100 protein-coding genes, 1 pseudogene and 1 riboswitch (2 of these 102 only partly in view) are annotated in these 114,624 nt (G+C 70.1%); of the genes and pseudogenes, 52 read left to right on the forward strand and 49 right to left on the reverse strand.

Annotation, left to right across the window (positions count from 1 at the left end; genetic code table 11):
- The 3 genes in view from OHT76_RS11980 to OHT76_RS11990 are tightly spaced (at most 58 nt apart) and all read right to left on the reverse strand, a layout consistent with a single transcriptional unit that may run on beyond the window.
- A protein-coding gene (locus tag OHT76_RS11980) for an ArsA family ATPase (protein ID WP_328870768.1) crosses the window boundary here: on the reverse strand, window positions 1-114 show its start. Its footprint begins 1,041 nt before the window's first position; only the first 114 of its 1,155 coding nucleotides appear in the window; it begins with the start codon at window positions 112-114; its stop codon lies beyond the left edge, outside the window.
- 39 nt (window positions 115-153) lie between these two features.
- A complete protein-coding gene (locus OHT76_RS11985; protein WP_328870769.1) occupies window positions 154-591 on the reverse strand; it encodes an SRPBCC family protein in 438 nt (145 codons plus the stop codon).
- Between the two features lie 58 nt (window positions 592-649).
- Window positions 650-1,465 (reverse strand): metallophosphoesterase family protein, encoded by an 816-nt coding sequence (locus OHT76_RS11990; protein WP_328870770.1) that lies wholly within the window; start codon window positions 1,463-1,465, stop codon window positions 650-652.
- A gap of 312 nt (window positions 1,466-1,777) precedes the next feature.
- Here OHT76_RS11990 and OHT76_RS11995 point away from each other — a divergent pair, with 312 nt between their 5' ends.
- Complete coding sequence (locus OHT76_RS11995; protein WP_328870771.1) at window positions 1,778-3,574, forward strand: AMP-dependent synthetase/ligase; 1,797 nt, start codon at window positions 1,778-1,780, stop codon at window positions 3,572-3,574.
- Window positions 3,575-3,586: 12 nt separating this feature from the next.
- Here the strand turns inward: OHT76_RS11995 and OHT76_RS12000 are convergent, their stop codons facing one another.
- Together OHT76_RS12000 and OHT76_RS12005 are read right to left on the reverse strand one after the other, a co-directional pair.
- Window positions 3,587-5,167: a GMC oxidoreductase gene (locus OHT76_RS12000; protein WP_328876510.1), complete on the reverse strand. Its 1,581-nt coding sequence runs from the start codon at window positions 5,165-5,167 to the stop codon at window positions 3,587-3,589.
- Between the two features lie 101 nt (window positions 5,168-5,268).
- Window positions 5,269-6,411, reverse strand: a complete 1,143-nt coding sequence (locus OHT76_RS12005; RefSeq protein ID WP_328870772.1) for a glycosyltransferase family 4 protein — start codon at window positions 6,409-6,411, stop codon at window positions 5,269-5,271.
- A gap of 130 nt (window positions 6,412-6,541) precedes the next feature.
- On the opposite strand from OHT76_RS12005, the gene OHT76_RS12010 reads away from it, so the two are divergent.
- Window positions 6,542-7,777 carry a glycosyltransferase family 87 protein gene (locus OHT76_RS12010; RefSeq protein WP_328870773.1) on the forward strand — a complete coding sequence of 412 codons (1,236 nt, stop codon included), beginning with the start codon at window positions 6,542-6,544 and terminating at the stop codon, window positions 7,775-7,777.
- On the opposite strand, the gene OHT76_RS12015 is transcribed toward OHT76_RS12010, so the two are convergent.
- Window positions 7,738-9,027: an MATE family efflux transporter gene (locus OHT76_RS12015; RefSeq protein ID WP_328870774.1), complete on the reverse strand. Its 1,290-nt coding sequence runs from the start codon at window positions 9,025-9,027 to the stop codon at window positions 7,738-7,740. The genes OHT76_RS12010 and OHT76_RS12015 overlap by 40 nt on opposite strands.
- Window positions 9,028-9,108: 81 nt before the next feature.
- Here OHT76_RS12015 and OHT76_RS12020 point away from each other — a divergent pair, with 81 nt between their 5' ends.
- Complete coding sequence (locus OHT76_RS12020) at window positions 9,109-9,639, forward strand: PadR family transcriptional regulator (protein ID WP_328870775.1); 531 nt, start codon at window positions 9,109-9,111, stop codon at window positions 9,637-9,639.
- Here the strand turns inward: OHT76_RS12020 and OHT76_RS12025 are convergent.
- The 5 genes from OHT76_RS12025 to OHT76_RS12045 all read right to left on the reverse strand — a co-directional run bounded on the left by OHT76_RS12025 (window position 9,627) and on the right by OHT76_RS12045 (window position 14,994).
- Window positions 9,627-10,820, reverse strand: a complete 1,194-nt coding sequence (locus OHT76_RS12025) for a hypothetical protein (protein WP_328870776.1) — start codon at window positions 10,818-10,820, stop codon at window positions 9,627-9,629. The genes OHT76_RS12020 and OHT76_RS12025 overlap by 13 nt on opposite strands.
- Before the next feature lie 43 nt (window positions 10,821-10,863).
- Window positions 10,864-11,877, reverse strand: a complete 1,014-nt coding sequence (locus OHT76_RS12030) for a C40 family peptidase (RefSeq protein ID WP_328870777.1) — start codon at window positions 11,875-11,877, stop codon at window positions 10,864-10,866.
- 218 nt (window positions 11,878-12,095) lie between these two features.
- The gene (locus OHT76_RS12035) at window positions 12,096-13,130 is read right to left on the reverse strand and encodes a C40 family peptidase (protein ID WP_328870778.1); all 1,035 of its coding nucleotides are present in this window, start codon (window positions 13,128-13,130) and stop codon (window positions 12,096-12,098) included.
- A gap of 210 nt (window positions 13,131-13,340) precedes the next feature.
- Entirely contained in the window at window positions 13,341-14,684 is a 1,344-nt protein-coding gene (locus tag OHT76_RS12040) for an NYN domain-containing protein (protein WP_328870779.1), read from the reverse strand.
- Between the two features lie 70 nt (window positions 14,685-14,754).
- Window positions 14,755-14,994, reverse strand: a complete 240-nt coding sequence (locus OHT76_RS12045) for a hypothetical protein (RefSeq protein WP_055541554.1) — start codon at window positions 14,992-14,994, stop codon at window positions 14,755-14,757.
- 155 nt (window positions 14,995-15,149) lie between these two features.
- On the opposite strand from OHT76_RS12045, the gene OHT76_RS12050 reads away from it, so the two are divergent.
- Entirely contained in the window at window positions 15,150-15,887 is a 738-nt protein-coding gene (locus OHT76_RS12050) for a rhomboid family intramembrane serine protease (RefSeq protein WP_328870780.1), read from the forward strand.
- Entirely contained in the window at window positions 15,884-16,165 is a 282-nt protein-coding gene (locus OHT76_RS12055; RefSeq protein WP_328870781.1) for an Lrp/AsnC family transcriptional regulator, read from the forward strand. The genes OHT76_RS12050 and OHT76_RS12055 overlap by 4 nt, the downstream gene beginning before the upstream one ends.
- Here the strand turns inward: OHT76_RS12055 and OHT76_RS12060 are convergent.
- The 7 genes from OHT76_RS12060 to ctaE form a co-directional block, all read right to left on the reverse strand.
- The gene (locus tag OHT76_RS12060; protein ID WP_328870782.1) at window positions 16,162-18,252 is read right to left on the reverse strand and encodes a protein kinase domain-containing protein; all 2,091 of its coding nucleotides are present in this window, start codon (window positions 18,250-18,252) and stop codon (window positions 16,162-16,164) included. The two genes, OHT76_RS12055 and OHT76_RS12060, sit on opposite strands and share 4 nt — an antisense overlap.
- Window positions 18,253-18,313: 61 nt before the next feature.
- A complete protein-coding gene (locus OHT76_RS12065; protein ID WP_328870783.1) occupies window positions 18,314-19,675 on the reverse strand; it encodes an aminotransferase class V-fold PLP-dependent enzyme in 1,362 nt (453 codons plus the stop codon).
- Between the two features lie 141 nt (window positions 19,676-19,816).
- Window positions 19,817-19,933, reverse strand: a riboswitch (SAM riboswitch).
- Between the two features lie 75 nt (window positions 19,934-20,008).
- Window positions 20,009-21,073, reverse strand: a complete 1,065-nt coding sequence (gene trpD, locus OHT76_RS12070; protein WP_328870784.1) for an anthranilate phosphoribosyltransferase — start codon at window positions 21,071-21,073, stop codon at window positions 20,009-20,011.
- 156 nt (window positions 21,074-21,229) lie between these two features.
- On the reverse strand, window positions 21,230-22,861 hold the full coding sequence (gene qcrB, locus OHT76_RS12075) for a cytochrome bc1 complex cytochrome b subunit (protein WP_328870785.1): 1,632 nt from the start codon (window positions 22,859-22,861) through the stop codon (window positions 21,230-21,232).
- A complete protein-coding gene (qcrA, locus tag OHT76_RS12080) occupies window positions 22,858-23,913 on the reverse strand; it encodes a cytochrome bc1 complex Rieske iron-sulfur subunit (protein WP_328870786.1) in 1,056 nt (351 codons plus the stop codon). The genes qcrB and qcrA overlap by 4 nt, the downstream gene beginning before the upstream one ends.
- Window positions 23,910-24,722 (reverse strand): cytochrome bc1 complex diheme cytochrome c subunit, encoded by an 813-nt coding sequence (gene qcrC, locus OHT76_RS12085; RefSeq protein ID WP_328870787.1) that lies wholly within the window; start codon window positions 24,720-24,722, stop codon window positions 23,910-23,912. Before qcrC ends, qcrA begins: the two co-directional genes overlap by 4 nt.
- A 92-nt stretch (window positions 24,723-24,814) precedes the next feature.
- On the reverse strand, window positions 24,815-25,435 hold the full coding sequence (gene ctaE / locus OHT76_RS12090) for an aa3-type cytochrome oxidase subunit III (RefSeq protein WP_328870788.1): 621 nt from the start codon (window positions 25,433-25,435) through the stop codon (window positions 24,815-24,817).
- 155 nt (window positions 25,436-25,590) lie between these two features.
- Between ctaE and OHT76_RS12095 the strand changes: the two genes are divergently transcribed.
- The gene (locus tag OHT76_RS12095; RefSeq protein WP_328870789.1) at window positions 25,591-25,992 is read left to right on the forward strand and encodes a hypothetical protein; all 402 of its coding nucleotides are present in this window, start codon (window positions 25,591-25,593) and stop codon (window positions 25,990-25,992) included.
- Between the two features lie 77 nt (window positions 25,993-26,069).
- Here OHT76_RS12095 and OHT76_RS12100 read toward each other — a convergent pair whose 3' ends face one another.
- The 4 genes from OHT76_RS12100 to ctaC all read right to left on the reverse strand — a co-directional run bounded on the left by OHT76_RS12100 (window position 26,070) and on the right by ctaC (window position 30,551).
- Window positions 26,070-27,332, reverse strand: coding sequence for a L,D-transpeptidase (locus tag OHT76_RS12100; RefSeq protein WP_328870790.1), 1,263 nt, complete (start codon window positions 27,330-27,332; stop codon window positions 26,070-26,072).
- A 131-nt stretch (window positions 27,333-27,463) separates the two neighbouring features.
- Window positions 27,464-27,862, reverse strand: coding sequence for a cytochrome c oxidase subunit 4 (locus OHT76_RS12105; RefSeq protein WP_328870791.1), 399 nt, complete (start codon window positions 27,860-27,862; stop codon window positions 27,464-27,466).
- The gene (gene ctaD / locus OHT76_RS12110; RefSeq protein WP_328870792.1) at window positions 27,859-29,595 is read right to left on the reverse strand and encodes an aa3-type cytochrome oxidase subunit I; all 1,737 of its coding nucleotides are present in this window, start codon (window positions 29,593-29,595) and stop codon (window positions 27,859-27,861) included. The genes OHT76_RS12105 and ctaD overlap by 4 nt, the downstream gene beginning before the upstream one ends.
- Window positions 29,592-30,551 carry an aa3-type cytochrome oxidase subunit II gene (gene ctaC / locus OHT76_RS12115; protein ID WP_328870793.1) on the reverse strand — a complete coding sequence of 320 codons (960 nt, stop codon included), beginning with the start codon at window positions 30,549-30,551 and terminating at the stop codon, window positions 29,592-29,594. The genes ctaD and ctaC overlap by 4 nt, the downstream gene beginning before the upstream one ends.
- Before the next feature lie 262 nt (window positions 30,552-30,813).
- On the opposite strand from ctaC, the gene OHT76_RS12120 reads away from it, so the two are divergent.
- Window positions 30,814-32,190, forward strand: a complete 1,377-nt coding sequence (locus OHT76_RS12120) for a cysteine desulfurase/sulfurtransferase TusA family protein (RefSeq protein ID WP_328870794.1) — start codon at window positions 30,814-30,816, stop codon at window positions 32,188-32,190.
- Between the two features lies 1 nt (window position 32,191).
- Here OHT76_RS12120 and OHT76_RS12125 read toward each other — a convergent pair whose 3' ends face one another.
- Complete coding sequence (locus tag OHT76_RS12125; protein WP_328870795.1) at window positions 32,192-33,166, reverse strand: carbohydrate kinase family protein; 975 nt, start codon at window positions 33,164-33,166, stop codon at window positions 32,192-32,194.
- Between the two features lie 134 nt (window positions 33,167-33,300).
- Between OHT76_RS12125 and OHT76_RS12130 the strand changes: the two genes are divergently transcribed.
- Window positions 33,301-33,510, forward strand: coding sequence for a hypothetical protein (locus OHT76_RS12130; RefSeq protein WP_328870796.1), 210 nt, complete (start codon window positions 33,301-33,303; stop codon window positions 33,508-33,510).
- 94 nt (window positions 33,511-33,604) lie between these two features.
- On the forward strand, window positions 33,605-35,149 hold the full coding sequence (locus tag OHT76_RS12135; RefSeq protein WP_328870797.1) for a hypothetical protein: 1,545 nt from the start codon (window positions 33,605-33,607) through the stop codon (window positions 35,147-35,149).
- Between the two features lie 71 nt (window positions 35,150-35,220).
- Here the strand turns inward: OHT76_RS12135 and erpA are convergent, their stop codons facing one another.
- Window positions 35,221-35,577, reverse strand: a complete 357-nt coding sequence (erpA, locus tag OHT76_RS12140; protein ID WP_328870798.1) for an iron-sulfur cluster insertion protein ErpA — start codon at window positions 35,575-35,577, stop codon at window positions 35,221-35,223.
- A gap of 324 nt (window positions 35,578-35,901) precedes the next feature.
- On the opposite strand from erpA, the gene nadA reads away from it, so the two are divergent.
- Entirely contained in the window at window positions 35,902-37,086 is a 1,185-nt protein-coding gene (gene nadA, locus OHT76_RS12145) for a quinolinate synthase NadA (RefSeq protein ID WP_328870799.1), read from the forward strand.
- Window positions 37,087-37,102: 16 nt separating this feature from the next.
- Here the strand turns inward: nadA and OHT76_RS12150 are convergent, their stop codons facing one another.
- The 6 genes from OHT76_RS12150 to OHT76_RS12175 all read right to left on the reverse strand — a co-directional run bounded on the left by OHT76_RS12150 (window position 37,103) and on the right by OHT76_RS12175 (window position 45,750).
- Window positions 37,103-39,340 carry a serine/threonine-protein kinase gene (locus tag OHT76_RS12150; protein WP_328870800.1) on the reverse strand — a complete coding sequence of 746 codons (2,238 nt, stop codon included), beginning with the start codon at window positions 39,338-39,340 and terminating at the stop codon, window positions 37,103-37,105.
- Between the two features lie 94 nt (window positions 39,341-39,434).
- The gene (locus tag OHT76_RS12155) at window positions 39,435-42,551 is read right to left on the reverse strand and encodes an efflux RND transporter permease subunit (protein WP_328870801.1); all 3,117 of its coding nucleotides are present in this window, start codon (window positions 42,549-42,551) and stop codon (window positions 39,435-39,437) included.
- 131 nt (window positions 42,552-42,682) lie between these two features.
- Window positions 42,683-43,366 (reverse strand): response regulator transcription factor, encoded by a 684-nt coding sequence (locus OHT76_RS12160; protein ID WP_328870802.1) that lies wholly within the window; start codon window positions 43,364-43,366, stop codon window positions 42,683-42,685.
- Window positions 43,363-44,592 carry a sensor histidine kinase gene (locus tag OHT76_RS12165; protein ID WP_328870803.1) on the reverse strand — a complete coding sequence of 410 codons (1,230 nt, stop codon included), beginning with the start codon at window positions 44,590-44,592 and terminating at the stop codon, window positions 43,363-43,365. Before OHT76_RS12165 ends, OHT76_RS12160 begins: the two co-directional genes overlap by 4 nt.
- Before the next feature lie 74 nt (window positions 44,593-44,666).
- Window positions 44,667-44,945, reverse strand: a complete 279-nt coding sequence (pspAA, locus tag OHT76_RS12170) for a PspA-associated protein PspAA (protein ID WP_328870804.1) — start codon at window positions 44,943-44,945, stop codon at window positions 44,667-44,669.
- 22 nt (window positions 44,946-44,967) lie between these two features.
- Window positions 44,968-45,750, reverse strand: a complete 783-nt coding sequence (locus OHT76_RS12175) for a PspA/IM30 family protein (protein WP_328870805.1) — start codon at window positions 45,748-45,750, stop codon at window positions 44,968-44,970.
- A gap of 217 nt (window positions 45,751-45,967) precedes the next feature.
- Between OHT76_RS12175 and OHT76_RS12180 the strand changes: the two genes are divergently transcribed.
- The 3 genes from OHT76_RS12180 (at window position 45,968) to OHT76_RS12190 (ending at window position 48,547) form a co-directional block, all read left to right on the forward strand.
- Window positions 45,968-46,642, forward strand: a complete 675-nt coding sequence (locus OHT76_RS12180; protein ID WP_328870806.1) for a DUF3043 domain-containing protein — start codon at window positions 45,968-45,970, stop codon at window positions 46,640-46,642.
- 83 nt (window positions 46,643-46,725) lie between these two features.
- On the forward strand, window positions 46,726-47,427 hold the full coding sequence (locus OHT76_RS12185) for a class I SAM-dependent methyltransferase (RefSeq protein WP_328870807.1): 702 nt from the start codon (window positions 46,726-46,728) through the stop codon (window positions 47,425-47,427).
- 58 nt (window positions 47,428-47,485) lie between these two features.
- Complete coding sequence (locus OHT76_RS12190) at window positions 47,486-48,547, forward strand: S1C family serine protease (RefSeq protein ID WP_328870808.1); 1,062 nt, start codon at window positions 47,486-47,488, stop codon at window positions 48,545-48,547.
- 42 nt (window positions 48,548-48,589) lie between these two features.
- Here the strand turns inward: OHT76_RS12190 and OHT76_RS12195 are convergent, their stop codons facing one another.
- Window positions 48,590-48,802: a hypothetical protein gene (locus tag OHT76_RS12195; protein WP_328870809.1), complete on the reverse strand. Its 213-nt coding sequence runs from the start codon at window positions 48,800-48,802 to the stop codon at window positions 48,590-48,592.
- 113 nt (window positions 48,803-48,915) lie between these two features.
- On the opposite strand from OHT76_RS12195, the gene OHT76_RS12200 reads away from it, so the two are divergent.
- Entirely contained in the window at window positions 48,916-50,118 is a 1,203-nt protein-coding gene (locus tag OHT76_RS12200) for a bifunctional adenosylcobinamide kinase/adenosylcobinamide-phosphate guanylyltransferase (protein ID WP_328870810.1), read from the forward strand.
- A gap of 2 nt (window positions 50,119-50,120) precedes the next feature.
- Here OHT76_RS12200 and OHT76_RS12205 read toward each other — a convergent pair whose 3' ends face one another.
- Complete coding sequence (locus tag OHT76_RS12205) at window positions 50,121-50,873, reverse strand: class I SAM-dependent methyltransferase (protein WP_328870811.1); 753 nt, start codon at window positions 50,871-50,873, stop codon at window positions 50,121-50,123.
- A gap of 134 nt (window positions 50,874-51,007) precedes the next feature.
- Here OHT76_RS12205 and cobT point away from each other — a divergent pair, with 134 nt between their 5' ends.
- The gene (cobT, locus tag OHT76_RS12210) at window positions 51,008-52,099 is read left to right on the forward strand and encodes a nicotinate-nucleotide--dimethylbenzimidazole phosphoribosyltransferase (protein ID WP_328870812.1); all 1,092 of its coding nucleotides are present in this window, start codon (window positions 51,008-51,010) and stop codon (window positions 52,097-52,099) included.
- 60 nt (window positions 52,100-52,159) lie between these two features.
- On the opposite strand, the pseudogene OHT76_RS12215 reads toward cobT, so the two are convergent.
- Window positions 52,160-52,923, reverse strand: a pseudogene (locus OHT76_RS12215) (hypothetical protein).
- Between the two features lie 76 nt (window positions 52,924-52,999).
- On the opposite strand from OHT76_RS12215, the gene OHT76_RS12220 reads away from it, so the two are divergent.
- Window positions 53,000-53,785 (forward strand): adenosylcobinamide-GDP ribazoletransferase, encoded by a 786-nt coding sequence (locus OHT76_RS12220; protein ID WP_328870813.1) that lies wholly within the window; start codon window positions 53,000-53,002, stop codon window positions 53,783-53,785.
- Here the strand turns inward: OHT76_RS12220 and OHT76_RS12225 are convergent.
- The 5 genes from OHT76_RS12225 to OHT76_RS12245 all read right to left on the reverse strand — a co-directional run bounded on the left by OHT76_RS12225 (window position 53,782) and on the right by OHT76_RS12245 (window position 60,421).
- Window positions 53,782-54,564 carry an endo alpha-1,4 polygalactosaminidase gene (locus tag OHT76_RS12225; protein WP_328870814.1) on the reverse strand — a complete coding sequence of 261 codons (783 nt, stop codon included), beginning with the start codon at window positions 54,562-54,564 and terminating at the stop codon, window positions 53,782-53,784. The two genes, OHT76_RS12220 and OHT76_RS12225, sit on opposite strands and share 4 nt — an antisense overlap.
- Complete coding sequence (locus OHT76_RS12230; RefSeq protein ID WP_328870815.1) at window positions 54,561-55,199, reverse strand: spherulation-specific family 4 protein; 639 nt, start codon at window positions 55,197-55,199, stop codon at window positions 54,561-54,563. Before OHT76_RS12230 ends, OHT76_RS12225 begins: the two co-directional genes overlap by 4 nt.
- Complete coding sequence (locus tag OHT76_RS12235) at window positions 55,196-56,755, reverse strand: hypothetical protein (RefSeq protein ID WP_328870816.1); 1,560 nt, start codon at window positions 56,753-56,755, stop codon at window positions 55,196-55,198. The genes OHT76_RS12230 and OHT76_RS12235 overlap by 4 nt, the downstream gene beginning before the upstream one ends.
- Entirely contained in the window at window positions 56,752-58,272 is a 1,521-nt protein-coding gene (pelF, locus tag OHT76_RS12240) for a GT4 family glycosyltransferase PelF (protein WP_328870817.1), read from the reverse strand. The genes OHT76_RS12235 and pelF overlap by 4 nt, the downstream gene beginning before the upstream one ends.
- A gap of 118 nt (window positions 58,273-58,390) precedes the next feature.
- Window positions 58,391-60,421, reverse strand: coding sequence for a hypothetical protein (locus OHT76_RS12245; protein ID WP_328870818.1), 2,031 nt, complete (start codon window positions 60,419-60,421; stop codon window positions 58,391-58,393).
- 342 nt (window positions 60,422-60,763) lie between these two features.
- On the opposite strand from OHT76_RS12245, the gene OHT76_RS12250 reads away from it, so the two are divergent.
- The 6 genes from OHT76_RS12250 (at window position 60,764) to OHT76_RS12275 (ending at window position 73,039) form a co-directional block, all read left to right on the forward strand.
- On the forward strand, window positions 60,764-62,287 hold the full coding sequence (locus tag OHT76_RS12250) for a leucyl aminopeptidase (RefSeq protein WP_328870819.1): 1,524 nt from the start codon (window positions 60,764-60,766) through the stop codon (window positions 62,285-62,287).
- A 275-nt stretch (window positions 62,288-62,562) separates the two neighbouring features.
- Window positions 62,563-63,951, forward strand: coding sequence for a dihydrolipoyl dehydrogenase (gene lpdA / locus OHT76_RS12255; RefSeq protein WP_328870820.1), 1,389 nt, complete (start codon window positions 62,563-62,565; stop codon window positions 63,949-63,951).
- A 60-nt stretch (window positions 63,952-64,011) separates the two neighbouring features.
- Window positions 64,012-65,799 (forward strand): 2-oxoglutarate dehydrogenase, E2 component, dihydrolipoamide succinyltransferase, encoded by a 1,788-nt coding sequence (sucB, locus tag OHT76_RS12260; protein ID WP_328870821.1) that lies wholly within the window; start codon window positions 64,012-64,014, stop codon window positions 65,797-65,799.
- A 125-nt stretch (window positions 65,800-65,924) separates the two neighbouring features.
- Window positions 65,925-67,346, forward strand: coding sequence for a lipase/acyltransferase domain-containing protein (locus tag OHT76_RS12265; protein WP_328870822.1), 1,422 nt, complete (start codon window positions 65,925-65,927; stop codon window positions 67,344-67,346).
- Window positions 67,339-72,324: an ATP-binding protein gene (locus OHT76_RS12270; RefSeq protein ID WP_328870823.1), complete on the forward strand. Its 4,986-nt coding sequence runs from the start codon at window positions 67,339-67,341 to the stop codon at window positions 72,322-72,324. Before OHT76_RS12265 ends, OHT76_RS12270 begins: the two co-directional genes overlap by 8 nt.
- 25 nt (window positions 72,325-72,349) lie before the next feature.
- Window positions 72,350-73,039, forward strand: a complete 690-nt coding sequence (locus tag OHT76_RS12275; RefSeq protein ID WP_328870824.1) for a CHAT domain-containing protein — start codon at window positions 72,350-72,352, stop codon at window positions 73,037-73,039.
- 186 nt (window positions 73,040-73,225) lie between these two features.
- On the opposite strand, the gene OHT76_RS12280 is transcribed toward OHT76_RS12275, so the two are convergent.
- Complete coding sequence (locus OHT76_RS12280) at window positions 73,226-74,377, reverse strand: RNA-guided endonuclease InsQ/TnpB family protein (RefSeq protein ID WP_328870825.1); 1,152 nt, start codon at window positions 74,375-74,377, stop codon at window positions 73,226-73,228.
- Between the two features lie 154 nt (window positions 74,378-74,531).
- On the opposite strand from OHT76_RS12280, the gene OHT76_RS12285 reads away from it, so the two are divergent.
- The 4 genes from OHT76_RS12285 to OHT76_RS12300 all read left to right on the forward strand — a co-directional run bounded on the left by OHT76_RS12285 (window position 74,532) and on the right by OHT76_RS12300 (window position 79,799).
- Complete coding sequence (locus OHT76_RS12285) at window positions 74,532-75,161, forward strand: GntR family transcriptional regulator (protein ID WP_328870826.1); 630 nt, start codon at window positions 74,532-74,534, stop codon at window positions 75,159-75,161.
- 298 nt (window positions 75,162-75,459) lie between these two features.
- Complete coding sequence (gene aceE, locus OHT76_RS12290; RefSeq protein WP_328870827.1) at window positions 75,460-78,162, forward strand: pyruvate dehydrogenase (acetyl-transferring), homodimeric type; 2,703 nt, start codon at window positions 75,460-75,462, stop codon at window positions 78,160-78,162.
- Window positions 78,163-78,217: 55 nt separating this feature from the next.
- Window positions 78,218-79,204, forward strand: coding sequence for a helix-turn-helix transcriptional regulator (locus tag OHT76_RS12295; protein WP_328870828.1), 987 nt, complete (start codon window positions 78,218-78,220; stop codon window positions 79,202-79,204).
- A 76-nt stretch (window positions 79,205-79,280) separates the two neighbouring features.
- Entirely contained in the window at window positions 79,281-79,799 is a 519-nt protein-coding gene (locus OHT76_RS12300; protein WP_328876511.1) for a DUF4240 domain-containing protein, read from the forward strand.
- Here the strand turns inward: OHT76_RS12300 and OHT76_RS12305 are convergent.
- A complete protein-coding gene (locus tag OHT76_RS12305) occupies window positions 79,766-79,966 on the reverse strand; it encodes a hypothetical protein (protein ID WP_328870829.1) in 201 nt (66 codons plus the stop codon). The genes OHT76_RS12300 and OHT76_RS12305 overlap by 34 nt on opposite strands.
- A gap of 105 nt (window positions 79,967-80,071) precedes the next feature.
- Window positions 80,072-80,887, reverse strand: a complete 816-nt coding sequence (locus OHT76_RS12310; RefSeq protein ID WP_328870830.1) for a peptidoglycan recognition protein family protein — start codon at window positions 80,885-80,887, stop codon at window positions 80,072-80,074.
- 186 nt (window positions 80,888-81,073) lie between these two features.
- Here OHT76_RS12310 and OHT76_RS12315 point away from each other — a divergent pair, with 186 nt between their 5' ends.
- Window positions 81,074-82,267: a MarP family serine protease gene (locus OHT76_RS12315; RefSeq protein ID WP_328876512.1), complete on the forward strand. Its 1,194-nt coding sequence runs from the start codon at window positions 81,074-81,076 to the stop codon at window positions 82,265-82,267.
- Window positions 82,268-82,286: 19 nt separating this feature from the next.
- Window positions 82,287-82,433 carry a hypothetical protein gene (locus tag OHT76_RS12320; protein WP_328870831.1) on the forward strand — a complete coding sequence of 49 codons (147 nt, stop codon included), beginning with the start codon at window positions 82,287-82,289 and terminating at the stop codon, window positions 82,431-82,433.
- Here the strand turns inward: OHT76_RS12320 and OHT76_RS12325 are convergent.
- A complete protein-coding gene (locus OHT76_RS12325; RefSeq protein WP_328870832.1) occupies window positions 82,414-82,914 on the reverse strand; it encodes a GNAT family N-acetyltransferase in 501 nt (166 codons plus the stop codon). The genes OHT76_RS12320 and OHT76_RS12325 overlap by 20 nt on opposite strands.
- A gap of 70 nt (window positions 82,915-82,984) precedes the next feature.
- Between OHT76_RS12325 and OHT76_RS12330 the strand changes: the two genes are divergently transcribed.
- Window positions 82,985-83,884 (forward strand): TIGR01777 family oxidoreductase, encoded by a 900-nt coding sequence (locus OHT76_RS12330; RefSeq protein WP_328870833.1) that lies wholly within the window; start codon window positions 82,985-82,987, stop codon window positions 83,882-83,884.
- Window positions 83,885-84,052: 168 nt separating this feature from the next.
- Window positions 84,053-85,396 carry an NAD(P)/FAD-dependent oxidoreductase gene (locus tag OHT76_RS12335; RefSeq protein ID WP_328870834.1) on the forward strand — a complete coding sequence of 448 codons (1,344 nt, stop codon included), beginning with the start codon at window positions 84,053-84,055 and terminating at the stop codon, window positions 85,394-85,396.
- 45 nt (window positions 85,397-85,441) lie between these two features.
- Here the strand turns inward: OHT76_RS12335 and OHT76_RS12340 are convergent, their stop codons facing one another.
- Window positions 85,442-86,881: a regulator gene (locus tag OHT76_RS12340; protein WP_328870835.1), complete on the reverse strand. Its 1,440-nt coding sequence runs from the start codon at window positions 86,879-86,881 to the stop codon at window positions 85,442-85,444.
- Window positions 86,882-87,115: 234 nt separating this feature from the next.
- Here OHT76_RS12340 and lipB point away from each other — a divergent pair, with 234 nt between their 5' ends.
- The 4 genes from lipB (at window position 87,116) to OHT76_RS12360 (ending at window position 90,215) form a co-directional block, all read left to right on the forward strand.
- A complete protein-coding gene (gene lipB, locus OHT76_RS12345) occupies window positions 87,116-87,913 on the forward strand; it encodes a lipoyl(octanoyl) transferase LipB (protein WP_328870836.1) in 798 nt (265 codons plus the stop codon).
- A gap of 106 nt (window positions 87,914-88,019) precedes the next feature.
- The gene (gene lipA, locus OHT76_RS12350; RefSeq protein WP_328870837.1) at window positions 88,020-88,985 is read left to right on the forward strand and encodes a lipoyl synthase; all 966 of its coding nucleotides are present in this window, start codon (window positions 88,020-88,022) and stop codon (window positions 88,983-88,985) included.
- 247 nt (window positions 88,986-89,232) lie between these two features.
- Window positions 89,233-89,433, forward strand: a complete 201-nt coding sequence (locus tag OHT76_RS12355) for an SCO2195 family GlnR-regulated protein (RefSeq protein WP_328870838.1) — start codon at window positions 89,233-89,235, stop codon at window positions 89,431-89,433.
- Between the two features lie 80 nt (window positions 89,434-89,513).
- Window positions 89,514-90,215, forward strand: coding sequence for a DUF4191 domain-containing protein (locus tag OHT76_RS12360; RefSeq protein WP_328870839.1), 702 nt, complete (start codon window positions 89,514-89,516; stop codon window positions 90,213-90,215).
- Between the two features lie 18 nt (window positions 90,216-90,233).
- Here OHT76_RS12360 and OHT76_RS12365 read toward each other — a convergent pair whose 3' ends face one another.
- From OHT76_RS12365 to OHT76_RS12375, 3 genes are all read right to left on the reverse strand, one after another.
- Window positions 90,234-90,737, reverse strand: coding sequence for a flavin reductase family protein (locus OHT76_RS12365; protein ID WP_443049781.1), 504 nt, complete (start codon window positions 90,735-90,737; stop codon window positions 90,234-90,236).
- Between the two features lie 7 nt (window positions 90,738-90,744).
- Window positions 90,745-91,467 (reverse strand): hypothetical protein, encoded by a 723-nt coding sequence (locus OHT76_RS12370; RefSeq protein WP_328870840.1) that lies wholly within the window; start codon window positions 91,465-91,467, stop codon window positions 90,745-90,747.
- 96 nt (window positions 91,468-91,563) lie between these two features.
- Entirely contained in the window at window positions 91,564-92,031 is a 468-nt protein-coding gene (locus OHT76_RS12375) for an RDD family protein (protein ID WP_328870841.1), read from the reverse strand.
- Between the two features lie 210 nt (window positions 92,032-92,241).
- On the opposite strand from OHT76_RS12375, the gene glnA reads away from it, so the two are divergent.
- The 5 genes from glnA to pspAB all read left to right on the forward strand — a co-directional run bounded on the left by glnA (window position 92,242) and on the right by pspAB (window position 98,519).
- A complete protein-coding gene (gene glnA / locus OHT76_RS12380; protein ID WP_328870842.1) occupies window positions 92,242-93,651 on the forward strand; it encodes a type I glutamate--ammonia ligase in 1,410 nt (469 codons plus the stop codon).
- Window positions 93,652-93,751: 100 nt separating this feature from the next.
- On the forward strand, window positions 93,752-94,012 hold the full coding sequence (locus OHT76_RS12385) for an SCO2583/SCO2584 N-terminal domain-containing protein (protein WP_328870843.1): 261 nt from the start codon (window positions 93,752-93,754) through the stop codon (window positions 94,010-94,012).
- Window positions 94,013-94,163: 151 nt separating this feature from the next.
- A complete protein-coding gene (locus OHT76_RS12390; RefSeq protein WP_328870844.1) occupies window positions 94,164-96,896 on the forward strand; it encodes a substrate-binding domain-containing protein in 2,733 nt (910 codons plus the stop codon).
- 115 nt (window positions 96,897-97,011) lie between these two features.
- Window positions 97,012-97,920: a zinc metalloprotease HtpX gene (htpX, locus tag OHT76_RS12395; RefSeq protein WP_328870845.1), complete on the forward strand. Its 909-nt coding sequence runs from the start codon at window positions 97,012-97,014 to the stop codon at window positions 97,918-97,920.
- 11 nt (window positions 97,921-97,931) lie between these two features.
- Window positions 97,932-98,519, forward strand: a complete 588-nt coding sequence (gene pspAB, locus OHT76_RS12400) for a PspA-associated protein PspAB (RefSeq protein ID WP_328870846.1) — start codon at window positions 97,932-97,934, stop codon at window positions 98,517-98,519.
- A gap of 7 nt (window positions 98,520-98,526) precedes the next feature.
- Here pspAB and OHT76_RS12405 read toward each other — a convergent pair whose 3' ends face one another.
- A complete protein-coding gene (locus tag OHT76_RS12405) occupies window positions 98,527-98,802 on the reverse strand; it encodes a hypothetical protein (protein WP_328870847.1) in 276 nt (91 codons plus the stop codon).
- Window positions 98,803-98,997: 195 nt separating this feature from the next.
- Here OHT76_RS12405 and OHT76_RS12410 point away from each other — a divergent pair, with 195 nt between their 5' ends.
- Both OHT76_RS12410 and OHT76_RS12415 read left to right on the forward strand, forming a co-directional pair.
- A complete protein-coding gene (locus tag OHT76_RS12410) occupies window positions 98,998-99,504 on the forward strand; it encodes a DUF1269 domain-containing protein (protein ID WP_328870848.1) in 507 nt (168 codons plus the stop codon).
- 94 nt (window positions 99,505-99,598) lie between these two features.
- Window positions 99,599-100,786 carry a winged helix DNA-binding domain-containing protein gene (locus OHT76_RS12415; protein WP_328870849.1) on the forward strand — a complete coding sequence of 396 codons (1,188 nt, stop codon included), beginning with the start codon at window positions 99,599-99,601 and terminating at the stop codon, window positions 100,784-100,786.
- Window positions 100,787-101,147: 361 nt separating this feature from the next.
- Here the strand turns inward: OHT76_RS12415 and OHT76_RS12420 are convergent, their stop codons facing one another.
- Window positions 101,148-101,456 carry a hypothetical protein gene (locus OHT76_RS12420; protein WP_328870850.1) on the reverse strand — a complete coding sequence of 103 codons (309 nt, stop codon included), beginning with the start codon at window positions 101,454-101,456 and terminating at the stop codon, window positions 101,148-101,150.
- A 234-nt stretch (window positions 101,457-101,690) separates the two neighbouring features.
- Here OHT76_RS12420 and OHT76_RS12425 point away from each other — a divergent pair, with 234 nt between their 5' ends.
- From OHT76_RS12425 to OHT76_RS12465, 9 genes are all read left to right on the forward strand, one after another.
- Complete coding sequence (locus OHT76_RS12425) at window positions 101,691-102,053, forward strand: arsenate reductase family protein (RefSeq protein ID WP_328870851.1); 363 nt, start codon at window positions 101,691-101,693, stop codon at window positions 102,051-102,053.
- 74 nt (window positions 102,054-102,127) lie between these two features.
- Complete coding sequence (locus tag OHT76_RS12430; protein WP_328870852.1) at window positions 102,128-103,204, forward strand: hypothetical protein; 1,077 nt, start codon at window positions 102,128-102,130, stop codon at window positions 103,202-103,204.
- 117 nt (window positions 103,205-103,321) lie between these two features.
- Window positions 103,322-103,993 (forward strand): hypothetical protein, encoded by a 672-nt coding sequence (locus OHT76_RS12435; protein WP_328870853.1) that lies wholly within the window; start codon window positions 103,322-103,324, stop codon window positions 103,991-103,993.
- Between the two features lie 307 nt (window positions 103,994-104,300).
- Window positions 104,301-105,329, forward strand: a complete 1,029-nt coding sequence (gene glnII / locus OHT76_RS12440) for a glutamine synthetase (protein ID WP_328870854.1) — start codon at window positions 104,301-104,303, stop codon at window positions 105,327-105,329.
- Window positions 105,330-105,395: 66 nt separating this feature from the next.
- Window positions 105,396-107,186: a HEAT repeat domain-containing protein gene (locus OHT76_RS12445; protein WP_328870855.1), complete on the forward strand. Its 1,791-nt coding sequence runs from the start codon at window positions 105,396-105,398 to the stop codon at window positions 107,184-107,186.
- Window positions 107,187-107,235: 49 nt separating this feature from the next.
- Entirely contained in the window at window positions 107,236-108,258 is a 1,023-nt protein-coding gene (locus OHT76_RS12450) for an SDR family oxidoreductase (RefSeq protein ID WP_328870856.1), read from the forward strand.
- Window positions 108,259-108,310: 52 nt separating this feature from the next.
- Window positions 108,311-109,564: a sensor histidine kinase gene (locus OHT76_RS12455; RefSeq protein ID WP_328870857.1), complete on the forward strand. Its 1,254-nt coding sequence runs from the start codon at window positions 108,311-108,313 to the stop codon at window positions 109,562-109,564.
- The gene (locus OHT76_RS12460; RefSeq protein ID WP_328870858.1) at window positions 109,549-110,205 is read left to right on the forward strand and encodes a response regulator transcription factor; all 657 of its coding nucleotides are present in this window, start codon (window positions 109,549-109,551) and stop codon (window positions 110,203-110,205) included. The genes OHT76_RS12455 and OHT76_RS12460 overlap by 16 nt, the downstream gene beginning before the upstream one ends.
- A gap of 137 nt (window positions 110,206-110,342) precedes the next feature.
- Window positions 110,343-111,905, forward strand: a complete 1,563-nt coding sequence (locus tag OHT76_RS12465; protein WP_328870859.1) for a DUF1996 domain-containing protein — start codon at window positions 110,343-110,345, stop codon at window positions 111,903-111,905.
- Between the two features lie 54 nt (window positions 111,906-111,959).
- Here OHT76_RS12465 and OHT76_RS12470 read toward each other — a convergent pair whose 3' ends face one another.
- Entirely contained in the window at window positions 111,960-112,364 is a 405-nt protein-coding gene (locus OHT76_RS12470) for a hypothetical protein (protein WP_328870860.1), read from the reverse strand.
- Window positions 112,365-112,465: 101 nt separating this feature from the next.
- Between OHT76_RS12470 and OHT76_RS12475 the strand changes: the two genes are divergently transcribed.
- Both OHT76_RS12475 and OHT76_RS12480 read left to right on the forward strand, forming a co-directional pair.
- Entirely contained in the window at window positions 112,466-112,966 is a 501-nt protein-coding gene (locus tag OHT76_RS12475; RefSeq protein ID WP_328870861.1) for a tetratricopeptide repeat protein, read from the forward strand.
- A 49-nt stretch (window positions 112,967-113,015) separates the two neighbouring features.
- Window positions 113,016-114,624 carry the 5' portion of a hypothetical protein gene (locus OHT76_RS12480; protein WP_328870862.1) on the forward strand. 314 nt of this gene lie beyond the right edge of the window, so 1,609 of the gene's 1,923 nt are visible here — the first part of the coding sequence; the start codon lies at window positions 113,016-113,018; its stop codon lies beyond the right edge, outside the window.

Here is a 114,624-nt window from a genome sequence, read left to right on the forward strand (position 1 = left end):
GTCGGCACTGAGGACGAGGACCCGGTCGCCGTCACGGGCAGCGGCAAGTGCGGTGGCGGCCGCGACAGTCGTACGACCGCTGCCGCCGGGGCCCGTGATCAAGAGGGTGCGCATGAGGGTGAACGGTAACGGAGACTCACTCACCCTCCGCTGCTACGCCGATTCCACCCTCTTCTTCAGCCCGGCCAGCGCCCGGTCGATGATGACCTTCTCGGCCTTGCGCTTGATCATCCCGAGCATCGGGATCTTGACATCGACCGTCAGCACATAAGTGACCTCGGTCGACCCGGAACCGGCCGGCTTCAGGATGTACGAGCCGTCCAGCGACCGCAGCATCTGGGACTTCACCAGCGTCCAGGACACCTCGTGGTCACCGGTCCAGGTGTACGCCAGCACCTGGTCGTCCTTGATCGCGCCCGCGTCCATCACGAGGCGTACCTGCTCGGCGCGGCCCTGGCCGTCCGTCGCCAGGACCTCCGCCTCCTTCACCTCGCCGGTCCAGTCCGGGTAGCGGGCGAAGTCGGCGATCACCCCCATGACGTCGGCCGGTGCCGCCTCGATCGTGATGCTCGAGCTGGTGTGTTCCGCCATCGCCGTGGCTCCTCCAGATGCGGGCCGGTAAGTCGTCCTCGTGTGTGCAGCGTGAAGGCTACCGCGCGCCCGACCCGTCGAACTCCAGCGCCCATGGCTTCCCGGTCCCGGCGAAGTGCCCGACGTTCACGCACTGCGTCGACCCGATCCGCATCCGGTGGACCAGCGGCTGATGGACATGGCCGAAGAGGGAGTACCGGGGCCGGGTACGCCGGATCGCGTCGAGCAGCGCCCTGCTGCCCCGCTCGAAGCGGCGCGCCACCGTGTCGTAGACCAGTTCCGGCACCTCCGGCGGGATGTGGGTGCACAGCACGTCCACCTCCCCCACGGCCTCGATCTTCGCCGCGTACTCCTCGTCGCTGATCTCGTACGGCGTGCGCATGGGGGTCCGCAGGCCCCCGCCCACGAAGCCGAACGTCCAGCCGCCGATCTCCACCCGCTCCCCGTCCAGCACGGTCGTGCCGGGCCCGGCGTACTCGGGCCACAGGGGCGGCATGTCGACATTGCCGTACGTTGCGTACGTCGGTGTCGGGAACACCGCGAACAGCTCGGCGTACTGTTTGCGTACCGCCTTCTCGATCACCGCGCCGCGGTCCGAGCCGATCCCGGCCCACAGCCGGGCCCCGAAGTCGCGGGCCTCGTCGTAGCGGCGGGCGGTGCGCAGTTCGACGATGCGGTCGGCGTTCTCGGCGCCGAAGAGGTCGGGGAAGATGCCTCGGGAGTGGTCGGCGTAGTCGAGGAAGAGGACCAGGTCACCCAGGCAGATCAGAGCGTCCGCGCCGTCACCGGCTGCGGCCAGGTCACGGACGTTGCCGTGTACGTCGCTGACCACGTGAACGCGCGTCCTGCTGTTACCGGCTGGTGTGGATGCCATGGCGATCAAGCGTAAGCGTGTGCGGCATGCGTGAACAGTGGTGGCCGGACCTGCGGTTACTGGCTAGTCGTCAAACAGGTCGACTACTGTGCGCGCAGAAGCACCCATTCTTGCGGTACCGATCCGTGTGACGCAGCGAACATCTCGCCGGGACCCCCTGTCGTAGAAGCCATACCGGCGGGTAACGTCCGGGCAGTCCAGTCGTGCTCAGGATTTCAACCACCGAAATTCCTGGGTACCTGCCCGAGCCTTGGACCGCACCGTCGCATCACACAACGTCGTGGCGCCGGCGCCCTATGAGGAGCAGCAGTCTTGCGCGAGTTCAGCCTTCCGGCTTTGTACGAGGTCCCCGCGGACGGCAATCTGACCGACATCGTCCGCAGAAACGCCGCGCAGCATCCCGACGTCGCCGTCATCGCCCGCAAGGTGGGCGGCACCTGGCAGGACGTGACGGCCACCGCCTTCCTCGCCGAGGTGCGCGCCGCGGCCAAGGGCATCATCGCGGCCGGAGTGCAGCCGGGCGACCGGGTCGGGCTGATGTCCCGCACCCGCTACGAGTGGACCCTGCTGGACTTCGCGATCTGGTCGGCGGGCGCGGTCACCGTGCCGGTGTACGAGACCAGCTCCCCGGAGCAGGTGCAGTGGATCCTCGGCGACTCGGGCGCGACCGCGGTGCTCACGGAGCTGGACAGCCACACGGCCGCCGTGGAGTCGGTACGCGACCGGCTGCCCGCCCTCAAGCACGTCTGGCAGATCGAGGCCGGCGGCATCGAGGAGCTGGGCCGGCTCGGGCAGGACATCAGCGACCGGACGGTCGAGGAGCGCAGCTCGCTGGCGAAGGCCGACGACCCGGCGACGATCGTCTACACCTCCGGTACGACCGGCCGCCCCAAGGGCTGTGTGCTCACCCACCGCAACTTCTTCGCGGAGTGCGGCAACATCGTCGAGCGGCTGCGCCCGCTGTTCCGTACCGGCGAGTGCTCGGTGTTGCTGTTCCTGCCGCTCGCGCATGTCTTCGGCCGGCTGGTGCAGATCGCCCCGATGATCGCGCCGATCAAGCTGGGCTGTCTGCCCGACATCAAGAACCTCACCGACGAACTGGCCGAGTTCCGGCCGACGCTGATCCTCGGTGTGCCGCGCGTCTTCGAGAAGGTCTACAACTCGGCGCGCGCCAAGGCGCAGGCGGACGGCAAGGGCAAGATCTTCGACAAGGCGGCGGACACGGCCATCGCCTACAGCCGCGCGCTGGACACCCCCTCGGGCCCGTCGATGGGCCTGAAGATCAAGCACAAGGTCTTCGACAAACTCGTCTTCAGCAAGCTGCGCGCGGTCCTCGGCGGCCGGGGCGAGTACGCCATCTCCGGTGGCGCCCCGCTAGGCGAGCGCCTCGGTCACTTCTTCCGCGGCATCGGCTTCACGGTGCTGGAGGGCTACGGCCTGACCGAGTCCTGCGCGGCCACCGCCTTCAACCCCTGGGACCGCCAGAAGATCGGCACGGTCGGTCAGCCGCTGCCCGGCTCGGTGGTGCGCATCGCCGACGACGGCGAGGTGCTGCTGCACGGCGAGCACATCTTCAAGGAGTACTGGAACAACCCGGGCGCGACCGAAGAAGCGCTGCGGGACGGCTGGTTCCACTCCGGAGACATCGGCACCCTCGACGAGGACGGCTACCTCAGGATCACCGGCCGCAAGAAGGAGATCATCGTCACCGCGGGCGGCAAGAACGTCGCCCCGGCCGTGATCGAGGACCGGATCCGTGCGCACGCGCTGGTCGCGGAGTGCATGGTGGTGGGCGACGGGCGGCCGTTCGTGGGCGCGCTGGTCACCATCGACGAGGAGTTCCTGGGCCGCTGGGCCGCCGAGCACGGCAAGCCCGCGGATGCCACCGCGGCGTCGCTGCGCGAGGACGCGGACCTGCTGGCCGCCATCCAGTCGGCGATCGACGACGGCAACGCCGCGGTGTCCAAGGCGGAATCGGTGCGGAAGTTCCGCATTCTGTCCTCCCAGTTCACGGAGGAGTCGGGCCACCTGACGCCGTCGCTGAAGCTCAAGCGGAACGTGGTGGCGAAGGACTTCGCGCAGGAGGTCGAGGCGATCTACGCGAAGTGACCGAAGCGGTCGCTATGGCGCGGTGTCCTCGGCGAGGACCCGCGCCATCGTGCGTTCGGCGAGCGCCGTGATCGTGACGAAGGGGTTCACCCCGATCGACCCGGGCACGAGCGAGCCGTCGGTGACGTACAGCTTCGAATACCCCTTCACCCGGCCGTAGTTGTCGGTCGACCGCCCCAACACACAGCCGCCCAGCGGGTGGTACGTGAAGGTGTCGGCGAACGCCTTGTTGGCCGAGCCGAACAGGTCGTACCGGTAGATGGTGGCGTTGGCCCGGTTGATCCGGTCGAACAGCTTCTTGGCCATGGCCACCGAGACCGCGCTCTGCGCCGCGGTCCAGCCCAGCGCCAGCGAGCCGCCCGAGTACGAGAAGGCCGCCCGCTCCGGGTTCTTGGTGATCGCCAGATAGAGGCTGACCCAGTGCTCCAGGCCCGTCGGCAGCGGCGCGATCTCCGCGAAGACGGGGTTGGCGGTGTTGGCCCAGTCGTCGATGCCCATCACCGGCATCGTCGCCTGGTTCGCCCCCACCGTGTCCCACAGGTGGTTGGCCCGCCCGAGCATCACATTGCCGTTGGTGCCCCAGCCGGTGCCGACGCTCGCGTCGAGAGCGGGCAGCGCGCCCGTCTCCCGTGCGCGCAGCAGGAGTTCGGTGGTGCCGAGGCTGCCGCCGCCGAGGAAGAGGTACGTACAGCCGTACTCCTTGGTCTCGACGACCGTCCCCGCGTTGTCGATCCGCTGGGCGGTCAGCAGGTACGACCCGTCGGCGGCCCTGGTGATCGCGGTGACCCGCTCCTGGGTGTGGATGGTGACGTTCCCGGTGCCGAGGGCCGCGGCGAGGTAGGTCTTGTCGAGGGTGCGTTTGCCGTGGTTGTTGCCGTAGACCACCTCTCCGGCGAGGGCCGACTTGGTCGCCGTACCGGCCGCCTCGCGCTGCATGTGGCCGAAGTCGTAGACGTTCGGCACGAAGGTGGTCTTCAGGCCGGCGTTGGCCGCGTGTTTGCGGGAGATCCTGGTGAAGCGGTACCACTCCGTGGACTCGAACCAGGCCGGGTCGATGGTGTTGACGCCGAGCATGGAGCGGGCGCGGGGGAAGTACGTGCCGTACATCTCGTCCGCGTCCACGGTGGGGAACTGCTCGGAGAAGTACGACTTGAGCGGGGTGACCGCCATTCCCCCGTTGACCAGGGAACCGCCGCCGACGCCTCGGCCGACGTACACCGACATGTTGGCGAAGTGCACGCGGTCCAGGACACCGGGATAGGGGCTGATGTCCTTGTTGACCACGTCCAGCCACAGGAAGGTGGCGAGGGGGGCCTCGGTTCGGGTGCGGAACCACATGGAGCGGTGGTCCGGCGTTGCGGTGGAGCAGAAGACCTTGCCGTCGGGGCCGTTGGTGTTCCAGAGGCGGCCCATCTCGATGACGAGGGTGCGGATGCCGGCCTGGCCGAGGCGGAGGGCGGCGACGGAGCTGCCGTAGCCCGAACCGACCACGATCGCGGGGGCGTTGTCCACGGCGGCGGGTTCCACGGCCGCCGCCGACTGGAGACCGATGCGGGTGAGACCGGAGGCGGCGGCGGTTTGCAGGGCCACCATGCCCAGGATTTGACGTCTCGTCAGCTGACGCTGCATCAGTTTTGCTGTCATGTGCGGAGCATGGGCGGATTTTCCCCTTCCGCCTAGAGTCACCGCACGCTTTACAACAGGGTCTTCAGTCGTTCCGCCAACAGGTCCCAGCGCCACTTCTCCTCGACCCACTGCCTGCCCCGCTCACCCATCCTGCGGCGCAGTTCCGGGTCGCCCAGGAGCGTGACGATCCGGTCGGCCGCCTGCTCGGGGGAACCGCCCCGCACGACCCAGCCGGTCTCGCCGTCGAGCACCGCGTCGGGAGCGCCGCCGGAGTCCCCGGCGACGACGGGAAGTCCGGTCGCCGAGGCCTCCAGGTAGACGATGCCGAGGCCCTCCACGTCCAGGCCCTGCCGACGGGTGCGGCACGGCATCGCGAAGACGTCACCGGCGCCGTAGTGCGCGGGCAGCTCGGACCACGGGACCGCGCCCGTGAAGTGGACGGAGTCCGCCACCCGCGTCTCGTGGGCCAGCTTGCGCAGGTCCTTCTCGTACGGGCCGCCGCCCACGATCAGCAGGACCGCGTCCGGTTCCTTCGCCAGGATCCGGGGCATCGCGAGGATCAGCGTGTCCTGGCCCTTGCGCGGGACCAGCCGGGAGACACAGACGATCACCGGGCGGTCGGTCAGCCCGAGCCGGGCCCGCACGAGGTCGCCACCGGACCCGGGGTGGAAGGTCTTCTCGTCGACGCCCGGCGGGAGCTGCACCATCCGGGAAGCGGCCGCGGACGACAGCGCGGTGGCGATCCGCGAGCGCGTGTACTCGCCGAGGTAGGTGATCGTGTCCGTCGAGTCCCCGATCCGCCGCAGCAGCTGCCGCGAGGCGGGCAGCTGGGCCCAGCCGGCCTCGTGCCCGTGGGTCGTGGCCACCAGCCGCTGGGCGCCGGCCTTGCGCAGCGCCGGGGCCATCAGACCGAGCGGGGCCGCCGCCCCGAACCACACCGACGTACAGCCGTGCTCGCGCAGCAGCCCGACCGCCCGCCGGGTCGCCGCCGGCGTCGGGAGCAGCATCGTCGTGGAGTCGCGTACGACGGTGAAGGGCTGTTCGGCGTCGAAGGCGGCCGTGGCCTCGATACCCTCCCGGCTGCGCTTCCAGGTGGAGGCGTAGACGACCAGCCGCTCCGGGTCCAGGCGCAGCGCCATGTTGTGCAGGAAGGCCTGGATACCGCCGGGGCGGGGCGGGAAGTCGTTCGTCACGATGAGCGTCTTGTGCATCGCGGCCGACCCTATCCGAGGCGCCGTACCCAGCGCCTCACGGCCGCGCTGGTGGCAGACGCACAGCTTCCCGGGACATCATGTTCCCCTCAAGGCGGACTCAGGACGGATGCGGGCGGTAGGGGACCAGGTGGAGACGACGGGCACACGGCGGTCCTTGGCGGGTCTGCTCGTCATCTGGGCCCTGACCAGGACGGTCCTGCTGCTCTTCGTGTTCAAGGTGTACGTCTTCCCCGGCCCGGACGTCACCAGCGATGTGTCCGTGATCTACCAGGGCTGGTACGAGGTGCTGCGCACCGGAACGTTCCCGCAGGACGACGTCACCTGGCAGTACCCGCCCGCCGCCGCCCTCGCGATCCTCTCCCCCGCGCTGCTGTTCTACCTGGACTACGCCTCCGCCTTCTTCGTCCTGGCCTTCACCGCCGACCTCGCGGTCCTCGCCCTGCTCCTGTACGCGGGCCTGCGCCCCGGCCGCAGTCTGCGCGGCCCCTGGGTGTGGACGGCAGGCGTCCCGCTCCTCGGCCCGACCGTGTACGCCCGCTACGACGTGATGGTGACCGCGGTGGCCGTCGGCGCGCTGCTGGCCGGCGCCCGGCACCCCCGGGTGATGGGCGCGCTGACGGCGTTCGCGGCGCTGCTGAAGGTGTGGCCGGTGCTGCTGCTGGTCGCCGCCCGTCGCCGCTCGGCCTGGGTGTCGGCCACGGTGACCGCCGCTCTGGTGGCGGCCCTGTTCGCCGTGGCGATGCCGGGCGCGTTCGCGTTCCTGACCTTCCAGCGGGACCGCGGCACCGAGGTGGAGTCGCTGGGCGCCCTCGTCTTCCATGTGGCCCGGCACTACGGCTGGGACGGACAGGTGCTGCTGAACTACGGCTCGGTGGAGTTCCTCGGTCCGTATGTGGACGTCGTCAGCACGGCCGCCCTGGCGCTGACCGGGCTCGCCTTCGGCTGGCTGCTGCTGTGGCGGTTCAAGGCGACCCGGTTCCTGCCGCACACGCTCGCGGACGCGGCGTTCGTGGCGGTGCTGATGTTCGTGACGACGAGCCGGGTGATCAGTCCGCAGTACATGGTGTGGCTGGTCGGCCTGGCCGCGGTCTGCCTGTGTTTCCGGGGCGGCCGGATGGGCCGGCCGGTCGCGCTGGTGCTGGCGGCGTGCCTGGTCACCGTCCTGGAGTTCCCGCTCTGGTTCTCGCACGTGGTGTCCAGCGACACCCTCGGCATCACCCTCCTCTTCCTCCGCAACGGCCTGCTGGTCCTGGCCACGGTCCTGGCGGCCCGCGCGCTCTGGCGCTCCACGGTGTCCGCCTCCGAGCCCGCTCCGGTGCCGACTCAGGCCGCCCGCACCAAGGAGACCTCGCTCCCCTCCTGACGCGGAGCAAGCCACCGCAGCAAGGCCCACTGCACCGCCATGGCAAGCGCCAACGCCAGACACACGCCCGGCAGCCCGAGCCCGGACAGTCCGTACGCCAGCGGCAGCTGTACGGCCGTGCCGAGCAGCGTCACTCGCAGCAGCACCGGCGCACCGCCGCCGCCCTCGAAGACCCCGCCGAGCGCGATGACGCAGGCCATGAGCAGCAGGTAGGGCCCGATGCAGCGCAGGAACAGCACGCCCTCGTGGGCGACCTCGGGCCCGGCGCCGAAGGCGGCCATGATCCAGGGCGCGGTCACGGCGAGCAGCACGGCCGCCGCCAGCCCCACCGCCCCGGACACCAGCACCGCCTGCCGCCCGATCGCCCGCCGCTCGTCCCGTCCGGCGCCACGGGTGTGCGCGGTGTGGATGGCGGCGGCCTGGCGTACGGCGTAGAAGGCCATGGTGGCGACGTAGAGGACCTTGTACGCGATCGCGTACGCGGCCACCGCGGTCACCCCGAGCCGGGCCACGATCGCCACCAGCGCCAGCGCTCCGGTCTGCCGGACGGTGAAGTCGGCGGCCATGGGCAGGCCGGTGGCGAGGGTCCGGCGCGGGGAGAAGGAGCCCCGTGGCCCCCGGAGCAACGCCTTTCGACGCAGGGCGAGCAGGCCGACGCCCAGGGCCACGCAGCGGCACAGGACGGTGGTGGCGGCGGCGCCCTGCACGCCGTAGAGGTGGATCGCGAAGGGGTCGATGACGAGGATCAGGCCGTTGGCCAGGAGGGCGAGGCGCATGGGGGTGCGGGTGTCGCCGGTGCCCTTGAGGATGCCGTCGACCAGGGTCTGGGCGAAGAAGACGGCGATGCCGGGCAGGGAGATCGCGAAGTAGGCGGTGGCGAGCGGGACGGCCGGTCCTTCACCGCCGAGGACCAGCCGGGCCAGCGGCTCCCGCAGCAGCAGCCCGCCGAGCACGACCACGGGCGTGATCAGCGCGTACACCGCCCAGCCCCCGCGTACGGCCGCCCGCACCGCGGCCGGGTCCCGGGCGCCCCTGGCGTGCGCGACCAGCACGGTCGTACCGGAGCCGAAGACCAGCGCGACGCCCAGCAGCACGTTCTCGGTGTTGGTCGCGACGGCCACGGCGGCGACGGCCGGTCCGCCGAGCCGGGAGACCCAGACGGTGTTGATGATCCCGGCGGCGACGGAGGCCAGGAGCGAGAAGTAGACGGGGTGGGCGAGCGAGATGAGCTGTTTGCGGTGAGCGTTCATGGATCCCCCTGGAGGTACCTCGATTCGATATAGCTCGGTTAGAGGTAGCATGGGCGGCACGACATCCGCAAGGAGGAACCGGTGCTGGAGCTGTCGATCCTGGGCTTCCTGGCCGAAGAGCCGCTGCACGGCTATGAGTTGAAGGAGCGCATCAAGGCGCTCAGCGGCCATGTCCGGCCGGTCAGCGACGGTGCCCTGTACCCGGCGATCACCCGTCTCACCAAGGCGGGCCTGCTCGACCAGCACACCGAGCCGGGCGCGAGCGCCGCCCCGCGCCGGATCCTGTCGCTGACCGAGGAGGGCCGCGCCGACCTGCTGGAACGGCTGCGCCACCCCAAGCAGACGGAGATCACCGACCAGGTCCGCTTCAACACCGTCCTGGCGTTCCTACGGCATCTGCCGGACCCGCGTGAGCAGGCCGCCGTACTGCGTCGGCGGCTGGAGTTCCTGGAGGCGCCGTCGAGCTTCTTCTACCGGGAGGGAGAGCCGGTGCGGGCGGAGGAGGCCGGCGATCTGTTCCGGCAGGGCATGCTGCGGGTGGCGCGGGCCACTGGCGCGGCGGAGCGGGCGTGGCTCGCGGAAGCGATCGAGCTGCTCGATCAGCCGAACTGAGTCCGCAGGTACTCCCGCCACTGCCAGGTGAACTCCTCCACCGTCGTCCCGAGCACCTTCTCCATGGCGTCCTCGACCGCGCCCGGCCGCTTCTCGTGCGCGCCCACCGCCCGGTAGAACTCCCCGAGCCGCACCTCGCCCCAGCGGTCCGCGATCATCCGGCAGGCCATCCAGCCGCTCTCGTACGCCTGCGCGAGCCCCGCCGAGTCCCCGGTGAACCCGAAGTCCTGGTCGGTCGGCAGCCCCGCCGGGATCCGGCCCTCGGTCACCGCCCGCCACAGCTCCGGCGCGGCCTCGGAGGGTGTGCGGCCCGAGCCGAGGTAGCCGACCCAGTCGGCGTAGCCCTCGGAGAGCCACAGCGGGGTGGCGGCGCTGGTGTGGGCGCGGGTGGCCACATGGGTGGTCTCGTGGGTGAGCACGACCTGTTTGCCGCTCTCGCCGAGGACGCCGTACGCGACCGGGTTGAGGATGATCCGGTCCGCGGGCGCGTCGGCGGGGGCGCCGGTCTCGCCGGTGGTCACGGCCGCGATGCCCCGGTAGGAGGACGCGGGCGAGCCGAGCAGCCCGGCCATCCCCTCCAGCGACTCCGGTACGAGTACGACGACCCGCCGCGGCCACTGGGTCCCCCACGTCTGCGTCACCGCGGGTACGGCCCGGTCGGCCAGATCGGCGAAGGTGCGCAGCCGCTCCGCGCTCTGTCCGACCCCCAGCACGATGCTGCGCTCACCCCGGACGACATCCACCCGGCCCTGGTCCCACAGCTGTTCGGCGGCCTTCTTCGCGGGCCGCTCGGACTCGACATACCAGTCGCCGCCGGCGTCCAGGCTGAGCTCCAGGCTGCGGGCGGCGGTGACCGGAGCGCGGTCGTTGCCTTCGACGCGGTAGCGCAGTTCGGCCTCGGCGGTGGCGGTGTCCCCGGCGCGCCGGAGCCCGGTGACCCGGTACGACCACTCGGCGAACGGCACGGCCCGCAGATCGTCGAACCCGCTCTGCGCACCCGTCCGTACAAAGGCCGACGCATCATGCTCGACGATCGCCTCGGCCCGCCGATCGAGCACCCGTTGCACCGCGTCCGTGGCGGCGTCGGTCTGCGGTCGGCCGCCGCATGCCACGAGCGAGACGAGGAGCAGACACAGCGCCACCACCGCACCGGACCCGGACGCCCGCCGTCGACCAGCCATGCCGCGATCGTACGGGGATCAGAGCGCGGAGGTCAGACCCCCGTCACACCCTGGTGACCGTGGCCCCCGGCATCATCCCCACCGGGTCGTACCGGACCGGCGCTCCCGGATAGGGCGCGTGGATCACCTGGCCGTTGCCCATGTACATCCCGACGTGGCTGGCGTCGGAGCGGTAGGTGACCAGGTCGCCGGGCTGGGCCTGGGAGAGAGGCACCTGGCGGCCGGCGAAGCGCTGGCCCTGGGAGGTGCGGGGCAGGGAGACGCCGGCCTGGGCGTAGGACCACTGCATCAGGCCCGAACAGTCGAAGCCGCTGGGGCCGCTGGCGCCCCAGACGTAGGGCTTGCCGAGGGCGGAGCGGGCGGCGGCGATCGCGGCGGCCGCGCGGCCCGAGGCCGGGACGGCGCCCCCGAGGTCGGGCATGTCGGAGCGGCCGGAACGGGAGGCCCGGTCGTAGGCGGCGCGCTCGGCGGACGGCAGGGAGTTCAGCAGTTGCCGGGCCTTCGCGAGCTTGCCCTCCACCGTCCGCTTGTGCGCCGCGACGGCCTTGCGGCTCTTCTCCAGCTCCCCGAGCTTGCGGGAGGCCTCGGCGCGCTCCTGGGAGAGTTCGCGCATCGCGTCCTGAAGGTCCTTCAGCTCGCCCGCCTGATGGGCGCTGATCCGGTCAAGGACGGCCGCCTTGTCGAGGTAGTCGTCCGGATCGTCGGAGAACAGCAGGGCCAGGGAGGGGTCGAGCCCGCCGGAGCGGTACTGGGCTCCGGCCAGCGAACCGAGCGCCTCCCGCATGGAGTTGATGCGCTCCTGCTGCCGCGCGATCCGGTCCTGCGCCCCGCTGACCTCCTTGCGCAGCGAGTCGGCGCGCTCATCGGCCTTGTTGTAGGCCTCGGTGGCCTTCTCGGCCTCCTCGTAGAGGCGGTCCACCTCGGCCCGGGTGTCGTCGTGCGGCGCGGCGAGCGCGGGTACGGCGCCCAGCGCGGCTGCCGCGGCTGAGATGACGCAGAGCGCGGCGCTCGCGCCCCGGTCGAACCCGGACGGTACAAGGCGACGATGGGACCCCACAGGAAGCCGCACCCCTTCCGCTGGCGGACAAGGACCTTCCCCGGCGAGGGGGAAACGCGGCAGACAGTAGCCCCGCGACGGGTCACCGACCAACGACCGCCGTGGGCACGCACAGTGACGCCCCGCCTATGACGCAGGTCATGGGCGGGGCGTGGGGTCAGTTCACGTCGCTGCGATTCGCCCGTTCGGGCGGCACGGTGTCGTGATCTTGAGGGTGATCAGATCCGGACGCCGAACTGGAACGGCATGTTGTTGATCGACTCGTAGCGGACGACCGTGCCGGTGCGCGGGGCGTGCAGCACCTGGCCGTTGCCCGCGTAGAAGCCGACGTGGTGCAGGTCGCCGTAGAAGATGACCAGGTCGCCGACCTTGAGGTCGGACTGGCTGTAGATGCGGGTGCCCGCGTTGGCCTGGGCCTGCGAGGTGCGCGGGATGCCGACGCCGGCCTGGGCGAAGGCCCAGGAGGTCAGGCCCGAGCAGTCGAAGGAGGACGGGCCGGAGGCGCCGTAGACGTAGGGCGAGCCGATCTTGCTCTGGGCGGCCTGGAAGGCGGCCATGGCCCGGCCGGAGCCGGCGGTGGCGCCGCTGAGGTCGACGCGGTCGGCGGACGAGCGGCTGGCGCGCTCCTCCTCCGCGGCGAGGGCGGCCTTCTCGGCGGCGGTCAGGGAGTTCAGAAGCTTCTGCGCCTCGGCGAGCTTGTCCTGGACTTCCGTCTTCTTCTTGCCCAGTTCGGTCCGGGTGGAGGCGAGGTCCTTGAGCTTCTCACTGGCCTCGGCGCGGTCCTGGGCGAGTTCGCGCTGCTTGTCCTGGATCTTCTTCAGCGACTCGACCTGCTGGCTGCTCAACTGGTCGAGCGTGGACGCCTTGTCGAGGTAGTCGTCCGGGTCCGCGGAGAGGAACAGCTGGACCGAGGAGTCTATGGAGCCGGTGCGGTACTGGGCGGCGGCCGCCAGGCCTATGGAGTCGCGCATCTCGTTCAGGTCTTCCTGACCGCGCGCGACGTTGTCCTGGATCGTGGAGATCTCCTTCTGGAGCTTCTCCTGCTTCTCCTTGGCGCCGTTGTACTTCTCGGTGGCCTGCTCGGCCTCCTCGTAGAGCTTGTCGACCTTGGCCTTGACCTCGTCCTTGCTCGGCTTCTCGCTGGGCGCGGCGTTGGCCGCCTGCGAGCTGATGGCCACGGCGGCAGCAGCGGCGGTGGTCAGCACGGTCACACGTGCGCGGCTCGGCTGCTTGGGTCGACGGTGGGACGCCACGGAGGCGAACTCCTTCTCCTCAGTGATCTTCCGATCGAAGGTTCGAAGGCAGACCCTAGTGATACAGCTGTGATCAGTTCAAACCCCTGGGCGATTTATCCCGGTTACGGTCCGCATTCTTTACCATCAACCCACGTGCAGTGATGTCCACTTGACGCTACGTTGCGTGACGGTTCCGTCAATTCGGGCATTGCGTCTGTACGTTGACCTTCAGGACAGTCGCTTCAGAAGCACCGCAGATGCCACCGGCCGGGCGCCCGCCCTGGCGACCCCGTCGGCCACCTCGCGGTCGGTCGAGACGACGATGACCGGACGCCCCGGCGGCTCGGCCCGCACCAGCTGACGGATCAACTCATCGGCGGTGACCCCGGGTTTGGAGAACAGCACCCGCACCCCGCGCGGCGGCGCGAGCAGCACCGGCGCGGCCAGCTCGGCCCCGTCGAAGACACAGGTCACCTCGGCGCCGGTCTGCGCGGCGAGCTGGGAGAGCTGCCCGAGGAGCCTGAGGCGCTGCTTCTCCAGCGGCATCTGGGGGTAGCCGGTCTTGGTGACGTTGTAGCCGTCGACGACCAGATGGGCCTGGGGCAGCGCGAGCAGCTGGTCGATGATGGCGGGGTCGTTTTCGGACAATGCCCGTGCGGCGATGTCCTTCGGGGTCATACGTCCCGGTTCGACCGCGTCCACGGTCTCGGCCGGACGCACCGACACCGGCGGCAACGCCAGTTCCCGGCGCAGCCCTTGGGTGGCATCCAGCAGGGTGTCCAGCAGCAGCCGTACCCGCATGTCCTCAACGCTGCGGCCCTCGCGCGCCGCCCTGCGGGTGGCCTCCAGGGCGGCCTCCGCCTCCCCGAGCCGCGACTTCAGCCGCCGGGCCTCGCTCTCGGCGGCGGACACCTGCGCGTGCGTCTCGGCGCGTACGGTCTCGATCTCGCCCTGCACCTTGCGCAGCGCGGCCTCACCGCGCTTGACGTCACTTAGAGCGGCCCGCAACTTGCGGTGAAGCGATTCGGCTTCCTTCTTGGCGGCGTCCAGCTCGGTGCGCAGCCGCTCGGTCTCGGTCCGGATCTGCTCCCGGGCCTGGGCGAGTTCGGCGCGCAGCCGCTCCAGTTCGGCCCGGCTCTCCTCGTCGGCGCGCTCGGCATCGGCGCGCTGGGCCTCCTCGCCGGCCGCGGTCACGAGCTTGACCCAGCCGGTGGGCCGCAGCACATAGGCCGCGGCCGCCACATCGAGCGGATCCGCGGCCGGGGGCGGCGAGCCGGAGTCGAGGGCGCCGGCGATTTCCGGCTGGGCCTCTCTCAGCTTCTCCCCGATGCGCTGGCGGAAGAGCGGATCGGCCTCCAGGGCGGCGGCCATGGCGTTACCGGCGAACTTGGCGCGGCGGTTCGGGGCGAAGCGGGCGTACTGCCTCAGCTGGGCGGGCAGTTCGGTGACGGTCAGCCCACCGAAACCATCCGAGACGATCTGTACGACTCTTCTGCGCACTCCGTCGGGCAGCGGACGGTCGAGCACCTCAGCGGCGCCGTCGCCCGGCCCCCCGCCTTCGGTCTCCACCATCCGTCTCACCCCAATGCCTGTGCGGGATCCCCCTGACTGCGGGGATCGCCTTGAGCGGGGCCCGCTCCGCTCAGGAGCCGGCGCCCGGCCTGTCCACGAGTTCCACCTGGTCCACGGCGTTGCACCAGCGGCAGCGCACCGACTCGATGGTCTCACTGACCACCTCGCGCTCCTCGACCTTGGGCTCACCGGCCAGATCGAGGTGGACGTACTCGACGACCTTCGACGAGCGGGTCACATCGAAACGGGTGAGGTTGCCGCAGAGCGTGCAGCGCCACCGCGTGGTGGCGGTCGGCAGGGGAACCGTCATCGCGACCGTTCTTTCCTTCCAGTGTCGGTGACTCACCGGCATCCCCGGTGCGTGTGGCTCGTAACCCTACGGCCTGGCGGGTACTCGCCGCTCGGCCGTCCACAGCGGCGAGGCGCTCTGTTCGCGTACGCCCCATTACGTCATGCTCTGTGTTCATGATCAGCAACTGGAGCGTCAAGGCCGTCAGAACGATCCGGACGCCGTCCGCGCCGGTGACATACGGACTGATCGCCCTGTGCACGCTGATCTTCGTGATCGGACCGGCGTCGGGGCTGAATCCGGTCCACGGCACCGGCGACGAGCTGCTCGCGGCGCAGCGGGCCTACTTCCGGCGCTGGGGTGTGGTTCCGGCCGAGTTGTTCGAGGGGCACGCCCGCTCCACCCTCACGCCGGCCACCGCGCTCTTCGTGCACGGCAGCTGGGTGCATCTGCTGGGCAACATGCTCTTCCTCTATGTCTTCGGTGTGCTGACCGAGGAGCGCATGGGCCGTGTCCAGTTCACCCTCTTCTATCTGGGCTGCGGCTATCTCGCCCTGCTGGGCTACGCGTCCGCCAACGCCGACTCCGAGCAGTCCCTGGTGGGCGCGTCCGGCGCGATCTCGGCGGTGCTCGGCGCCTGCCTCGCACTGTTCCCACGGGCCAGGGTGACGAGCCTGCTGCCGTTCCTGTTCTTTCTGCCGCTGCGCTTCCCGGCCTGGGTGGTGCTCCCCTTCTGGGCGGCCCTGCAGTGGCTGGCGGCGGGGCGGGCCGCGAATGGGCCCGGGGTGGCGTATCTGGCCCATCTCGTGGGCTTCGGCCTGGGGTGCGGCTTCGCCTGGGTGCGGTTCGGCCGTACGACTAGAGTGAGGGCCACCCCAGCGACGCAGGCCCCCGAGGGAGAGAAACAGCCGTGATCACCGCGATCGTCCTCATCAAGACCAGCGTGGACCGGATCCCCGAGATCGCGGAGGAGATCGCTTCGCTGGACAGCGTGAGCGAGGTCTTCTCCGTCACCGGCACCTATGACCTGATCGCGATGGTCCGGGTCAAGGAGCACGAGGACCTCGCCGAGGTCATCCCCGGCCGCATCAGCAAGATCCCGGGCGTGGAGGGCACGGACACGCATGTGGCGTTCCGGACGTACTCGCAGCACGACCTGGAGGCGGCCTTCGCGATCGGCCTCGACGGCTAGGACGTGAGGTCGACGGCTGCCACGCCCTCCTCCGAGGTGACATAGAGGCGGTTGCCGCGTATCAGAGGGGCCGACACCGGATAGCCGGCCTTGAGCGGGAAGCGCCAGATCCGCTTGCCCTTGAGGTTCAGGGCGTGAATCTCGTCGGGAGTCTGAAGGAAGATCCGGCCGCCCGACACCGCGGGTTCGGTGAGGTCGTAGTCCCCGCCCCGATACGTCCAGGCGGGCTCGCCGTCCGCCGTGAACGCCTTCATCACCTGGTTCTCCGTGAGGAGCGCCAGCGAACCGGCCACGGTGACCGGCCCCTCCACCTCACCATCGGCCTCCTCACTGCGCCAAAGCCGCTGCCCGCCCAGGGTGAAGCCGTGCCAGGTCCGCTCGCCGGCGGAGGCGGCGGCCAGGGCCCGGCCGTCCACCACCACGGGCCGTCGGAGGTCGGCGCCCGCCTCGGCCTTCCACAGCGGTGTGCCGTCCTTGGCGTCGAAGGCGACCAGCAGGCCCGCGCGAGTACCGGCGTAGACCACACCGCCGTGCACCAGCGGCGCTTCGGTGAGCGCGCCCACGAGCCCCCGCTGCCAGCGCATGCTGCCGTCAGGCGCGTAGGCGCGCAGCTCCCCGATCTCCTCGTTCCCGGCGCCCACCACGATCGCGTCGCCGGCGAGGACGGGAGCGGTGCCCGTCGGCCCGAGGCCCCGGCTCCAGCCGCGCTTGCCCGCCGTGTCGTACCGGCGCAGCCGCAGCCGCGGGGAGCCGTCCGCGCTGTCGCCCTCGACCACGGTGCAGTAGACGCCGTCCGCCGTCGCCAGGGGATCGAGACCGGCGCCGCCGAGGTTGGCCTTCCAGAGGTCCTCGCCATCGGCGGAGAGCGCGTACAGGTCGACGGAGGACGTGGCGGCGTACAGGACGTCGCCCTTGGGTGAGAGCACGCCGAGCCGCGGGGTCATGACCTGGTCCATCGAGAACTGCCAGCGCACGACCGGCTTCCCGGTGGCCGTCGCGGAGGGCGGGTCCTCCTTCTTGCCCCGCTCCGGCTCCCGCAGCCACCACCAGCCGCCGACGCCCCCGGCGACGGCCACCACGGCCCCACCGGCCACGGCCCGCAGCACACCGCGGCGCGACGGCGGCAGCGGCGCGACGGCAGGCGATATGACCGCGTCCGGCAGTGTCACCGGGGCCGCGTACTCGACGCCGCTCATCCGCTCCGCGTCGTCCCCCGGCACCCACCGCGTACCGCCGCCGGTGAACCAGCCCGGCCGCACGGCGGCAGTCAGTGACGCCTCCGTGTGTCCCACGGCCGCCATGACGACCTCCGGAACCGGTCGCCCGGCCGGGTCCGGGCGCAGACAGGACTCCACCAGCGGCCGGAACTCCTCGGGCACCTGGGACAGATCGTGGTCGCCGTTCAGGATGCGCAGCAGGACCACCGACTCATGGCCCTCACCGAAGGGCTGACGGCCCCCGGAGGCGTAGGCGAGGACCGCTCCCAGCGCGAACACATCGCTCTGCGGGCCCACTTCGCCGCTGTTGCGAATCTGCTCCGGGGAGACATAGCCGACCGTGCCGACGATCGACCCGGGACTCGTCAGCGCGGTCGCCTCCAGCGCCCGGACGATCCCGAAGTCGATGACCCGCGGGCCGTCCGCCGCCAGCAGGATGTTGGAGGGCTTGAGGTCCCGGTGCACCAGGTCCCTGGCGTGGATCGCGGTCAGGGCCCGGCCGAGCGCCGCCGCGAGGACCCGTACCGCGGGAGCGGGCAGCGGCCCGCCGTCCAGCACGGCGTCCCGCAGGGTGGGCCCCTCGACGAACTCGGTCGCCATCCACGGCGGTTCGCCCTCGGGATCGGCGTCGACGACCCGCGCGGTGTACGTGCCGTCCCCGCCGACGTCCCGCGCGGCGCGCAGCTCCTGGCGGAACCGGGCGCGGAAGGTCCGGTCCCCGGCGTGCTCGGGCCGCACCACCTTGACTGCCAGCCGCATCCCGCCACGTGCCTCGGCGAGATACACCTCGCCCATCCCGCCGGCTCCGAGCCGCCCGAGCACCTCGTACGGCCCGATCCGCCGAGGATCCGTGTCCCGCAGCGCCTGCACCGCGCCCCCCGTTAGTTCCGTCCGCCCCCGTTGATCCGCACGGGGAGCGTACGTCAGCGGATCACACCGCGGGGACGCAACGCCCGTCCTCGGTGCGGTAGTTCCACTTCGCGCCGTCGGTGACGAGCTCGCACACCGCGGTCACGAACCGCTCCACGTGCTCGTCCGGCGTGCCCGCGCCGAAGCTGACCCGGATGGCGTTCAGGGACTTCTCGCCGGGTGCCGCCTCGGGGGCGCCGCACTCGCCCTGGGTCTGCGGGTCGCTGCCGAGCAGAGTGCGGACCAGGGGGTGGGCGCAGAACAGACCGTCGCGGACGCCGATGCCGTACTCGGCGGAGAGGGCGGCGGCGAAGTGGGAGCTGTTCCAGCCGTCGACGACGAAGGAGATGACACCGACGCGCGGGGCGTCGTCGCCGAAGAGGGAGAGGACCCTGACCTCGGGGACCTCGGCGAGGCCCTCGCGGACCTTCTCGATCAGGTGCTGCTCGCGGGCGACCAGGGTGTCGAACCCGGCCTCCGTCAGGGCCTTGCAGGCCGAGGCGATGGAGTAGGCGCCGATGACGTTCGGCGAGCCGGCCTCGTGGCGGGCGGCGCTCTCGTGCCACTCCACGTCCACTCCCCCGTCCGCGCGCCGGGTGACCTTACGGCTGGCGCCGCCGCCCGCGAGGTAGGGCTCGGCCGCGCGCAGCCAGTCGGCGCGGCCGGCGAGGACGCCGGAGCCGAAGGGGGCGTAGAGCTTGTGGCCGGAGAAGGCGACCCAGTCGACGTCCAGGTCCTGGACCGACACCGGGTGGTGCGGGGCGAGTTGGGCGGCGTCCAGGACGATCCGGGCGCCGTGCGCATGGGCGGCGGCGGCCAGCTCTCGTACGGGCCACAGCTCGCCGGTGACGTTGGAGGCGCCGGTGACACAGACCAGGGCGGGGCCGTGGGGGTCACGGTCGGCGAGGGCGCGCTCCAGGGTTGCCACGGCCTGCTGCGGGGTGCGCGGGGCGTTGAGGTAGGTGACCTTCGCGTCCTGCCAGGGCAGCAGCGAGGCGTGGTGCTCGGTCTCGAAGACGAAGACCTGGCAGTCGGCGGGGAGGGCGGCGGCGAGCAGGTTGAGCGAGTCGGTGGTGGACCGGGTGAAGATCAGCTGGTCGTCGGCGCGGCAGTCGAGGAACTCGGCGACGGTCCTGCGGGCGTTCTCGAAGAGGTCGGTGGAGAGCTGCGAGAGGTACCCGGCGCCCCGGTGGACGCTGCCGTAGTACGGCGCGTAGGCGGCGACGTCGTCCCAGACCCGCTGGAGGGCGGGGGCGCTGGCGGCGTAGTCGAGGGCGGCGTACGTGACCTCGCCGCCGGTGACGAGCGGGACGGTGACATCCCGTCCCAGAACGGGCAGCGGGGAACAAACAGTACGGTCGAGGGCAGCGGTGGAGACAGACATGGCGGAACTCCCGTGAGGGTGGGCGAGAAGAAGGGTGTGCGGAGGCGGGGCTCGGCGGCCCTATCGCATTCGCTTGCTCACGGAAGACTCCCTCGAACGACCCAGGACCCCTGGTTCCACACTTTCCAAAAGCGTGCGAGGGATCCGCGCTTGCCGTAAGCCTTGCTGCTCACGGCCTGGTCTTCACCCGGGGCACCCCGCCACGGACGGAGGGTTGCCGGACAGTCGGCCGGGGCCTCATGACTGTCACTCATGACCTGGTACAGGAACCTATGGGAAGTGATCGTCGCCCCGCAACCCGTGTCCGGATGACGGGACGACGATCACTGAACGCTACGCGTTGCTGGCGGCCACCCACCGCTCCAGCGTCCGCTTGGCCGCACCGGAGTCGATCGACTCCGCCGCCTTCGCCATGCCGGTACGGATCTGTTCCGTCAGAGGCGCCCCGGTCGGGTGCAGGGCCACCAGTGCCGCCGCCGAGTTGAGGAGTACGGCGTCCCGGACGGGGCCGGTCTCGCCGTTCAGCAGGCGCCGGGCCACATCCGCGTTGTACGACGCGTCCGCGCCGCGCAGCGCCTCCACCGGGACGAGGTCGAGACCGACGTCCCGCGGGTCGAAGGACTCCTCGGTGACCTTGCCGTCGCGGACGATCCAGACCTGGGAGGTCGAGGTCGTGGTCAGCTCGTCCAGGCCGTCGTCACCGCGGAACACCAGCGAGGAGTTGCCCCGCTCGGCGAACACGCCCGCCACGATCGGCGCCATCCGCGGGTCGGCGACGCCGACCGCCTGTGCCCTGACCCGGGCCGGGTTGGTGAGCGGACCGAGGACGTTGAAGACCGTCCTGATCCCCAACTGCCCGCGCGCCGCGCCCGCGTGCCGCATCGCCGGGTGGAACTTGGCCGCGAAGCAGAAGGTGATCCCCGCCTCCTCGACCACCTGCGGCACCCTGGCCACCGGCAGTTCCAGATTTACCCCGAGCTTCTCCAGGACGTCCGAGGAGCCGGAGGCGGAGGACGCCGCCCGGTTGCCGTGCTTGACGACCTTGGCGCCCGCGCCGGCCACGACGATCGCGGACATCGTGGAGATGTTGACGGTCTTGGCGCCGTCCCCGCCCGTGCCGACGATGTCCACGGTGTCGCCGGACACCTCGATCACATTCGCGTGCTCGTACATCGTCCGGACGAAGCCGGTGATCTCCTCGACCGTCTCGCCCTTGGCCCGCAGGGCCACCACGAACCCGGCGATCTGCGCGTCGGTCGCCTCGCCGCGCATGATCAGGTCCATCGCCCAGGCCGTGTCATCGGCGCTCAGATCGCGCCCCTCCAGCAGGCCGTTCAGCAGCCGGGGCCAGGAACGGCCCGCCGCGGTGTCGCCTCCAGCGGGGGTCACAGCGCTCATAAGGCCGCTCCTGGGTGTCGTAGAAGAGGTGTCGTAGAAGACCATGTGCACCTGCCGAAGAGGTGTGCTCCCACCCTATCCAGCCCGGGGCACGGCGAAGGGCCCCGTCCGTACACCGGACGGGGCCCTTCGGCCGTGGCGTGGCGTGCGCAGCGATCAGTGGTGGCCGTGGCCGCTCGTGATCTCCTTGTACTCCTCGACGGTCGGCTTCGGAATCTGGGCTTCCTCGCCGTAGTACGCCTTGCTGAGCTTGACGCGCAGCTTCTCGGAGCCCGTCACCTTGCGCTCGACACCGTTCTCGTCGACCAACGGGCCGATCTCGGCCGGCTGGTACTGCTCGTGCGCGGTGAGGGTGTGCAGCGCGTCCTGGCTGAGCGGCTCGTGCACCTCGATGAACTCACCGTGCGGCAGGCGCTTGATGATGCCCGACTCGCGGCCGTGCAGCACCTTCTCCTTGTCCCGGCGCTGCAGGCCGAGGCAGATCCGCTTGGTGATGACGAAGGCGAGCACTGGTCCGACGAAGAACGCGATCCGCACGAACCAGGTGATGGCGTTGATCGACAGGTGGAAGTGGGTGGCCCACAGGTCGTTTCCACCACCGATCAGCAGGACCATGTACCAGGTGATCCACGCGACACCGAAGGCGGTACGCGTCGGCGCGTTGCGCGGACGGTCCAGGATGTGGTGCTCGCGCTTGTCGCCGGTGACCCAGGACTCGATGAACGGGTAGACCGCGATCGCGACCAGGACCAGCGGGAAGATCATCAGCGGGATGAACACACCCAGGACGAGCGTGTGACCCCAGAAGTTGATCTCCCAGCCCGGCATGACACGGATCAGGCCCTCGGAGAAGCCCATGTACCAGTCGGGCTGGGCGCCGGTGGACACCTGGTCCGGACGGTAGGGGCCCATGGACCAGATCGGGTTGATCGTGGCGATCGCCGAGATGGCCGCGATGACACCGAAGACCAGGAAGAAGAAGCCTCCGGCCTTGGCCATGTAGACCGGCAGCAGCGGCATGCCGACGACGTTCTTGTTGGTCTTGCCGGGACCCGCGTACTGCGTGTGCTTGTGGTAGACGACCAGGATCAGGTGGGCGACCACCAGACCGAGCATGATGCCCGGCAGCAGCAGGATGTGGACCGAGTAGAAGCGGGCCACGAAGTCGCCGCCCGGGAACTCCCCGCCGAACAGGAAGAACGACAGGTACGTGCCGACGATCGGCACGGACAGGACCGCGCCCTCCATGAAGCGGACACCGGTGCCGGACAGCAGGTCGTCCGGGAGCGAGTAACCGGTGAAGCCGGTGAACATGCCGAGGACGAACAGCAGGAAGCCGAACAGCCAGTTGACCTCACGCGGCTTGCGGAACGCACCCGTGAAGAACACGCGCATCATGTGCACGAACATGCCGGCGAGGAAGATCAGCGCCGCCCAGTGGTGGATCTGCCGGATCAGCAGACCACCGCGCACATCGAAGGAGATGTGCATGGTCGAGTTGAACGCCTCGGACATCAGCTGGCCCTGCAGCGGGACGTAGCTGCCGTGGTACTCCACCTCGTTCATCGACGGGTGGAAGAACAGCGTCAGATACACACCCGTGAGGATGATGATGATGAAGCTGTAGAGGCAGACCTCACCCAGCATGAACGACCAGTGGTCGGGGAAGATCTTGCGCATATTGGCCTTGGCCAGGCCGTAGATGCCGAGCCGGCCGTCGGCCCAGTCGGCGACGCGCTCGCCGGCGGGCGCTTTACCGCGCCGCTCGTTGTTCTCGTTGGTACTCATCCGCGCTCCCAGAATGCAGGACCGACGGGCTCTTCGAAGTCGCCGAGCGCCTCGAGGTAGCCCTCGTCGTTCACGCCGATGCGCAGCTGCGGCAGGGCGTGACCGGCGGGACCGAAGATCACTCGGGCACCGTCGGAGAGGTCGAAGGTGGACTGGTGGCAGGGGCACAGCGCGTGGTGCGTCTGCTGCTCGTACAGGGAGATCGGGCAACCCACGTGGGTGCAGATCTTCGAGTACGCCACGATGCCCTCGTGCGACCACTCGAGCTCGCGCTTGTCCTTGATGTTGTCCGGCTGGATCCGGACGATCATCAGGGCGGCCTTGGCGATCTCGGTCTGGAAGTCGTGGTCGTGCTCCTCCAGGCCCTCCGGCTTGCAGAAGGTCAGGGAGCCGACCACGACGTCCGAGGGACGCAGCGGCTCGTTGGTGTTCATGTTGACGAGCAGCTTGCCCTTGGACCACAGGGTGTGGCGGAGCTTGGTCTCGGGCAGCGGGCCGAGGTCACGCAGCAGGACGACACCGGAGAGCGGGAACAGGGCCAGCGCACCGAACATCGTGTTCCGGATCAGCTTGCGACGGCCGATCGCGGACTCCTTGGCGCCGTCCGCGAAGTCGGCCATAACCTGGGCCTTGACCTCCGGCGACGCCTCGATCGGGTGACGCTCGTCGGCGACCTCGACGTCCGACATCAGGGTGCGGGCCCAGTGGACCGCGCCCGCGCCGATGCAGAACAGCGAGACGCCCAGCGTCATGCCCAGCGCGAAGTTCAGCGCGCTGATGTGGCCCAGCGGGAAGATGTAGACCGACTTGTCGGCCGGGATCGCCACGAAGGAGGCGATGAAGCCGACGGTGGCCAGCATCGACACCGTGAACAGCAGGGCCACCGCGCGCTCGGACCGCTTGGCGGCCCGCTCGTCGATGTCCTGGATCCGGTGCTCGTGGGGCGGCAGGCCGGGGTCCGCGAACGGGTCCTTGTCGTCCGCGACGCTCACCGCGCCGTGTTCGTCCTGCTCAGCGGGCAGGTTCTCTTCTGGAATGTCTTGGCTACTCATGACTTCTTGGCCTTTGCGGTCCGAGCGGCGACCCAGACGGCGACCGCGATCAGCGCGCCGAGTCCGAAGACCCACGCGAACAGGCCCTCGCTGACCGGACCGAGTCCGCCCAGCTCAAGGCCACCGGGGCTCTCGGTGTCGTCGCTGTTGACCGCGTCGAGGTACGCGATGATGTCCTTCTTGTTCTGCTCCGACAGGATGGTGTCGGGGAAGGAGGGCATGTTCTGCGGGCCGGTCTGCATGGCCTCGTAGATGTGCTTCGGGTCGACGTCCTCGAGGGTGGGCGCGAACTTGCCGTGGGTCAGCGCACCGCCCTTGCCGGTGAAGTTGTGGCACTGAGCGCAGTTGGTGCGGAACAGGTCGCCGCCCTTGGCGATGTCGGCGCCCTCGGGGCCGTACTCCGCCTCGGTCGGGATGTTCGGACCAGCGCCCAGCGAGGCGATGTACGCCGCGAGCTGGTCGATCTCGGCCTGCGTGTAGACGACCTTCTTCCGCGGCGCCTGGACGCTCTGGGAGGTCGCGGCCGGCATCCGGCCGGTGCCCACCTGGAAGTCCACGGCCGCGGCGCCGACGCCCACCAGGCTCGGACCGTCGGAGGAGCCCTGACCGCCGGTTCCGTGGCAGCTGGCGCAGCCGACGGCGTAGAGCTTCTTACCCTCGTCGATGGCGAGAGACTGGGCGGTTTCGTCTGCCTGCGCCTTGCCCGTGGGCGCGACAAAGGCGTACAGCCCCCCAGTGGCCGCCAGCGCGAGGAGTAGGACGACGACCGCCGCCAGCGGATGGCGTCGTCGTGCGGAGAGCTTTTTCACGGATTACCCCGGTGTCAGGATCTTCTGCGTCGATGCTTCTGGGATGTGCGCTTGCTTGCTTGCCTGCTTGCAGCGCGCGGGAACGGGCCCGGCTACTTGATCATGTAGATCGTGGCGAAGAGGCCGATCCAGACGACATCGACGAAGTGCCAGTAGTAGGACACGACGATGGCGGCGGTTGCCTGCTCATGAGTGAATCTCCTGGCCGCGTAGGTGCGGCCGAGGACGAACAGGAAGGCGATGAGGCCTCCCGTCACGTGCAGGCCGTGGAAGCCGGTGGTCAGGTAGAAGACCGAGCCGTACGGGTCGGAGGAGAGCGAGAGCCCGTCCTTCTTCACCAGCTCGGTGTACTCGAAGACCTGGCCGCCGATGAAGATCGCACCCATCACGAAGGTGACGATGAACCACATCCGGAGCTTCTTCACATCACCGCGCTCGGCGGCGAAGACGCCGAGCTGGCAGGTGAGGGAGGAGAGCACCAGGATCGTGGTGTTCGTCGCGGAGAACGGGAAGTTCAGGGCATGCGCCATTTCCTTCCAGTGATCCGGCCCGGTCACCGATCGCAGGGTGAAGTACATCGCGAAGAGGGCCGCGAAGAACATCAGCTCGGAACTCAGCCAGATGATGGTTCCGACGCTGGTGAGGTTCGGCCGATTGACCGACGGGTGCGCGTGCCCGGTTTCTACTGTCGTTGCTGTCGCCACGACCGACATTATGTCGGTCGCTTATCCCGCCCTCACTCCGGGGGGTGCCGTTCGGAGTGTCTTGGGTGTCTGAACCAGTGTTGACGTGGTGTTCGTGGGAGTAACATCCGCACCAAACGGCCCTGTCCGGCCGGTCCGTACGACGCTGACGTCTCGGAGGAACAATGCAGCCGACCGCCACGGTGCTGGTCTACAGCGATGACTCCAACACCCGCGAGCAGGTGCGACTTGCCTCCGGCAGGCGGCCGGCTCCTGATGTCCCGTTGATCGAGTTCGTGGAGTGCGCAACGCCTGCTGCCGTGCTTCGCGAGTTGGACCAGGGTGGGATCGATGTCTGTGTGCTGGACGGTGAGGCCGTGCCCATGGGGGGCATGGGGGTGTGCCGGCAGATCAAGGACGAAGTGTTCAACTGTCCGCCGGTGCTGTTGCTCATCGGGCGGCCTCAGGATGCGTGGCTGGCGACCTGGAGTCGGGCCGAGGCTGCGGTGACCCTGCCGGTGGATCCTGTGGAGTTCGCGGCCGCCTTGGCTTCTCTGTTGCGGACCCAGAGACTTCAGAGCGCCTAGGAGCACGGGGGCTTCTGTTCGCGGGCGACTGCGGGCCGTCTGGGGCTGGTCGCGCAGTTCCCCGCGCCCCTACGGAGTTACACAGCCGTAGGTCGCAGCCTTGCCGCTTCTTCCGGCTTCGGGCCCTCCGGCTTGCCTGCTACCAGTGCGCTGCCCTTGCGCCACTTCTTCCAGGCGACGTTCCAGTCTCCGAAGCCGTTGCCGAAGGGTTCCATCGTGTTGCCGTAGGAGTTGATGACCTTGACCAGGTCGCCTTCTCGGACGTTCTCGAAGAACCAGGCCGCGTTGCCGGTGCTCATGCCGGTGCAGCCGTGGCTGACGTTGGCGGAGCCCTGGGAGCCCACCGACCAGGGGGCGGCGTGGACGTACTCGCCGCTCCAGGTGACCCGGGTGGCGTAGTAGACGGGCAGGTCGTACGACTCCGCCGAGCCCTCCGCGATGCCGATGCTGGTACCGCGCATCCGTACGAAGTACTCCTTGCCCAGTACCACCTTGACGCCGTTGCGGGTCTCGAAGCCGGGCTTGCCGGTGGTGACCGGCATGGAGTTGATCTCCTCGCCGTTCTTGTAGACCGTCATCCAGTGGGACGACGCGTCCGTCACCGCGATGACCCGGTCGCCGGTGGTGATCCTCAGCGGCTTGGCCCTGCCGCCCCAGAGGCGGTCGCTGACCTTGATGCCCTCCAGGTTGCTGCGCACCCGGATGGTGGCCTGGGTGGGCCAGTACTCCTTGGGGCGGTAGTGGAGTTCCTTGTCGTCCACCCAGTGCCAGGCGCCCTCGGTGGCGGGCGTGGACTCGACCTTGAGGGCGCGTTCGACGATGGCGCGCTGGGCCTCGTCCTTGACCGGCTTGCTCAGCTCGGCCGTGATGGGCTGGCCGACGCCGTACTTGCCCGCCTTGGGGCCGAAGGTGACGTCCAGCCGCTTCTTGGTGAGCGGCTTGCCGGTGTCGAAGGTGAGCACGCGGCGGCCGGGGGCGCCGTCGTCGTCCTCGGTGGACACGCGGACCGTGTAGCGGGCGTTGGCGGCCAGCGGGGAGGTGCTGTGCCAGCGGCTGCCGTCGGCGGCGAGTTCGCCGCTGACGTAGCGTCCTGTGCCGTCCATGGCGGTGACGTCCGTGATACGGCCGTCCGAGCCCTCGGCGGTGACCTCCAGGGGCTTGTCCGGGTCGGCCTTCTTCCCGTCGCCCTTGGGGCCGTTGAAGGAGATCTGGTCCGCCGCGTCGTACGGCGCGGCCGACAGCGGATTGCCGTCGCTGCCGCACGCCGTGACGCTCGCACTGAGTGCGATCACCAGCAGCGTGCAGCCGACGACGGTGCGGGTGCGCGGAGTTGGGTTCATGCCGTTCACGCTAGGAAGGTGCGTCAACGGCGGCGCGGCGAGTGGGCCGTACGAGGGACAAAAGGCGTGGCAAAAGAGGGAGCCCGGACTCTCCTGACGGAGTGTCCGGGCTCCCGAGCGCTCGGCGCGTGTTACTGGGTGCGGTTCTCACCGCGGTAGTACTCGAAGACCCAGCCCCAGATGCCGACCAGGATCAGCGGGGCCGAGAAGTACATCAGCCACCAGCCGATGGCGACCGCGAGGAAGGCGAGCGCGCCACCCACGGCCAGGGAGAGCGGCTGCCAGCTGTGCGGGCTGAAGAAGCCGACCTCGCCGGCGTCGTCCGCGACGTCCGCGTTCTTGTCGTCCTGCGCGCCGGCGTCCACCCGCCGGGCCGTGAAGCCCAGGTAGAAGCCGATCATGATGGACAGACCGAACGCCAGGAACAGGGCCGTGGTACCGGCCGGCTCCTTCGACCACACGCCATAGACGATCGCCATGGCGAGGATGAACACGCTCAGCCAGATGAACATCCTGCCTTGGATCTTCACTTGCCGGCCTCCTTGCCACCAGCGAGGGCCTTGTCACCGTGAGGGGCGTTCTCGAGCTGGTCGAGAGCGGCGATCTCAGGGTGATGCAGGTCGAACGCCGGGGATTCGGAACGGATCCGCGGCAGGGTGAGGAAGTTGTGCCGCGGCGGCGGGCAGGACGTCGCCCACTCCAGCGAGCGGCCGTAGCCCCACGGGTCGTCGACCTCGATCTTCTTGCCGTACTTGGCGGTCTTCCACACGTTGTAGAAGAACGGCAGGATCGACAGACCGAGGACGAACGAGCTGATCGTCGAGATCGTGTTCAGGGCGGTGAAGCCGTCGGCCGCGAGGTAGTCCGCGTAACGACGCGGCATGCCCTCGGCACCCAGCCAGTGCTGGACCAGGAAGGTGCCGTGGAAGCCGATGAACAGCGTCCAGAAGGTGATCTTTCCGAGCCGCTCGTCGAGCATCTTCCCGGTCATCTTCGGCCACCAGAAGTGGAAGCCGGAGAACATCGCGAAGACGACGGTGCCGAACACCACGTAGTGGAAGTGCGCCACCACGAAGTACGAGTCGGAGACGTGGAAGTCCATCGGCGGCGAGGCCAGGATGACACCGGTCAGACCACCGAACGTGAAGGTGATCAGGAAGCCGGTGGCCCAGAGCATCGGGGTCTCGAAACTCAATGACCCCTTCCACATGGTGCCGATCCAGTTGAAGAACTTCACGCCGGTTGGTACGGCGATCAGGAACGTCATGAAGGAGAAGAACGGCAGCAACACTCCGCCGGTGACGTACATGTGGTGCGCCCACACCGTCACGGACAGACCCGCGATCGAGATGGTCGCCGCGATCAGGCCCATGTAGCCGAACATCGGCTTGCGGGAGAAGACCGGGATGACCTCGGAGATGATCCCGAAGAACGGCAGGGCGATGATGTACACCTCTGGATGGCCGAAGAACCAGAAGAGGTGCTGCCACAACAGCGCGCCGCCGTTGGCGGAGTCGAAGATGTGGGCGCCGAACTTGCGGTCCGCCTCCAGCGCGAACAGCGCGGCGGCCAGCACCGGGAAGGCGAGCAGGACCAGCACACCGGTCAGCAGCACGTTCCAGGTGAAGATCGGCATACGGAACATCGTCATGCCGGGTGCGCGCATGCAGATGATCGTGGTGATGAAGTTGACCGAGCCGAGGATGGTGCCGAAGCCGGAGAAGGCCAGACCCATGATCCACATGTCGGCGCCGATGCCCGGCGAGCGGACCGCGTCCGAGAGCGGGCTGTAGGCGAACCAGCCGAAGTCGGCGGCGCCGTCGGGGGTGAGGAAGCCGCCCACCGCGATCAGCGAGCCGAACAGGTACAGCCAGTAGGCGAACATGTTCAGCCGCGGGAAGGCGACGTCGGGGGCACCGATCTGCAGCGGCATGATCCAGTTCGCGAAGCCGGCGAACAGCGGCGTCGCGAACATCAGCAGCATGATCGTGCCGTGCATCGTGAACGCCTGGTTGAACTGCTCGTTCGACATGATCTGCAGACCCGGACGGGCCAGCTCGGCGCGCATGAACAGCGCCATCACGCCACCGATGCAGAAGAACGCGAACGACGTGACGAGGTACAGCGTGCCGATCGTCTTGTGGTCAGTGGTGGTGAGCCACTTGATCACGACGTTCCCGGGCTGCTTGCGCCTGACCGGCAACTCGTCCGCGTAGTGGGACTCTGCTGCCGCGGCACCCTGGGGTTCGTTGAGGATGCTCACAGGTTGTTCGTCTCCCGGTTCTTCTCGTGGCTCGTCTGCGCGATGCCGGCGGGAACGTAACCGGTCTGCCCCTTCTTCACGAGTTCCTGAAGGTGCTGCTCGTAGCGCTCCTGGGAGACGACCTTCACGTTGAACAGCATCCGGGAGTGGTCGACGCCGCAGAGCTCGGCGCACTTGCCCAGGAAGGTGCCCTCCTGGTTGGGAGTCACCTCGAAGGCGTTGGTGTGGCCCGGGATGACGTCCTGCTTCATCAGGAACGGCACGACCCAGAAGGAGTGGATGACGTCACGCGAGGTGAGGACGAAGCGGACGCGCTTGCCCTCAGGCAGCCACAGGGTCGGGCCCGGGTTGCCGGTCTGCGGGTTGCGCGTACCGGGGGTGCCGCAGTCGTAGACGCCGCCGGCATTGGCCGGGAAGTCTTCCTTGAAGCGGTCCGGAATCGCGTCCAGTTCCTTGGCCTTGGTGGCGTCACCGGTGGAACCTTCGACGCCCTCGACGTAGTTGAAGCACCAGCTCCACTGGAAGCCGACGACGTTGATGGTGACGTCGGGCTTGTCCTTGAGCTCGAGGAGCTTCGACTCGTCGCGGGCCGTGAAGTAGAAGAGCACCGAGACGATGATCAGCGGGACCACGGTGTACAGCGCCTCGATCGGCATGTTGTACCGGGTCTGCGGAGGGACCTCGACCTTGGTGCGGCTGCGCCGGTGGAAGATCGCACTCCACAGGATCAGGCCCCACACCAGCACGCCGACGGCGAGCGCGGCAGCCCAGGAGCCCTGCCACAGGGAGAGGATCCGCGGAGCCTCTTCCGTGGTCGGGGTGGGCATACCAAGGCGGGGGAAGTCCTTGTATGTGCAACCGGTGGCGGTCGCCAGGACCAGGCCCGCGGTCATTGCCTGCAGCAGCTTCCGCCGCATCGGGCGCCGCGGCGAGCGGTCGGAGCCGTTGGGACTCACGTAGCGCCTTCCCGAGAGTCTCGCCCGCGCGGTCGGCTGCGGCCTTCTCGCTGGTCGGTCGCCGCCCTGCGTCGGGCAGGGGTTTGGATGTTTATGCGGACCAAACCCTAGCCGACCCTCTCCGAGGGTTCGCGGGGAGGGGTGCCTACTAGGTGGGGGGTTCGCTGAATTGGCGGCTGCGGGTCTGTTGTGGCTGGTCGCGCCCCGCGGCGGAGCCGCATATCGACACAGCCCCGCGCCCCTACGGAGTTAGCGTGGTCGTGTGTCCTATTTCGATGCTGCTTCCAGTGCCCCGATCCATCCCGTCGCTCGTCAGGCGCTGTTGGCCTCCCTTGATGAAGGGTGGGCTGATCCGGCACGGCTCTATCGCGAGGGGCGTCGGGCTCGGATGTTGCTGGATGCCGCTCGGGAGGCGACTGCCGAGGCCGTGGGGTGCCGTCCTGATGAGCTGAGCTTTACCGGCTCCGGTACCCAGGCCGTGCATGCCGGTGTCGCGGGGGCGTTGGCCGGGCGGCGGCGGGTGGGGCGTCACCTGATCGTGTCATCCATCGAGCATTCTTCCGTGCTGCATTCCGCCGATGTGCATGAGAGGGAGGGCGGTTCGGTCACCCGGGTGGCGGTCGACCGATCGGGAACGGTGGCCCCCTCGGCGTACGCGGAAGCCCTCCGGCAGGACACCGCGCTGGCCTGTCTTCAGTCGGCCAATCATGAGGTGGGGACCGAGCAGCCCGTCGCCGAAGTGGCCGCATTGTGCCGGGAGGCCGGGGTGCCGCTGCTCGTGGACGCGGCGCAGTCGCTCGGGTGGGAGCCGGTCGAGGGGGACTGGTCGCTTCTCACCGCCAGTGCGCACAAGTGGGGCGGGCCGTCCGGGGTCGGGCTGCTTGTGGTGCGCAAGGGGGTGCGGTTCGCGCCTCAAGGGGCCGTGGACGAGCGGGAGTCCGGGCGGGCGGCCGGGTTCGAGAATCTGCCGGCGATCGTGGCGGCGGCGGCCTCGTTGCGGGCGGTGCGGGCCGAGGCGGTTCAGGAGGCGGCGCGGCTGCGGGAGCTGACGGAGCGGATCCGGGCGCGAGTGCCGGAACTGGTGCCGGATGTCGAGGTGGTGGGCGATCCGGTGCGCCGGCTGCCCGGGATCGTCACGTTCTCGTGTCTCTATGTCGACGGGGAGACTCTGCTGCACGAGCTGGATCGCTCCGGTTTCTCCGTCTCGTCCGGATCGTCCTGTACGAGCAGCACGCTGACGCCCAGCCATGTGCTGAAGGCGATGGGGGTACTGACCGAGGGGAACGTACGGGTGTCGCTGCCGCTCGGGACTCCGGAGGAGGACGTGGAGCGGTTCCTGTCCGTCCTGCCGGGGGCGGTGGCGTCGGTACGGGAGAAGCTGGGCGCACCGACGCCCACGACGGTCGTACAGGAGGACGCCTTGATCGTCGACGCCCTGGGCAAACGCTGCCCGATCCCGGTCATCGAACTGGCGAAGGTCATCGCAGACGTGCCGATCGGCGGGACGGTAAGGGTCCTGTCCGACGACGAGGCGGCGCGGCTGGACATCCCCGCGTGGTGCGAGATGCGGGGGCAGGAGTACGTGGGGGAGGAACCGGCGGACCGGGGTACGGCGTATCTGGTCCGCCGGGTCGCCTAGTTCAGGCCAGGTGCCCCTGGACCTCGGCCGCGGCCTCATCCCCGTACGCCTTCATGAAGCGCTCCATGAAGTGGCCTCGCCGCAGCTGGTACTCCTGCGTGCCCACCGTCTCGATGACGAGGGTGGCCAGCATGCAGCCGACCTGTGCGGCGCGCTCCAGGGAGACCCCCCAGGCCAGTCCCGACAGGAACCCCGCGCGGAAGGCGTCGCCGACGCCCGTCGGGTCGGCCTTGCGCTCCTCGTCGGGGCAGCCGACCTCGATCGGGGACTCGCCGACCCGCTCGATACGGACGCCCTGCGAGCCGAGCGTGGTGACACGGCAGCCCACCTTGGCCAGGATCTCCGCGTCGGACCAGCCGGTCTTGGTCTCGATGAGGCCCTTCTCGTACTCGTTGGAGAAGAGGTAGGTCGCCCCGTCCAGCAGTATCCGGATCTCGTCGCCGTTCATCCGGGCGATCTGCTGGGAGAAGTCCGCGGCGAAGGGGATGGAGCGCGAACGGCACTCCTCGGTGTGGCGGAGCATTCCCTCGGGGTCGTCGGCGCCGATGAGGACCAGGTCCAGGCCACCGACGCGGTCCGCGACGGTCTTCAGCTCGATGAGCCGGGCCTCGCTCATCGCGCCGGTGTAGAAGGAGCCGATCTGGTTGTGGTCGGAGTCGGTGGTGCACACGAAGCGCGCGGTGTGCAGGGTCTCGGAGATCCGCACCGACTCGGTGTCGACGCCGTGGCGGTCGAGCCAGGCCCGGTACTCGTCGAAATCGAAGCCCGCGGCGCCGACCAGGATCGGCCGGGTGCCCAGCTGACCCATGCCGAAGGCGATGTTCGCGCCGACGCCGCCCCGGCGGACGTCCAGGTTGTCGACCAGGAACGAGAGCGAGACCGTGTGCAGCTGGTCCGCGACGAACTGGTCGGCGAAGCGGCCGGGGAAGGTCATGAGGTGGTCGGTGGCGATGGAGCCGGTGACTGCGATGCGCACGGCTGGGATTCTCCTGCGGATGCGGAGGCGGATTGACAGTTAACGCTACCGGGTCGGGCGATGACTCAGAAGCAGCCAAAACTACCTGATAGTAGATCTTTCTCCGCGGGCCATGACGTGCTTACGGTTCCGCTATGACGAAACTCAAGGCTCCGGTTCCCGCTCCGGTCGACCAGGACGGCGACCTGGCGGCGCTGCGTGGCGACTGCGCCCGGATGGCCCCCCACTGGCACGCTCCCGACCGGATCGCCCCGCTTCCGGTCTCTCCCTCGCTCATCCACGGGGTGAAGGTGCCGAACAAGTCCGCGCGGCTGCTGGACGCCATGTCGGACTACGGCGACTGAATACGCCCGCTTGCGGGAACCGTGCGCTCGTGTGCCGCGTCCCATCGCTGTCCCCCGGAAAGGGGATGCGGGATACGACCCAAGGAGCGATGCGGTGAACACCGAGCGACCCGACAACGACGACGCGGCCGAGCCCGGCGCCGTCGAGAACACCGGCCCCGCACGGGACGCCGATGACACCGTCGGGGCCGACGAGAACGCCGAGCGCCCGACGGGCGGGCGGCGTCGCTCCCCCGTGATCATCGCCTCCGTGGCCGCGGCCGTGCTGCTCGTCGGTGGTGGCGGGGCCTACCTCGCCGCCACCGCCTCCGACGGGTCGGACGACGGTACGTCCTCGGGGGCGCCCGGCGCCGACACTCCCCCGCCGCTCGAGCTCGACGGGTACTCCGAGGGCTCGACGGGCGGTATCGCGCCGGGGGAGCCGAATCCGTACGGCGCCACCTTCGAGGCCGACGGCGCGCTCCCGGACGGGCCCGGCTCGGCTGCGGTGTACCGGGCTCGGGGCGAGGTCACCGCGGACGAGGTGACCCGGCTGGCCAACGCGCTCGGCGTCTCCGGGAAGCCCGTGCTCCAGGGGCAGGCCTGGCGGATCGGCGCCAAGGACGGGTCGGGGCCGAGTCTGCAGGTGAACCGGCAGGCGCCGGGCACCTGGACCTTCCAGCGCTACGCCCCCGGCACCGACAACTGCCAGAGCCCGACCGTCTGTGCTGATAAGCCCGGCGGCCCCGCCGTCGACCCGGTGAGCGAGGAGGCCGCGAAGAAGGCCGCCGCTCCGGTGCTGAAGGCGGTGGGCCAGGACGACGCGAAGCTCGACGCGAGCCGGGTCATGGACGCCCAGCGGGTGGTGAACGCCGAGCCGGTGGTCGGCGGGCTGCCCACCTACGGCTGGACGACGGGCGTGACCGTCGGCGCGCAGGGTGAAGTGGTCGGCGGCAGCGGTCAGTTGAAGGCGCCGGTGAAGAGCGACACCTATCCCGTGCTGAGCGCCGAGAAGACGCTGAAGCTGATGAATTCGGCACCGGCGGACGACTCACGCATGGGCATCGGCGGCTGCGCCAGCCCCGTACCGCTGGAAGATGAGACAGCGTGCGGGGAGCCTCGGAAGAAGGACACGATCACGGTCGAGAAGGCCGTGTTCGGGCTGGCCTCGCACTATGTGGACGCCCGGCAGGCGCTGGTGCCGTCCTGGCTGTTCCAGGTGCGGGCGCCCGGCGCGCAGGACAGCTTCACGGTGACGCATCCGGCGATCGACCCGAAGTTCCTGGCTTCGACCGCTCCGTCCGGCACCCCGACCGAGCAGCCCAGCCCGCGGCCGACCGGCCCGACTGACGAGCAGACCACGCGGAATGTGACCGTCGAGGGCTACACCACCGAGGGCAAGGAACTCACCGTCGCCTTCACCGGCGGGGTGTGCGCCGACTACGACGCGAAGGTGAGCGAGAGCGACGACGAGGTGCGGGTCACGGTGACCGAGACCCCCTGGCCCGACAAGGTCTGCATCATGATCGCCAAGACCCACCACCGCACGGTGCAGCTGGACGAGCCGCTCGGCGACCGGAAGGTCGTGGGCACGGACGGCAGGGCGGTCCCGCTGGAGAAGGCGGGGGCGCGGCTGCCGGAGACCGCCGGGGCCCGGTAGGGCTCCCCGGATACGCGAAGGCGGCGGCCCCGTCGGAGGGGGCCGCCGCCTTCGTCGTAGAACCCGAGCGTTTAGCTGAAGGAGTCGCCGCAGGCGCAGGAGCCCGTGGCGTTCGGGTTGTCGATCGTGAAGCCCTGCTTCTCGATGGTGTCGACGAAGTCGATGGTGGCGCCGCCGAGGTACGGGGCGCTCATACGGTCGGTGACGACCTTGACGCCGTCGAAGTCCTTCTCCACGTCGCCGTCGAGGGAGCGCTCGTCGAAGAAGAGCTGGTAGCGCAGGCCGGAGCAGCCGCCGGGCTGGACGGCCACGCGCAGGGCGAGGTCCTCACGGCCTTCCTGGTCGAGCAGGGCCTTGACCTTGGACGCGGCGGCGTCGGTCAGGACGATGCCGTCGGTGACGGTGCTGGTCTCGTCCGATACGGACATCTACATCTCTCCCGGGTTGTACGGAGACTGCTTGCCGACGGTTGCAACCCGCGGGGCCGCGGATTCATTCCGGGCCGGGCGCTTGTCTTACCGGTTCGTGCGGTTCCTTCTTCATGCTCGCACACACGCGTGGGAGCGGAAAACGGCCCTTTCGGGAATGAAAGGCCGCTCACAGGGATTCACGTCACATGGACGCTATGCCCATCGTCAAACTGACGTGAAGCGGTTATGATAGATAGCGTCATTTCGACGAAAAGCCAGATGGTGACCCCGCCGACCCGGCACCCCGGGCCGGCGAGCCGCAGAACAGAAAGGGTGCGTGTCGTGACCACCGCCCAGACCCAGGAGCTCGACGTACAGCCGACGCCCCTCGCCCTGCTGCTCCTCGGCCGTGAGGCCGACCCCAAGAGCGAGCGCGGCGTGGAGTGCCCCGGCGACCTGCCCTCGCCGTCCGATCCGGACCTGGTCGAGCGCGCCCGCGCAGCCAAGGAGAAGCTCGGCGACAAGGTCTTCGTACTCGGCCACCACTACCAGCGCGACGAGGTCATCCAGTTCGCGGACGTCACCGGCGACTCCTTCAAGCTGGCCCGGGACGCGGCCGCGCGCCCCGAGGCGGAGTACATCGTGTTCTGCGGCGTGCACTTCATGGCGGAGTCCGCGGACATCCTGACGAGCGATGACCAGAAGGTGGTCCTGCCCGACCTCGCCGCCGGCTGCTCGATGGCCGACATGGCGACGGCCGAGCAGGTCGCCGAGTGCTGGGACGTGCTGACCGAGGCCGGGATAGCCGAGCAGGTCGTGCCGGTGTCGTACATGAACTCGTCCGCCGACATCAAGGCCTTCACCGGTAAGCACGGCGGTCTGATCTGTACGTCGTCCAATGCGAAGCGGGCGCTGGACTGGGCGTTCGAGCAGGGCGAGAAGGTCCTGTTCCTGCCGGACCAGCACCTCGGCCGCAACACCGCGGTGCGGGACATGGGCATGTCCCTGGAGGACTGCGTCGTCTACAACCCGCACAAGCCGAACGGCGGGCTGACCGCGGAGCAGCTGCGCGACGCCAAGATGATCCTGTGGCGCGGCCACTGCTCGGTGCACGGCCGCTTCTCGCTGGACTCGGTGAACGACGTCCGTGAGCGCATCCCGGGCGTGAACGTCCTCGTCCACCCCGAGTGCAAGCACGAGGTCGTGGCCGCGGCGGACTACGTCGGTTCGACCGAGTACATCATCAAGGCGCTGGAGGCGGCTCCGGCCGGCTCCAAGTGGGCCATCGGCACCGAGTTGAACCTGGTCCGCCGGCTGGCGAACCGTTTCGCGCCGGAGGGCAAGGAGATCGTCTTCCTCGACAAGACGGTCTGCTTCTGCTCGACCATGAACCGCATCGACCTCCCCCACCTGGTCTGGACCCTGGAGTCCCTGGCCGAGGGCAACCTCGTCAACCGCATCGAGGTCGACAAGGAGACCGAGACCTTCGCAAAGCTGGCGCTGGAGCGGATGCTGGCGCTGCCGTAGCCCGCGAGGGGCACGCTCACCCCGATGCGGGTTTTCGGTCGGGGTGGGCGGGGTCGAGGTTGAAGACGGTGCCGTCGGGGGTGGGGACGATCAGCGCCCCCTGGTGCAGCAGTACCCGGGGGCCGGTCACGCTGCCGGACGAAGCTCCCGCGCGCGGCAGCGTCTCCCACAGCGACGTGCCCTTGCGGGCGTCGAGGGCCGCCACCCGGCCGCTGATGCTGGCCAGGTAGAGGGTGCGTGTCCGGGCGTCGTAGGTGGCGTCGCCCGGTTGTTCCAGGCTGGTCTGGGTCCGCCACAGCTCCTTGCCGGTGCGCGGGGAGACGGCGGTCACGAGGCCGTTGTCCGCGACGAACCACACGGTGCCGCCGGCCAGCGTCGGCTCCCCTTCGTAACTCTTCGTCAGCTTCGCCGTCGTACGGTCGCCCGTGTCCGGGTCCACGAGCAGGATCCGGTCGATCGCCGGGGCCTCGACGGACATTGCGTCCTGCGCGGCCCACTGCATCAGAACCAGCCGCCCGTCGGCGACCCCGAGGATGCCGGCCTCGTACGGGGCCTTCAGGCGCCGCTCCGAGCCGTCGGCCGCGTCCAGCACCAGGAGGACGGCGTCCCCGTCCTCCGCCTCGGCCGGAGTGCAGTGGGCGTACACATCGGGGCCGCCCGGCGTGAAGGAGCAGTGGTGGCCGGTGGGCATCAGCGCGGTCCAGCGCACCTCACCGGTGCGCGGCGAACGGGCCTCCACGGTCCGGCCGCCGCTGGAGGTGATGACCAGGCCGCCGGACAGGGCGATGGCGAGGTTCTCTTCGTTGATCTGGTGCTTCCAGAGCTGCTCGCCGGTCTGCGCGTCGAAGCCGACGGCATGGACCGGGTCCGCCTCCGCGGAATTGGTGGTGATGACCTGCGACACGACCAGCGTGCCGTCCCGGAAGCCGAGCAGCGTGCCGCTGTACGACTCCGTCTCGCTGTCGGTCAGTGCGACATCGGAGCGCCAGAGGGTCTTGCCCGTCCCGGCGTCCAGGCGTGTGGGAAGGATGCTGTCGCCCGTGCAGAAGACGGCGTCCCCGTTCTTCAGACAGTCGGGCTCGCCCGCAAACCAGCCTTCGTCCACGCCCAGCGCCTTCTTCGCGCCCAGGGGAGCCGTCTCGAACAGCGTCGTCTGCCAGGGCTTCCAGCCGTTGGGCAGAGCGGCCCACCGGGAGGTCGCGGACGGCGAAGGGGTCGCCCTGTCGCCGCTGTCCGCCCACCCCGGGCCGAGCAGCAGATAGGCCGTCAGCCCGAGCGCCGCGACGCCGACCGTGCCGGTCGCGGCCAACAGCGGACGGATACGACTCCGGCGGCGGCCCGAGTGGGTGGTGGCCGTGGGGTCGGCGAAGGTCCTCGAGTGGGTGTCCGCCGTGGCCCGGAGCTCGCTCAGGCGCAGGGTCAGGGTTTCCGGGTCGCCCGCCGTCGCCTCCGGCAGCGCCTTCACGAACTCCCGGGCCAGTTCGTCCAGTTCGGGACGGTCCGCCGCCTCCTTCGTCAGGCAGCGCTCCAGGATTGCCCGCAGGGGCTCGCTCACGCCGTCCAGGACCGGTGCGTCGTGGACCACCCGGTACGCCGTCAGGTAGGGGCTGTCCGCGTCGAAGGGGCCCCGGCCGGTGACCGTGTACACCAGGAGGGCGCCGAGGGAGAAGACGTCCGAGGACGGGCCCACCGAGCGGGCGTCCGTCAGTTGTTCCGGGGACATGAAGGGCGGGGTGCCGATCATCTGGCCGGTTTCGGTCAGGGTGATGTTCTCCGTGGCCCGGGATATGCCGAAGTCGATGACTCGGGGGCCGTCGTCGGCCATCAGGACGTTGGCCGGTTTCAGGTCGCGGTGCACCACCCCCGCCCGGTGGATCTCCCGCAGCGCCTCCACCAGGCCCAGCGCCAAGCGCCGTAGTTCGGAATCCCGCAGCGGGCCCACGTCGCGGATCCGGGCGGCGAGCGAGCGGCCGGGCACGTACTGCGTTGCCATCCACGGCCGCGCCGCCTCCGGATCGGCGTCCACGACCGGCGCGGTGAAGGCGCCGCTCACCTTGCGGACGGCGTCGATCTCCTGGCGGAAACGGGCGCGGAAGACCGGGTCCGCGGCGTACTGGGCGTGCACCACCTTGACCGCCACCTCGCGCCCGGAGCGCGATCTGCCCCGGTAGACGACGCCCATGCCGCCGGCTCCCAGCCGGTCGACCAGCTTGTACCCGCCGACCGACTTCGGATCGTCCTTGTGCAGTGGCACGCCCCGATCCCTCTCCCCCGTATGCCTGTTGAGAGGAAAGGATACGGCCGGGTCCCGTACGACGATGTACGGGACCCGGCCGTCGAACCAACCGTCAGACGCCCGCCGGTTCCGGCTCCTCCGACTTCGCCTCGACCGGCACGCCCGCCTTCTTCAGCCGCTTCGCCTCGCGCTTCTTCGCCCGGCGCTCCTTGCGGAGCTCCAGCATCGTGTAGAGCGTCGGGACGAGGAGCAGGGTGAGGAGGGTTGAGGTGATCAGGCCGCCGATCACGACCACGGCCAGCGGTTGGGCGATGAAGCCGCCCTCGCCGGTGACGCCCAGCGCCATCGGGAGCAGGGCGAAGATCGTCGCCAGGGCCGTCATGAGGATGGGGCGGAGGCGGTGGCGGCCGCCCTCGATCACGGCCTCCACGACGCCGTAACCCTGTCGCCTGTACTGGTTGATCAGATCGATCAGCACGATCGCGTTCGTCACCACGATGCCGATCAGCATCAGCATGCCGATCATCGCGGGGACGCCCATCGGGGTGCCGGTGGCGACCAGCAGGCCGATCGCGCCGGTGGCCGCGAAGGGGATCGAGACCAGCAGGATCAGCGGCTGGACGAGCGAGCGGAAGGTCGCGACCAGCAGCATGAAGACGATCGCGATGGCCGCCAGCATCGCCAGGCCCAGGTTGGCGAACGCCTCGTCCTGGTCCTCGGAGACACCGCCGATCGCGGCCGTGGCGCCCGCGGGCAGTTCCAGGCCGTTGATCTTCGACTGGAGGTCCGCGCTGACCGCGCCGGTGTTGTCACCGGTCGGCTTCGCCGTGATGGTCGCGGCTCGCTGGCCGTCGATCCGGGTCATCGAGACCGGGCCGTCGACCAGCTTCACCGTCGCCACGTCGGACAGCTTCACCGGGCCCAGGCGCAGCGCCTTGAGCTCGGCCAGGGTCTCGGCGGGCTTCGCCGAGCGGATGACGATGTCACGCTCGGTGTCGTCCAGCGTGGCCTGCGCCGCCGTGGTGCCGCGGACCGCCTGGGCGACCGCCGCGCCGAGGGTGGCGTCGGTGAAACCGGCCGCCGCCGCCTTGTCGTTGGCCTTGACCGAGATCCGCGGGACGCTCTGCGACAGGTCGCTGGTGACGTCGGTGACGTCGTCCAGACCCGCCACCTCCTTGCGGACCTCCTCGGCGGCCTCGCGCAGCACGCTCGCGTCGGCCGCCTTCACGACCACGCTCAGGTCCTGGCTGCCGAAGCCGTCACCGGCCGCGATGGTGGTCGTACCGATGCCGTCGAGCTTCTTCAGACCGTCCTCGATGCGGTCGGTGACGTCCTCGGAGGACGCGGAGTCCTCCAGCATCACCGAGTAGGACGCCTGGTTGGTGTCCGTACCGCCGCCGAAGGCCGCCATGAAGCCGGACGAGCCGATGGTGACCTGGGAGTCCTTCACGCCCTCGACGGAGCCGAGCAGCTTCTCGACCTTCTTCGCCTGCGCGTCGGTCGCCGCCAGGCTGGTGCCGGGCTTCAACTCCTGCTTGACGGTGAGGACTTCCTGCTCGCCCTGGTCGAAGAAGTTCGTCTTGAGCAGCGGCGCCATGCCGAAGGTGCCGATGAGGATGACGATCGCGAGCGCCACGCTCGTCAGACGGCGCCGGGTCGCGAAGCGCAGGACGGGGACGTAGAGGCGCTGAAGGCGGCTCTTGGCCTCCTTCTCCTCCGCCTTGCGGCGGGCCTCCTCGGCGTCCTCGGGGGTGCCCTTCGGGGCGCGCAGGAACCAGAACGACAGCACCGGTACGACCGTCAGCGAGACAAGGAGCGACGCCAGCAGGGCCGCCGTCACCGTCAGGCTGAACGAGCCGAACAGCTCGCCCACCATGCCGCCGGTCAGGCCGATCGGCAGGAACACGGCGACCGTGGTGAGCGTGGAGGACGTCACCGCGCCCGCCACCTCGCGGACCGCCTTGAGGATGGCCTCCTCGCGCTCCTCGCCGTAGCCGAGGTGCCGCTTGATGTTCTCCAGGACCACGATCGAGTCGTCCACGACCCGGCCGATGGCGATGGTCAGGGCGCCCAGCGTCAGCATGTTCAGGGACAGGTCCTGCGTCCACAGCACGATCAGCGCGAGCACGACCGACAGCGGAATGGACACCGCCGTCACCAGCGTGGAGCGGATCGACGCCAGGAAGACCAGGATGATCAGGACCGCGAAGAGCAGACCCAGCGCGCCCTCGGTGGTCAGACCGTCGATGGACTTCTTCACCGCCGGACCCTGGTCGCTGACGACGGTCACCTCGGCACCGGTGCCGAGGTCCGCGCGCATCTGCGCGAGCTTGTCGTTCACCGCGTCCGAGATCGCGACCGCGCTGCCGTCACGGTCCATGGTGACCATGACCGCGAGGCTCGGCTCACCGTTCGTACGGGTCAGGGAGTCGGCCGGGGCCTGCTCCTGCTCGACCTTCGCGACGTCGGCGAGGCGGACCGGCTTGCCGTCGCCCTTGATGCGCAGGTCCTCGATCTGCTCCAGCGAAGTGAAGCCGCCGCCGACCTGCACGGTCCGGTTGGCGCCGTCCTCGTCGAAGGAGCCGGCCGGCACGGTCGCGCCGCCCGCCTGGAGGGCCTGGGTGAGGGACTGCGCGGTCAGACCGGCCGCGGCCAGCTTCGCGTCGTCCGGGGTGACGGTGACCTCGAGGTCACGCACACCGTCGACGGTGACCTGGCCGACGCCGTCGATGTCCTTCAGATCCGGTACGACCGTCTTGTCCAGCTGGTCGGCCAGGGCCTGCTGGTCCTTGTCGGCGGTGACGGCGAGTACGACGGTCGGCATGTCGTCCGTGGAACCGGCGACGACCTGCGGGTCGACCTCGTCCGGGAGCTGGGCGCGGGCCCGGTTGACGGCCTGCTGGACATCGGCGACGAGCTGCTGGGTGCCGCTGCCGTAGTCGAAGGACGCCATGATCAGGGCGTTGCCCTCGCTGGCGGTGGAGGTGACGCCGGTGATGCCGTCGACACCTTCGAGGCTGTCCTCGATGGGCTCGACGACCTGCTTCTCCACCACGTCCGGGGAGGCACCCTGGTAGGGCGCGAGCACGGACACCATGGGCAGTTCTATGGACGGCAGCAGCTGCTGCTTGAGCTGGGGTATCGCGATCGCTCCGAAGGCGAGCGCGATGATCGACATGAGCCCGACGAGGGCTCGTTGCGCGAGGCTGAATCTGGACAGCCAGGACATGGGATCAGGGTCTCTCTTCTGTTGAGCAGAGCGGCTCCTACACCCTGAGCCATCCGGAACCCCTGATTCGTAGCCCCGAGGTCCCGTTCCTTATCCGGCGCATACTCCGGGCGCAGTACACCCGGCCCGCGCTAGTCCACCCTTGGACGGACCAGCCCCGACTCGTAGGCGATCACCACGAGCTGCGCCCGGTCCCGTGCGCCCAGCTTGGCCATGGCCCGGTTGACGTGGGTCTTCACGGTCAGCGGGCTGACCTCGAGACGTTCGGCGATCTCGTCGTTGGAGTGGCCGCCCGCGACCTGCACCAGCACCTCGCGCTCCCGCACGGTGAGCGCGTCGAGCCGTTCGGCGCGGGCCGGGTCGCGCTCGTCGTCGCCCGTGCCGCCCTGCGCGAGGAAGCGGGCGATCAGGCCCTTGGTGGCGGCCGGGGAGAGCAGGGCCTCGCCGCCTGCGGCGACCCGGATGGCGTTCAGCAGCTCGTCGGGCTCGGAACCCTTGCCGAGGAAGCCGGAGGCGCCGGCCCGCAGCGACTGCACGACATAGTCGTCGACCTCGAAGGTGGTCAGTATGACCACGCGGACATGGGCGAGCGACGGGTCGGCGCTGATCATGCGAGTGGCGGCGAGCCCGTCGGTGCCGGGCATCCGGATGTCCATCAGGACCACGTCGGCGCGCTGCTCCTTGGCCAGCGCCACTGCCTGAGCGCCGTCGGACGCCTCGCCCACGACCTCCATGTCGGACTCGGAGTCCACCAGGACACGGAAGGCGCTGCGCAACAGGGCCTGGTCGTCGGCGAGCAGGACACGGATGGTCATACGGTCTCCCCCGGCTCTCCCGTGACGGCGCTACGGGTCTTGACCGGCAGGATCGCATGCACCCGGAACCCGCCGCCGTACCGGGGACCGGTGGTGAGTGTGCCGCGCAGGGCGGTGACGCGTTCGCGCATGCCGAGCAGTCCATGGCCGCCGCTGGAGACGGGGGCCTCCGGGTCGTGGACCCCGTCGTCGAGGACCGTGACCTCCACATGCGGTCCCACGCGGACGACGCTGACCTCGGCTTTCGCCTCGCCTCCCGCGTGCTTCTGCACATTGGTGAGGGCTTCCTGGATGACCCGGTAGGCCGCAAGGCCGACGGCGGCGGGCAGGGTGGTGTCCTGGTCGGCGCGGGCCACCTCGACCTGGAGTCCCGCGCTGCGGAAGGTGCCGACGAGTTCGTCGAGCCGGTCGAGGCCGGGGGCGGGCTCGGTGGGTGCCTCCGGGTCGCCGGACTGGCGCAGCAGGCCGACGGTGGCACGCAGCTCGTTGAGCGCGGAGCGGCTGGCCTCGCGTACGTGGGCCAGGGCCTCCTTGGCCTGGTCGGGGCGCTTGTCCATCACATGGGCGGCGACTCCGGCCTGCACATTGACCAGGGCGATGTGGTGGGCGACGACGTCGTGCAGGTCGCGGGCGATACGGAGGCGTTCCTCGGCGACCCGTCGGCGGGCCTCTTCCTCTCTGGTGCGCTCGGCTCGTGCCGCGCGTTCCTGGATGGCGTCGACGAAGGCGCGGCGGCTGCGCATGGCGTCGCCGGCGGTCGCGGCCATGCCGGTCCAGGCGAAGATCGCGAGGTTCTCCTGGGCGTACCAGGGCAGGGGGCCCGCGAGCATGGCGACGCCGGTCAGGACGGTCATGGTGAGCAGGCCCAGGCGCCAGGCGGTGTGGCGGTCGGTGGTGGAGGCGACGGTGTACAGCGCGATGACCGCGGACATGGCGACGGGGGCTCGGGGGTCGCCGTTGACGCTCTCGATGACGGAGAGGGTGCCGGTGACGGCGAGGACGGTTCTGGGGGCGCGGCGGCGGAAGACGAGGGTGGCGGCGCCGAGGGTCATGAGGGTGAGGCTGGGGAGGTCGGGGGTGTGCAGGCCCCAGGTGACGCCGTCCTTGCCGTGCGGATCCACGAACGAGCCGGCCACCATGCAGATCAGGACGCCGGCTGCGAGGGCCGCGTCCAGTGCGAGGGGGTGCGCTTTGAGGTGGGCTCTGGCGCGGTCGAGGGTGTTCACGGCTGTTTACGGTAGCCGGGGTGAGCTGCGCTGCGAATGGCGCCCGGTGCTGTGGTGCAGGTCTCCTTACGTACTCAACCCGGAATCAAGCCGTCGTCGCTCAAGAGCTCCCGGACTTCCTCCAGCGTCGCGTCCGGGGACGGGAGGATCAGTTCCGAGGGTTCCAGGGAGTCGTCCGGGAGGGGTTCGCCGAGGTCTCGGACCTTGGTGAGGAGGGACTGGAGGGTGCGGCGGAAGCCGGGGCCGTCGCCGTTCTCCATTTCGGCCAGCAGCTCGTCGTCGAGCTTGTTCAGTTCGGTGAGGTGGCTGTCGGCCAGCCTCACCTGCCCCTCCCCCATGATCCGTACGATCATGTCGCCCTCCTAGGCGTGGGCCCTACTGTTTGTCGAAGCGCGGGGTGTCCTGCTTCTGCTCCGGCTGCGTCTGGCCCGAGCCGCCCTCGATGGCCTGCTTGCCACCGGAGGAGCCTCCCGCCAGCTCCGCCTTCATGCGCTGCAGTTCCAGCTCTACATCCGTACCACCGGAGAGCCGGTCCAGCTCGGCCTGGATGTCGTCCTTGTGCATACCGGACTGGTCGTCCAGGGCACCGGAGGCGAGCAGTTCGTCGATGGCGCCGGCCCGGGCCTGGAGCTGGGCGGTCTTGTCCTCGGCGCGCTGGATCGCCAGGCCGACGTCGCCCATCTCCTCGGAGATACCGGAGAAGGCCTCGCCGATCCGGGTCTGCGCCTGGGCCGCGGTGTAGGTGGCCTTGATGGTCTCCTTCTTCGTACGGAAGGCATCGACCTTGGCCTGGAGTCGCTGGGCCGCGAGGGTGAGCTTCTCCTCCTCGCCCTGGAGCGTGGCGTGCTGCGTCTCCAGGTCGGTCACCTGCTGCTGGAGGGCGGCGCGCCGGGACAGCGCCTCGCGGGCCAGGTCCTCACGGCCCAGCGCGAGCGCCTTGCGGCCCTGGTCCTCCAGCTTGGACGACTGCGACTGCAGCTGGTTGAGCTGGAGCTCCAGGCGCTTGCGGCTGGTGGCCACGTCCGCGACTCCGCGGCGCACTTTCTGGAGCAGTTCCAGCTGCTTCTGGTACGAGTAATCGAGGGTCTCGCGCGGGTCCTCGGCCCGGTCAAGGGCCTTGTTCGCCTTCGCGCGGAAGATCATCCCCATACGCTTCATGACACCGCTCATGGGCTTCGCGCGCCCCCTTCTGACGGACTCCAGCTCCAGCTCCTGCGACAGAACCCACAGTACGGGCCCTGCATCCATTACCGCACTGTTCGGGGACGGATGCGCTCATCCCCAAGGACGACTGCGTACGCTCCGGCTCCGGCGTAGGGAGTAGGTGTTCCCCGGGGTTCCCGGAAACGGATGCAACGTCCCCTCTGTCCCCTACATGACGACTGGTGTTGCCGATTCGTTCCCCACCGGACTGGGGTCCATGCGCGGGTACCCCGTACCCTTGGGTTTTGTGTTCCGTAGCCGTGCCAAGGATGAGAAGGCATCGGTCGCCGACAAGGCGTCCCTGACCGACTCCAATCAGCCCCGCGACCCGCAGGCCCCGAAGGGCAGGCCCACGCCCAAGCGCAGTGAGGCCCAGTCCCAGCGGCGCAGCGTCGCCAATACGCCGACCACGCGCAAGGAGGCCGCCAAGCGGTCCCGCGAGGAGCGCCGCCAGGCGCTGTCGCGCCAGCGCGAGGCGCTGGCCAGCGGCGACGAGCGGTATCTGCCCGCCCGTGACAAGGGCCCGGTGCGCCGCTTCGCCCGCGACTTCGTCGACTCGCGCTTCAACGTCGCGGAGTTCTTCCTCCCGATGGCCGTGATCATCCTCGTGCTGAGCATGGTCCGGGTGGGCGCGCTGCAGAGCATCGCGCTGCTGCTGTGGCTCATCGTGATCGTGCTGATCGTGCTCGACTCGATCGCCACCGGTTACCGCATGAAGAAGCAGCTCAACGAGCGCTACCCGGACGAGAACAAGCGTGGCGCCGTCGCCTACGCCCTGATGCGCTCCCTCCAGATGCGCCGGCTCCGGCTGCCCAAGCCGCAGGTCAAGCGCGGGGAGCGGCCCTGAGCACGACGCCGTTCTCCGGGGGCGCGGCGGATGCCTGGCTGAGCAAGCTGGGCGGACTGCGGGACGTCGTACGGCAGGAGCTGGTGGCCCGGCAGCTCGATGAGCAGATAGCCGGGCGCTACCCGGTCGGGCAGCGTCTGAGGATTCTCGACGTCGGTATGGGCCAGGGCACCCAGGCGCTGCGCCTCGCGCGGGCCGGGCATCAGGTGACCGGTCTGGAGCAGGACGCGAAGATGATCGCCGCCGCGCGGCAGTCGCTGGCGTGTGAGCCGGACGGGATCCGCGAGCGGATGCGGATCATCGAGGGCGACGGCCGGGACACCGGTGTGCACTTCCTGCCGGGCAGCTTCGATGTGGTGCTCTGTCATGGCGTACTCATGTACGTCGAGGAGCCCGACCCGCTGCTGGCGGGTCTGGCGCGGATGCTCGCCCCGGGCGGACTGCTCTCGCTGCTGGTCCGCAACGGCGACGCGCTGGCGATGCGTCCGGGCATGTCCGGTGACTGGGCCGGGGCCCTGTCCTCCTTCGACACCACCGCCTACCGCAACCGCCTGGGCCTGGACGTACGGGCGGACCGCCTGACCACTTTGACGGCGACGCTCGCGGGCATCGGCGCCCCGCTGAACGCCTGGTACGGCGTACGGGTCTTCACGGACACGGCGGCGGACGACGCGGAGATCCCGGCGGACGTGGGGATGCTGCTGGCGGCCGAGGAGCGGGCGGGGCGGACGGATCCGTACCGCGGTATCGCGGCGCTGCTGCATCTGTGCGGGGTGCGGGGCTGAGCCCCATTCGGGCGTTCACCGCAAGCCGGACAAACTCCGCGAAGTGAGACTCGGGGGCATGAACGCTTCCCGTACCCGCACGCTGCTCTGGCCGGCCGCGCTTGTGTGCTCCCTCGCCCTGGCCTCCGGGTGCTCCGGGTCCGGCTCGGGAGCGAAGGCGGACGCCACGACGACGCAGGCCGCGGTTCCGGCAGCGGCCAATGACCTCCAGGACGACTACCTGAAGGTGATCAAGGACGTTCTGCCGTCGGTCGTGCAGATCCAGGCCAGCAACGATCTGGGGTCCGGGGTGGTCTACGACGACCAAGGGCACATCGTCACCAACGCGCATGTCGTCGGGGACGAGAAGACCTTCCGCGTGACGACCGCCAACAGCGAGGAGGAGCTCTCCGCGAAGCTCGTGTACTCCTACCCCGAGCAGGACCTCGCGGTCATCAAGTTGGACCGGGTCCCCGACGCTCTGAAACCGGCCGAGTTCGGGGACTCCTCGAAGATCGAGGTCGGCCAGATCGTCCTGGCGATGGGCTCACCGCTGGGGCTCTTCTCCAGCGTCACCCAGGGCATCGTCTCCGCGACCGGACGGACCGTCACCGAGGGCCAGTCCGACGGCGGTACGGGTGCGACCATCGGCAACATGGTGCAGACCTCGGCCGCGATCAATCCCGGGAACAGCGGGGGCGCCCTGGTGAACCTGGACGGCGAGGTCATCGGCATCCCGACCCTCGCCGCCACCGACCCCGGCCTCGGGGACAGTGCGGCTCCCGGGATCGGGTTCGCGATCCCGTCGTCGATGGTGAAGACGGTCGCCGACCAGATCATCAAGGACGGCAAGGTGACCGACTCGGGGCGGGCGGCGCTCGGGATCACCGCACGGACGGTGGTCGACGACGACTATCAGGCCGCCGGGGTCGCCGTGGTCGAGGTCAAGGAGGGCGGGGCGGCGGACAAGGCCGGGATCCGGCCCCGGGACATCATCACCAGGTTGGGTGACACGGACATCACGACCATCACGTCCCTCTCCGAGGCACTGGCGGCGCAGCAGCCCGGTGACCGGACGACGGTGACGTACACGCGGGACGGCAGTGAGAAGACGGTGGATGTGACGCTGGGCGAGCAATGACGAAGGGGCGGCCGATGGGCCGCCGCCCCTGTCCTGTCGGTCCTACGCCTCTTCGGCGTGCATGCTCATCGGGCCGTAGATCTCCGTGGTGTCCTCGAACAGGCGTACCTGGTCCACGCCGCCCGCGAGGAGGTCCTTCCAGACCTCGCCTAGCCAGGACTCGGCGTCGCCCTGCGTGGTGAACTCCTCGGGCTCAACCGCGGGGGCGGCCTCCGTTCCGTCGGCCTTCTCGAACCGCCAAGTCCATGCCGCCATGTACGCCTCCCAGGTGTGAGCACATGCAGAGCGGAACCCGGATCTTGGTCGGGCTCCCGCCCGCAGCCTAGTCGGATGCGCAAGAGCTGCGCAGACAGGCGAAAATCAACTCCGTGGAACTGACATTGCTCGGCACCGGTGCCCCCGCGGGCCTCCCCCGTCCCGAATGTCCCTGCGCGGCCTGTGCCGGCGCCCTTGGGGCGGACTCGCGGGCCGCTACCGCGCTGCTCGTGGACGGGTCGCTGCTGTTGGATCTGACGCCCGGTGTGGCGTTTGCCGCCGCTCGGGCCGGGCGGTCGCTGGCAGGGGTGCGGCAGGTGCTGTTGTCCCATCCGCATGATGGGCCCGCCGTCGAGGTGCCTGCCGGGCTGCCTGCGCCTGGGCGAGTCCCGGACGGTCGGGAGTTGGCGTTGCTGACGGGGCATCGGGTGCGGGCCATGGCGATGGACGCGGGGGGTACGGGGTACGCGGTGACCGGGCCCGGTGGGCAGCGGTTGCTGTATTTGCCGCCCGGGAGCGCGCCCGCCGGGATCGAGGACGGGGACATCGGGACGTACGACATGGTCGTCGCCGATGTCATGGGGCGGCCGGACGCGCTCGCGCGGTTGCGGGCGGTGGGGGCGATCCGGCCCACGACGGATGTCATCGCCGTACATCTGGACCATGACGTGCCGCCGGGGGGCGAGGTGCGGCGGCGGCTCGCCTCCTTGGGGGCGCGGGCGGTGCCGGACGGGACGACGTTGGTGGTGGGGGCGTACGAGGAGGTGCCGGACGTGCCGCGGCGGACGTTGGTGCTGGGCGGGGCGCGGTCCGGGAAGTCCGTGGAGGCGGAGCGGCGGTTGGAGGCGTTCCCGGATGTGCTGTACGTCGCCACCGGCGGGCTGCGCGGTGGGGACACCGAGTGGGCGGCCCGGGTGGCGGCGCACCGGGAGCGGCGGCCGGGGTCCTGGCGTACGACGGAGACGTGCGACCTGGTGCCGCTGCTGGCGGAGGACGGGCCGCCGTTGCTGATCGACTGTCTGTCGCTGTGGCTGACGGACGCGATGGACTCCGTCGGGGCGTGGGACGACGCGGTGTGGGCGGACGGCGGGGAACGGGCGCTCCGGGAACGGATGCGGGAGCTGACGCAGGCGGTGCGGTCGACTCGGCGGACCATGGTGGCCGTGTCGAACGAGGTGGGGTCCGGGATTGTGCCGGCCACGGCTTCGGGGCGGCGGTACCGGGATGAACTGGGGCGGCTGAACGCGGCGTTCGCGGGTGAGTGCGAGCACGTGCTGCTGGTGGTGGCGGGGCAGGCGGTGACGCTTCGGGGGTGAGGCTACGCCGGTTGTTTACGGGCGATGACCGCGTACGTGTTCGACAAGGGTCTGCGGGTGGCGGTGATGACCTCGCAGCCCTGGGACTCCAGTTCCGTGCGGATGTTCTCCTGGGGGATGAGGTGCCGGGGTTGGGTGTGGGGGTACCACCAGCGGCCGAGGAGTTTGGCGAAGGCGCTTTGGGGGTCGGGGAGTTCGACGAGGACGTGGCCGCCCGGGCGTAGGGCCGTCAGGGCCGCTTGCAGGTGTTCCCGGGGGTTCGGCGTGTGCGCCAGGCGGTGCAGGAGGCTGACCACGTCGTAGCGGGCGCGCAGGTGGGCCGCCAGGTGGGGGTTGGTCAGGTCGCCCGCGTACGCCTCCTCCACATGCTCTTCCGCTCGGGCCCGTTCCACGCGGGCGGTGGGGTCCACGCCGTCGAAGGACGTGTACGGGAAGACCTCCTTCGCCGCCGCGGGGAATGCGGCGTCGCCGGTGCCGATGTCCAGCCAGCTCTCCGGCTCGCCGAAGCGCAGCATCGCGCGGGCGGTGGCGAGCAGGCGCCGGTGGCTGAACTCGCCTTCGCGGGGAGGCGCGAGGCAGGGGTTCTGGAAGGCGTGGGCGCAGTCGTGGCATTCGTCGAGCCTGAATCTGGCGGCGGTGAGGCGGGTGCGCAGGCTCTTCGAGCCGCACCAGGGGCAGTCGTCGCGGCGCGGTTCGTGGAATGGGTCCATCCCAAGGGCGAGTTCGGCGAGGTGGGCGGCACGGCTTGCGGACATGGGCGGCTCCCGGGCGCGAGATACATACGACATTCCGCTGCAAAACGGAACGTATGGGATCGCGATCTTGGGTGCAACGACATGGTGGCGATGTGGCCGCATTCCGTTCGACCGGTGCCGGTACTGTTCGGCGAATGAGCTCGCTTAATCTCGACGACTTCACCGATCTGATCGAGCGCCCCGACGGCGGGGTGCGCCGCGACGCGGAGGCGCGCCGGGAGCGTCAGATCGTGCCGCCCGGGTCGCTGGGCCGCCTCGACGACCTGGGTGAGTGGCTGGCGGCGGCGCAGGGCGCCGTGCCGGTGCGGCCGGTCGAACGGCCGCGGGTGGTTCTGTTCGCCGGTGACCACGGGATCGCCGAGCTGGGTGTCTCGGCGCGACCGGCGGGCAGCGCCGGGCAGTTGGTGCGGGACGTCCTGGAGGGCGGCCGGCCGGTGTCGGTGCTCGCGCGGCGGCTGGGTGTTCCGGTGCGGATCGTGGACATGGGCCTTGACTGCGACCCCGAGACGCTGCCCGAGGACGTCGTACGCCATCGGGTGCGGCGCGGCAGCGGGCGCATCGACATCGAGGACGCGATGACGCTGGAGGAAGCGGAGGCCGCTTTTCGCGTCGGCGTGGCGATCGCCGACGAGGAGGCCGATTCCGGTACGGATCTGGTCGTACTCGGCGATGTGAGCGTGGGTGGCACGACGGCGGCCGGCGTGCTGGTCGCCGCGCTGTGCGGCACCGATGCCTCCGTGGTGACCGGGCGTGGCGGGCTCGCCATCGACGACCTGGCCTGGATGCGCAAGTGCGCGGCGATCCGGGATGCGCTGCGCCGGGCTCGGCCGGTGCTCGGGGACCAGTTGCAGTTGCTGGCGACGGTCGGCGGGGCCGATCTCGCCGCGATCACGGGTTTCCTGCTCCAGAGCGCGGTACGGAAGATGCCGGTGATCCTGGACGGGGTCGTGGTGGCCGCGTGTGCGCTGGTGGGGCAGCGGGTGGCGTTCCGGGCGCCGGACTGGTGGCTGGCGGCGCACGACAGCGGGGAGCCGGGACAGGCGAAGGCCCTGGACCGCATGGCCCTGGAGCCGCTGCTCACGCAGGGCGTGAAGGTCGGGGAAGGGGCGGGGGCGCTGCTGGCCCTGCCGATGGTGCAGGCCGCGGCGGCGCTGGCGGCGGAGCTGCCGGAGAAGGCGCCGGCTGACGAGAAGGTCGAGGACGGCGAGGGTACGTCGCAGGAGTAGGTCGGCCGGAGCTGAGGTAGGGGTGGGTGTCGCTCGCCGCGCTTGCGGGGTGCCGCTGCGTCAGTTGCGGTCCAGGGCCCGGTCGGGCTCGGGGTCGGGCTTGCCGCCGATCAGGTCCTGGAGCTTGCGGCTGGGGCCCGCCCAGCGCCGGTCGTGGCGGTAGGCGCGCAGCGTGGACCTGGCGCGGGCGCGCGGCCGGCGGCCGTAGAAGCGTCGGGACCAGGGGGAGGTGGGGCGGGCCAGGCGGACGGCGCCGACCAGGGCGACGAGGGGATGATCACGCCGAAGACCGCGATGCGGGCCTTGCCCTTGGCCAGGGCGATGAGGGAGAACAAGAAGCTCGTCGCGACGGTCCAGATGACGCTGCCGCGATTCTGGAGCTCCTCGTCGCTGAGGTCGTTGACGCCGAAGGGCGAGAAGCCGGAGAGGACCAGGCCGACGAACGCGGCGGTGAGGACGACGACCTCGACGCTCCGGCGGCCCGCCTCGGTCCAGTAGACGTCGTCGAGGTGCACGATCAGCGCGAACTCGTCCAGGAGCAGACCGGCGCCGACGCCGAAGACCACGGCGCACACGGCGGCCCCGAAGCCGTGCCGGCTGCTCGCGACCGCGCCGAAGCCGCCGATGACGGTGAGGACGACGCCGGGGACGACGTGGTGGATGTGCACGCCGCCCGCGCTGATATTGCCGAAGGGGCCCTTGCCCGCGCGGATGAGACGGGTGATGAGCCGGGTGACGGCGAACGTGATGACGAAGGCCGCGAGGGCGAGGAGAAGCGGGAGTTTGCCCGGTTCGATGATGTTGCGTTCCAGCCAGTGCCCCATGTGCCCCAGTCTGACCTGACCTGGGCTCACCTGCCCCTGGGGTTACGCCCGGCGGGGTCTCGCGTAGCCTTCCGGCGTGTTCATAGCCCCTTCCGCGCACGGTCTCCGTTTCGCCTTCGGCACCCTCACCGTTCTCCCCGTCAAGGTGGAGCGGTGGGATCGGGATGCCGCGCGCGGGGGCATGCTCGGCGCTCCCCTGGTGGGGGTGGTCGTCGGGGGGTGCGCCGCGGCCCTCGGACTTCTGCTGCTGTTCCTGGGGACCGGGACGCTGCTCGCCGCCGTCGCCACCGCCGCCGTCCCCGCCCTGCTCACCCGTGGTCTGCATCTCGACGGGCTCGCCGACACCGCTGACGGGCTCGGCAGCGGCAAGCCCGCCGAGGACGCGCTGCGGATCATGAAGCAGTCGGACATCGGGCCCTTCGGCGTGATCACCCTCCTTTTCGTGCTCCTCGCCCAGGTCGCCGCCCTCGCGCACCTGTACGACGACTCCTGGGCCCGGGGTGCCCTCGCCGCCCTCGTCTCGGCGGTCGCCGCCCGCCTTGCGCTCACCCTCGCCGCCCGTGCCGGGGTGCCCGCCGCCCGTCCCGAGGGGCTCGGCGCGGCCGTCGCCGGGGTGGTGCCGGTGCGGTCGGCGGTGGCCGTGACCGGCGTCGTCGCGCTGACCGCGGGCGCCGCCGGAGCGCTCTTCGGCGCCGACGACGTCGTACGCACAGCCCTCGCCGTCCTCGCCGCCCTCGCCGTCGCCGAACTCCTCCTGCGCCGCTGTGTCCGCCGCTTCGGCGGAGTCACCGGTGATGTCTTCGGCGGGGTCGCGGAGACGGCCGCGACCACGGCGCTCGTCGTGCTGACGCTCGGGCTCTAACAAGCCTCGCGCCACACCCCCAGCTCGTACTTCTTCAGCAGCGAGCTCAGTCCCAGGCTGCGGGAGTCCGGGCAGAAGCGGCTGGTCGGGAGTTCGTACTCCACGTGGAAGACCGCCTTGTCCGCGTCGATGAACGGCTTCAGCGCGCCGCACTCCCTGTACTGCGCGCACTGCTCGTTCACCGCGAAGTCGAAGTCGTCCACCAGTTCCGGGATCTGGTCCAGGTCGTTCTTCAGGCCGACGGCGAGGCCGCGGTCGTGGGCGAGTTTCGCGATCAGGCGGTTGTAGCGCAGCTGGTCACGGGCGGTGAGCGGGAAGCCGGTGCGGTTGCGGTAGCCATCCATGTTGTCCGGTTCGACCGCGTCGAAGCCCTTGTCCCGGCACATGTCGAGGCGGGCCGCCATCAGCGGTTCCAGTACGTCCGTGCGGCGGATGTCGAGCCAGCGCTCGCCCTCCCAGCCGTTGCCGCGGCCCAGCACCGCGTCGGGGAACTTCTCCGCGTCCGGGCGGAAGTCCTCCCAGGCGCCGGTGGAGAGATAGCAGATCACCTTGCGGCCGTCCCGGTGCAGGCCCTCGACCGTCTTCTCCGAGTGGTCGAAGCCGTCGATGTCGTAGACCGGCACCTGCACGGATGTGTCCAGACGGCCGCTGAGCTGCCACTGCCAGTCCGTGCCGGGGCGGGGCTGCCAGCGCGGCCCTGGCGACTTGCCGTCGGAGGCGGTCGTGCAGCCCGCGAGCAGCAGGGTGAACAGGGCGGCCAGGACTACGGGGCGTCTCACCGGGCGGGCTCCAAGGCGTGCGGCAACGTACCCCACGGATGATCTCCCACTCCGGGCACCGCACAGTGCACCGTGGCCCCGCGCGCCCGCGCCAGCTGCTCCGCATCGACGCCGGCCGGGACGCCGTACAGCAGATGGCATACGCGTACCCCGGCGCCGTAAGTGACCGGCTGCGGGGGCAGTTCGCGGTACGTCGACCAGGTTCCCTCGAAGGTGACCAGCACGTCGGCGATGCGTGCGTAGGAGGGGTGGGGCGGGGTGCCGTGGTTGAGGACGAGCGGGCCGCGGGTTGCCGACGCCAGTTGACGGTAGTACGCGAACTCCGGCTGCCCCGAGGCCACTTGGTCAAGGAACACGCCGTCCGTGCCGTACCAGTCGCGGTGGCGGGTGAGGTCGCGGACCACGTCGGCGTGCGGTCGGTGGCCGTATGCCGTGTCCGTGTAGGCAAGGACCCGGACGTCCACCGACCGCAGCCGGGCGGCGAGTTCGGCGAAGGCCGGGTCGGGGCGGTCGCCGGGGCCGCTGGACGGGTTGAGGATCACGCCGTACAGGCGGGGCGCGGCGGCGACGATCGCGTTCCACTCGGCCGGGCGGACGGCGGGGTGCTCGTAGTACGGGACCAACAGGGTGCTCATCTGTGGGCGGTTGCCCTTCCCAGCAGAGCGCACACCAGGGCGCACTGGGCCGCGGCCGCCACGCCGTACACCGCCACGCCCACCGTGTGCGGGTCGCCGATGTGGCTGACCAGGGCAATCGTCTGGGCGAGGGCGGCCAGGACGCAGATCAGGGCGGCGCCGATCACCGCGCCGAACGACTGCAGCAGCAGGCCCGTCCACATCACCACGCCGAGCAGAAGCAGAGCGGCCAGTCGGATGCCGGTGAGGCCGGGGGCGTGCGGCCACAGGGCGGCGGTGGCAAGGTCGAGGGCGAGCAGCGCGGCCAGATAGGCGGCGAGGCATACGACGACCGTGCGCGCCGTCCTCCGCCGGAACGCCCTCGGGGTACTGCTGGCACGCAGACCCGCGAGACTGCCGCTGCGGAAGCGGTACAGCAGCCACTCGGCGGGGCCCATGCTGAGGGTGAGCGCCACGGCGGCGGGCGCGGCCACGGCTGCCCCGCCCTCGCCCGCCAGTACGTCACCGAGGGCCGCGTACACGACGAGAACCCCGCTGCCCAGCCCGAACAGGGCGTACGGGAGGGAGCCGGTGAGGCCGGGGGCGGAGAGGCCCCGATAGGTTCCGCCTTCCGGTGCGCCGGAGGCCGAGGGGCGGCTGTCGGCAGGCGTCGAAGCCTCGCGCGTGTCGAGGGCTCCGAAGGGCAGCAGTGCGGTGAAGGCCGCGAGCCGGCTTCCCTCCCCCGCAGGCGCCACTTCCCGCAGCGCCAGCGCCGCCACCGCGATCAATGACCCCAGCAGCAGTACGAGTCTCGCGGCGTCCGGGACCGGCTGGACCAGCGCCAGTGCCGCTCCCGCCGTCATCGGCAACAGCGCTGCCAGTAGGGCACGTTCGCGGCCCATCACCAACAGGGCCGTGGCCGCGCCCAGGTAGCAGGACTGCCCTGCCGCGAAGACGACCGCCGCCGGGGCCGCCGTACCGGCGACGGCGAGGGCCACGAGGGCGCCGAGCAGCGCACCCACCGGCCCGCCCAGCAGCAGGGAGCGGCGGGCGGCGGAGCGGTCGCCCAATCCCAGCCAGGAGTACGCCCGATGCGCGAGCCCCTGGTTCCAGGTCCAGCCGAACAGGGCGCCCGCCAGCAGCGGAACCGTGCCTGCAGGGAGGCCGAAGTCGCCCTCGGGGCCCGCGAGCAGGGGTGCGCCCAGGACGTAGCCGAAGCCGGGCAGGGCGAAGACGACCCCGCGCAGGAGGCAGCCCAGCAGGCCTACTTGCCAAGGGTCGTGGGCGGGGCCGGCCGGCTCGGGGTAGCGGCGCGCCACGCGCTCGTACAGCTCCTCCGCCAGCGCGAAGGAGTTCTTGACGCCGTAGCGCTCACGTATCTGGTCGTCCGAGAGGCCGTCCGACTCCAACAGCGCGGCTATCTCGTCGGGATGGACGGCCGCCGCTACGAATTCGTCGAGCCGCTCGGCCAGTTCGTCGAGCGGGTCGGGCTGCGCCCAGCTGGGTGTGCGCTGTCGGGGGATCGCGGGCAGGGCGTCGGGGCGGGCGCCCGGGGGCATCCACAGGCTTCCGCTCACCAGTCGGTCCCGTCCGTCGCGACCTTCTCGTACCAGGGGTCACGCAGTTCGAGAGTCCAGTCGGCGACGGTCTCGACCGTCGGCTCGTACACCTCGGGCAGACCCGCGAGCTCCTGGTAGATCGTCCGGAAGGCGTCCACGGAGCGGCGCAGCGTGAACCGGTCGATGACGCGCTGGCGGGACAACTCGCCCAGCCGAAGGCGCCGTTCGTCGTCCTTCAACAGCGTGAGCGCGGCCGCGGCCATCTTCTCCGGCTCGCGCGGCGGGACGACCAGGCCGGTGTCGCCGACCGCCTCGCGCACTCCGCCGACGTCCGTCGAGACCGTCGTACGGCCGCAGGACATGGCCTCGATGAGGGAGAACGGGAAGCCCTCGGAGATCGACGACAGCATGACCACGTGTCCGGCGGCATAGGCGCGCCAGACCTCGCTGATACGGCCCTCGAAGCTGAGGCCGTCGGTGACGCCGAGTTCGGCGGCGAGCTTCTCCAGTTTCGTCTTGTACGCCTCGCCGCCGGGCGGGACCGGACCGAACAACCGCAGGCGGGTCTCGGGGAGTTCGGCGCGGACCATGGCGTAGGCGCGGAGGAGGGTTTCGAGGTCCTTGATCGGGTCGACCCGGCCGCACCAGGTGAGGGTGGGGATGTCGGGTTCGGGTCCCGCGTGCGGGAAGGCGTGCGGGTCCACGCCGTTGTAAACCGTGCGGATCTTGTCGGCGTCGGCGCCGCCGCGCTCCTCCCATCGGCGGTTGTACTGGTTACACGGTGTGATCAGGTCGGCCGCCCGATAACCGTGTGAATTCAGTTCACGGTAGAAGCCGAGCATAAACGCCTTCACGGGCCAGCGCTGTTCGGCGCTGCGGTAGCCCAGGTAGCGCTCGCGCAGATAGATGCCGTGTTCAGTGAGGAGGAACGGCACGCCGTCCAGCTTGCGGGCGGCGAGCGCGGGCAGCGTGGCCAGGCCGCTGCTCACCGCGTGCGCCACCGAGTCCTCCGGGATCCGCACGCCCAGCGGACGCAGGGCGTGTTCCAGCAGGTCGGTCGCGGTGAGCGCGTCGTGCACGGTGGGCCCGGCGGCGGCCGTCGGCAGATGCGGCATCGTCCAGATCCACATCAGCGACCGCAGCGCGGACTCGCTGCGCAGCGCGGCCGACAGCCGCCCGTCCCGGGCGAGTTGGGCCAGCTCGTACAGGGCCTCGCCGAAGTCGCAGCCGGCCTCGGGGTCCAGGAAGGAGAGCAGGAACCGCTCGTAGGAGTCGAGGAAACGGCGGCGGGTACGGCCGTATCCGATCCGCCCGCGCCCCGGTCTCGGGCCCCAGGTCGGCACGGTGACATGCCGGCGGACGTTGGACGGCAGCTCCCAGGTCACCGGTTCGCGGCCGGTGCCGGTGAGCGAGACGATGTGGAAGTCGACCTCCGGCATGCCCTTGACGAGCTGGTCGCACCAGGTGCTGACGCCGCCGTGGACGTGTGGGTAGGTGCCTTCGGTGAGCATGGTGACGTGACGGCCGGTACGCATCGCTGCGCGGCTTCCCCCCTGTTTTTGCGGATGATGTGCGGGGAACTGCTGCCGGAGGCCGGGTGCGGTCTCGTTGTGGCTGGTCGCGCAGTTCCCCGCGCCCCTGAGGGCGTTCCCCTTACGGGAGTTTCAGCGTGAGTGCGGACTGGAGCGCCGCCGGTGTGGCCCAGGCCGAGCGCTCGCCCGCGTACGGCGTGCCGAACGCGGTGGTCCCGAGCAGCAGTTGCTTCCTGGTGCCCTCCGGTGCCGTCACGGGGATCTGGGTTCCGGACGGGGCGCTCACCGTCACGGTCGTGCCGATGCGGTACGCCGTGACTCTGCCGTTCGCCACCGCCGTACGCCAGGCCGTGCGGCGCTGGAGTTCGGTGCCGATGGTCTTCTGGGAGAGGTTCTCCACCGGGGTGTTGTCGGCGAACAGGGCCCGGTAGTCGGCCAGGACCTTCTCCATGACCGGGTAGAGGATCCGGTCCTCGGCGAGGTTGGACTGGTGGGCGTAGTGCGGGCGGGGGTCGTTGTTGACGACGTGCCCGAGGGCGATACGGGCCTCCTGCGGGACGATGTACTGGTCGTAGCCGGTGGCCGGGTCCAGGGGCGCGTCCAGGCAGGTGGAGGCGGGGTTGGTCGTACAGACGCCGCTGCCGCCGTCCTCCGCGGAGGTGTAGATCCAGTTGTACTCGTCGGCCATCTCGGCCTCGGTGCCGGTGTTGTAGTACACGTTCATCGGGTGCCGGGGCACGGTCAGGGCGGCACCCACCGCGCGCTGTTCGGGCTCGCGGGAGTTGTCCGAGGCGACCCATTTGACGCCGTTGTCGGCGAGGGCGCCGGCCAGGTTCGGGTTGTCGTCCGGCTGCTGCGGCAGCGTCTTCAGGCCCGAGTGCTCGCCGGTGACCAGTTCGGTGCGGTCGATCGGGAGGCCCTTGGACACGGCCCAGTTGTGGTTGTCGCGGATCTGAGCGGCGATCTCGGCGCGGCTCAGGTACTTCGTCGAACCGTCCGCGTTCTTCGCGCAGCTCCACGGCACGGTCGAGGTGTCCTGGACACAGCCGAGGAAGGGATGGGTGTAGGTGTGGTTGATCCAGCGGTACTGCGCCTTGTCCGCGAGCAGCCGGGCGGTGAGCGCGTCGGTGCCGCCGTGCTCGGTCTTCCACTCCTCACCGGAACCCGCGTTGTAGACCATGTCCATGGTGAAGCCCTGGGCGCGCTGCCACTGGGCGGCGTAGGCGGCGTCCTCGGCCGTCATCCGGATGGGGTTGGTCTCCTCACCGCCACCGACGCAGTCCAGGTCGCCGGGGGTGCAGTTGCGCTCGGTGTCCCAGCGGGCGTCGGGGGCGAAGACGTCGTCCACGTGCACCGCGAAGTAGTTGCGGTCCTGGCCCAGGTGCACGCCCTGGGTCAGCCACTCGACGATGCCCCGGGCGAGGACCCGGAACTGCTGCTGATGCTGGTTGTAGGCAAAGGTCACGACCAGCTCGCGGCGCCCGTCGTGGGCGTACTCCCCGATCAGACTGCCGCGGCCGGTGCCCTCGGGGACGGGGACGTCGACATAGCTGGTGAAGCCGGCGCGGGGGCGGGCGACGTAGCCGTAACTCTCCTGGATCGAGGGGGCGTTGTCCTCGAAGGTGAAGGCGCCGTCGAGATAGCCGAAGTACGTCGACTTCCCGGCGGCTGTGACGGCGGCCTGGCGTCCGTCGAGGCTGCCGGACCAGCCGCCCTCGGTGGTGTAGTCGAGGCCGACGCCGGGGTGCGCCCAGGTGTAGGCGTCGACCTGCGGGATGCCGTAGGTGCGCTCGTAGGTCTCCAGGGCGGTCTGTTCGGTGGAGCCGGTGCCGAACGGGGCCTCGTTCGGCAGGACCACGCCCTGGAACTTCGCTCGCGGCCGGCCGTTCACCGTGTCGCTCAGGAACGCCGCGGTCACGGCCGGGCGTGCCGAATCGTTCAGGTCGACGGTGGTGTACGGGATGCCGGTGCTGCGCAATTGGGCCGCGACGGCCCCGACGGCACTGCCGCCGTCGTCCACCACCAGGACCCTGAGATCGATGCGCGGCTCCACGGCCGCCGAAGCGCCGGGGACCCCCAGCCCCAGCGTCAACACTCCCGCTGCCGTCAGGGCGGCTGCGGTGTTTCTCCATCTGTGCGCGCGGTGCGCCATGTGTTGTCCTCCCCCCACAAGATCCTCCTGTGGTAAATCGGAGGAGGATCCATGGAAATCATGCGAAGCGGCGAGCCGACGACTCACCGGAACGCGATGAGTGTGTCTCAGGTCACGGGGAGTGAGAGTTGGGAAGTGGCTACGACGCCACCGACAGGTGAACGCCCGTAGGAATGAGCGAACGGGACACACGCGCGTAGGCTCGTCCCGAGTGTCAGCCGCACCGGGGAAGGCCCCGCTGAGTCCGCGCCCTCTTGTCGGAAATAGGGTCGGCCGTCGGGCCCGGTCGACCCACACCTTTCGGCCACTGCAACTTCACATCGGAAGCGAGATTTCACCACCGTGACTGCTCTCACTCTCAGCACCGCCGCGGCGCCCGGCCTGCGGGCCGACGCGATCGTGATCGGTGTCGCCAAGGGCGCCAAGGGCCCCGTGGTCGCCCCGGGCGCCGAAGCCCTGGACAAGGCCTACGACGGCCGGCTCGCCGGCGTCCTGGAGACCCTCGGTGCCTCCGGCGGCGAGGGCGAGGTGACCAAGCTCCCGGCGCCGGCCGGCTTCAAGGCGCCCCTCGTGGTGGCCGTCGGCCTCGGCGCGGAGCCCGAGAAGGACGCCGAGTACAGCGCGGAGGCGCTGCGCAAGGCCGCGGGTGCGGCAGCGCGTGCGCTCGCCGGCTCGAAGAAGGCCGCCTTCGCTCTTCCCCTCGCGGACGCCGCGGACGCCGGTGCCGTCGCGGAGGGCGCGCTGCTCGGCGCGTACTCCTTCGACGCCTACAAGGACAACGGCAAGGACGCCAAGGGCAACGGCAAGGGCCCGCTGGGCGAGGTCGCCCTGCTCGGCGGGAAGCCGCGGGACAAGGCGTTCAAGGCCGCGGTCGAGCGGGCCACCGCCGTCATCGAGGAGCTCAACCGCGCCCGTGACCTGATCAACACCCCGCCGAACGACCTCAACCCGGAGTCGTTCGCCGCGGTCGCCCAGGTGGCGGCCAAGGAGCACGGCATCAAGGTGCAGGTGCTCGACGAGAAGGCCCTGGCCAAGGGCGGGTACGGCGGCATCCTCGGCGTCGGCGCCGGGTCCGCGGCGGGGCCGCGGCTGGTGAAGCTGTCGTACACGCACTCGAAGGCGAAGAAGCACCTCGCGTTCGTCGGCAAGGGCATCACCTACGACTCGGGCGGCATCTCACTGAAGCCGGCGGGCCACAACGAGACGATGAAGTGCGACATGAGCGGTGCGGCCGCGGTGTTCGCGGCCGTCGTCGCCGCGGCGCGGCTGGGTCTTGAGGTCAACGTCACCGGCTGGCTGGCGCTGGCCGAGAACATGCCCTCCGGCTCCGCCACTCGGCCGGGTGATGTGCTGCGGATGTACAGCGGCAAGACCGTCGAGGTGCTCAACACCGACGCCGAGGGACGGCTGGTGCTGGCGGATGCCCTGTGGGCGGCGTCGGAGGAGAAGCCGGACGCCATCGTGGACGTGGCGACGCTGACCGGCGCGATGGTGCTGGCGCTGGGGAACCGGACGTTCGGGGTCATGGCCAACGACGACGCGTTCCGCTCCGCGGTGGTGGAGGCTGCGGAGGAGGTCGGCGAGCCGTCGTGGCCGATGCCGCTGCCGGAGCATCTGCGCAAGGGGATGGACTCTCCCACCGCCGACATCGCGAACATGGGTGAGCGGATGGGTGGCGGGCTTGTCGCGGGGCTCTTCCTGCGGGAGTTCGTGGGCGAGGGGATCACCTGGGCGCACATCGACATCGCGGGTCCTGCCTTCAACGAGCAGGGGCCCTTCGGGTACACGCCGAAGGGCGGTACGGGGTCTGGTGTGCGGACGCTGGTGCGGTTGGCCGAGCTGACCGCCGCGGGCGACTTGGGCTGATGATCGCCTAAGAGCTCGGGTTCGTCCGTCGTACGGCGGATGCAGGGGCGTGGGGGCTGTTCCCCGCGCCCCTTCCCTGTGTCACCCTCCCCTTCCCTTTGAGCGTGTGGTGTCTCACACGTCGGCCCCGCGTCTCGTTCCCCTCCCACAAGTGCGAAGATGGGGCTCGGCAGGACAGGGCCCCCACCGAAGGGCCGAAAGCAAAGAGCGGCCGGACACCAGCCGCCGACCGGTCACTGGAGACCGGCGTGGCGCACATGCATGGAGGACGTGACGTGGCGAACGACGCCAGCACCGTTTTCGACCTAGTGATCCTCGGCGGTGGTAGCGGTGGTTACGCCGCGGCCCTGCGCGGGGCGCAGCTGGGCCTGGACGTCGCCCTGATCGAGAAGGACAAGGTCGGCGGCACCTGCCTGCACCGGGGTTGCATTCCCACCAAGGCCCTGCTGCACGCGGGCGAGATCGCCGACCAGGCCCGCGAGAGCGAGCAGTTCGGTGTGAAGGCCACCTTCGAGGGCATCGACGTCCCGGCCGTCCACAAGTACAAGGACGGTGTCATCGCCGGCCTGTACAAGGGGCTCCAGGGGCTCATCGCCTCCCGGAAGGTGACGTACATCGAGGGTGAGGGCCGACTGTCCTCCCCGACCTCCGTCGACGTCAACGGCCAGCGTGTCCAGGGCCGCCACGTCCTGCTCGCGACCGGCTCCGTGCCGAAGTCGCTGCCGGGCCTGGAGATCGACGGCAACCGCATCATCTCCTCCGACCACGCTCTCGTCCTGGACCGTGTGCCGAAGTCGGCGATCGTCCTCGGCGGCGGTGTCATCGGCGTCGAGTTCGCCTCCGCCTGGAAGTCCTTCGGTACGGACGTCACCGTCATCGAGGGTCTCAAGCACCTCGTCCCGGTCGAGGACGAGAACTCCTCCAAGCTTCTTGAGCGCGCGTTCCGCAAGCGCGGCATCAAGTTCAACCTGGGCACCTTCTTCCAGAAGGCCGAGTACACCCAGGACGGTGTCAAGGTCACCCTCGTCGACGGCAAGGAGTTCGAGGCCGAGATCCTGCTGGTGGCGGTGGGCCGTGGCCCCGTCTCCGCCGGTCTCGGCTACGAGGAGCAGGGCGTCGCGATGGACCGCGGCTACGTCCTCGTCGACGAGTACATGCGCACCAACGTTCCGACCGTCTCCGCCGTCGGTGACCTCGTCCCGACCCTCCAGCTCGCGCACGTCGGCTTCGCCGAGGGCATCCTGGTGGCGGAGCGTCTGGCCGGTCTCAAGACCGTTCCGATCGACTACGACGGTGTCCCGCGGGTGACCTACTGCCACCCGGAGGTCGCCTCCGTCGGTATCACCGAGGCCAAGGCCAAGGAGATCTACGGCGCGGACAAGGTCGTCGCTCTGAAGTACAACCTGGCGGGCAACGGAAAGAGCAAGATCCTCAACACCGCGGGCGAGATCAAGCTCGTCCAGGTGAAGGACGGTGCGGTGGTCGGCGTCCACATGGTCGGCGACCGCATGGGCGAGCAGGTCGGCGAGGCCCAGCTGATCTACAACTGGGAAGCGCTGCCGGCCGAGGTCGCCCAGCTCATCCACGCCCACCCGACGCAGAACGAGGCGATGGGCGAGGCCCACCTGGCCCTGGCGGGCAAGCCGCTTCACTCGCACGACTGACCCTCGGTCGAAGAACGCGACGACACAGACTTCCGCAATCCGTTAGGAGCAACCGAAACCATGGCGGTTTCCGTAACCCTTCCGGCGCTCGGCGAGAGCGTCACCGAGGGCACTGTCACCCGCTGGCTGAAGGCCGAGGGCGAGCGCGTCGAGGCCGACGAGCCGCTGCTCGAGGTGTCGACCGACAAGGTCGACACCGAGATCCCCTCCCCTGCCGCTGGTGTCCTGGCTTCCATCAAGGTCGCCGAGGACGAGACCGTTGAGGTCGGCGCCGAGCTGGCCGTCATCGACGACGGCACGGGCGCGCCCGCTGCCGCCCCGGCCCCGGCCGCCGAGCCCGCCGCGGCTCCCGAGCCCGCCCCGCAGGCCGCTGCCCCGTCCACCGAGCAGGCCGCTCCGGCCCCGGCTCCCACCGCCGAGGCCGCCGCCGGCGCCGGCTCCGCCGAGGGCACGGACGTCGTCCTGCCCGCGCTCGGCGAGTCCGTCACCGAGGGCACCGTCACTCGCTGGCTGAAGTCGGTCGGCGACAGCGTCGAGGCCGACGAGCCGCTGCTCGAGGTCTCGACCGACAAGGTCGACACCGAGATCCCCGCCCCCGCCTCCGGCACGCTGCTGGAGATCGTGGTCGGCGAGGACGAGACGGCCGAGGTCGGCGCCAAGCTGGCCGTCATCGGCGCCGCGGGTGCGGCTCCGGCGGCTGCCCCGGCGCCCGCCGCCGCGGCTCCGGCTCCGGCCGCCCCCGCTCCGGCTCCGGCCGCCCCCGCGGCTCCCCCGGCCCCGGCTCCGGCCGCTCCGGCTGCCCCGGCTCCGGCGCCCGCCCCGGTCGCCGCCGCCCCGGCCCCCGCGCCGGCCGCTCCGGCTCCGGTCACCCCGGCTCCGGCCGCTCCGGCGCCCGCTGCCGCCCAGCCGACCGACGAGGGCGCCTACGTCACCCCGCTGGTGCGCAAGCTCGCCGCCGAGAACGGCGTCGACCTGGCCGTCGTCAAGGGCACCGGCGTCGGCGGTCGTATCCGCAAGCAGGACGTCATCGCCGCCGCCGAGGCCGCGAAGGCCGCCGCCGCTGCCCCGGCCCCCGCCGCGGCTGCTCCGGCCGCCGCGAAGAAGGCCCCGGCGCTGGAGGTCTCCCCCCTCCGTGGCCAGACCGTCAAGATGCCGCGCATCCGCAAGGTCATCGGCGACAACATGGTCAAGGCGCTGCACGAGCAGGCGCAGCTGTCCTCGGTCGTCGAGGTCGACGTCACCCGCCTGATGAAGCTGCGCGCCCGGGCCAAGGACGCGTTCGCGGCTCGCGAGGGCGTCAAGCTCTCCCCGATGCCGTTCTTCGTCAAGGCCGCGGCCCAGGCGCTGAAGGCCCACGCGCCGATCAACGCCAAGATCAACGAGGCCGAGGGGACCATCACCTACTTCGACACCGAGAACATCGGTATCGCGGTGGACTCCGAGAAGGGCCTGATGACCCCGGTCATCAAGCACGCCGGTGACCTCAACCTCGCCGGTATCGCCAAGGCCACCGCCGACCTGGCGGGCAAGGTCCGGGCCAGCAAGATCACGCCGGACGAGCTGTCGGGCGCGACCTTCACCATCTCCAACACCGGTTCGCGCGGTGCGCTCTTCGACACGATCATCGTGCCGCCGGGCCAGGTCGCGATCCTCGGCATCGGCGCCACGGTCAAGCGCCCCGCCGTCATCGAGACGGAGGAGGGCACGGTCATCGGCGTCCGCGACATGACGTACCTGACCCTGTCCTACGACCACCGCCTGGTGGACGGCGCCGACGCGGCCCGTTACCTGACGGCCGTCAAGGCGATCCTGGAGGCGGGCGAGTTCGAGGTCGAGCTCGGTCTGTAAGCCGCTTCGTCTGTACTACGGCGCCCCTGTCCGGAGCTTTCCGGGCGGGGGCGCCGTATTCACCTGATGAGGCCTCCCCCGTCCCGCTACCGTGAGTGAACTCACGCGCAACGGGGGGAGCCGCAATGAAGCGCGCACCTGTCCATGACCTTGTGGTGGTGCTTCCGGGCATCATGGGGACCCGGCTGGCGAACGCCGACGGCGGCGCGGTCTGGGATGTGTCGGGGGGCGCGTTATGGCGGGCCCTGCGCACCTTCAGCCAGTCGGTCAAGCGGCTGCGCCTGCCGGCCGACATCGGTAACGACCACCCCGGCGACGGCATACGTCCGGTCGGCGTCATGCCGGACCTCCACGTCATCCCGGGCATCTGGCACCCCGTCGACGGCTACAACTCCCTGCTCGACTGGCTCGAGCGGAATTTCACCCTGCGCCGCCGCCAGCCGACCGACCCTCCCGACACCCCCACGAACCTCGTCGCGTTCGGCTACGACTGGCGCCTCTCCTGCCGCTACAACGCCCACTGCCTGGAAGAGCTGGTCGCGGAGGAACTCGAGCGCTGGCAGTCCTCGGCCCCGGAGCGCGCTGACGCCCGCGTCATCTTCATCTGCCACTCGATGGGCGGACTGGTGGCCCGGTACTACGTCGAATGCCTCGGCGGACACGAGGTCACCCGCCGCCTGATCACCCTCGGCACCCCACACCGCGGCTCGCTCAACGCGCTGACCCACCTGGTCAACGGCCTGCGCAAGGGCTGGGGCCCGTTCGGCGCGAACCTCACGGAGCTTGCCCGGTCCCTCCCCTCGCTGCATCAGCTGGTCCCGGACTATGCGTGCGTGTCGACGGCCGACGGTCTCGCTTACGCCCGCGATCTCACGGGTCTGCCCGGCCCGGACGAGAAGCTGCTGGCCGACGCGGCCCGCTTCCACGAGGAGCTGCGCCTGGGGGCCGAGGCCCGCAACACCCGCACCGACCTCGTGACGGTCGTAGGCGTCCGCCAGCCGACCGCGACGACGGCGTCGTACGCCGACGACCTGTTGGTCCCCGCCTGGGAGATCGACGGGGTCGACGAGGGCGGCGACGGCACCGTGCCCCGCCTGTCGGCCCGGCCGGCCAATGCCGCGGGCACGGGTTACCTGGTGGGCACTTCACTCACCCCCAACGAACAGCACGGCACCCTCCAGCACAACCGCGGGGTGCGCGACGCGCTGTGGGAGTGGCTCGGGCACGAGGCCCCGTTCCATCGCGGGGAGGAGGACATGGACGTACCGGCGCTGAGTGTGTTGGCTCCGTCTCTGCTTGGTCATGGGGAGCCGTACGAGGTGTCGGTCTCGGTGTCTGGCGACTACGACGTGCAGATCGTCGCCGAGCTGCGGCCCGCTAATGGGCGGCCCGGGTCTGAGCGGTGCCTGCGGAACCTTGGGGGCGGGCGGCACCGCTGTGTGTTTCCCGCTCCCGAGGGCGGGGCTTATCGGTTGGCGGTATGGGTCGAGGGGCGCGCGGAGTCGACGGTGACGGCGCTGACGTTGGTGGGTGAGTCGGGTGAGTGAGCAGGGGATTCAGGGGACTGTTCTTGGCGTTGTGGTGCGGTCGTACGAGAGCCGCTCCTTTCGCGAACTTCCCAAGGCGACCGAGCAGTTGAACGAACTCTGCTCGCTGTTGGAGGGCTACGGCTATACGCCCACCGTGGTGGAGGACCCCCGTCGGGACGTACTCAGGTCCTCGGTGGAGGAGTGGCGGAAGCGATGGGAGACGGGCGGGTCGCACGGGCCGGCGATCGTGGTGTGGTCCGGGCACGGGGTGCTTCAGGGTCAGAAACTCCGCCTTGTAGTGCATGACACCGACGCCGTCGACGATGAGGAACAGACATACTCGGCCCGGCTGTTGACGAGCGCGGCCGTGCGCAGTCACGCGGATCAGGTGCTGATGCTCATCGACACCTGTCATGCGGGCGCCGGGGTCGTCGAGTCCGTACAGAAGGCGCTGTCCGCCTGGTCAGTGCGGAGCCTGCCCGAGGGCCGGGCGACCTGGCTCGGCGTGGTCGCGAGCTGTCGTCCGCAGGAGAAGGCCGAAGGGCGCGGGATTCTGCTGGAAGCCGTGTCGGACGTCCTGCGCAACGGTCCCCGGACCAAGAGCTACCGGCACGAGTGGAGTCCCCGCAACTGGCGGGTGACCGGGGCCGCGGTCATCCAGGCCGCCCTCGAACAGTGGCCCGAGGACGAGGGGCAGCGGCCGATTCCCGCTTCCCTCGGCCAGGACATGCCGATGTTCGGGAACCCGCACAAGGCCGAGAAGGCGGAGGCGGAGCTGGTGGAGCACCTGGTCAGGGCGGCGGCCGGGGCGGACCGGGTGGAGGAGGGCTGGTTCTTTACGGGGCGCAGGCGGGTGCTCGGCGAGATCGTCGACTGGTTGGCGGCCCGGGAGCCGGGGCTGTTCCTCGTCACGGGTAGTGCGGGGAGCGGCAAGTCGGCGGTGCTGGGGAGGGTGGCGACGCTCTCGGACCCTCGGCACAGGGCCGACATCGAAAAGCACGAAGCGCTGCACGAGGACGACCCGGATCCCGGAGTGGGGTCCGTGGATGTTCCCCTGCACCTGCGGGGGCTCACAGTCCAGCAGCTGGCAGAGGCCATCGCGCGGCGGTTGCGGCTGAATGTTCCCCAGACCCCAGCGGCGCTGATCGCCGACGTCGAGCAGGAGTGGTCCTCCGCTGAGCGTCCCCCAGTACTTCTCCTGGACGGTCTGGACGAGGCGGCCCCCGAACAGGCCGCGCCTATCGTCGAACAGTTGCTGTCGCCGTTGAGCCGTATGGCATGCGTCCTGCTCGCCTCCCGGGACCGTCCGTTCAACCCGGAGGCCGAGCGGGAGGGGGAACCTCTGGACAAGGCGGTCAGCCGAATCCTGGGAATCCGGGCCCGCGCGGCCAGTCTGGACGACGAAGCCGATACCAGCGACGACATCAGGAAGTACGCGCGTCGTCGCCTCCATGCCACGGGACTTCCCGAACAGGCAGCCGATCTGATCGCACGGCGTGCCTCTGTCGGTCACGGTGGCTTCCTCTTCGCGCAGATGGCGGTCGACTCGGTGCTCAGGCACGCGCCTGAGGCAGACGCAGAGGGGTGGGAGACCAGCATTCCGGCGTCCATCTCCGCGGCCTTCACCGAGGACCTTGCCGCCGGACCCCAGCTGGAGCATGACGGCGAGGTGCTTCCGCTCGCGGCCCAGGAGCTGCTGACGGCTCTCGCCTGGGGCACGGGAAACGGCATGCCCGCCCGGGGGGTCTGGGAGGCGGCGGCCACCGCGATCAGCACGAGCGGGACCGTGTATGACCGGGAGCATCTGGACTGGCTCCTCAACTCGTACGGGCGATATGCCGTGGAGGACAGCGACGGCGGCCAGGCCGTGTACCGGCTCTACCACCGCGAGTTCATCGAGCATCTGCGGGAATCGTCCGGCAGAGAGCGCGGGGACGGGCAGCCGGGGCCCGCGTATCTGGTCGCGCGCGGACTCGTCGATCTGCTGCGGAGGCAGAGTGAGGACGCCGCGGTCCTGGAGCATGCGAATCCTTATCTGCGGGAGTCGCTGGTCGAGCACGCGGTCATGGCGGGGGGCACGGGGATCGCGCTGGTGCGGGAACTCGTGGAACTGCGGGAGGAAGTGTTCCGGCCCGAGCTGGCGAGGGCGCTTGGGGAACTTGCCCGGTTGCTGTCGGAGGCCGGTCTGAGAGAAGCAGCGCTCACGCCGTCACAAGAGGCCACCGACCTCTACCGCACCCTGGTCGACACCAACCCCGCCGCCTACCTCCCCAGCCTCGCCGCCTCTCTCAACAACCTCGCTGTACATAAGAGCGAGACCGGAGACCGCAGCGCTTCGCTCACCACCATCACCGAAGCCACCGACCTCTACCGCACCCTCGCCCAAGCCAACCCCGCCGCCTACCTCCCCGACCTCGCCATGTCCCTCAACAACCTCGCCAACCGCCAGAGCGAGACCGGAGACCACACCGCCGCACTCACCACCATCACCGAAGCCACCGACCTCTACCGCACCCTCGCCCAAGCCAACCCCGCCGCCTACCTCCCCAACCTAGCCATGTCCCTCAACAACCTCGCCATCCATCAGAGCGAGACCGGAGACCGCACCACCGCACTCACCACCAACACCGAAGCCGTCACCATCCGCCGCACCCTCGCCCAAGCCAACCCCGCCGCCTACCTCCCCGACCTCGCCGCCTCCCTCAACAACCTCGCCAACCGCCAGGGCGAGACCGGGGACCGCACCGCCGCACTCACCACCATCACCGAAGCCACCGACCTCTACCGCACCCTCGCCCAAGCCAACCCCGCCGCCTACCTCCCCAACCTCGCCAGCTCCCTCAACAACCTCGCCGTCCATCAGAGCGAGACCGGAGACCGCACCGCCGCATTCACCACCATCACCGAAGCCGTCACCATCCGCCGCACCCTCGCCCAAGCCAACTCCGCCGCCTACCTCCCCGACCTCGCCAGCTCCCTCAACAACCTCGCCGTCCATCAGAGCGAGACCGGAGACCGCAGCGCCGCACTCACCACCATCACCGAAGCCACCGACCTCTACCGCACCCTCGCCCAAGCCAACCCCGCCGCCTACCTCCCCAAGCTCGCCATGTCTCTCAACAACCTCGCCGTCCATCAGAGCGAGACCGGAGACCGCACCACCGCACTCACCACCATCACCGAAGCCGTCACCATCCGCCGCACCCTCGCCCAAGCCAACCCCGCCGCCTACCTCCCCAACCTCGCCGCCTCCCTCAACAACCTCGCCAACCGCCAGAGCGAGACCGGAGACCACACCGCCGCACTCACCACCAACACCGAAGCCACCGACGTCTACCGCACCCTCGCCCAAGCCAACCCCGCCGCCTACCTCCCCGACCTCGCCGGCTCCCTCAACAACCTCGCCAACCATCAGAGCGACACCGGAGACCACACCGCTTCGCTCACCACCATCACCGAAGCCGCCGGCCTCTATCGCACCCTCGCCCAAGCCAACCCCGCCGCCTACCTCCCCGACCTCGCCGGCTCCCTCAACAACCTCGCCATCCGCCAGGGCGAGACCGGAGACCACACCACCGCGCTCCACACCATCACCGAAGCCACCGACCTCTACCGCACCCTCGCCCAAGCCAACCCCGCCGCCTACCTCCCCAACCTCGCCATGTCCCTCAACAACCTCGCCAACCGCCAGAGCGAGACCGGAGACCACACCACCGCACTCACCACCATCACCGAAGCCGTCACCATCCGCCGCACCCTCGCCCAAGCCAACCCCGCCGCCTACCTCCCCAACCTCGCCGCCTCCCTCAACAACCTCGCCAACCGCCAGAGCGAGACCGGAGACCACACCGCCGCACTCACCACCAACACCGAAGCCACCGACCTCTACCGCACCCTCGCCCAAGCCAACCCCGCCGCCTACCTCCCCAACCTCGCCATGTCCCTCAACAACCTCGCCGACATCGCACCGCGCGAGAAGACCCTCGGCGCCTACGCCCAGGCAGAGGAGTCCCTGACTTGCCACCGGGGAGCCGCGCGCCAAATCACTGCCCAGCGCGCGGAATTCCAGATCACAAACGGAGGCACCGAGGCCGGCATCCGCACCCTGATCGGTCTTCTCCAGTCGCCCGCAGAAGGACTGGACCTCGCCTCTCTCAGAGCGCGACAGCTCTTGCGCCAGCTCAATCACACGGTGGAAACAGGCTCCGCCCAGATCCACACCGCTTGGCGCACGACAACCGGCGAGGAAGCCCCAGCCTGGCTGAACCTCCCTGAGACCGCGTTCGAGCTCGTAATCGACTGGATCCAATGCCCGACGTGGGTCAGCTCCCGCACCTTCTGGGACGAACACTCAACCGATCTCCAATCCCCCGAAATGACCATGGCCTTGGAGGAGCTGGCCCTCGCCCATGAGACCGCCCAACAACATCTCCAGATCGCCCGAGCCGCCGCAACCGACACCCCTGACACCGCGTTCCGCCCGTACGTCACGGGAGAACTCCTCAGCACCTGGATGGACTGCCCCACCTGGGAGGAATCCCAGACTTACCTCGCGGACCATGTGGACGATCTCCTGCATGACCAAGCCGTCGAACTACTCACCAACAGCGAATCAGCCGAAGCCGCCGCCCATTTCGCGCTCCTCCTCCTCGCCAGCGCCGACGGAATCCCCACCGCATACGCGTACATCGCCGACCGCACCGCCCTGAACGAACGAATCCAGGCCCTCCTGGCCGCCCCAGACGCCGAGTTGCTCAACGCCTGCGCCCTGCTCGAACTCCTCGTCCACCAAGACGAGTTCACCGGCACCACGCACCTGGCCATCTCGGCGGTCCTCGCAGACGACCCCTACGACCCCACCCCTTGGCCCACCCCCACTCAGTCCGAGCGCGCCCGTGCCCTCACCGAGATCACGACGCTCATGGGCCGCTCACCCCAACACGCCCCGGCCCTGAGCACCCTCCTCCAGAGGCTCCTGACCTCCACCACCGAATGACGCCCCCACCCCCGCTGTCATCCTGGTGGTCCAAGCTGCCTCCCCCCGAGTCCCCGGCACCCCCGACGCCGGAGCCGAGTACCGCGAGATGCACCGCAGCATCACCTACGCCCAGTACGCCCACGCCTTCACCCTGGAGAGCCTCCAGGCAGCCCAGGCCCGGGACCTCCCCGACCGTCTGATCCGAGGCGCCCCCGCGGTACTCCACCTCTCCGCTCGCGGGACCCCTGGCGGCGGCCTCCGCTTCCTCACCGACGACGGCAGTGACGCACCGATCTCAGACGAGGGTCTGTGCAAGCTGCTCACCGAGTTCGTGGCGGAGGGGCTGCGCCTCGTCGTTCTCAGCGCCTGCTGGACGTCCAAGCTCGCGCAGCTACTGGCCGAGACCGTCCCCTGCGTCATCGGCACCGGCGGCCCCATCACCGACACGAGCTGCCTCGACTACTCCCGCACCCTCTACAGCGCCCTCGCCCACGGCCGCTCGGTAGGCAAGGCGCACAGCATCGCCGTAGGAGCAGCAGAGATGTACGGCGCGGACAGCGACCACCTGCCCGAGCTCCTCGCCGCCCCGGGCGTATTCGCAGAGGCCCTGCACCTCGTCGGCGCCGAGTACCGCACGCCGCCCACCCGGGACACCGTCAAGCCGCGAGGCAGTGGCTTCTCCTGGCGGTTGCGGAAAAAGACGCTGCCCGGGGGCCCGGATCGTCGGCCGTAGCGTGTAAGTCTCGTCTCACCTGCGCGAAAGCGCCCCTGCGCGCCACTGCGCTGCGCGGCTGCCGGCTTCGGCGGCTGCCTTATTGTCTAATCTTGGCCTCCTCCAGGCGGGTTCACCGCCCGGTGGTTCCTGCTTCACCGCCCACTGCCCCGGCTTGCAGGGTCTTACACGGGCTCCACAGGCGTTTTATCTCTCCGCAGACCCTGCGGCGAGGATGCGCCGTCCCTCGGCTCGAAGGTTGTACTCGGCATTCTGGTCACGATCGTGCATGGCCCCGCAGGTGCAGGTCCACACACGCACACTCAACTGCTGCCGGCCTTTTGGCCCGGTGAGTTCCCCGCAGTGCGAGCACAGCTGAGTGGAGGGGAACCAGCGGTCGACCTTCCTGAAGCCACGCCCGTAGCGGTGACATTTGGTCTCAAGAACGCGGGCGAAGACTCCGAACGACTGGTCGTAAACGGACTTGCCGAGCTTGCCGCGGCTGTTGCCCATGCCCTTCACGTTCAGGTCCTCCAAGTAGACCGCTTGGCTCTCGCGGACGATCCTGGTGGTCTCCTGCTCGATGAAGTCACGCCGTCTGTCGGCAATGCGGGTATGGATCTTGGCGACAGCCAGCTTGGCCTCGCGCCGGTTGTTGCTGCCCTTCTGCGTACGGGTGAGTTTGCGCTGCGCCCGGCGGAGTTTCCTCTCCTCACGCCGGAAAAACTTCGGTGACGTGATCTTCCGGCCGCGCAGTACCGCGTAGGAGGACAGACCCAGATCGATCCCTGTGTCGGTGTCCTCCAGGTCCAGCTCGGGCAACGGCTGGTCCTCAGTCTCAATGACGAAGGAAGCGAAGTACCGGCCGGTCGGATCTTTGATGATGGTGACCGACGACGGCTCGGACGGCAGCGGTCGGGACCAGCGGACCACGACGTCACCGAGCTTGGCGATGAACAGGCGCCCGCTGCCCCGCAGAACGAAGCCGTTGCGGGTGAAGCGCAGGGACTGACGCCCGGCCTTCTTTTTTGGCTTCGGCGGGTTCACCTTCGGGCCCTTGCGGTCCCCCCGGCGCCAAGCGAAGAAGTTCCGGTACGCGGCATGCAGGTCCCCCAGGGACTGCACCAACGCGACGGAAGGCGCCTCCTTCAGCCATTCCCGTTCCGAGGTCTTCTTGGCCATCGTGATGACCCGCTTCTGCAACTGGGCGTCGGTGATGAATGGCTCACCGCGCTTGTAGGCCTCGTTCCGCGTACGCAGACCGTCGTTGTACACAACCCGGGCGCAGCCGAAGAAGCGAGCCAGCGCCTGCTGCTGGTCCCGGTTCAGATGGATCCGGTAGTTGTAGCGCAGCTTCACGGCTCACCCCCTTGACTGTGGCCGAAGCAACATCGCAAGCGTGTTGTGAAGGTTGACAATTGTCAAGTGAGAAGCCGCAGGAGATCGCCCCTGCGCCATCTACAGTTGAGACAAAACCCGGGGCCGATGGGTGGCCCCTCCTTAAGGAGCCCTCATGACCGCCCCCGTCGTCCACTCGCTGCGCGAACAGATCCGCGAGCACATCCTGGAAGGGATCATCAGCGGACGCTGGCAGCCGGGCGAGCGGATCGTGGAGCGGCGGATCGCGACCGAGCTGGAGGTCAGCCAGACGCCGGTGCGGGAGGCGCTGCGTGAGCTGGAGTCGCTGCGGCTGATCGAGTCGGCGCCCAACAAGGGCGTGCGGGTGAGGAATCTGACCGCGGCCGATCTGGAGGAGAGCTACCCCGTACGGGCCGGTCTCGAAGCCATCGCCGCGGAGCTCGCGGCGGCGCGGCTGGCGGAGGACTGCTCGGCGCTGGAGCCGCATGTCGCCGCGCTGTACGACGCCGACCGCAAGGCCGACGGGACCGCACAGGTGCGGCACACCGTCGGCTTCCATCGGGAGATGGTCCGGGCCGCCGGGAATTCTGTCCTGCTGCACACCTGGGAAGGGCTCGGCATCGAGGTCTTCACCGCCCTCTCCATTCGGTGGCTGGGGACCGTTCAGCAGTCGTACGCCGAAGAGCACGAGGAGCTCGTGCAGGCCTTCCGGCGGCGTGACCCGCGCATCGCGGAACTGGTCAAGGCTCACGTCCTCGGCTGCGCCCCGCGCCACGAAGCCTGAGCGCAAGGCCCAAGCCCTGAGCGAACGCCCGGGCCACGAGACCTGAGCGCACCCCCGCTCATACGTCGTCCCACCTGGGAAAACTCACGTCACCCGGTGCCACCGCCAGCGGCACCCCGTGCCGACTTTCTCGTTATCGAGAGGTTTTCCCCTTCAACCCTTTGATCGATCATCGATCAGGGAGTTACAGTCGCCGACGGGTCTGAACCGAGACCCACGCCCTGTCCTGCCAAAGACCAAGGGCACCCCCGAACCCTTACCGATGAGGGAACCCCCTTCGACTGAGGAAGGCGGCGACATGACCGACCCCTACGCCATCCAGCCCAGCGAGCTCGACCAGCTCCACGACCGGGACCCGGAGGAGACCGCCGAATGGCAGGCCTCGCTGGACGCGGTCGCCAAGGCGGCCGGCCCGCACCGTGCGGCTTATCTGATGCGTCGCACGCTGGAGCGCGCGGAGGGCACCGGCATCGCGCTGCCCAAGCTGCTCGAGACCGACTACCTCAACACCATCCCCACCGCCGCCGAGGCACCCGTCCCCGGCGACGAGGAGATGGAGCGGAAGATCACCGCCTGGAACCGCTGGAACGCGGCCGCCATGGTGACCCGCGGCAGCAAATACGGCGTCGGCGGCCACATCGCCACCTTCGCCTCCGCCGCCTGGCTGTACGAGACCGGCTTCAACCACTTCTTCAAGGGGAAGGAGGCGGACGGGTCAGGTGACCAGCTGTACATCCAGGGGCACGCCTCCCCCGGCATCTACGCCCGCGCCTTCCTCGACGGGCGGCTGAACGAGCACCACCTCGATCACTTCCGCCAGGAATCCGGCGGCAACGGCCTCCCGTCGTACCCGCACCCGCGCCGCCTTCCCTGGCTGTGGGAGTTCCCGACCGTCTCCATGGGTCTCGGTCCGCTCTCCGCCATCTACCAGGCGCGCTTCAACCGGTACCTCACCAACCGGGGTATCAAGGACGTCTCCGCCTCGCACGTGTGGGCCTTCCTCGGTGACGGCGAGATGGACGAGCCCGAGTCGACGGCCGCACTCGCGCTGGCGAGCCGTGAGGGTCTCGACAACCTCACCTTCGTCATCAACTGCAATCTGCAGCGCCTCGACGGCCCGGTCCGCGCGAACTTCAAGATCGTGCAGGAGCTGGAGGCCCAGTTCCGCGGCGCCGGCTGGAATGTCATCAAGACGCTGTGGGGTACGGCGTGGGACGAACTGTTCGCGCTCGACACCACGGGTGCGCTCGTACGACGGCTCCGCCAGGTACCGGACGCGCAGGTCCAGACGTACCAGACCCGTGACGCCGCCTATATCCGCCAGGACTTCTTCGGCGCCGACCCGGCGCTCGTCGAGATGGCGAAGCTGCTGAGCGACGACAAGATCCTGGAGTGCTTCCACCTCTCCCGCGGTGGTCACGAGGCGCGCAAGGTCTACGCCGCCTACAAGGCCGCCGTCGAGTTCAAGGGCGCGCCGACCGTGATCCTGGCCCAGACGGTCAAGGGTCACACCCTCGGCGAGGGCTTCGCGTCGAAGAACGCCAACCATCAGATGAAGAAGCTGACGGTGGACGAGTTCAAGACGATGCGTGATCTGCTCGAACTGCCCATCAAGGACAGCGACTTCGTCGACGGTGTGGTGCCTTACGGCCACCCGGGCGCCGACTCCCCCGAGGTCCGTTACCTCCAGGAGCGTCGCGCGGCCCTCGGCGGTCCCGCCCCGGCCCGTCGTACGCACGCCGTCGCCCCGCTGCCCGCCCCCGCCGAGAAGGCGTTCGCCTCCTTCGACAAGGGCTCGGGCAGCCAGAACGTGGCCACCACCATGGCCTTCGTCCGGCTCGTCAAGGACCTGGTCCGGGACAAGGAGACGGGCAAGCGCTGGGTGCCGATCGTGCCGGACGAGGCGCGCACCTTCGGTATGGAGAGCCTGTTCCCGTCGCTGGGCATCTACTCGCCCAAGGGGCAGACGTACGAGCCCGTCGACCGCGACCAGCTCATGTACTACAAGGAGGCCAAGAACGGCCAGATCCTCAACGAGGGGATCACCGAGGCCGGTTCGATGGCCGACTTCATCGCCGCTTCCACCGCGTACTCCACGCATGGCGAGGCGATGATCCCGTTCTACATCTTCTACTCGATGTTCGGCTGGCAGCGCACGGCCGACCAGATGTGGCAGCTCGGCGACCAGCTCGGCCGCGGCTTCCTCATCGGCGCCACCGCCGGTCGTACGACGCTGACCGGTGAGGGTCTCCAGCACGCCGACGGCCACTCCCCCGTCATCGCGGCGACCAACCCCGCCGCCCTGACGTACGACCCGGCCTTCGCCTACGAGGTCGCGGCCATCGTCAAGGACGGTCTGCGCCGGATGTACGGCGAGGCGGCGCCGGGTGAGGACGCGAACGTCTTCTACTACCTGACGGTCTACAACGAGCCGATGCCGCAGCCCGCGAAGCCGGCCGGACTCGGTATCGACGAGGGCATCGTCAAGGGCCTGTACCGCTTCAACACGGCGGAGTCGGCGGGCGTGACCGTGCCGGCGAACGCCCCGCGCATCCAGCTGCTGGGCTCCGGTACGGCGATCCACTGGGCGCTGAAGGCGCAGCGGATGCTCGCCGAGGAGTGGGGTGTCGCGGCCGACGTCTGGTCGGCGACGTCCTGGACCGAGCTGCGGCGCGACGCCCTGGAGGCGGACGCGGCGCTGCTGCGGGGCGAGGAGCGGGTGCCGTACGTACGGCAGGCGCTGCACGGTGCCGAGGGTCCGGTGCTGGCGGTCTCCGACTACATGCGGCAGGTCCCCGACCAGATCGCGCAGTGGGTCGAGCAGGACTACTCCTCGCTGGGCGCCGACGGCTTCGGCCTCTCCGACACCCGTGAGGCGGCCCGCCGTCACTTCGGTGTGGACGCCGAGTCCATCGTGGTCGCGGCGCTGGCCCAGCTCGCCAAGCGCGGCGAGGCCCAGGCGACGGCGGTGAAGGAAGCGCGCGAGAAGTACGGCCTGTAAGACAGGACGTCAAGGAGGCCCTCACTTCGGTGGGGGCCTCCTGCATGATGGCCGTATGCGCGCCGCACGTCTGATCAAGATGGTCCTGCTGCTCCAGTCCCGGCCCTCCATGACCGCGGCCGAGCTGGCTCGGGAGCTCGAGGTGTCCGAGCGGACCGTGACCCGGGATGCGCAGGCGCTGTCGGAGGCGGGGGTTCCGGTGTACGCCGACCGGGGGCGCGCCGGAGGCTATCGGCTGATCGGGGGGTATCGGACGCGGCTGACGGGGCTGCACCGCAGTGAGGCCGAGGCGCTGTTCCTGTCCGGGGTGCCCGGGGCGCTGCGGGAGATGGGGCTCGAGGATGCCGCCTCCGCCGCGCGGCTCAAGGTGTCCGCCGCTTTGATGCCGTCGCTGAAGGATGCCTCGCGGACCGCCTCCCAGCGGTTCCATCTCGACGCGCCCAACTGGTTCAAGGAGCCCGAGACACCCGCGCTGCTGCCCGCGGTCGCGGAGGCCGTGTGGGACGACCGGCGGGTCGTCGCGGTGTACCGGCGGGGCGAGGGTGAGGTGCGGCGGGAGCTGGAGCCGTATGGGCTCGTGCTGAAGGCCGGGGTCTGGTATCTGTGCGCGCGGGTCGCGGGCCATGGGACGTACCGCGTCTATCGCATCGACCGGTTCACCGCCGTCGAGGCCGGCGAGGAGCGGTTCGAGCGGGACGAGGAGTTCGATCTGCCCGCCTTCTGGGAGGAGCGGGCCGAGCAGTTCGCGCGGTCCATCCTGCGCGCCGAGGTCGTCGTACGGCTCTCCCCGGACGGTGTGCGCAGGCTGCCGTACGCCGTCGATCCGCAGTCCGCGCGGGAGGCGCTCGCGGAGGCGGGCGAGCCGGACGGGGCCGGGTGGGTGACCGCGACGGTTCCCGTGGAGTCCGAGGAGGTCGCGCACACCCAGCTCGCCTCGCTGGGCCCGGAGGTCGAGGTGCTGGCGCCCGAGACCCTGCGGGCGCGCTGCGCGGCCGACGCGATCCGTCTTGCCGCGCTGTACGGCGCGGAACAGGCGCGATAACAACCGCGGACGCCCGATAACAATCCGCCACACTCCACGTGCGCCCCACCCGTCCAGGGCCGATGCTGGACCCGTGATGGACGAGACGGAGTTCTGGGAGCTGGTGGACGCCACCCGCGAGGCCGCCGAGGGCGACCCCGAGGAGCAGGCCGACCTGCTGGTGGAACGGCTCCTGCAGCTGGACCCCGAGATGGTCCTCGACTTCGCCCGTCATTTCGAGGCCCGCTACAACCGCGCCTACACCTGGGATCTGTGGGGCGCCGCCTGGGTGCTGCTGGACGGCGCGAGCGACGACGCCTTCGACTTCTTCCGGTGCTGGCTGATCGGCCAGGGCCGGGAGGTGTACGAGGGCGCTGTGCACGATCCCGACTCGCTCGCCGATCTCCTGGACGACTTCGACGAGGAGTTCGACGGCGACGGCGAGGAGCTCGGCTACGCGGCCGACGAGGCCTACGAGCAGCTCACCGGCACCGTCGCCCCGGACCTCGGCATCCCGCCCGCCGCCGCGGAACCGGAGGGCGCCCCCGTCGACTTCGAGAACGAGCGGGCACTGGCGGATCGTTACCCCAAACTCTGGGACCGGTTCCGGGACTGACGGCTCGGGTCGGACGGGATGTACGCCTGCGTCCGGTCGGCCTTCATCGCGTGATGCTGGGGTGCCGCGTTGGCCTGGTCGAGGGCCGACGCCGTGACGGCGGCCGGTCCCAGGACGACGGTCGCGACCGCACAGACCACCGTCCACATACGCCTGCTGCTCTTCATGTGTCCCCACCTCCGGTCGGCTTGTGATCACGACGGTAGGGCGGCGGGATCTGAGCACCCTGCGGGAGCGCTGTGCCCTTCCTGTGAGCCTCGGTTCCGGCGAGCTCAGCGGCGGCCCTGTAGGCGGGCCGCCAGCCCCCGGATCTCGGGCAGCCGGGCGCTGAGGGCGGCGCCGGGGCAGCTGGTCATGTAGCCGTCCGTGTGCCCGGCGAGGGCATGCAGGGTGGCGGTGGTGCCGCGCGAGTACCGGCTGCCGCTGTTGCTGGAGACCAGGCGGACCTTCGCGCGCGGGTCGGTGTCGGACAGGCCCAGCTTCCAGGCGGCCAGCGCGGCGATGGAGTCGGTCATCGCCTTGGGCACCTCCGCGCCGGCCGTGAAGGTGCCGAGGGCGGCGATGCCGGCGGTGCGGTGGTTGAAGCCCTGGGTGTGGGCGCCGGTGACGGGGCGGTCGGTGCCGCCCGCGCGACCCTCGTAGATGGTGCCGCAGCGGTCGACGAGGAAGTTGTAGCCGATGTCGTCCCAGTCCCGGCCGCCCGTCTGTCCCGTGTACAGGTAGCGGATGATGCGGGGCGCCTCGGCGCAGTCGTAGGCGTTGGGCGAGTCGGTGTGGTGGATGAAGACGGCGACGACCTTGTCGTCGTAACGCGGCGGCGGCTGCTTGCGACGGGTGTCCTCGTCGAGCCATTCCGAGCGCGGCACGATGGGCGGCCGGCTGGCGGCGTGCAGGGCGGCGGGACGGGCCGCGAGGGGGCGTACGGCGGCCGTGGGGCGCTCCACGCCGCTCGCGCACAGGACCAGCGCCGTCACGGCGGCGAGCCCCGGCAGACAGCCGAGCGCGACGAGCGCCGCGCCGGGTATTCGGGCGGTACGACGCCTTCGTGCCCCCCGCGTTCTTCGGAAGGCCGGTCGGAAGACACACATGGACCCACTGTCCGACGGATCCGCTCCGCCCGCGATGTGCGCTCTGCCACCTGGTGGAACCATCGTCATGGTCTGCGGCGTTTTCCGGGGTACACGCACGCGTGGCCCGTCCGGGCGCCACGCGCGCGTGGCTGATCATCGGGCCCGTTCCGTGCGTACTGGATGGTCCGAGAGAAAGGCGGCTCCGTGGACCTGCTCGACATCCTGCTGTTGCTGGCGATCCTGGCCTACGCGGCGTCCGGTTACCGGCGTGGTCTGGTCGCCGGGTGCGTCTCGCTCGCCGGGTTCGTGGGCGGCGCGGTCATCGGTGTGTGGGTGCTGCCGTGGGTCATGGAGCTGGTGACGCCGGGGACGACCGCGGCGACGGTGACCGCGGTGCTGACGGTGCTGGTCCCGGCGGCGGTGGGGCACGAGCTGGCGGGGCGGCTCGCGCTGCGGTTGCGCCGGGAGCTGGACCGGGGGCCGCTGCGGGTGGCCGACGGGATCGGCGGGGCGGTGGCCAATTCGGTGGCCGTGCTGATCGTGGCCTGGGTCGCCGCGAGCGTGCTGGCCGCGTCCTCCTCGCCGCTGCTGACGTCGGCGATCCGGGACTCCCGGCTGCTGGGGACCGTGCAGGACGCGATGCCGGACACGACCCCCGGGTGGTTCTCCAACGCCACTTCCGCGCTGACCCAGGCGGGCTTCCCGCAGGTGTTCAACCCGTTCGAGAACGAGTCGACTGCCGAGGTCGCCCGGCCCACCGGCGACAGTGTCACCGCGGCCGCCACCAACGCCGCCAAGCTGAGCACGGTCAAGATCGAGGGTGTCGCCGGCACCCAGGGCCGCGAGGGCAGCGGCTTCGTCTACGCGGCGCGGCATGTGATGACCAACGCCCATGTGGTGGCCGGTATCGACGAGCCGAGCGTGCGGGTCGGCGGGGTGGGACAGTCGTATGCCGCACGGGTGGTGCTGTTCGACCCGGACAAGGACGTGGCGGTGCTGTACGTGCCCGAACTGAGGGCGCCGGTCCTGAAGTTCGACGACAATGCGGCGCGCGGCGACTCCGCGGTGGTCGCCGGTTATCCGCAGGACGGCGATCTCAATCTGCAGGCGGCCACCGTGGCCAACCGGGTGCGGGCGACGGGCCAGAACATCTACAACGACGAGAGCGTGACCCGCGAGATCTACTCGATCCGCTCCACCGTCCGCCCGGGCAACTCCGGCGGCCCGCTGCTGACCACCGAGGGCCGGGTGTACGGGGTGGTCTTCGCCCGCTCCACCTCCGACGACGAGACCGGCTACGTGCTGACCGCCGCCGAGGTCGCCGGGGACGCCGGGGACGCCGAGCGGGCGGCGCAGGCGACGCGGGCGGTGGACACGGGCGAGCTGGTCACGTCGTAGGACGGTCCGCTCCCCGATCATGGGAGACCTCTCTGATCTCCAGGAGGTTCCCGTGGCCGTCTTCTTCCTGATCTCCCTGCTCGTGGCGGGCGCCGCCCTCTTCCTCGCGGTACGCCGACGTCGCGCGGCCGCCGCCTACGACCAGGTCAGAGACTGCGCCCCATGACGACGTCGTCGACGTAGACGCCCTCCATGAAGAACTCCTCGGGCAGTACGCCCTCCACCACGAATCCCTCGGACTCGTAGAGCTTTCGGGCCGGGGTGTTGTGGCCGAGGACCCGCAGGGTCAGCCGACGGGCACCGCGGCGCCGGGCCTCCTCGACGGCCGCCCGGATCAGCGCGCGCCCGACACCCAGACCCCGCGCCTCGTCGGCGACGGCCAGCCCCTGGATCTGCCGGACATGCGCGTTCGAGGCGAGCGGAGTGGGGAAGGCAAGCCGGGTGTAGCCGACGAGACGGCCGTGCAGCTCGGCGACCAGATAGTCGTCGGGGTGGTGGCGCTCATCGAAGAAAGGGTTGTACGGCGGTTGCGGGCGCGGTGTGACCGCGTGCAGCGTCGACCAGGTGGCACGGTCGAGGCGGGCCAGCTCCTCCTCGTCGTCGGGGAGGGCGATACGTATGTGCGGCGCTGGGCGGGACTCGGACATGGCGGCCACCTTACGACGCCGACAGGCCGAGCTGACCAGGCATTTATGACGGCGGGGACAGGATGGGATCATGGAACTTTCAAGAATCGCGGTGGCCGGGGCGTCCGGGCTCATCGGCGGCGCCCTGGTGCGGTCCCTGACGGCGGACGGGTACGAGGTGGTGCGCCTGGTACGGCGCGCGCCCCGGGCCAAGGACGAGATCCGCTGGGACCCCGAGGCCCGGTTCGTCGACGCGGCCTCGCTCGCCGGATGCGACGCGGTGCTCAACTTCGCGGGGGCCAACGTGGGTTCGCGGCGCTGGACGGACGCGTACAAGACACGGATCCGGTGCAGCCGGGTGCTGGGCACAGCGGCACTCGCGGAGGCCATGGCGAGCATGGACCAGCCGCCGCGGGTCTTCGTCAACGGCAGCGCGATCGGCTACTACGGCGAGACCGGCGACCGGGTCGTCGACGAGAGCGCGCCGCACGGAGAGGGGTTTCTGCCCGAGCTGTGCGTGGAGTGGGAGGGGGCCGCGGCGCCCGCCGAACGGGCGGGTGTGCGCACGGTGTTCGTGCGCACGGGTCTGGTGGTGGCCCGGCGCGGCGGGGCGTGGGGACGGCTGTTCCCGCTGTTCAAGGCGGGGCTCGGCGGGCGGATGGGCGACGGGCGGCAGTACTGGTCGTTCGTCTCGCTGCACGACGAGGTGGCGGCGATCCGGCATCTGATGGCGGCCGAGGGCCTGTCGGGGCCGTTCAACGTGACCGCGCCCGAGCCGGTGACGAACCGTGAGATCACCGCGGCGATGGGGCGCGTGCTGCACCGGCCGACGCTCTTCACGGTGCCGGCGCCGGTGCTGCGGACGGTGCTCGGGGAGATGGCCGGGGATGTGCTCGGCAGTGCGCGGGTGGTGCCGAAGCGGCTGTTGGAGTCGGGGTTCAGCTTTGCGTTCCCGGACATCGAAGGGGCCGTACGGGCAGCACTGCGATGACGTACGACCAACCTCCTGTCCGTATGCGACCGTTGTGCGACCGTGCCCTGTCGATGCGCGACTTCCCCTGACCGATCACGGCCCTAACCTCGACCCGAACTCGGGTATCCCCGGAGCCTGTTGGGGGCATGACGTCTCCACCGGCCGCGCAACCTCGAGGAGGGGCACGTGCTTGAGCCCGCGTACCAGGCGGACGTCGTCGTGGTGGGAGCCGGGATCGCCGGCCTCGCGGCGGCGCATCGGCTGACCAGCGCAGGAGTGACCACCGCCGTTCTGGAGGCCGCCCATGACGTGGGCGGCCGTATGTCGACCGAGAAGGTCGACGGCTTCCGGCTCGACCGCATCGGGCAGCTGATGTCCACGTCGTATCCCGAACTGCGACTGACCCCGGGACTCGACGCGCTCGCCCTGAGCACCTTCGCTCCGGGGGTCCTGCTGCACAGCGACGGACGACACCATCGCGTGGGCGCTCCGGCGCCTCAGGGTGGCGCAAGGGGCGCACTCCACGCGGCGCGCGCCCTGGCGAGCGCCCCCCGGCCCGCCTCGGCGCCGCGCGCGCCGCTGGGCACGGCGGTCGACCAGGCGCGACTCGCCGCCGCGCTGGCCCGTCTCGCGGGCACGCCCGTCGAACGCCTGCTGGCCCGCCCGGAGTCGACGGCCAGTCGGTCGCTGACGACCCGCGGTCTTCCGGCCCGCACGGCCGACGGCTTCCTACGGCCGCTGCTGTCGGCCCTGCTGTGCGATCCGGAGCTGACGGCCTCCAGCCGATGCGCGGATCTGGCGCTGCACTCCTTCGCCAGCGGGCGGCTCTGTGTGCCGGAGGGGGGCGCGGAGGCGCTGCCGCATCTGCTCGCGCGCTCGCTGCCCGCGGGGACCGTGCACACGGGGGTGCGGGTCACCTCGGTCTCCACGACCTCGGTGACCACGGCGGAGCACGGCGTGTTCCGCTGCCGCGCGGTTCTGTTGGCCACGGGCGCCCGCACCGCCGCCGAACTGCTGCCCGGCCTGCGGGTCCCGGACTTCCACCCGGTGACGGTCGTCCACCACACGACGGACGAGCCGCCGACGACCGGCGCCGCACTGCTCCTGGACGCCGACAGGGGCGGCCCGGTCGCGCACACGGCGGTGGTGAGCGCGGTGGACCCGACGCGGGCGCCCGCGGGCCGGGCCCTGGTGTCGTCGACGATCCTGGGCACACCCCCGGCCGACCTCGATACGGCGGTCCGCACCCACCTCGCGCGCCTGTACGGCACACCCACAGCACGCTGGGAAACACTGGCGGTGCACCACACCCCCGACGCGGTCCCGTCCATGCGCCCCCCGCACGACCCCCACCGCCCGGTACGCCTCCTGGCAGGCCTGTACGTCTGCGGCGACCACCGCGACACCAGCACCGTCCAGGGCGCCCTGCACTCGGCCCACCGCGCGGCCCGCTCCCTCCTGACGGACCTGGGAGCGGCGGGCTCACTGCACAGGGCGGAGCCGGTGGCTACGGAGGCGAGGGCGGCGTAGCGGCGCTCGGTTCGGCACCGCCACGCCGGCGGTGCCGGACCCCCCTCAGCCCAGTACCGCCGCCACCTTGTCCCGATAACCCCTCACCGGCGCCGCGTCCTTGTACGGCTCCAGCCTGCGTTCGAAGTCCCTGATGTACTCCAGGGCCCTCACCGAGCGCATCTCAGCCGCCTGGCCCGCGGCCTCCGCACCCAAGGCGCAGGCCTGGTCCAGTTCGCCCAGGCCCAGGCGGGCGGAGGCGAGCACTACTCGGCAGAAGAGGCGGCTGCGGGCGAAGGCGGGGGCCCGGAGTTGGAGGGAACGCTCGGCGTGCTGCACTGCCGCCCGGAACTGTTGCAGGTCCCGGTGGCAGTGGCCGAACTCGTCCGCCAGTTGCGCCTCGTCGAAGAAGCGTGCCCAGTGCGGGACCTCGTCGCCGGGCCGGGCTGCCTCCAGGGCGCGCTCGGCGCGGACCAGGGACGCCGTGCACGCCCGTACCTCCCCCAGCACCCCGTGCCCGCGTGCCTCGGCCGAGTGCAGCAGCGCCTGGACGGTGGGCGGGGCGGTGGTCCCGACGCCCTGCTGGGCCACCCGGGCCAGCTGCACCGCCTCCCGCCCGTGCCCGAGATAGACGGCCTGCCGGCTCATGGTGACCAGCACATACGAGCCGTACGCCCGGTCCCCTGCCGCCTGTGCCAGCCGCAGCGACTGGACGTAGTACCGCTGCGCGAGACCGTGCGCTGCGATGTCGTACGAGGTCCAGCCCGCGAGGCGGGTCAGGTCGGCGGCCGCGGCGAACAGACGGCGGCCGGTCTGCTCGCCGTAGGTGCCGCGCAGCATCGGCTCGCACTCGTGCTCCAGGTAGCGCACGAGGGCCTGGCGGGCATGGCCGCCGCCGTACATGTTGTCGAGGGTGCGGAAGAGCTCGCCGACCGAGCGGAGGGCGTTGATATCGCCCCCGGTGACCTTCTGGCCGGGGCCGCGCTCGGCCTGGCCGCGCTGGCGGGGTACCGAAGGGCGGTTCTGCACCGGCACCCGCACCGGCCCCTCGCCGTGCGCGACCTTGTCGTCGGCCCGGCCGATCAGCCAGTCCCGGCTGGGCACCACCAGCCCGGCCGGGGTGAACGCGATCTTGCGCAGTTCGGCGTGGCTGCCGGAGTCCTTGCGCCACAGACCGCTGACGATGTCCACGGCCTCCTCGGGGGTCGCGGCGAACTCCAGGCCCGCGTAGACGGGGGCGCAGGCGTCCAGACCGAGGTCCTGGGCGGTGAGCCGGCGGCCGAGGCGGCGGGTGAAGACCTCGGCGATGAGGGCGGGGGTGGTGCCGCGCGGCTGCTGTCCGCGCAGCCACCGGGTCACGGACGTCTTGTCGTATCTCAGGTCCAGCCCGTGTTCGAGTCCGAGCTGGTCCACGCGACGAGCGAGACCCGCGTTGGAGAACCCCGCTTCTGCGATGAGCGCGGCGAGCTGGCGGTTGGGAGTGCGCTGCGCGGGTCGTTCCGTCATCTGCGGTGCGGTCTCCTGCCTTCCAGGCCTTTGACTTGCCCGGATTGCCTGTGAGCAGCCCTTATGGCCTCTGTGAACGGCGCGAATGTAGCGGAGAGTGAGCAGGTGATCGCACACTTCCCCACCCGTTCATCCGATCGTGTGAGGATTGGCCCCAGGGCTGACGCTCGACCGGCAGTCGTACAGTGGCGTAGGCACCATTCGTGCCTTACGACGTCCAGGGAGGCGCTTGCCGTGAGTGAGTTGCGGTTCGTCCGTTTGGGGTTCGGCGCTGATGCCGTCGAGTACCAGGAGGCCTGGGACGAGCAGCGCCGGGTGCACGCGGCGCGGTTCGCCGACGAGGTCCCCGACACCGTGCTGCTCCTCGAACACCCGCCGGTGTATACGGCCGGACGCCGCACCGCGGACAACGAGCGCCCACTCGACGGCACCCCCGTCATCGACGTGGACCGCGGCGGCAAGATCACCTGGCACGGCCCGGGCCAGCTGGTCGGCTACCCGATCCAGAAGCTCCCGCGTCCGGTGGACGTCGTGGCGCATGTACGGCGCCTCGAAGACGCCCTGATCCGCACCTGCGCGGAGTTCGGCCTGGAGACCACCCGGGTCGAGGGCCGCAGCGGAGTCTGGGTGCTCGGCGACCCGGTCGAGCAGCGCCCCGCCATCGGCGGCCTGTCCCTCGACTTCGACCCCCGTCTGCAGGACGAGGAGTTCGACGCCCGTCTGAACGGCCCCGAGTACGCCCCGTCCAACGCGGGCCAGCGCCGCGAGGACCGCAAGATCGCCGCGATCGGCATCCGGGTCGCCAAGGGCGTCACGATGCACGGCTTCGCGCTGAACGTGAACCCCGACAACAAGTGGTTCGACCGCATCATCCCCTGCGGCATCCGCGACGCGGGCGTCGCCTCCCTCGCCACCGAGCTCGGCCGGGACGTGACGATCGACGAGGTGCTGCCGGTCATCGAGCGGCACTTGAGGGAGGTACTGGAGAACGCGGAACTGAAGCCGCGGGAGATCGAGAAGGCGGCCGTCTGACGCCGGGAATCAGCCCTGCGGCCATGGGGTTGGCCTCACGGCAGGGCTGAGTAAACACGGGCGTACCCTGGTGTACGCCGAAGAATCGAAGCTACAGGGAGCCGATGTGTCCGCAGTCACACCCGACGGACGCAAGATGCTGCGCCTTGAGGTCCGGAACGCCCAGACCCCCATCGAGCGCAAGCCCGAGTGGATCAAGACCCGGGCGAAAATGGGTCCCGAGTACACGAAGATGCAGAACCTCGTGAAGAGCGAGGGGCTGCACACGGTGTGCCAGGAAGCCGGTTGTCCCAACATCTACGAGTGCTGGGAGGACCGCGAGGCGACCTTCCTCATCGGCGGCGACCAGTGCACCCGGCGCTGCGACTTCTGCCAGATCGACACCGGCAAGCCCGAGGCGCTGGACCGCGACGAGCCGCGCCGCGTCGGCGAGTCCGTGGTCACCATGGACCTGAACTACGCCACCATCACCGGCGTCGCCCGCGACGACCTGGAGGACGGCGGCGCCTGGCTGTACGCCGAGACGGTCCGCCAGATCCATCAGCAGACCGCCGGCCGTGAGGCAGGCCGCACCAAGGTCGAGCTGCTGGCCCCCGACTTCAACGCCGTCCCGGAGCTGCTCCAGCAGGTCTTCGAGTCCCGGCCCGAGGTCTTCGCGCACAACGTCGAGACGGTCCCCCGGATCTTCAAGCGCATCCGCCCGGGCTTCCGCTACGAGCGTTCGCTGAAGGTCATCACCGAGGCCCGTGACTTCGGTCTGGTCACCAAGTCGAATCTGATCCTCGGCATGGGCGAGACCCGTGAGGAGGTCAGCGAGGCGCTGCGCCAGCTGCACGAGGCGGGCTGCGAGCTGATCACCATCACGCAGTACCTGCGCCCCTCCGTGCGCCACCACCCGGTGGAGCGCTGGGTCAAGCCGAACGAGTTCGTGGAGCTGAAGGAGGAGGCCGAGCAGATCGGCTTCTCCGGTGTGATGTCGGGCCCGCTGGTCCGCTCCTCCTACCGCGCCGGCCGGCTGTACCAGATGGCCGTCGAGAAGCGTGGTTCTTACGTCGCCTCGCAGGCCGTCTGATGGCACGGAGTGCCACCGGGCGCGTGTGAAACTGCGCACAAGCAACTACCGCTCGGTAAAGGCCAATTGACGCGGTCCTGGGCGTCCCCGCAGATGGGCACGTCGTCAGGGCCGCGTCAACGTTTTCGTGCTCCCTATCAAGGCTTCATTGGCGTTTGACCGGTCGGTCACGCCCTGGTAACACCAATCAGTGACGCTGGACTCACACCACGTACACCCGAAGCCGCTCCGAGGGGGGACCTCCACCATGCAGGCCGCGCCGGTACGCGCCACCGCCATTCCGTCCTTCACCACTGCACTCCGTGCCGTCGAATCGCTGCTCATGAGCAGCGGCCAGCGCACCGCCCGCCGCAATGCCTGGACGTCCGTCCTCGAGGACCGCCGCCGGGCCAAGGACCGTGTCGAGGCCCAGCAGGTGCTGGAGCGGGCGCACGCCCCCCGTCTCTGACCGCGAGGGACCACCGGTGGACCGCCGAGGGACCGGCACTGCCGTCGTCGGCGCTCGCGGGGCCACGTAGACTTCGTCCCATGGCGAGAAGTGACAGCGCGGCAGATGCCGCTAACCCCGGGCGTCTGAAGCAGATCGCCCTGACGTACAAGATGACCCGCAGGGCCGACAAGACGATCGGCTTGGTGCTTGCGGGGGTCTTCCTCCTCATCCTCGGTGTCTTTCTCGCGATCGGCTTCCTGATCGGTCACCCGATCTACCTCGGCATCCTGGGTGTGCTGCTCGCCTTCCTGGGCACGGCGATCGTGTTCGGGCGGCGGGCCGAGCGGGCCGCCTTCGGGCAGATGGAGGGCCAGCCGGGCGCGGCCGCGGCCGTACTGGACAACATCGGCCGGGGCTGGACGACCACCCCCGCGGTGGCGATGAACCGCAGCCAGGACGTGGTGCACCGGGCGGTCGGCAAGGCCGGCATCGTGCTGGTCGCCGAGGGCAACCCGAACCGGGTGAAGAGCCTGCTGGCCGCCGAGAAGAAGAAGATGAACCGCATCGTCGCGGACGTGCCGGTGCACGATCTGATGGTGGGCACGGGCGAGGGCCAGGTCGAGCTGAAGAAGCTGCGTACGACGATGCTCAAGCTCCCGCGAGTGCTCTCCGGTCCCCAGGTCACCGCGACCAACGACCGGCTGAAGGCCATGGGCGACCTGATGAGCAACATGCCGCTGCCGAAGGGGCCGATGCCCAAGGGCATGAAGCTCCCCAAGGGCGGCCCGAAGGCCCGCTGAGCCTCAGGCCCGCATCGCTCAGGCCAGCGTCCTGAAGGACCGGTCGTAATAGTCCATCGGGGAGCCTTCCCCCAGCCGTACACCCGTCACCCGGCCGATCAGGACCGTATGGTCCCCGGCCGGGTGACGTGCGTGTGCCACACAGTCCAGCTCGGACAGGGCCCGCTCGACCGTCGGCAGTCCGCCGGGGCCGATCCGCAGCCCGCCGGAGGCGAACTTGTCGGCGCCCTTGGTCGCGAAGCGCTCCGCGAGCGAGCGGTGGACCGGGGAGAGCACGCTGACCGCGAAGCGGTCGCAGCGGGCGAACGACGTCGCCGAGTCGGCGGAGTTCGCCAGACACACCAGGACCATCGGCGGCTCCAGTGACACGGAGCAGAACGAGCTGGCGGTGAAGCCACGGGGGGTGCCGTCCTGGCACCGGGTGGTCACCACCACGACACCCGAGGGGAAGCGGCCCATCGCGACCCGGAACTCCTCGGGCGCCACGGCCGCGTCCGGTATCTCTGTGTCCTGGTCCATCATGACGTGACTATCGGTTCACGGCGTACATCGGCACGATGTGGCAGCGCGCGTCGGATGCGGGGGCCCGGCCGGCGTGGACGGCGGAGCGGGCCAGGGTCCGGTGCTCGGGCACGAAGACGTCGGAGAGCACCAGGGTGTCGCTGCCGGTGCCCCGCATGCCCACGGAGTACCAGCTGTCGGTGATCGTGAAGTCCTTCTGCGGCACCGCGAAGTAGCGCACCTCGGGCCGCCCCTGCGGGTCCTCGGACGGCTCGTCCGGTACGGCCACGCAGGCGAGCGCCCAGTCGGCGAAGTGCACCCCGCTGATGTACTTCCACTCACCGCTCAGCCGCCAGCCGCCGTCCACGCGGCACGCCGTGCCGGACGGCATCAGCGCGGCGGCGAGCAGGGCGTCCGGTCCGTCCGCCCAGATCTCCGCCTGCCCCTGTTCGGGCAGGAACGCCGCGTACCGTCCGGCGTAGGCGGACAGGGACGCCGCCCAGGCGGCCGAGGTGCAGCCCTCGCCGACGAGGAAGACCGCGGAGGTCAGCTCGGTGAAGCCACCGGCCGTACCGCCATGCGCCGCGGGTACGAAGTGGCGCGCGAACCCGGCGTTCCGGACCGCGTGCACCACCTGTGGCGAAAGACGCCGGGCGGCTTCCGCCTCCTCGCTGTGCCGGGCCGCGATATCGGCGACCTGGAACGCCCTCGCCACGATCGTCGACGTGCTGTCGTTCGACATCCTGTCCATGGCGGCAGTGTTTCGAACGCGGTTCGATTTCGACGGGACCCCGGGCCGTGGCGCCGCAGGGGTCACCCGACCGGCGTCATATATGCGGACTGCGGCTCAGATGCGGACCTCGACCGTGCGCGCCAGCCGGTCGTGCAGGCCCCGGCCGTCGCGGTCCCAGATCAGGGCGGGGACGGCGAGGCAGAGCAGGACCGTGCGCAGCAGGGCGCGCAGCGGGTTGACGCGGCCGGTGTCCAGGGCGAGCACCCTGAGGCCGAAGAGCCGCTTGCCCGGGGTGAAGCCGACACTGCCGAGGGTCAGGGCGCTCATCACGAACAGGATGAGCAGCGCCCAGTTGCCGGTGGCGGTGTCGTAGCCCTGTGTGATCAGGCCGTATGCGATCAAGAGGCACAGGCCCCAGTCCACGGCCAGGGCGCCGAGGCGCCTGCCCGGGCGGGCGATGGAGCCGGGCCCGTGCTCCGGCAGACCGAGTTGCTCACCCCGGTATCCGAAGTCGACACCGGCGTCCTCCATGGCCGCGCGGGGCCCGGAGAGCCAGGATCCGAGTGCTTGCCTGTTGTCCACCCGTCCACGGTACTGCGCCCGTATATGACCGGGGACAGGCGGGGTGGATCGGGGCTACCGTGGAAACCGGGCTGGTTAACTTGTGCGAAACAAATGGGTCACGCCTGAGAAATCACGCGTCCCTAGGGTCGAGGTCAGCGTGTGCCACCGCACTGGCCGCACGAACGAACTACCACCCCGGCACGGACGGTCGGGAGTAGGAGGAGCTGGATGTTCCAGAACGCCGACGAGGCCAAGAAGTTCATCGCGGACGAGGACGTCAAGTTCATCGACGTCCGCTTCTGCGACCTGCCGGGTGTGATGCAGCACTTCACGCTGCCGGCGACGGCCTTCGACCCGGACGAGGAACTGGCCTTCGACGGCTCCTCGATCCGCGGCTTCCAGGCCATCCACGAGTCCGACATGGCGCTCCGCGCCGACCTGTCCACCGCGCGCGTCGACCCCTTCCGCCGCGACAAGACGGTCAACATCAACTTCTTCATCCACGACCCGATCACGGGCGAGCAGTACAGCCGTGACCCGCGGAACGTGGCCAAGAAGGCCGAGGCGTACCTGGCGTCGACCGGTATCGCGGACACCGCGTACTTCGGTCCCGAGGCCGAGTTCTACGTCTTCGACAGCGTGCGCTTCGCGACCCGCGAGAACGAGTCCTTCTACCACATCGACTCCGAGGCGGGCGCCTGGAACACCGGTGCGCTGGAGGACAACCGCGGCTACAAGGTCCGCTACAAGGGCGGCTACTTCCCGGTCCCGCCGGTCGACCACTTCGCCGACCTGCGTGCCGAGATCTCCCTGGAGCTGGCCAACTCCGGCCTCCAGGTCGAGCGCCAGCACCACGAGGTGGGCACCGCAGGACAGGCCGAGATCAACTACAAGTTCAACACGCTGCTCGCCGCGGCCGACGACCTTCAGCTCTTCAAGTACATCGTGAAGAACGTGGCGTGGAAGAACGGCAAGACGGCGACCTTCATGCCGAAGCCGATCTTCGGTGACAACGGCTCGGGCATGCACGTCCACCAGTCGCTGTGGAGCAACGGCGACCCGCTGTTCTACGACGAGGCCGGCTACGCGGGCCTGTCGGACATGGCCCGCTACTACATCGGCGGCATCCTCAAGCACGCCCCGTCGCTGCTGGCCTTCACCAACCCGACGGTGAACTCCTACCACCGTCTGGTGCCGGGCTTCGAGGCGCCGATCAACCTGGTGTACTCGCAGCGCAACCGCTCCGCCGCGATGCGTATCCCGATCACGGGCTCCAACCCGAAGGCCAAGCGCGTCGAGTTCCGCGCGCCCGACTCCTCCGGCAACCCGTACCTGGCCTTCTCGGCGCTGCTGCTCGCGGGCCTGGACGGCATCAAGAACAAGATCGAGCCGGCCGAGCCGATCGACAAGGACCTGTACGAGCTGGCTCCCGAGGAGCACGCGAACGTCGCCCAGGTCCCGACCTCCCTCCCGGCCGTCCTGGACTCCCTGGAGCGCGACCACGAGTTCCTGCTCGCCGGCGACGTCTTCACGTCCGACCTGATCGAGACGTGGATCGACTTCAAGCGCGCGAACGAGATCGCCCCGCTGCAGCTGCGTCCGCACCCGCACGAGTTCGAGCTGTACTTCGACGTGTGATCGACGCCTGAGCCGTCCGTCGGCGCCCCCGTTCCTGTTTCTCAGGGCGGGGGCGTCGTCGTATCGTGGGGGTACTGCTGTTCGAGAAGGGTTAACGGGGATGTCCGAACAGGGCGACGGCGAGCGGGAGTTCGACATCAAGTGGGCGGACGCCGCCGCGCACAAGGAGCCTTCCGCGCGGGCGCGGATGCTGGCGGCGCGGTGGAAGGAGAATCCGCCCGGGCCCGTGCCGTTCCGTGGTGATCCGGATCCGGTGCGTCACAGTCGGCGACGGTCCTGGATATCCACCGCCGTGGTGCTGGGGAGTGTCGCGCTGATCATCGTGCTGCTCGGGTACAGCGGCTTCCGGGCGGGTTATTAAGAAGCGGTTTCTTTGGAAAGCGCTCTAGTCAATCCCCGTGCCTGCCAGGGGTATTGGGCTGCATGATGTTGCTGAGCCTCTTGGGCGATTCGCTTCGCAGTCCGCCTCACGATCGGTTGGTCCGGTGGCAGTAGCCCGTACCCGCACAGCGATGATCTTCACGGCCCTTCCAGTGGAGTACGAGAAAGTCGAACGCCATCTCGAGGCGGCCGGCGCGACGCGCTCCGGTCCCGACGAACTCGACGGCGGTACGCGCGCGGCCGTCTACGAGCTGAGCGGCCGGGTTCCCTGGCGCGTGTATCTGGCCAAGACCGGGACCGGCAACACCACGACCGCCACGGCGGTGAGCAGCTGGCTGGCCAAGGTGCAGCCGCAGGCCGCCTTCTTCGTCGGTATCGCCGCTGGTCGCAAGGACGCCGTTCCCAGGGATGTCGTCATCGCCGAGACCGTGTACGAGTACCAGCGGGGCAAGCAGTCGGAGCAGGGATTCCACGCCCGCCCCAGGAGCTGGGAACCCCCGGGCGAGGTCCTCAGCACCGCGGAACAGGTGGCGGACCAGCTCACCCCGCTGATCACCGGCAGCATCCATGTCAAGCCGATCGCGTCCGGGGACACGGTGATCGACTCCCCGCACGCCCCCGAGCATCGGATCATCCGGACTCATTACGAGGACACGGCGGCGATCGAGACGGAGGGCGCCGGCTTCGCCCGGGCGGTCCAGAGCCGTGCGTCCACGGGGCTCAAGTGGCTCGTCATACGGGGGATCAGCGACCTGGCGGACGGGCACAAGAAGGGTCTGGAGGCGGCCGGCGGGCAGCAGGACGCCGCGCTCAACGCGGCGCACGTGGCCGTCCGTATCCTCCTCGCGCTCGACATCGAGCCGTCCGCTCAGCCCGCTCGCTCCACCGCGACCCTGTCCTTACGGATGCCCCGGAAGCCGGGCAAGCCTCCGTCGAAGCCCAAGGCGAAGGTCGATCCGGGCCCCCGGCCGCAGAGAAGGCCGGTCGCATCCGGGCCCGGCCGGCGTCGGCTGCTGTGGGGAGTTCCGCTGGTCGCCACGGCGACGATCCTCGCGGTCGTGGCCCTGCAGTCCTGCGGCAGTGGTGGCTCGACGGGCGACGACGACAAGCCGCCCGCCGCCTCCCTCCCGGCCTGCGACAAGGCCGACACCGCACTGCACATCGCCGCTTCCGTCGACAAGTCGGAATCGCTGCGGCGCGCCGCGGAGGACTACGGTCCCCGGAGCGGTGGCGGCGCATGCGTGGAGGTCGTCATCGACGACAAGAACTCGGGCGAGGCGATGCGGGCGCTGGCCCGGGGCTGGGGTGAGAACGACGGGCCGCGACCCGACGTATGGTCGCCGGCCGGGGGCGCGTGGCTGTCGTTGGCCCGGGCCAACGCGAAGGACGAGACCAAGGGCCTGTTCCCGGAGCAGGCGGAGCCGATCGTCACGAGTCCGCTCACCATCGCCATGCCGCGGCCGATGGCCGAGGTGCTGGAGTGGCCCGAGAACGGGTTCAGCTGGAGCGAGCTGGCCGACTGGTCGAGAAACGCCAAGGACTTTTGGGGCGAGAAGAACCGAGACAAGTCGGAGTGGGGGGACTTCAAGCTCGGCAAGACCAATCCCGAGTACTCCACCTCCGGACTCAACGCGACCATCGGTGCCTTCTACGCCGCGACCGGCACCAGCGCGGAGCTGAGCGAGGCACGCCTCGACGACTCCGGCAACCGCGCGTTCATCAAGGACATCGAGCAGTCCGCGGTGCACTACGGCGACACCACGCTGACCTTCACCGCCAATCTCCGCCGGGCCGACGAGACGAGCGAGGACAAGGCCATGTCGTACATCTCCGCCGTCACGCTGGAGGAGAGCACGGTGGCGGCCTACAACGCGGGCTACCCCTGTGGCGCGCTCAGTGATGAGAAGGTATGCGAGAAGACCACCAAGCCGAGAACGCCTCTGGTGTCGTTCTATCCGACGGACGGAATCCTGTTCTCCGACCACCCCTACATCAAGCTGAACAACGGCATGGGCAAGGCGAAGGAGGCGGTGGCGGACGACTTCCTCACCTACCTGCACTCCCCCGAGACCTTCGCCCGTGACTTCGCGCCCTACGGCTTCCGCACCCACGAGCGTGCGGTCCCGAAGAACTCCCCGCTGCTCAACCAGGCCAACGGAATCCTGCCGAAAACGGAACTCGACCCCCTGTCCACGCCCCAGGACGACGTCCTCAAGCACCTGCTGGACATCTGGCCGGCGGTGCGCCGGCCGGCCAATGTGCTCCTCGTCATCGACACCTCGGGGTCGATGAACGACGAGATCCTGAGCACGGGGGAGAGCAAACTGCAGCGTCTGAAGCAAGCGGAGACCGAGCTGTTCAGTGAGTTCACCGGGTCGGACAAGGTCGGGCTGTGGAAGTTCTCCGACGCCGAGGACCTGGGTGGCGGAACGGACTTGGACTACCGGGAACTGGTCCCGCTCGGCCCCTACCACGGGAAGGTGCCCGAGCTGCTGTCCGAGAACTTCAGTGCCCTGGAGGCGGAGGGCGCGACCGGCCTCTATGACACCCTCGACGCGGCGACCGAGGCCATGCGGGCGAAGTACGACCCGAAGGCCATCAACGCGATCGTCCTGCTCACCGACGGCCGCAACGAGGACCGCGGCAGTCTGACCGAGGACGAGCTGCTGCGGCACATCGGGGACACGTCACAGGATCTGGTGCGTGTGTTCACCATCGCCTACGGCAGCGAGGCCGACGAGCGCGACAAGGAGGGCAGAAGCGTGCTCGAGCGGATCGCGGACGCCGGCAGCGGGCAGGCGTACAACGCACGCGATGCCAAGACCATCGAGAAGGTGATCACCAGCGTGATCTCCAACTTCTGACGACCGGGGGCGCACCAGGAGCCTTTGCCTGCCCCAGGACCGGCCACAACCGCCTCATGGCGGACCCGGGTGCACACTGGCAGTGGGACGAGTGCCTGACTGCGGGGTGAGGCAGATGCAGAGCCGATTCCGGAGCGATCGGGGGCTGACCGCCCGTATGGGCGTCACCCTGTTCCTGCTCGGACTGCTGTACGTGGTCTTCGTGGGCGCGCTGATCGTGTTGCTGAAGTCGTGGGTGCTGGTCGTGGTGGTCGCCGCGGGGTTCCTCGGGGCGCAGTACTGGTTCTCCGACCGGGTCGCGCTCTTCGCGATGCGCGGGCGGGTCGTGGAGCGAGAGGAGTATCCCGAGCTGCACGGCGTGGTCGACCGGCTGAGCACACTGGCGGACATGCCGAAGCCGGTGGTCGCCGTATCCGATATGGACATGCCCAACGCGTTCGCCACCGGGCGCAATCCCGATCATGCCGTGGTGTGCGTGACCACGGGGCTGCTGCGGCGGCTTCAGCCGGAGGAGCTGGAGGGTGTGCTGGCGCATGAGCTGTCGCATGTGGCGCACAAGGATGTCGCCGTGATCACGGTTGCCTCGTTCCTCGGGGTGATCGCCGGGTTGATCGTGCGGTTCGCCTTCTACAGCCAGTTGTTCGGTGGCGGGCGGCGGGATCAGAACACCGCCGTCGTCTTCGCGACCGTGATGGGGGTGTCGGCGGCCGTGTACGCGATCAGCTTCCTGTTGATCCGGGCCCTGTCCCGGTACCGGGAGCTGGCAGCGGACCGGGCGGCGGCGCTGCTCACCGGGCGGCCCTCGGCGCTGGCCTCCGCGCTCACCAAGGTCTCCGGCGACATCGCCCGTATCCCCAGCAAGGATCTGCGTACGGCACAGGCGTTCAACGCCTTCTACTTCACTCCGGCGCTGGGCCGCGAGCCGGGCTTCGCGCGGCTCTTCTCCACCCACCCGAGCCTGGAGCAGCGGATCGACCAACTGGGGCAGATCTCCGCCGAGTTGGGTGAGGCGACGGCTCCCTGAGGGGCGTGAGCATGGGACTGCTGGACATTCTGCTCGGCCGTACGAAACCGGTCGCGCCCGATCTGGACCGGCTCTTCGGGCTGCCGTCGGCGGCCGTGACCCTGGAGGCCGCCACCGGCTTCGTGCCGACCGGGAGCGGGGCCGTGTGCTTCGCCACCGTCGAGGGCGCCGTCTTCGAGCAGACGCACCGGGAGGTCCAGGCGCTGCTGGACGCGGACGCCGAGCGCGACGGACCGCCGGTGCGGCTGACCCGGGACGGCTACGGCTACTCCTGGCTGGTCTCCGAACGCACCCCCGACCAGCTCCCTCAGCTGGTCAACGACCTGCACGCGGTGAACAGCTCGATGGAGGTCAATGGCTTTGGTCCGCAGCTGCTGTGCTCCCTCGCCGGCTTTCGGAACCCGGGCGAGGACCGCGCGCTGGCGCTGGTCTACCTCTACAAGCGCGGCACCTTCTACCCCTTCGCGCCGCTGCCCGGCGAGGGGCAGCGGCGCGACAACGCGCTCGAACTCAGGGTGAAGGCAATGCTGGGGAACGATCTGCGGCTGGAGGAGGACCTCAGCCGCTGGTTCCCGGTGTGGGGCGCCCCCGGGCTGTGACCGGCACTCAGCTGTTGCGGCCGCGATCCTGACGGCGGGACTCCATGGGCCGCTCGCGGCGGTAACGGCGCTCCCACTTGGCCTGCATGTCACGACGCTCCCGGTACGCGCGGTAGTCCGACGGCATCGAGCCGGATCCGCCGCCCGACCGGGGGGTCGGCGACGCGTCCCGCCCGTACCGCACGTACAGGAAGAGCACGGCGACGGCGGCGAGCCAGTAGAGAGGGTTTCCGAATCCCATGACAACCAGGACGACGGTTCCGGAAAGAACGATGGTGCCCATGACGGCCTCCCCTCCGTGGGCGTGGGTGGCTGAGATTAGTCCAGGCTAGGGAGCCGAGCGCTCGGCGTGCATCCCCTTTTCCATCGGCCTAGAGTCGGATCGATTGCGCAAATGCCGCAATACGGTCGTACCGGGAATTCCATACAGGAAATTCCGTACAGGAAATTCCGTACAGGAAACAAGAGGTGCCCCAGGATGAGCGATCTCTTCGTCATCGCCTACAACGACGTCGCCACCGCGAACCAGGTCCGCGAGAAGCTGTTCGAGCTGTCCAAGCAGCATCTGGTGGAGCTGGAGGACGCGGTGGTCGTCGAGCGCCACCAGGACGGGAAGATCAAACTGCATCAGGCGGTCAGCCACACGGCCGTCGGCGCGGCCGGGGGTGCGTTGTGGGGCGGTGTGATCGGGTTGCTCTTCCTGGCCCCGCTGCTCGGCGCGGCGGTGGGCGCGGCGGCCGGTGCGGCCGGGGGCGCGGTGACCGACACGGGCATCAACGACGACTTCATGAAGAACCTCAGCGAGAATCTGCGGCCGGGGGCCGCCGCGCTGTTCGTGCTGGTGAAGAAGGCGGCCGACGACAAGGTGATCCCGCAACTGACGCCGTACGGCGGCAAGTTGGTGCAGACCTCGCTTAGCAAGGCGGACGAGGACCATCTGCGGGAGGCCATCGCGGTGGGGTCGCGGAAGACGCAGTCCGCGTGACTGCGTCGGCCTGAGCTCGGACGTCCGGACCGGCCGGGATTGTCAGTGGCTTCCGTCAAGATGCAGTTACGGCTGTGACGGGTGGAGGTCGGACATGGGTGGCGACGGGCTGCGGTACATCGGGGTGGCCGAGCGGCGGGCGCGGCTGGCGGTACGGCATCGGCTGGCCGGGGAGGCCCGGGCGGGGAGCCCCGAGGAGGTCGCCGGGTCGCTGGTGGCGCTGCACGGTACGGATCCGGCGACGGTGTTTCTCGCCGTGGGTGCGCGGCTTGCCGATCCGGTGAAGACCGTCGGCGCGACGGAGCGGGCGCTGTACGAGGACCGTTCGCTGGTGCGGATGCATGGCATGCGGCACACGGTGTTCGTCTTCCCGACCGAGCTCACCGCCGTCGTGCACGCGTCCACCGGGCTCGCGGTGGCGGCCCGGGAACGCGCCTCGCTGGTCAAGGACATGGCGAAGGCGGGGGCGCCGGACGCGGAGTGGCTGCGGGAGGTTGAGGCGTCGGCTCTGTCCGCGCTGGCGCGGCGCGGGGAGGCGACGGCGGCCGAACTGGCCCGGGACGAGCCGAGGTTGCGGGAGCAGTTCGCGTACGCGGCCGGGAAGAGTTACGAGGGGGTGCACACCGTTTCGTCGCGGCTGCTGAGGGTGTTGGGGGTCGAGGGAAAGGTCGTACGGGGGCGGCCGCTCGGCTCCTGGACCTCGACGCAGTTCCGCTGGGCGCCGGCGCCGGAGCATCCCGAGCTGGATCCTGCCGGGGCGCAGGCGGAGCTGCTGCGGCGGTGGCTGACGGTGTGCGGGCCTGCCACGGAGGCGGATCTGAAGTGGTGGACGGGGTGGCGGGTGACCGAGGTACGGCGGGCGCTGGCGGCGATCGGGGCGGAGGCGGTGGGGCTGGAGGAGGGCACGGGGTACGTCGTCGCCGGTGACGCCGGGCCGGTTTCGGAGCCGGGGCAGCCGTGGGCGGCGCTGTTGCCCGGGCTGGATCCTACGGCGATGGGATGGCAGGGGCGGGATTGGTATCTGGCGCCTTCGCTGCGGGCGGCGTTGTTCGACCGGAGCGGGAATGTGGGCCCGACGGTGTGGTGGGACGGGCGGGTGGTCGGGGGGTGGGCCCAGCGCGCGGACGGGGAGATCGTGTGGCGGGTGCTGGACCCTGCCGGGGTGGGGCAGGAGGCGGAGGCAGCGATCTCGGCCGAGGCGGAGCGGTTGCGGGGGTGGGTGGGGGCGACACGGGTGACTCCGCGGTTCCGGACGCCTCTGCAGCGGGAGTTGGCGGGGTGAGGGCTGGGGGTGATCGGCGGCTGGAGCGGGCTGCGGTGCGGGTGGGGTTGGTGTCGCTCACCCGCGCTGGCGGGGTGCCGCCCTCTTTGGCAGCGGGCGCCGCCCTGCGGCACGACCGCTCGCAGCTACGGCGGTTGAGTGGGAGCCGACTGCCGGGTGGGCATCGCCCGCGGCGCGCGGCTGCCCGCAGCTATGGCGGACACGGCGGGCCGGCGGCGTGAGCTCTTGGCATTGCTCAGGCGATCTCAGCCCGTCCGGCGTTTGAGGACGAGGCCCCTTCAGGGCCGAAGCGGGGGTCTGGGGGCGCAGCCCCCAGGAGCGGGTGCCCCCTGCGCGCGCAGGAAGGCACCCGGCACCGACCTCACCGGCTGTAGCGCATGAACGCCCGCACCATGTGGCACGTCGTGTCCGACGGGGGATGTACGCCGATCAGTTCTGCCGTGTCGCGGATTGTTTCGTTGCGGGCCTGGTTCGGGACGTAGATGCCCGAGTCGAGGAGGGCTATGGCGAGGCGCATGGCCTTGAGGCGGCGGTTGTGGGTGACGTACCAGTCGCGGGGGCGGCCGGGGGGCAGTGGGCGCTTCTCCAGCGGTGCGTACGGCAGGTCCAGCAGGACTGGGCGCTTCGCGGTGGACTGGGTCGGCTTCGGCTTCAGTGCGGCAGCGGGCACAGGCATCCTCCTGTCGCGGTCAGGGCGCCGTCGTCCGGACGCTCCGGCGACACCCTCGAACACTGCTCCCAGTCTACTGCCCACCACTGACAATCAGCAGAGCGCCTGCATCATCAAACTCCCTGGTGGGGAAGGATATTGGCAGCCCGTCACCAGCGATCAGGGAGAGGCTCCTGGGGCGGCATTAATTCGAACAGAGCCGCCCTCCGTCCGGCACCGCTTACCGTGTTCGCCATGGAGATCTGGATCAACCCCGCCTGTTCCAAGTGCCGCAGCGCCCTCACCCTCCTCGACGCCGAGGGCGCCGACTACACCGTCCGCCGCTACCTGGAGGACGTTCCGAGCGAGGACGAGATCCGTGCCGTACTGGAGCGACTCGGGCTCGAACCGTGGGACATCACCCGCACCCAGGAGGCCGTGGCCAAGGAGCTCGGGCTGAAGGAGTGGGCGCGGGACGAGGACACGCGGGAGCGGTGGATCGCGGCGCTGGCCGCACACCCCAAGCTCATCCAGCGCCCCATCATCACCGCGGACGACGGCACCGCGGTGGTGGCCCGCACCGAGGAGGCCGTACAGGACGCGCTGTCCCGAAAGTGACGTCCCCGTACGGTTGTTGACGGTATGTCACTCGGCGTGAGCGGGGGCCTCACATGCTGTTACCCTCCGCCGCCATGACATTCGGTGACCAGGGAATTCCGTACGGACAGTCGGGAACGCCGCACGGGCCACACGGCGGGCAGGAAACGCCGTACAGCAAACCAGGGACGCCCCAGGGGCACTCCGGGGCGCCTTACGGCGATGCGGGTGGGCTCCCCGGGCAGCCGCACGCCCCCTACGGTGAAGCGGGTGGGTTCCCCGGGCAGCCGCACGCCCCTTACGGCGAGCCGGGCGCGTTCCAAGTCCAGCCACAGCCGCCTTATGAGCAGCCAGGACCGGCGCACTACGGATACCCCGCCCCGCCCGACCCCCACGCCGCCTGGGTCGCCGCCGAGCAGGAGCGGATACGGAGGCGGCGCGGGCGACGCGTGGCGGCCGGAGTGACCGGCGGGATGCTGGCCGTGGCCGTCGCCGCCGGGGCCCTGCTGCTCACCAGCGGCGGTGACGGCGAGGACCCGGCGGCAGCCTCGGACTCGACCCCGAGTACCACCTCCGAGCCGTCCGCCTCCCCCACAGTTCCCCGTGTAGACGTCGGCATGCCGTCCAACGCCCCGAGCGCGCTGCCCTCGCTCCTGGCACGACCGATCATCAGCCCGGAGCAGGCCTTCCCCCAGGAGACCGTGACACTCAAGGACGGTTCGACCTACGAGCGCGTCGACTGGGCGACCACCACGGACTGCGCGTACGGGATGTCGCAGGAGCTGGCCGAGCTGATCGAGCAGGGCGAGCCGTGCGCGCGGATGACCGCGGCCCTGTTCACGGACGCGGACCGGCGCTCGCAGGTGACGGTCTCCGTGCTGACCTTCGAGCGCGTCGAGGACGCCTCAAGGGTGTTCATGATGGCCTCGATGGACCCGGTGGCCTATCAGGTCGTGTCGCTCGACCCGCCGCCGGAGGCGGGGCTGCCGACCGTGCCGCCGGGGTCGTCCGGGGTGTTCCAGCGGCTGATGACCGTGCGGTCCGTGGTGTTCGCCAACGGGCAGTGGGGCGACGGCTCCGCGACGCGCGAGGAGGAGATCACCCGGCAGACGCAGGGGCTGCTTCAGCACGTCAACGACACGGTGGTGGCCTACGAGGACGGGGACGACTGAGCGCCCTCAACCCCCTTGTGACACAGGTCACTTCAGTGACTCCTGTAACCCCTGAGTAACTTCGTTCGGTATCTCGTACATAGCGGCGTACAGCACCCCACCTCCCAGGAGGCGCGTATGTCACGCCGGAGAACGCTCAGTACGAAGAAGAAGATCGCGCTGCTCGTCAGCGCGGCGACCGTGGCGGGCGGTGGTGCCTTCGTCATGGCGAGCACATCGAACGCCGCGCCGCCGAAGACCGCCGCGGAGTCGACTGTCTGCCAGGGCCTCGCCACCGCGCTCGGCAACAACGAGCGGTTCATCGAGGGCCAGCGGGCCAACCCCGACGCCCAGTCGCAGGCCCGGATCACCAACCGCGAGGCGGTCATCGCGCAGATCAAGGTCCAGCAGGAGGCGTCCGGGTGCGTCGTCGGGGAGTCGGCTCAGGGCTCCCAGGCCGCGCAGCCCGCCGCGCCGCCTGCCGAGGCGAGTCAGCCCGCCGAGGCCGAACAGCCCGCCGCACCCCCCGCCGAGGCGGAAGAGCCGGCCCAGCCCGGCTCCGGACAGCAGGTCTGCAACGGCTCCACCGTCACCCTCTCCGGTGAGGGCGGCGCCCCCGCCGCGTCCAGCAACCAGTTCCCGGCCGGCACCAAGCTGAAGGTCACCAACCTGGACAACAACAAGTCCACGACGGTGGAGGTCACCTCGGTCTCCGGCTCCTGTGTCCTGCTGAACAACGCGGCCTTCGAGCAGGTCCGCGAGCCCGGCAAGTTCCTGATCCGCCGGGCCGTGATCGAGAAGGTGGGGTGAGGCCCGGTCCCTGAGGCACCGAGAAGTACGTGTCGGGCGACCTGCTGCTCCCACCGGGGGCAGCAGGTCCTCCCGCTTTTCAACCCCATCGCATACGAGTCCGGCCCGCGCACCCTCATCAGCACCGCGCGCCCCTCACAGCGTGAGTCGCACCACAGCACTACCAGGTAACACGGGGTTCACATTCGAGCAATGATCGGGAAATCGCCTGTTGACAGGCTCGCGGGCAACAGGAGCGGCGCCCCAGTGCCGCAGCGCCGCAGCACCCGCAAGTGCGCCTAGAGACCCACCCCGAAGGATGTGGCCCGTGAGCTTCAAGGCTGAGTACATCTGGATCGACGGCACCGAGCCGACGGCCAAGCTGCGTTCGAAGACCAAGATCCTTGGCGACGACGCAAAGGGCGCCGAGCTGCCGATCTGGGGCTTCGACGGGTCCTCCACGAACCAGGCCGAGGGCCACGCCTCGGACTGTGTGCTCAAGCCGGTCTTCTCCTGCCCGGACCCGATCCGCGGCGGCGACGACATCCTGGTGCTCTGTGAGGTCCTGAACATCGACTTCACCCCGCACCCCACCAACACCCGTGCCGCGCTGACCGAGGTCGCCGAGAAGTTCGCCGCTCAGGAGCCGATCTTCGGCATCGAGCAGGAGTACACGTTCTTCAAGGACGGCTACCCGCTCGGCTTCCCCAAGGGCGGCTTCCCGGCCCCGCAGGGCGGCTACTACTGCGGTGTCGGCGCCGACGAGATCTTCGGCCGTGACGTCGTCGAGGCCCACCTCGACAACTGCCTCAAGGCGGGCCTCGCGATCTCCGGCATCAACGCCGAGGTCATGCCCGGCCAGTGGGAGTTCCAGGTCGGCCCGGTCTCCCCGCTGGAGGTCTCCGACCACATGTGGGTGGCCCGCTGGCTGCTCTACCGCACCGCCGAGGACTTCGGTATCGCCGCCACCCTCGACCCGAAGCCCGTCAAGGGCGACTGGAACGGCGCCGGCGCGCACACCAACTTCTCCACCAAGGCGATGCGCGAGGGCTACGACGCGATCATCACCGCGTGCGAGTCGCTCGGCGAGGGCTCCAAGCCGCTCGACCACGTCAAGAACTACGGCGCCGGCATCGACGACCGTCTGACCGGTCTGCACGAGACCGCCCCGTGGAACGAGTACTCCTACGGTGTCTCCAACCGTGGCGCCTCGGTCCGTATCCCGTGGCAGGTCGAGAAGGACGGCAAGGGTTACATCGAGGACCGCCGTCCGAACGCCAACGTCGACCCGTACGTCGTGACGCGGCTGATCGTCGACACCTGCTGCTCCGCCCTGGAGAAGGCCGGCCAGGTCTGATCCCCCGGATCCCCTGAAGGGGCGCCCGCCGTCAAGGTGGGCGCCCCTTCTGCGTATCGTGCGGCCATGGAGACCGACGGCATACCGGACGTGGGCGATCTGCTGCGGGACATGGAGTCCGACGACCCGGCCGTGCGCGAAGCCGCGCTGGAGTGGCTGGTCTCCGCCGCGTGGCGCGACGACGACTTCGTCGTGGCGACGGCGCGCGCGGTGCCTGAGCTGGCCCGGCTCGCCCGTGAACTGCCCGGTCACCGGGCGGAGTTGCTGAAGCTGCTCGGCGACCTCGCGGACCGCACCGACCTGCCCGACGGCGCCGGACCGGCACGGCGGGCCGTCACCACCGAGCTGCCGTCCCTGCTGCCCTACGCGCACGACACCGACCCCGACACACGCCACGCCCTGTTGTCGGCCGTTGTCGCGTGCCGCCACCAGGACGCCCTGCCCCTGCTGCGGGCGCGCCTCGCGCAGGAGCCCGACCCGGTCGTGCGCGGCCATGTGGTGACCGCGTTGGCGCTGCTGGAACCGGACGCGGGCGACTGGCGGCACGCACTGCTCACCGACCCCGAGCCCCGGGTGCGGCTCGCGGCCGCCGAGGATCTGCTGCGTACGGCCGAACTGCCCTTGCCCGGGGACCTGGTGGACATCGGCGCGCGGGCGTACGCGGCCGACCCGCACGAGCGGCACCACGGCTGGCCCGTGCCCTATACGCCGTTCACCGCCCGCCTTCTGGAGGACCCCGAGGCAGCCGTGCGCGCCCTCCCACACGGGGTGCCGCTCGTCTTCGACATCGTCGGGCGCTGGCGGGACCGCGAGGCGGACGTACTGCCGTGGGCGCTGGGCGAGTTGGACGAATGGGGGCTTCAGGAGCTGGCGCAGATGGCCTGCGTGCTGCCGCCGGAGCTGCACGCGCGTGTGCGGGACCATGTGCGGCCGTATCTGACGGGGGACCCCCAGGTGCGGGCGGCGGGCGTCAACGCGCTGGCCCGCGCGCACGCGCCGGAGGCGATCGGGGAGGCCGTACGGCTGGTCCACGAGAGCGCGGGTCCGCCGCCCGGGCCGTACCAGGTGTTCCGGGCCGTCGTGGCGGTGACCGAGACCTTCGGGGCCGAGGCGCTGCCGGTGGCGCGGGCGGTGGCCGATGCCATGGCCCGGCGGCCCGAGGAGATGTCCCCTTATCTGACGGGGGTGTTGGCGGAGTACCCCGAGGTGGCGGCGGAGATCGTCGAGGAGCTGGCCGCGCTGGTGCCGCGGCTGACGGGCGGGTACGCGGGGCCCGCCGTGGACGTGCTCGGGCAGCTGGGTCCGGCGGGCGGCGAGGTGGCCGAGCGGGCGCTGCGGGAGGCGACCGGGATCGACCACGCCGACCTGCGGATGAGCGCCGCGCTGGCGCATCACCGGGTGAGCGGGGACCCGGGGGTGGCCCTGGCCGTCCTGCGCCAGGAGTTGGAGCACGACGAGTCGTCCTTTCCGGCGGGCCGCGCCGGTCGGCTCGGGCCCGCTGCCGCGCCCCTGCTGCCGCTCATCGAGCCCTTCCTCGCCCCCGCCCGGATCCCCGCCTACCGCGCCGAGGCCGCGCTCGCCGTCTGGCGCATCACCGGCCGCACCGAGGACACCGTGGAGCCCATCGCCCGCCCCCTGGCCTCCGCCGAGCGGTTCTATCCCCGGGAGTTGTACGCCGTGGAGGCGCTCACGGAGATCGGTCTGCTGCCTCGGTTCGCCGAGGCCCCGCTGCGGCGGGTGGCCGAGTCGCCGCGCCGGGTCGCCTCCGCCGTGATGAACACCGAGGGCAGACACCTGGACTACACCGTGCGGGACGCCGTACGGAAGCTGCTGGCGACCGCCGAGGTGATCTGCTGACGGCAGAGTCCCGTTCCCTCCCGGCCCCGAGCAGGGCAAAGTCACCCCCATGAGACTTCTGGTGCTGGGTGGTACGGAGTTCGTGGGGCGGGCCGTGGTCGAGGCGGCGGTCGGGCGGGGGTGGGACGTGACCGTCTTCCACCGGGGGCGGCACGAGGCCCCGGCCGGGGTGCGGGCCTTGCACGGCGACCGCACCACCGAGGACGGGCTCGCCGCGCTGGAGGGGGGCGGGGAATGGGACGTCGTGGTCGACACCTGGTCCTCGGCGCCCCGCGCGGTGCGGGACACGGCACGGCTGCTGAAGGACCGCGTCGGGCGGTATGTGTACGTGTCGAGCTGCTCGGTGTACGACTGGGCCCCGCCCGCCGGATACACCGAGGACGCGCCACTGGTGACGGGCGCATCGCCGGACGCCGAGCAGACCGCGTACCCCCAGGACAAGCGGGGCGCCGAACTGGCGGTGCTGGACACCTTCGGGGCCGACCGCTCGGTGCTGGCGCGGGCGGGGCTGATCATCGGGCCGTACGAGAACGTCGGCCGGCTGCCCTGGTGGCTGAACCGTATGGCCAAGGGCGGCCCGGTGCTGGCGCCCGGCCCGCGGGAGCTGCCGATCCAGTACATCGACGCCCGTGACCTCGCCGACTGGATCCTCGGCGCCGCGGAGCGGGAGTTGAGCGGACCGTACAACCTGATCGGCCCCTCGGAACACGCCACGATGGGCACGCTGCTCGACGCGTGCGCCGAGGTCACCGGCGGAGCTGCCGAACTGCGCTGGACCGAGCCGGAGGTGATCCTGGAGGCCGGGATCGAACCCTGGACCCAGCTGCCCGTGTGGGTGCCGCCGGGCAGCGATATGCACGACGCGTTGCACAGCGCCGACGTCTCGCGGGCGGTGGAGACGGGGCTGGTCTGCCGCCCGGTCGAGGAGACCGTCGCCGACACCTGGAGCTGGCTGCAAGGCCTCGACGGTACGGCGCCGCAGCGCGCGGACCGGACGGCGAAGGGGCTCGACCCGGAGGTGGAGGCGAAGGTGCTGGCGTCGGCCGGGGGTGTATCTGACACCACCCTCTGAGCGGGGGCCTCGGCCCCGTGACCCGCTCCCCCGGCTCGTCCAGACTTGCGGCATGACGACCACAGAGACGAAGAGCAGGGCCCGGGGCATGGTGCGCGCGGCGCTGCGCGGACTGGGACTCTCGCTGGTGCTGCTGCCGGGGGCGGTGCTCTGTTACACGCTCACCCTGGTGTCCATCGCCCTGATTCCGATCGGCGTCGGCCTGGTGACAACGCCGTGGGTGCTCACGGGCGTACGGGCGTTCGCGGACTGGCGGAGGGTCCTCGCCGCCGAGTGGGGCGGGGTGCGGATCCCCTCGGCGTACCGGCCGATACCCGAGGACGCCAACCCCTGGGCGCGCACCGTCGGGATGCTGAGCGACCCGGCGACCTGGCGGGACCTGCGGTGGCTGCCGGTGGACATGACGGCGGGTTATCTCACCGCGCTGCTGCCGGCCGTGCTGGTGCTGTACCCGCTGGAGGGGTTCGCGCTGGCGATCGGCTTGTGGCGGGTCTTCCCGGACGGGTACTGGTACGGCTTCGTGCCGGTCAGCGATCAGACGTCCGCGTTCGGCGCCGCCGCCCTGGCCGCCGTTCTCCTCTTCGTCGCCCACCGGTACGCCGTGGACGCCTTCCAGCTCCACTTCCGGCTGACCCGGGCGGTCCTCACGCCCAGTCAGGCCGAACTCGCCGAACGGGTAAGGGTGTTGACGGAGACCCGGCGGGACGCCGTGGACACCTCCGCCGCCGAACTGCGTCGGATCGAGCGGGATCTGCACGACGGGGCGCAGGCCCGGCTGGTCGCGATGGGGATGGATCTCAACACCATCGAGATGCTGATCGAGAAGGACCCTGAGCAGGCCAAGCAGCTCATCGCGCACGCCCGCAAGTCCTCCGTCGACGCGCTCGCGGAGCTGCGTGACCTGGTGCGCGGGATTCATCCTCCGGTGCTCGCCGAGCGCGGACTGGGGGACGGCGTACGGGCGTTGGCGCTGCGTCTGCCGATCGCCACCGAGGTGACGGTGGAGCTGGAGGGGCGCGCCGAGGCGCCGGTGGAGTCGGCCGCGTACTTCGCCGTCAGCGAGGTCCTCACCAACGCCGTGAAGCACTCGGGCGCCGACCGGATCTGGGTCGATGTGCATCACAGTGACGGCATGCTGCGGGCGACCGTCACCGACAACGGCAAGGGCGGCGCGGCCATCGGCGCCGGATCGGGGCTGGCCGGGGTGGAGCGCCGACTGGGTACATTCGACGGCGTCCTGGCCGTCAGCAGCCCCGCGGGCGGTCCCACCATGGTCACCATGGAGATCCCTTGCGCGTTGTCCTAGCCGAAGACCTGTTCCTGCTGCGCGACGGACTCGTCCGGCTCCTCGAGGCCTACGACTTCGAGATCGCGGCGGCCGTCGAGACCGGCCCCGAGCTGGAGCAGGCGCTGGCCGAACTGGAGCCGGACGTCGCCGTGGTGGACGTACGGCTCCCGCCCACCCACACCGACGAGGGCCTGCAGTGCGCGCTGCGGGCCCGCCGCGCGAGACCCGGCCTTCCGGTGCTGGTGCTCTCGCAGCACGTGGAGCAGCTCTACGCCCGTGAACTGCTCGCCGACGGCGACGGCGGGGTCGGCTATCTGCTCAAGGACCGGGTGTTCGACGCGGAGCAGTTCGTGGACGCCGTACGGCGGGTGGCGGCCGGGGGCACCGCGATGGACCCGCAGGTGATCCAGCAGCTGCTGACCCGGCGGGCGGCGGACGACCGGCGGCCGCTGGACCGGCTCACCCCGCGGGAGCGGGAGGTGCTGGAGCTGATGGCACAGGGACGGTCCAACGCGGCCATCGCCGCCCAGCTCGTCGTCACAGAACGGGCCATCGCCAAACACACCTCCAACATCTTCGCCAAACTGGCCCTGGAGGTCTCGGACGACGACAATCGCCGCGTCCTGGCGGTTCTCGCCTATCTGGACCAAGGGCGCTGAAATGACAAGCGCCGAACGGCAGTTGCCGTGAAATTTCTGAGACTGCTGAACACCCGTGGGACTCCGTCCGTATGGGAGGGAGCCGCTTCACTCCTGTCGGGCGCCTCGCTGCCCCGCAAGGAAGTCAGAGGAGTTCCATGGGACGCAACACACGAAAACGCCGTACGCCGCTGGCCACCAAGGCCATAGCCGCATCGGCGGCCCTAGCGCTCGGTGGGGGCGGGCTGATCTGGGCAAACTTCTACGCATCCGCGCACGAATCGGGCACGGATCAGAATCAGACGAGGGCCGCCGCGGCGCAGATCGCGACGATCCAGTGCCCGGACGTCGGCCAGAAGATCACCGACGTACCGGACGGCGCCCGCTCGGGGGTCGACACCGAGCTGGCGAACCTCGACAAGCAGATCACCGAGGCCTACGCCCGGCTCGCGTCGACGCGCCAGGCACAGTCCGGTGACTCGGGATTCGTCCAGAACGCGATCCTCGGCCCGCTGAAGGACAAGCGGACCGCGGCGATCGACCGGATCCAGATCAACATCAAGCGGGCCGGGGGCAGCGGGCAGGACACGCTGGACCAGCTCGCGCCGTGCTCGGGTGTCCCCGCCGAGCAGCCGCAGACCAATGACGGCGAGGCGGGCCAGGACCAGAACGGTGATGGTCAGGACCAGGGCGACGGTCAGGACCAAGGCCAGGACCAGGGCGACGGCCAGGATCAGGGCCAGGACCAGGGTGACGGCCAGGACCAGGGCAACGGCGGGCAGGCCGGCAACGGCCCGAGCGCCGACGACTTCGTCGACATCACCCAGGTGCAGGCGAACGCCCAGAAGGGCGTGGGCGCCAACGGTCTCCCCGCGAACGGCAGGTCCGGTTCGAGGGGCAGCTTCACCACCAAGTGCGGCACCAACAGCAACGACAACCACAACACGGACAACGTGATCGTGGCCCCGGGTGTCAGCAACGGCGCGCACCACCTGCACGACTACGTCGGCAACCAGAACAACGACGCCTTCGCAAGCGACGAGGACCTGGCGAACGCCGACACCACCTGTCAGAACCAGGGCGACAAGTCCTCGTACTTCTGGCCGGTGCTGCGTCTGCAGGACGGTACGCAGGACTTCGACCAGAACAACGCCGGCGGTGGCACCGAAGGCAACGTGGGCAAGATCCTCGAGCCCACGGTGGCCCAGCTGAAGTTCGTCGGCAACAAGCGGGGTCCGGTCGTCGCGATGCCGACGGCGCTGCGCATCATCACCGGCGACGCCAAGGCCTTCGTCAACGGCAATGCCAACGCCAATGTGAACTGGAGCTGCACCGGCTTCGAGAACCAGGTGCAGCTGAAGGACAAGTATCCGATCTGCCCCGAGGGCAGTGACGTGGTCCGCACGACCAACTTCCAGAGCTGCTGGGACGGCCAGAACATCGACAGCGCCAACCACCGCACCCACGTGGCGTTCGTCCAGGCCGACGGCTCTTGTGCGGGCGGCTTCCAGGCGATCCCCCAGCTCCAGGTCCGTCTGGTCTACGACGTTCCCGCCCCGACCATCGAGAACGGTCAGGTCGTGAACCCGTACGCGGTGGACACCTTCCCGGAGCAGCTGCACAAGCCGATCACCGACCACAACGACTTCATCAACTTCTTCGACACGAACCTGATGAACAAGATGGTCAACTGCATCAACAACGGCCAGCGTTGCCGGTGACGGAATGAGAAGGCCGGCGGTGAGAATCTCTCACCGTCGGCCTTCTGCGTGTGCTCAGTGCTCCGAGTGCTGCCCGCCCGAGTGGTCCATGCCCTCCTCGAGGTCCCCGCCGAGCGTCTTCCGCAGCGCGGTCAGCGTGCTGGTCTCGTCGCCCACGGCCACCCATTTGCGGCCGACCAGGTAGTGACCGCCGTAGTCCTTCGCCCCGTTGATCCACTCGCGCTGGCCGCGGTCGGTGGCGAAGGTGGCGAGGATGAACTTGCCGTCGCTGTCCTTGCAGATGGCCTGGCGGATGTCGTCGGCGTCGATCTGGATGTCCGGCGCGCACTTCACCTCGGCGGCCAACTGCTCCAGACTGCCGCTCGCCGTCTCCGGCACGGCCTTCTCGTCACCGCCGGAGCCACACCCCGCGATCATCAGCACCGCCACCGCCGCGAGCATCGGTCGGGTCACCTTCATCAGTTCCTCCATACAGGGGCCTCCCCGTGGATACGGCTCCCGCGCGTGGAGCGCTCAAAATACCGGTGCCCGGGTGCAGGCCCGCGTGCGAGAGTGCTGCGGTGGACCAAGACTGGGAAGACCGTGTCACCGCCGCCTGGGCGAGCTTCGACGACTGCACCGAGGACGAAGCCGCCGACTTCCGGGCCGTGATCGACACCCTCGTCGCCGAACTTCCGGACGACAGCCCGCTCGGCCCCTTCGAGCGGGCCTGCGCCTGGGACTCCACGGGCCACTCCGACAAGGCGGTGCCGCTGTACCGGGAGGCTCTGGAGCGGGGCCTGAGCGGCTACAAGGGCCGCCGGGCGAAGATCCAGCTGTCCAGCTCGCTGCGGAACATCGGGCAGGCGGAGGAGGGCGTCAAGCTGTTGACGCCGGAACTGGACGCGCCGTCGGACGAGTTGGACGACGCGGTACGCGCCACTCTCGCCCTCTGCCTCTCCAGCCTCGGCCGGGACCGCGAGGGCCTCTCGCTGGTGCTGGGTGCGTTGGCGCCCCATCTGCCGCGTTACCAGCGCTCTATGGCGAACTACGCGCGGGCCCTCGTAGAGCCGGGCGACTGAGTCACCCGGGTGGCGGTGACCAACCAACGGTTCGCTCGTTTGGCTGGACGTGCAGTCACAGGATGTCGCCCCGCGCCCCGCAGCCGCCTCCGCCACCGACCCCGTCGTCGACGTCGAACAGGCCGAGGCCGCGCTAGTCGAGCACTACCCCCGGCTGGTCCGGCTCGCCTACCTGGTCCTGCCGCCGGGCCTCGGCCGCAACCGGCGCGTCCTGACCGCCCACGCCCTCACCCAGCGCGCCCTGCCCCGGGGCCGGACGTCCACATCGGTGATCCCGGCGCAGTCGACGGGCCGCGAGGGCGACCCCGGGTACGCCTTTGTCCGCCTTCAGGTGGTGCGTACGGCGCTGGAGGCGGGCCTGCCGCTGACCCGGAAGGCCTGGCCCAAGCGGTCCCAACTCCCGCCGCTGCTCCCCCAGGTGTGGGGCCTGAGGCTCTTCCCCCGCTCCGGCGGCGCCGACGAACTCGCCCTCGACCAGCAGCTCTCGGCACTCTCCGGCCCGGCCCGCGCGGCCTACGTCCTGCGCGGCCTGGAGAAGCTCCCCGACGGCGACGTGCGCAAGTTGCTGACGGCGGCCGGGGTCGAGGACACAGACGCGGCACTCGATGAAGCGGACACCGTGCCCGCGCGGTATCCGCTTCTCGACTCCCCTGAGTTCGACCCCTGTTCGCTCCAGGCCCGGCCCACCGATCTGATGCGGCGCAGGCAGCACATGAAGGCCGCGCTGGTCGCCGGGGCGGCGCTCGTGGTGTGCGGGGCGCTGCTCGGGCTGCCTGGCGAGGGCTGGGCCCCCGACGGCGCGGCGGCTCCGTCGTACGCGCAGAATCCGGCCGCCCAAGCCGCTCTCGACCCGAGCCGGCTGCTGAAGGTCCCCCCGGCCGCCTGGCAGTCCGCGTCCCGCTCGGACTTCTCCGTCTGGTCGGCGCGCGGTGAACTCACCGGCGACCGGGACCTGTTGCGCCGTGCCCTCGCCGTCTGGGCCCGCCCCGGCGAGACGGTCCGCGTCTCCGCCACCCCCGGCACCCCGTCCGGCGGCCCCGCGGGCCCGCCCCAGCTCCTGTACGCGGGCGCCGTCGACAACGCGCGCGTGGTGATCCTCTACGACGGACTGCGCATCGCCCGCTACGCCGAGCCGAAGGACGGCACGGCCGGTGCCGCCATGGACTTCGCCCGGGTCGACGGCGCGACCGGCGCCGAGGCGAACGCCGTGGTGCTGGGGCGGGCCGACGGCAACGTCCGCTATCTGATGGCGCCGTGGGTGAAGAAGGCCGCCGAGCGGGACCTGCTGAAGCCCGGCTCCGGGGCGATGGCGCTCACGCTGACCGACGGGGTGACCTCACCGCTGGCCAGCCCGGCCGCGCAGGAGTCGAGCTGCACGTCCTGGAACGTCCTTCAGGTGACCGACGGCCAGGGCACCCGCCTGATGTCGGACCTCGGCGAACTGGTCCCGGCACGGCTGACCACCGGCCGCCCGGGCTCCGTCAAGGACGCCTCCGGCGCCGAGGAACTGCGCAGCTGGGCGCCGTACGCCTGCTCGCTCTCCGCGGTGCGGGTGCAGGGGGTGCGGACGGTGAACGCCTGGGAGTACGCGCAGCAGCCGCTGCCGGAGGCGGGCGGCACGGCCGACTGGGTGTGCACCCGCGCCGAGACCTGGCGGG

It is taken from the genome of Streptomyces sp. NBC_00287 (assembly GCF_036173105.1).
Taxonomy (GTDB): domain Bacteria; phylum Actinomycetota; class Actinomycetes; order Streptomycetales; family Streptomycetaceae; genus Streptomyces.

What these genes read in the sequence shown, in the direction of transcription:
- OHT76_RS12430 (WP_328870852.1), top strand. Translation starts at nt 102,128, where the DNA reads ATGACATTCGGTGACCAGGGAATTCCGTACGGACAGTCGGGAACGCCG.
- trpD (WP_328870784.1), bottom strand. Translation starts at nt 21,073, where the DNA reads ATGAGCGCTGTGACCCCCGCTGGAGGCGACACCGCGGCGGGCCGTTCC.
- OHT76_RS12385 (WP_328870843.1), top strand. Translation starts at nt 93,752, where the DNA reads ATGTCCGAACAGGGCGACGGCGAGCGGGAGTTCGACATCAAGTGGGCG.
- htpX (WP_328870845.1), top strand. Translation starts at nt 97,012, where the DNA reads ATGCAGAGCCGATTCCGGAGCGATCGGGGGCTGACCGCCCGTATGGGC.
- OHT76_RS12415 (WP_328870849.1), top strand. Translation starts at nt 99,599, where the DNA reads ATGGGTGGCGACGGGCTGCGGTACATCGGGGTGGCCGAGCGGCGGGCG.
- OHT76_RS12265 (WP_328870822.1), top strand. Translation starts at nt 65,925, where the DNA reads ATGAAGCGCGCACCTGTCCATGACCTTGTGGTGGTGCTTCCGGGCATC.
- OHT76_RS12005 (WP_328870772.1), bottom strand. Translation starts at nt 6,411, where the DNA reads ATGCACAAGACGCTCATCGTGACGAACGACTTCCCGCCCCGCCCCGGC.
- OHT76_RS12310 (WP_328870830.1), bottom strand. Translation starts at nt 80,887, where the DNA reads ATGTGTGTCTTCCGACCGGCCTTCCGAAGAACGCGGGGGGCACGAAGG.
- OHT76_RS12435 (WP_328870853.1), top strand. Translation starts at nt 103,322, where the DNA reads ATGTCACGCCGGAGAACGCTCAGTACGAAGAAGAAGATCGCGCTGCTC.
- OHT76_RS12465 (WP_328870859.1), top strand. Translation starts at nt 110,343, where the DNA reads ATGGGACGCAACACACGAAAACGCCGTACGCCGCTGGCCACCAAGGCC.
- OHT76_RS12045 (WP_055541554.1), bottom strand. Translation starts at nt 14,994, where the DNA reads ATGACGGTTCCCCTGCCGACCGCCACCACGCGGTGGCGCTGCACGCTC.
- OHT76_RS12040 (WP_328870779.1), bottom strand. Translation starts at nt 14,684, where the DNA reads ATGGTGGAGACCGAAGGCGGGGGGCCGGGCGACGGCGCCGCTGAGGTG.
- OHT76_RS12390 (WP_328870844.1), top strand. Translation starts at nt 94,164, where the DNA reads ATGATCTTCACGGCCCTTCCAGTGGAGTACGAGAAAGTCGAACGCCAT.
- OHT76_RS12050 (WP_328870780.1), top strand. Translation starts at nt 15,150, where the DNA reads ATGATCAGCAACTGGAGCGTCAAGGCCGTCAGAACGATCCGGACGCCG.
- OHT76_RS12320 (WP_328870831.1), top strand. Translation starts at nt 82,287, where the DNA reads ATGGGAGACCTCTCTGATCTCCAGGAGGTTCCCGTGGCCGTCTTCTTC.
- OHT76_RS11985 (WP_328870769.1), bottom strand. Translation starts at nt 591, where the DNA reads ATGGCGGAACACACCAGCTCGAGCATCACGATCGAGGCGGCACCGGCC.
- OHT76_RS12190 (WP_328870808.1), top strand. Translation starts at nt 47,486, where the DNA reads ATGAACGCTTCCCGTACCCGCACGCTGCTCTGGCCGGCCGCGCTTGTG.
- OHT76_RS12065 (WP_328870783.1), bottom strand. Translation starts at nt 19,675, where the DNA reads ATGTCTGTCTCCACCGCTGCCCTCGACCGTACTGTTTGTTCCCCGCTG.
- OHT76_RS12360 (WP_328870839.1), top strand. Translation starts at nt 89,514, where the DNA reads ATGGCGAGAAGTGACAGCGCGGCAGATGCCGCTAACCCCGGGCGTCTG.
- OHT76_RS12245 (WP_328870818.1), bottom strand. Translation starts at nt 60,421, where the DNA reads ATGGCGCACCGCGCGCACAGATGGAGAAACACCGCAGCCGCCCTGACG.
- qcrB (WP_328870785.1), bottom strand. Translation starts at nt 22,861, where the DNA reads ATGAGTACCAACGAGAACAACGAGCGGCGCGGTAAAGCGCCCGCCGGC.
- OHT76_RS12095 (WP_328870789.1), top strand. Translation starts at nt 25,591, where the DNA reads ATGCAGCCGACCGCCACGGTGCTGGTCTACAGCGATGACTCCAACACC.
- OHT76_RS12160 (WP_328870802.1), bottom strand. Translation starts at nt 43,366, where the DNA reads ATGACCATCCGTGTCCTGCTCGCCGACGACCAGGCCCTGTTGCGCAGC.
- aceE (WP_328870827.1), top strand. Translation starts at nt 75,460, where the DNA reads ATGACCGACCCCTACGCCATCCAGCCCAGCGAGCTCGACCAGCTCCAC.
- pspAA (WP_328870804.1), bottom strand. Translation starts at nt 44,945, where the DNA reads ATGATCGTACGGATCATGGGGGAGGGGCAGGTGAGGCTGGCCGACAGC.
- OHT76_RS12410 (WP_328870848.1), top strand. Translation starts at nt 98,998, where the DNA reads ATGAGCGATCTCTTCGTCATCGCCTACAACGACGTCGCCACCGCGAAC.
- cobT (WP_328870812.1), top strand. Translation starts at nt 51,008, where the DNA reads ATGAGCTCGCTTAATCTCGACGACTTCACCGATCTGATCGAGCGCCCC.
- OHT76_RS12180 (WP_328870806.1), top strand. Translation starts at nt 45,968, where the DNA reads ATGACGACTGGTGTTGCCGATTCGTTCCCCACCGGACTGGGGTCCATG.
- OHT76_RS12370 (WP_328870840.1), bottom strand. Translation starts at nt 91,467, where the DNA reads ATGGACAGGATGTCGAACGACAGCACGTCGACGATCGTGGCGAGGGCG.
- sucB (WP_328870821.1), top strand. Translation starts at nt 64,012, where the DNA reads ATGGCGGTTTCCGTAACCCTTCCGGCGCTCGGCGAGAGCGTCACCGAG.
- OHT76_RS12025 (WP_328870776.1), bottom strand. Translation starts at nt 10,820, where the DNA reads ATGGCTGGTCGACGGCGGGCGTCCGGGTCCGGTGCGGTGGTGGCGCTG.
- OHT76_RS12155 (WP_328870801.1), bottom strand. Translation starts at nt 42,551, where the DNA reads ATGTCCTGGCTGTCCAGATTCAGCCTCGCGCAACGAGCCCTCGTCGGG.
- OHT76_RS12000 (WP_328876510.1), bottom strand. Translation starts at nt 5,167, where the DNA reads ATGGTGGCCCTGCAAACCGCCGCCGCCTCCGGTCTCACCCGCATCGGT.
- OHT76_RS12175 (WP_328870805.1), bottom strand. Translation starts at nt 45,750, where the DNA reads ATGAAGCGTATGGGGATGATCTTCCGCGCGAAGGCGAACAAGGCCCTT.
- pspAB (WP_328870846.1), top strand. Translation starts at nt 97,932, where the DNA reads ATGGGACTGCTGGACATTCTGCTCGGCCGTACGAAACCGGTCGCGCCC.
- OHT76_RS12340 (WP_328870835.1), bottom strand. Translation starts at nt 86,881, where the DNA reads ATGACGGAACGACCCGCGCAGCGCACTCCCAACCGCCAGCTCGCCGCG.
- qcrA (WP_328870786.1), bottom strand. Translation starts at nt 23,913, where the DNA reads ATGAGTAGCCAAGACATTCCAGAAGAGAACCTGCCCGCTGAGCAGGAC.
- ctaE (WP_328870788.1), bottom strand. Translation starts at nt 25,435, where the DNA reads ATGTCGGTCGTGGCGACAGCAACGACAGTAGAAACCGGGCACGCGCAC.
- OHT76_RS12295 (WP_328870828.1), top strand. Translation starts at nt 78,218, where the DNA reads ATGCGCGCCGCACGTCTGATCAAGATGGTCCTGCTGCTCCAGTCCCGG.
- OHT76_RS11990 (WP_328870770.1), bottom strand. Translation starts at nt 1,465, where the DNA reads ATGGCATCCACACCAGCCGGTAACAGCAGGACGCGCGTTCACGTGGTC.
- glnA (WP_328870842.1), top strand. Translation starts at nt 92,242, where the DNA reads ATGTTCCAGAACGCCGACGAGGCCAAGAAGTTCATCGCGGACGAGGAC.
- OHT76_RS12425 (WP_328870851.1), top strand. Translation starts at nt 101,691, where the DNA reads ATGGAGATCTGGATCAACCCCGCCTGTTCCAAGTGCCGCAGCGCCCTC.
- OHT76_RS12300 (WP_328876511.1), top strand. Translation starts at nt 79,281, where the DNA reads ATGGACGAGACGGAGTTCTGGGAGCTGGTGGACGCCACCCGCGAGGCC.
- OHT76_RS12355 (WP_328870838.1), top strand. Translation starts at nt 89,233, where the DNA reads ATGCAGGCCGCGCCGGTACGCGCCACCGCCATTCCGTCCTTCACCACT.
- OHT76_RS12100 (WP_328870790.1), bottom strand. Translation starts at nt 27,332, where the DNA reads ATGAACCCAACTCCGCGCACCCGCACCGTCGTCGGCTGCACGCTGCTG.
- erpA (WP_328870798.1), bottom strand. Translation starts at nt 35,577, where the DNA reads ATGTCCGTATCGGACGAGACCAGCACCGTCACCGACGGCATCGTCCTG.
- OHT76_RS12405 (WP_328870847.1), bottom strand. Translation starts at nt 98,802, where the DNA reads ATGGGCACCATCGTTCTTTCCGGAACCGTCGTCCTGGTTGTCATGGGA.
- OHT76_RS12305 (WP_328870829.1), bottom strand. Translation starts at nt 79,966, where the DNA reads ATGAAGAGCAGCAGGCGTATGTGGACGGTGGTCTGTGCGGTCGCGACC.
- OHT76_RS12450 (WP_328870856.1), top strand. Translation starts at nt 107,236, where the DNA reads ATGAGACTTCTGGTGCTGGGTGGTACGGAGTTCGTGGGGCGGGCCGTG.
- OHT76_RS12330 (WP_328870833.1), top strand. Translation starts at nt 82,985, where the DNA reads ATGGAACTTTCAAGAATCGCGGTGGCCGGGGCGTCCGGGCTCATCGGC.
- pelF (WP_328870817.1), bottom strand. Translation starts at nt 58,272, where the DNA reads ATGCGTACCGGCCGTCACGTCACCATGCTCACCGAAGGCACCTACCCA.
- OHT76_RS12195 (WP_328870809.1), bottom strand. Translation starts at nt 48,802, where the DNA reads ATGGCGGCATGGACTTGGCGGTTCGAGAAGGCCGACGGAACGGAGGCC.
- OHT76_RS12285 (WP_328870826.1), top strand. Translation starts at nt 74,532, where the DNA reads ATGACCGCCCCCGTCGTCCACTCGCTGCGCGAACAGATCCGCGAGCAC.
- OHT76_RS12470 (WP_328870860.1), bottom strand. Translation starts at nt 112,364, where the DNA reads ATGAAGGTGACCCGACCGATGCTCGCGGCGGTGGCGGTGCTGATGATC.
- OHT76_RS12365 (WP_443049781.1), bottom strand. Translation starts at nt 90,737, where the DNA reads ATGATGGACCAGGACACAGAGATACCGGACGCGGCCGTGGCGCCCGAG.
- OHT76_RS12445 (WP_328870855.1), top strand. Translation starts at nt 105,396, where the DNA reads ATGGAGACCGACGGCATACCGGACGTGGGCGATCTGCTGCGGGACATG.
- OHT76_RS12455 (WP_328870857.1), top strand. Translation starts at nt 108,311, where the DNA reads ATGACGACCACAGAGACGAAGAGCAGGGCCCGGGGCATGGTGCGCGCG.
- OHT76_RS12230 (WP_328870815.1), bottom strand. Translation starts at nt 55,199, where the DNA reads ATGAGCACCCTGTTGGTCCCGTACTACGAGCACCCCGCCGTCCGCCCG.
- OHT76_RS12130 (WP_328870796.1), top strand. Translation starts at nt 33,301, where the DNA reads ATGACGAAACTCAAGGCTCCGGTTCCCGCTCCGGTCGACCAGGACGGC.
- OHT76_RS12205 (WP_328870811.1), bottom strand. Translation starts at nt 50,873, where the DNA reads ATGTCCGCAAGCCGTGCCGCCCACCTCGCCGAACTCGCCCTTGGGATG.
- OHT76_RS12015 (WP_328870774.1), bottom strand. Translation starts at nt 9,027, where the DNA reads ATGAACGCTCACCGCAAACAGCTCATCTCGCTCGCCCACCCCGTCTAC.
- OHT76_RS12325 (WP_328870832.1), bottom strand. Translation starts at nt 82,914, where the DNA reads ATGTCCGAGTCCCGCCCAGCGCCGCACATACGTATCGCCCTCCCCGAC.